This is a genomic window from Nonomuraea soli, assembly GCF_013761175.1.
GTDB lineage: Bacteria > Actinomycetota > Actinomycetes > Streptosporangiales > Streptosporangiaceae > Nonomuraea > Nonomuraea soli.
In genome coordinates this window covers 344321-440720 of the sequence record NZ_JACDUR010000002.1, presented here as the reverse complement: position 1 = coordinate 440720, position 96400 = coordinate 344321, and the positions used below count along the sequence as shown (strand labels likewise).

82 protein-coding genes and 1 pseudogene (1 of these 83 only partly in view) are annotated in these 96400 nt (G+C 70.9%); 49 read left to right on the top strand and 34 right to left on the bottom strand.

Features of this window, described 5'->3' with window-relative positions:
- Positions 1-375: 375 nt before the first annotated feature.
- Positions 376-2190: a DNA helicase RecQ gene (gene recQ, locus HNR30_RS09195; protein ID WP_181609329.1), complete on the bottom strand. Its 1815-nt coding sequence runs from the start codon at positions 2188-2190 to the stop codon at positions 376-378.
- Positions 2191-2391: 201 nt separating this feature from the next.
- Between recQ and HNR30_RS09190 the strand changes: the two genes are divergently transcribed.
- Positions 2392-3435, top strand: coding sequence for a hypothetical protein (locus HNR30_RS09190; RefSeq protein WP_181609328.1), 1044 nt, complete (start codon positions 2392-2394; stop codon positions 3433-3435).
- A gap of 80 nt (positions 3436-3515) precedes the next feature.
- On the opposite strand, the gene lon is transcribed toward HNR30_RS09190, so the two are convergent.
- Positions 3516-5867, bottom strand: coding sequence for an endopeptidase La (lon, locus tag HNR30_RS09185; protein WP_181609327.1), 2352 nt, complete (start codon positions 5865-5867; stop codon positions 3516-3518).
- Between the two features lie 152 nt (positions 5868-6019).
- Between lon and HNR30_RS50020 the strand changes: the two genes are divergently transcribed.
- Both HNR30_RS50020 and HNR30_RS09175 read left to right on the top strand, forming a co-directional pair.
- Positions 6020-7300 carry a sensor histidine kinase gene (locus tag HNR30_RS50020; RefSeq protein ID WP_181609326.1) on the top strand — a complete coding sequence of 427 codons (1281 nt, stop codon included), beginning with the start codon at positions 6020-6022 and terminating at the stop codon, positions 7298-7300.
- Positions 7297-7956, top strand: a complete 660-nt coding sequence (locus tag HNR30_RS09175) for a response regulator (RefSeq protein ID WP_181609325.1) — start codon at positions 7297-7299, stop codon at positions 7954-7956. The genes HNR30_RS50020 and HNR30_RS09175 overlap by 4 nt, the downstream gene beginning before the upstream one ends.
- On the opposite strand, the gene HNR30_RS09170 is transcribed toward HNR30_RS09175, so the two are convergent.
- Positions 7957-9507, bottom strand: a complete 1551-nt coding sequence (locus HNR30_RS09170; RefSeq protein WP_181609324.1) for a hypothetical protein — start codon at positions 9505-9507, stop codon at positions 7957-7959.
- A gap of 82 nt (positions 9508-9589) precedes the next feature.
- On the opposite strand from HNR30_RS09170, the gene HNR30_RS09165 reads away from it, so the two are divergent.
- The 5 genes from HNR30_RS09165 to HNR30_RS09145 all read left to right on the top strand — a co-directional run bounded on the left by HNR30_RS09165 (position 9590) and on the right by HNR30_RS09145 (position 14060).
- Positions 9590-10933, top strand: a complete 1344-nt coding sequence (locus HNR30_RS09165; RefSeq protein ID WP_181609323.1) for a phenylacetate--CoA ligase family protein — start codon at positions 9590-9592, stop codon at positions 10931-10933.
- 73 nt (positions 10934-11006) lie between these two features.
- Positions 11007-11729 (top strand): alpha/beta hydrolase, encoded by a 723-nt coding sequence (locus HNR30_RS09160; RefSeq protein WP_181609322.1) that lies wholly within the window; start codon positions 11007-11009, stop codon positions 11727-11729.
- Positions 11726-12778: an acyltransferase family protein gene (locus tag HNR30_RS09155; RefSeq protein ID WP_181609321.1), complete on the top strand. Its 1053-nt coding sequence runs from the start codon at positions 11726-11728 to the stop codon at positions 12776-12778. The genes HNR30_RS09160 and HNR30_RS09155 overlap by 4 nt, the downstream gene beginning before the upstream one ends.
- A 40-nt stretch (positions 12779-12818) precedes the next feature.
- Positions 12819-13457, top strand: coding sequence for a biliverdin-producing heme oxygenase (locus tag HNR30_RS09150; protein ID WP_181609320.1), 639 nt, complete (start codon positions 12819-12821; stop codon positions 13455-13457).
- Positions 13458-13466: 9 nt separating this feature from the next.
- A complete protein-coding gene (locus tag HNR30_RS09145) occupies positions 13467-14060 on the top strand; it encodes a TetR/AcrR family transcriptional regulator (RefSeq protein WP_181609319.1) in 594 nt (197 codons plus the stop codon).
- Position 14061: 1 nt separating this feature from the next.
- On the opposite strand, the gene HNR30_RS09140 is transcribed toward HNR30_RS09145, so the two are convergent.
- Positions 14062-14226 (bottom strand): hypothetical protein, encoded by a 165-nt coding sequence (locus tag HNR30_RS09140; protein ID WP_181609318.1) that lies wholly within the window; start codon positions 14224-14226, stop codon positions 14062-14064.
- 336 nt (positions 14227-14562) lie between these two features.
- Here HNR30_RS09140 and HNR30_RS09135 point away from each other — a divergent pair, with 336 nt between their 5' ends.
- From HNR30_RS09135 to HNR30_RS09115, 5 genes are all read left to right on the top strand, one after another.
- A complete protein-coding gene (locus HNR30_RS09135; RefSeq protein ID WP_181609317.1) occupies positions 14563-17469 on the top strand; it encodes a CHAT domain-containing protein in 2907 nt (968 codons plus the stop codon).
- Positions 17470-17477: 8 nt separating this feature from the next.
- A complete protein-coding gene (locus HNR30_RS09130; protein ID WP_220133386.1) occupies positions 17478-17870 on the top strand; it encodes a hypothetical protein in 393 nt (130 codons plus the stop codon).
- Entirely contained in the window at positions 17867-18931 is a 1065-nt protein-coding gene (locus HNR30_RS09125; protein ID WP_181609315.1) for a hypothetical protein, read from the top strand. Before HNR30_RS09130 ends, HNR30_RS09125 begins: the two co-directional genes overlap by 4 nt.
- Before the next feature lie 180 nt (positions 18932-19111).
- Positions 19112-20524 carry an MFS transporter gene (locus tag HNR30_RS09120; RefSeq protein WP_246377966.1) on the top strand — a complete coding sequence of 471 codons (1413 nt, stop codon included), beginning with the start codon at positions 19112-19114 and terminating at the stop codon, positions 20522-20524.
- Positions 20521-20961 (top strand): globin domain-containing protein, encoded by a 441-nt coding sequence (locus tag HNR30_RS09115; RefSeq protein WP_181609313.1) that lies wholly within the window; start codon positions 20521-20523, stop codon positions 20959-20961. Before HNR30_RS09120 ends, HNR30_RS09115 begins: the two co-directional genes overlap by 4 nt.
- Positions 20962-21061: 100 nt before the next feature.
- Here the strand turns inward: HNR30_RS09115 and HNR30_RS09110 are convergent, their stop codons facing one another.
- From HNR30_RS09110 to HNR30_RS09085, 6 genes are all read right to left on the bottom strand, one after another.
- A complete protein-coding gene (locus HNR30_RS09110) occupies positions 21062-22015 on the bottom strand; it encodes an ABC transporter ATP-binding protein (protein WP_181609312.1) in 954 nt (317 codons plus the stop codon).
- Positions 22012-22971 (bottom strand): ABC transporter ATP-binding protein, encoded by a 960-nt coding sequence (locus tag HNR30_RS09105; protein WP_181609311.1) that lies wholly within the window; start codon positions 22969-22971, stop codon positions 22012-22014. Before HNR30_RS09105 ends, HNR30_RS09110 begins: the two co-directional genes overlap by 4 nt.
- Positions 22968-23951 carry an ABC transporter permease gene (locus tag HNR30_RS09100; protein ID WP_181609310.1) on the bottom strand — a complete coding sequence of 328 codons (984 nt, stop codon included), beginning with the start codon at positions 23949-23951 and terminating at the stop codon, positions 22968-22970. The genes HNR30_RS09105 and HNR30_RS09100 overlap by 4 nt, the downstream gene beginning before the upstream one ends.
- On the bottom strand, positions 23948-24874 hold the full coding sequence (locus HNR30_RS09095) for an ABC transporter permease (RefSeq protein ID WP_312894302.1): 927 nt from the start codon (positions 24872-24874) through the stop codon (positions 23948-23950). Before HNR30_RS09095 ends, HNR30_RS09100 begins: the two co-directional genes overlap by 4 nt.
- Entirely contained in the window at positions 24871-26526 is a 1656-nt protein-coding gene (locus tag HNR30_RS09090; RefSeq protein ID WP_181609309.1) for an ABC transporter substrate-binding protein, read from the bottom strand. The genes HNR30_RS09095 and HNR30_RS09090 overlap by 4 nt, the downstream gene beginning before the upstream one ends.
- 93 nt (positions 26527-26619) lie before the next feature.
- Positions 26620-27840, bottom strand: coding sequence for a cytochrome P450 (locus HNR30_RS09085; RefSeq protein ID WP_312894301.1), 1221 nt, complete (start codon positions 27838-27840; stop codon positions 26620-26622).
- 67 nt (positions 27841-27907) lie between these two features.
- Between HNR30_RS09085 and HNR30_RS46715 the strand changes: the two genes are divergently transcribed.
- On the top strand, positions 27908-29122 hold the full coding sequence (locus HNR30_RS46715; RefSeq protein WP_220133385.1) for an FG-GAP repeat protein: 1215 nt from the start codon (positions 27908-27910) through the stop codon (positions 29120-29122).
- A gap of 12 nt (positions 29123-29134) precedes the next feature.
- Here HNR30_RS46715 and HNR30_RS47485 read toward each other — a convergent pair.
- Positions 29135-30259, bottom strand: a pseudogene (locus tag HNR30_RS47485) (MFS transporter); the annotation flags it as partial.
- A 48-nt stretch (positions 30260-30307) separates the two neighbouring features.
- On the opposite strand from HNR30_RS47485, the gene HNR30_RS09075 reads away from it, so the two are divergent.
- Together HNR30_RS09075 and HNR30_RS09070 are read left to right on the top strand one after the other, a co-directional pair.
- A complete protein-coding gene (locus tag HNR30_RS09075; protein ID WP_181609306.1) occupies positions 30308-30721 on the top strand; it encodes a helix-turn-helix domain-containing protein in 414 nt (137 codons plus the stop codon).
- Positions 30722-30731: 10 nt separating this feature from the next.
- Entirely contained in the window at positions 30732-31709 is a 978-nt protein-coding gene (locus tag HNR30_RS09070) for an aldo/keto reductase (protein ID WP_181609305.1), read from the top strand.
- Between the two features lies 1 nt (position 31710).
- Here HNR30_RS09070 and HNR30_RS09065 read toward each other — a convergent pair whose 3' ends face one another.
- The 6 genes from HNR30_RS09065 to HNR30_RS09040 form a co-directional block, all read right to left on the bottom strand.
- The gene (locus tag HNR30_RS09065) at positions 31711-32541 is read right to left on the bottom strand and encodes an alpha/beta fold hydrolase (protein WP_181609304.1); all 831 of its coding nucleotides are present in this window, start codon (positions 32539-32541) and stop codon (positions 31711-31713) included.
- 41 nt (positions 32542-32582) lie between these two features.
- Positions 32583-34085, bottom strand: a complete 1503-nt coding sequence (locus HNR30_RS09060) for an alkaline phosphatase D family protein (RefSeq protein ID WP_312894300.1) — start codon at positions 34083-34085, stop codon at positions 32583-32585.
- A gap of 65 nt (positions 34086-34150) precedes the next feature.
- On the bottom strand, positions 34151-36637 hold the full coding sequence (locus HNR30_RS09055) for a hypothetical protein (RefSeq protein ID WP_181609303.1): 2487 nt from the start codon (positions 36635-36637) through the stop codon (positions 34151-34153).
- A gap of 1 nt (position 36638) precedes the next feature.
- On the bottom strand, positions 36639-38402 hold the full coding sequence (locus HNR30_RS09050) for an HSP90 family protein (RefSeq protein ID WP_181609302.1): 1764 nt from the start codon (positions 38400-38402) through the stop codon (positions 36639-36641).
- A 3-nt stretch (positions 38403-38405) separates the two neighbouring features.
- The gene (locus HNR30_RS09045) at positions 38406-38975 is read right to left on the bottom strand and encodes an HAD family hydrolase (RefSeq protein ID WP_181609301.1); all 570 of its coding nucleotides are present in this window, start codon (positions 38973-38975) and stop codon (positions 38406-38408) included.
- Positions 38972-39784 carry a hypothetical protein gene (locus tag HNR30_RS09040; RefSeq protein ID WP_181609300.1) on the bottom strand — a complete coding sequence of 271 codons (813 nt, stop codon included), beginning with the start codon at positions 39782-39784 and terminating at the stop codon, positions 38972-38974. Before HNR30_RS09040 ends, HNR30_RS09045 begins: the two co-directional genes overlap by 4 nt.
- A gap of 141 nt (positions 39785-39925) precedes the next feature.
- Between HNR30_RS09040 and arfB the strand changes: the two genes are divergently transcribed.
- The 3 genes from arfB (at position 39926) to HNR30_RS09025 (ending at position 42783) form a co-directional block, all read left to right on the top strand.
- Positions 39926-40333 carry an alternative ribosome rescue aminoacyl-tRNA hydrolase ArfB gene (gene arfB, locus HNR30_RS09035; RefSeq protein ID WP_181609299.1) on the top strand — a complete coding sequence of 136 codons (408 nt, stop codon included), beginning with the start codon at positions 39926-39928 and terminating at the stop codon, positions 40331-40333.
- Between the two features lie 89 nt (positions 40334-40422).
- The gene (locus tag HNR30_RS09030; RefSeq protein ID WP_181609298.1) at positions 40423-40866 is read left to right on the top strand and encodes a DUF4383 domain-containing protein; all 444 of its coding nucleotides are present in this window, start codon (positions 40423-40425) and stop codon (positions 40864-40866) included.
- A 120-nt stretch (positions 40867-40986) separates the two neighbouring features.
- Complete coding sequence (locus HNR30_RS09025) at positions 40987-42783, top strand: M14 family metallopeptidase (RefSeq protein ID WP_312894299.1); 1797 nt, start codon at positions 40987-40989, stop codon at positions 42781-42783.
- Here HNR30_RS09025 and HNR30_RS09020 read toward each other — a convergent pair.
- Positions 42780-44744 carry an ABC1 kinase family protein gene (locus tag HNR30_RS09020; RefSeq protein WP_181609983.1) on the bottom strand — a complete coding sequence of 655 codons (1965 nt, stop codon included), beginning with the start codon at positions 44742-44744 and terminating at the stop codon, positions 42780-42782. The genes HNR30_RS09025 and HNR30_RS09020 overlap by 4 nt on opposite strands.
- A gap of 26 nt (positions 44745-44770) precedes the next feature.
- Between HNR30_RS09020 and HNR30_RS09015 the strand changes: the two genes are divergently transcribed.
- Entirely contained in the window at positions 44771-45244 is a 474-nt protein-coding gene (locus HNR30_RS09015) for an NUDIX domain-containing protein (protein WP_181609296.1), read from the top strand.
- On the opposite strand, the gene HNR30_RS09010 is transcribed toward HNR30_RS09015, so the two are convergent.
- Together HNR30_RS09010 and HNR30_RS09005 are read right to left on the bottom strand one after the other, a co-directional pair.
- Positions 45204-45818: a hypothetical protein gene (locus HNR30_RS09010; protein ID WP_181609295.1), complete on the bottom strand. Its 615-nt coding sequence runs from the start codon at positions 45816-45818 to the stop codon at positions 45204-45206. The genes HNR30_RS09015 and HNR30_RS09010 overlap by 41 nt on opposite strands.
- A 35-nt stretch (positions 45819-45853) precedes the next feature.
- Entirely contained in the window at positions 45854-46780 is a 927-nt protein-coding gene (locus HNR30_RS09005) for an aminoglycoside phosphotransferase family protein (RefSeq protein WP_181609294.1), read from the bottom strand.
- Between the two features lie 99 nt (positions 46781-46879).
- Here HNR30_RS09005 and HNR30_RS09000 point away from each other — a divergent pair, with 99 nt between their 5' ends.
- The 3 genes from HNR30_RS09000 (at position 46880) to HNR30_RS08990 (ending at position 51837) form a co-directional block, all read left to right on the top strand.
- Positions 46880-48112, top strand: a complete 1233-nt coding sequence (locus HNR30_RS09000; RefSeq protein ID WP_181609293.1) for a phytase — start codon at positions 46880-46882, stop codon at positions 48110-48112.
- Between the two features lie 72 nt (positions 48113-48184).
- Positions 48185-50014, top strand: a complete 1830-nt coding sequence (locus tag HNR30_RS08995; RefSeq protein WP_312894298.1) for an ABC transporter ATP-binding protein — start codon at positions 48185-48187, stop codon at positions 50012-50014.
- Positions 50014-51837 (top strand): ABC transporter ATP-binding protein, encoded by a 1824-nt coding sequence (locus HNR30_RS08990; protein WP_181609291.1) that lies wholly within the window; start codon positions 50014-50016, stop codon positions 51835-51837. The genes HNR30_RS08995 and HNR30_RS08990 overlap by 1 nt, the downstream gene beginning before the upstream one ends.
- 82 nt (positions 51838-51919) lie before the next feature.
- On the opposite strand, the gene HNR30_RS08985 is transcribed toward HNR30_RS08990, so the two are convergent.
- Both HNR30_RS08985 and HNR30_RS08980 read right to left on the bottom strand, forming a co-directional pair.
- Positions 51920-53107, bottom strand: a complete 1188-nt coding sequence (locus tag HNR30_RS08985) for a cytochrome P450 (RefSeq protein WP_181609290.1) — start codon at positions 53105-53107, stop codon at positions 51920-51922.
- Positions 53100-53771, bottom strand: coding sequence for a TetR/AcrR family transcriptional regulator (locus HNR30_RS08980; RefSeq protein ID WP_181609289.1), 672 nt, complete (start codon positions 53769-53771; stop codon positions 53100-53102). The genes HNR30_RS08985 and HNR30_RS08980 overlap by 8 nt, the downstream gene beginning before the upstream one ends.
- A gap of 181 nt (positions 53772-53952) precedes the next feature.
- Between HNR30_RS08980 and HNR30_RS08975 the strand changes: the two genes are divergently transcribed.
- The 10 genes from HNR30_RS08975 to HNR30_RS08930 all read left to right on the top strand — a co-directional run bounded on the left by HNR30_RS08975 (position 53953) and on the right by HNR30_RS08930 (position 62067).
- A complete protein-coding gene (locus tag HNR30_RS08975; RefSeq protein ID WP_181610049.1) occupies positions 53953-54168 on the top strand; it encodes a hypothetical protein in 216 nt (71 codons plus the stop codon).
- A gap of 82 nt (positions 54169-54250) precedes the next feature.
- The gene (locus tag HNR30_RS08970) at positions 54251-54532 is read left to right on the top strand and encodes a hypothetical protein (RefSeq protein WP_181609288.1); all 282 of its coding nucleotides are present in this window, start codon (positions 54251-54253) and stop codon (positions 54530-54532) included.
- A 200-nt stretch (positions 54533-54732) separates the two neighbouring features.
- Entirely contained in the window at positions 54733-56187 is a 1455-nt protein-coding gene (gene nhaC, locus HNR30_RS08965) for a Na+/H+ antiporter NhaC (RefSeq protein WP_181609287.1), read from the top strand.
- Complete coding sequence (locus HNR30_RS08960) at positions 56171-57571, top strand: basic amino acid/polyamine antiporter (RefSeq protein ID WP_181609286.1); 1401 nt, start codon at positions 56171-56173, stop codon at positions 57569-57571. The genes nhaC and HNR30_RS08960 overlap by 17 nt, the downstream gene beginning before the upstream one ends.
- Positions 57572-57588: 17 nt before the next feature.
- Positions 57589-58839 carry an arginine deiminase gene (locus tag HNR30_RS08955; RefSeq protein WP_181609285.1) on the top strand — a complete coding sequence of 417 codons (1251 nt, stop codon included), beginning with the start codon at positions 57589-57591 and terminating at the stop codon, positions 58837-58839.
- A 2-nt stretch (positions 58840-58841) separates the two neighbouring features.
- The gene (locus tag HNR30_RS08950; protein WP_181609284.1) at positions 58842-59327 is read left to right on the top strand and encodes a copper chaperone PCu(A)C domain-containing protein; all 486 of its coding nucleotides are present in this window, start codon (positions 58842-58844) and stop codon (positions 59325-59327) included.
- A gap of 19 nt (positions 59328-59346) precedes the next feature.
- A complete protein-coding gene (locus HNR30_RS08945) occupies positions 59347-59697 on the top strand; it encodes a DUF488 domain-containing protein (protein WP_181609283.1) in 351 nt (116 codons plus the stop codon).
- 20 nt (positions 59698-59717) lie between these two features.
- Positions 59718-60266, top strand: coding sequence for a TIGR03086 family metal-binding protein (locus HNR30_RS08940; protein ID WP_220133384.1), 549 nt, complete (start codon positions 59718-59720; stop codon positions 60264-60266).
- 75 nt (positions 60267-60341) lie between these two features.
- On the top strand, positions 60342-61430 hold the full coding sequence (locus tag HNR30_RS08935) for a serine hydrolase domain-containing protein (protein WP_181609281.1): 1089 nt from the start codon (positions 60342-60344) through the stop codon (positions 61428-61430).
- Between the two features lie 58 nt (positions 61431-61488).
- Entirely contained in the window at positions 61489-62067 is a 579-nt protein-coding gene (locus tag HNR30_RS08930) for a DinB family protein (RefSeq protein ID WP_181609280.1), read from the top strand.
- On the opposite strand, the gene HNR30_RS08925 is transcribed toward HNR30_RS08930, so the two are convergent.
- Entirely contained in the window at positions 62051-62791 is a 741-nt protein-coding gene (locus HNR30_RS08925) for an HAD-IIA family hydrolase (RefSeq protein WP_220133465.1), read from the bottom strand. The two genes, HNR30_RS08930 and HNR30_RS08925, sit on opposite strands and share 17 nt — an antisense overlap.
- A 100-nt stretch (positions 62792-62891) precedes the next feature.
- On the opposite strand from HNR30_RS08925, the gene HNR30_RS08920 reads away from it, so the two are divergent.
- The 8 genes from HNR30_RS08920 (at position 62892) to HNR30_RS08885 (ending at position 71544) form a co-directional block, all read left to right on the top strand.
- A complete protein-coding gene (locus HNR30_RS08920) occupies positions 62892-64094 on the top strand; it encodes a M20 metallopeptidase family protein (RefSeq protein WP_181609278.1) in 1203 nt (400 codons plus the stop codon).
- A gap of 9 nt (positions 64095-64103) precedes the next feature.
- A complete protein-coding gene (locus HNR30_RS08915) occupies positions 64104-64829 on the top strand; it encodes an aminotransferase class IV (RefSeq protein WP_181609277.1) in 726 nt (241 codons plus the stop codon).
- A gap of 164 nt (positions 64830-64993) precedes the next feature.
- Complete coding sequence (locus HNR30_RS08910) at positions 64994-66817, top strand: ABC transporter substrate-binding protein (RefSeq protein WP_181609276.1); 1824 nt, start codon at positions 64994-64996, stop codon at positions 66815-66817.
- A gap of 4 nt (positions 66818-66821) precedes the next feature.
- Entirely contained in the window at positions 66822-67817 is a 996-nt protein-coding gene (locus HNR30_RS08905; RefSeq protein WP_181609275.1) for an ABC transporter permease, read from the top strand.
- On the top strand, positions 67814-68710 hold the full coding sequence (locus HNR30_RS08900) for an ABC transporter permease (RefSeq protein ID WP_312894297.1): 897 nt from the start codon (positions 67814-67816) through the stop codon (positions 68708-68710). Before HNR30_RS08905 ends, HNR30_RS08900 begins: the two co-directional genes overlap by 4 nt.
- Positions 68710-69690 carry an ABC transporter ATP-binding protein gene (locus HNR30_RS08895; RefSeq protein ID WP_181609274.1) on the top strand — a complete coding sequence of 327 codons (981 nt, stop codon included), beginning with the start codon at positions 68710-68712 and terminating at the stop codon, positions 69688-69690. Before HNR30_RS08900 ends, HNR30_RS08895 begins: the two co-directional genes overlap by 1 nt.
- Before the next feature lie 64 nt (positions 69691-69754).
- On the top strand, positions 69755-70765 hold the full coding sequence (locus HNR30_RS08890) for an ABC transporter ATP-binding protein (RefSeq protein ID WP_181609273.1): 1011 nt from the start codon (positions 69755-69757) through the stop codon (positions 70763-70765).
- Complete coding sequence (locus HNR30_RS08885) at positions 70762-71544, top strand: GNAT family N-acetyltransferase (RefSeq protein WP_181609272.1); 783 nt, start codon at positions 70762-70764, stop codon at positions 71542-71544. Before HNR30_RS08890 ends, HNR30_RS08885 begins: the two co-directional genes overlap by 4 nt.
- On the opposite strand, the gene HNR30_RS08880 is transcribed toward HNR30_RS08885, so the two are convergent.
- Positions 71523-72608 carry an exo-beta-N-acetylmuramidase NamZ family protein gene (locus HNR30_RS08880; RefSeq protein WP_181609271.1) on the bottom strand — a complete coding sequence of 362 codons (1086 nt, stop codon included), beginning with the start codon at positions 72606-72608 and terminating at the stop codon, positions 71523-71525. The genes HNR30_RS08885 and HNR30_RS08880 overlap by 22 nt on opposite strands.
- Positions 72609-72666: 58 nt before the next feature.
- Here HNR30_RS08880 and murQ point away from each other — a divergent pair, with 58 nt between their 5' ends.
- A complete protein-coding gene (gene murQ, locus HNR30_RS08875; protein WP_181609270.1) occupies positions 72667-73596 on the top strand; it encodes an N-acetylmuramic acid 6-phosphate etherase in 930 nt (309 codons plus the stop codon).
- The gene (locus HNR30_RS08870) at positions 73589-74656 is read left to right on the top strand and encodes a serine hydrolase domain-containing protein (protein WP_312894296.1); all 1068 of its coding nucleotides are present in this window, start codon (positions 73589-73591) and stop codon (positions 74654-74656) included. Before murQ ends, HNR30_RS08870 begins: the two co-directional genes overlap by 8 nt.
- Here HNR30_RS08870 and HNR30_RS08865 read toward each other — a convergent pair.
- Positions 74627-75538 carry a TIGR03619 family F420-dependent LLM class oxidoreductase gene (locus HNR30_RS08865; RefSeq protein WP_181609269.1) on the bottom strand — a complete coding sequence of 304 codons (912 nt, stop codon included), beginning with the start codon at positions 75536-75538 and terminating at the stop codon, positions 74627-74629. The two genes, HNR30_RS08870 and HNR30_RS08865, sit on opposite strands and share 30 nt — an antisense overlap.
- 19 nt (positions 75539-75557) lie before the next feature.
- Between HNR30_RS08865 and HNR30_RS08860 the strand changes: the two genes are divergently transcribed.
- The 3 genes from HNR30_RS08860 (at position 75558) to HNR30_RS08850 (ending at position 77567) form a co-directional block, all read left to right on the top strand.
- Positions 75558-76418, top strand: a complete 861-nt coding sequence (locus HNR30_RS08860; RefSeq protein WP_312894295.1) for a phosphotransferase family protein — start codon at positions 75558-75560, stop codon at positions 76416-76418.
- Between the two features lie 44 nt (positions 76419-76462).
- On the top strand, positions 76463-76723 hold the full coding sequence (locus HNR30_RS08855) for a TFIIB-type zinc ribbon-containing protein (protein WP_181609267.1): 261 nt from the start codon (positions 76463-76465) through the stop codon (positions 76721-76723).
- Positions 76724-76826: 103 nt separating this feature from the next.
- Positions 76827-77567 carry an SGNH/GDSL hydrolase family protein gene (locus tag HNR30_RS08850; protein ID WP_181609266.1) on the top strand — a complete coding sequence of 247 codons (741 nt, stop codon included), beginning with the start codon at positions 76827-76829 and terminating at the stop codon, positions 77565-77567.
- A 266-nt stretch (positions 77568-77833) separates the two neighbouring features.
- On the opposite strand, the gene HNR30_RS08845 is transcribed toward HNR30_RS08850, so the two are convergent.
- Together HNR30_RS08845 and HNR30_RS08840 are read right to left on the bottom strand one after the other, a co-directional pair.
- The gene (locus HNR30_RS08845) at positions 77834-78817 is read right to left on the bottom strand and encodes a hypothetical protein (RefSeq protein ID WP_181609265.1); all 984 of its coding nucleotides are present in this window, start codon (positions 78815-78817) and stop codon (positions 77834-77836) included.
- A gap of 37 nt (positions 78818-78854) precedes the next feature.
- Complete coding sequence (locus HNR30_RS08840; RefSeq protein WP_181609264.1) at positions 78855-80462, bottom strand: ABC-F family ATP-binding cassette domain-containing protein; 1608 nt, start codon at positions 80460-80462, stop codon at positions 78855-78857.
- Positions 80463-80712: 250 nt separating this feature from the next.
- On the opposite strand from HNR30_RS08840, the gene HNR30_RS08835 reads away from it, so the two are divergent.
- Positions 80713-82476, top strand: a complete 1764-nt coding sequence (locus HNR30_RS08835) for an AMP-dependent synthetase/ligase (protein WP_181609263.1) — start codon at positions 80713-80715, stop codon at positions 82474-82476.
- On the opposite strand, the gene HNR30_RS08830 is transcribed toward HNR30_RS08835, so the two are convergent.
- The 7 genes from HNR30_RS08830 to HNR30_RS08800 are packed head-to-tail and all read right to left on the bottom strand — an operon-like array spanning position 82477 to position 89420.
- A complete protein-coding gene (locus HNR30_RS08830) occupies positions 82477-83943 on the bottom strand; it encodes a bifunctional phosphatase PAP2/diacylglycerol kinase family protein (protein ID WP_181609262.1) in 1467 nt (488 codons plus the stop codon).
- 18 nt (positions 83944-83961) lie between these two features.
- On the bottom strand, positions 83962-84804 hold the full coding sequence (locus tag HNR30_RS08825) for an acyltransferase domain-containing protein (RefSeq protein WP_181609261.1): 843 nt from the start codon (positions 84802-84804) through the stop codon (positions 83962-83964).
- A 4-nt stretch (positions 84805-84808) separates the two neighbouring features.
- On the bottom strand, positions 84809-85225 hold the full coding sequence (locus HNR30_RS08820; RefSeq protein ID WP_181609260.1) for an acyl-CoA thioesterase: 417 nt from the start codon (positions 85223-85225) through the stop codon (positions 84809-84811).
- On the bottom strand, positions 85222-85818 hold the full coding sequence (locus HNR30_RS08815) for a TetR/AcrR family transcriptional regulator (protein WP_181609259.1): 597 nt from the start codon (positions 85816-85818) through the stop codon (positions 85222-85224). The genes HNR30_RS08820 and HNR30_RS08815 overlap by 4 nt, the downstream gene beginning before the upstream one ends.
- A 29-nt stretch (positions 85819-85847) precedes the next feature.
- Entirely contained in the window at positions 85848-87782 is a 1935-nt protein-coding gene (locus HNR30_RS08810; RefSeq protein WP_181609258.1) for a CehA/McbA family metallohydrolase, read from the bottom strand.
- A gap of 31 nt (positions 87783-87813) precedes the next feature.
- Positions 87814-88770 (bottom strand): methylmalonyl Co-A mutase-associated GTPase MeaB, encoded by a 957-nt coding sequence (gene meaB, locus HNR30_RS08805; protein WP_181609257.1) that lies wholly within the window; start codon positions 88768-88770, stop codon positions 87814-87816.
- A 23-nt stretch (positions 88771-88793) separates the two neighbouring features.
- Positions 88794-89420: a Uma2 family endonuclease gene (locus tag HNR30_RS08800; protein ID WP_181609256.1), complete on the bottom strand. Its 627-nt coding sequence runs from the start codon at positions 89418-89420 to the stop codon at positions 88794-88796.
- A gap of 216 nt (positions 89421-89636) precedes the next feature.
- Between HNR30_RS08800 and HNR30_RS08795 the strand changes: the two genes are divergently transcribed.
- Both HNR30_RS08795 and HNR30_RS08790 read left to right on the top strand, forming a co-directional pair.
- Positions 89637-94784, top strand: a complete 5148-nt coding sequence (locus tag HNR30_RS08795) for a DEAD/DEAH box helicase (RefSeq protein WP_181609255.1) — start codon at positions 89637-89639, stop codon at positions 94782-94784.
- On the top strand, positions 94781-96400 hold the 5' portion of the coding sequence (locus HNR30_RS08790; protein ID WP_181609254.1) for a DUF8741 domain-containing protein. The gene runs 1221 nt beyond the window's last position; the window shows 1620 of its 2841 coding nt (coding positions 1-1620); it begins with the start codon at positions 94781-94783; the stop codon falls past the right edge of the window. Before HNR30_RS08795 ends, HNR30_RS08790 begins: the two co-directional genes overlap by 4 nt.

Below are 96400 nucleotides of genomic sequence, written 5' to 3'. Positions count from 1 at the left end.
CGAGGGCGGCGCGACAGTGTGGCGGCCCCGGCCGCAGGGGGCCCACACTGCACTGGCCGGCCCACGCGCACGCCGCCATCGCGGTGGGCATCGCTTCGTCGGCGTCGCGGGTCGCCGCCTTCGCCGCTGCCTCGGTCGCTGCCGCCGCCACCGCGGTCGCGGTCGAGGCACGTCGCGGTCGAGGCACGTCGCGGTCGAGCTCGGCAGTGGCAGTGGCGGCGACCGAGGCAGTGGTAGCGGCAGTGGGAGACCTACCCTCGGCGGCCCCGGCGGGCGAGGCGTGGGCGCGGTCAACCTCGGCAGTGGCAGTGGCGAGGGCAACGGCAGACCTACCCTCGGCGGCGGCGGGCGTTCGGGGGGCGCCGAGGGTGTGGGCTAGAGGTTGGTCTCGGTCAGTGCCTCCAGGATCTGCTCGCCGTACTTCGACAGCTTGTTGGCCCCCACGCCGCTGATCGTGGACAGCTCGGCCAGGGAGGTGGGGCGGCGGGTGGCGATCTCGCGCAGCGTGGCGTCGTGGAAGATGACGTACGCGGGCACGCCCTGTTCCTTGGCCGTGGCGGCGCGCCAGGAGCGGAGGAGTTCGAAGGCCGGGGCGGCGTCCTCCGGCATGGGGGCGGCGTCGGGCTTGGCTTTCTTGGGCACCTTGGACGTCTTGGTGGTGGGGTCGTGGCGGAGCATGACCTGGTGTTCGCCGCGGAGGACCGCGGTGCTCTCCGGGGTCAGGGCCACGACGCCGTAGTCGCCCGTCACGGCCAGGAGGTCTCGGGCGAGGAGCTGGCGGATCACCGCACGCCACTGGGCTTCCGACAGCTCGGTGCCGATGCCGAAGACCGTGAGCGAGGCGTGGTCGAACTGCTGGACCTTGTCGGTCTGGCGGCCGAGGAGGATGTCGATGAGGTGGCCGGCGCCGAAGCTCTGGCCGCGTTCGCGCTTGAGGCGCAGGACCGTCGACATCAGTTTCTGGGCGGCGATGGTGCCGTCCCAGGTGGCGGGCGGGGTTTGGCAGGTGTCGCAGTTGCCGCAGGGGGTGCTTTCCTGGCCGAAGTAGTCGAGCAGGCGCACTCTGCGGCATTCGACGCTCTCGCAGAGGGCGAACATCGCGTCGAGGTGGGCGCTGAGGCGGCGGCGGTGGGCGTCGTCGCCCTCGGAGGTGTCGATGAGGCGGCGTTGCTGGATCACGTCCTGCAGGCCGTACGCGAGCCAGGCGGTGGCGGGCAGGCCGTCGCGTCCGGCGCGCCCGGTCTCCTGGTAGTAGCCCTCGACGGACTTGGGCAGGTCGAGGTGGGCGACGAAGCGCACGTCGGGCTTGTCGATGCCCATGCCGAAGGCGATCGTGGCGACCATGACGAGGCCGTCTTCGCGCAGGAAGCGGGCCTGGTGGGCGGCGCGGGTGCGGGCGTCGAGGCCCGCGTGGTACGGCAGGGCGGTGATGCCGTGGTCCTGCAGGAACGCGGCGACCTTCTCGACCGAGGCGCGCGACAGGCAGTAGACGATGCCGGCGTCGCCCTCGTGTTCGCCGGTGAGCAGTCGCAGGAGCTGGCGTTTGGGGTCGTTCTTGGGCTCGAGGGCGTAGTGGATGTTGGGGCGGTCGAAGGAGGCGACGAAGTGGCGTGCGCCTTCGAGACCGAGGCGTTTGGTGATCTCGGTGTGGGTGGCGGGGGTAGCGGTGGCGGTCAGCGCGATGCGCGGGACCTCGGGCCAGCGTTCGTGCAGCGTCGAGAGCTGGAGGTAGTCGGGCCGGAAGTCGTGACCCCACTGGGCGACGCAGTGGGCCTCGTCGATGGCGAACAGCGCGATCCGGCCGCGGGCGAGCAGGCGCAGGGTCTGCTCCGAGCGGAGGCGTTCCGGGGCGAGGTAGAGCAGATCGAGGTCGCCGGACAGGTAGGACTTCTCGACGGCGTCGCGCTCGGCGTGCTCCTGGGTGGAGTTGAGGAAGCCCGCGCGCACGCCGAGGGCGGTGAGGGCGTCGACCTGGTCCTGCATGAGGGCGATCAGCGGGGAGATCACCACCCCGGTGCCTTGGCGCACCAGGGCGGGGATCTGGTAGCACAACGACTTGCCGCCGCCGGTGGGCATGAGGACCAGCGCGTCGCCGCCTGAGACGACGTGGTCGATGATCTCCTGCTGCTCGCCGCGGAAGGTGTCGTAGCCGAAGATGCGGCGCAGAACCTCGTTGGGGGTGGTGGTCACCGGGCCATCGTAGGGGGATCCGGGGGTGGGGTCGGGGGTTCAGGTGAGGCCGTGGATAAGTGGCGGCGAGTGCGGTGGGGCGGGAGGGGGCGTGGGCGAGGGGCCAATTGGAGGGCACGCTTGAGAGTAGCGACTCGTCACGCTTCGTGTCTCTTGCTGGTACGGGAGAGGCGGGAGGGACGAATCCTCCACAATGGGGATATGTCCCACCCACCCCCTCATCCACCACCACCGCCACCCGGCAGCGGGCAGGGTTCCGGCTTCGGGCCAGGATTCGGCCCTCAACAGCCTGGTCCTCAGCACCCCGGTCCGCAGCAGGGCCAGCAGAACCAGCCAGGCCCGCCGTACGGCCCGCCCCAAGGTCCGCCACACCAGCCGTACGGCCCGCCGCAGGGTCCGCCGCCCGGGGCGCCCGCCGGTTACGGTTCCGCCGGTCCGAACTACGGCCTGCCCCCGGTGCAGTACACCCCTCCCCCGCCCCAGCGCTCCAGCAACGGCCTCGTGGTCGGCCTGGTGATCGGGTTCGTCGCCCTCCTGCTGGTCGGCGGCGCGGTGACCGCGTTCGTCGTGGCTCTCAGGAGCAACGCCGACCCGATCACCGTGACGTTCCCGACGCCGGACCCGACCACGGCGCCCCAGGCAAGCCCGGAGGAGAGCCCGAGCCCCGAGGAGAGTCCGAGCCCCGAGGAGAGTCCGAGTCCCGAGGAGAGCCCGAGCCCCGAGGAGAGCCCGAGTCCGGAGGAGAGCGCCAGCCCCGAGGACACCGCCGACCAGCAGGGTTCCGGCAAGCGGCTGACCATCAAGGAGTTCGGCGGCGACTGGAAGTTCCGCCTCGGCTCCACCTCCTACCAGGCCAGCTCGGTCGGAGAGTGGGAGCACGACACCTGCGACGCGCTCGACGGCAAGGGCCTGCCCCTGTCCAAGCACGGCTGCGACCACGGCGTGGAGATGACCTACTCGGCCTACAGCGGCGGGATCAGGGCGGCGCTGGTCGTGCTGGCCTTCCCGACCGAGGCGCAGGCCAAGGCGGCGGAGAAGCTGATCGCCAAGGACGCCAGCGGCGCCGTGAAGTGGCGCATGGACAAGCTGCACCGCGACTGGGCCTACGGCAAGGTGCAGTGGGGATCGACGGGCCGCTTCGTCGTCGCCTCAGCGGTCACCGCCGACAAGGCGAACAAGGCGCGGGCGCCGAAGTTCCAGCAGCACCTGCAGGCCGACTTCAAGAACGTGTTCCTCTTCTGGTGAGGACCAGGGCTCAGGCCGGACATGGAACCGCCCCGCCGTACCCGGGAGACGGGGTACGGCGGGGCGGGAGCCCGCAGGGGTCAGGCGGCCACGCTGGAGGCGACCCTGGCCGGGCTGAGCGCGATGTCGAGCACCTCGCGCACGTCGCTGACGGCGTGCACGGTCAGCTCCTGCAGCACCTCCTTGGGCAGGTCGTCCAGGTCCGGCTCGTTGCGGGCCGGGATCAGGACGGTGGTGATGCCCGCCCGGTGGGCGGCCAGCAGCTTCTGCTTGACCCCTCCGATCGGCAGCACCCGCCCGGTGAGGGAGATCTCACCGGTCATCGCCACGTCGGCGCGGACCTGGCGGCCCGACAGCAGGGAGGCGAGCGCGGTGGTCAGCGTGACACCCGCCGAGGGGCCGTCCTTGGGCACGGCTCCGGCCGGGAAGTGCACGTGGACCGCGCGGTCCTTCAGCGAACTGACGGGCAGTTCGAGCTCGGCGCCGTGGGAGCGCAGATAGGACAGCGCGATGCGCGCCGACTCCTTCATGACGTCGCCCAGCTGGCCGGTCAGGGTCAGCCCGGTGTCGCCGGTCTCGGGGTCGGCCAGTGACGCCTCGACGTAGAGGACGTCGCCGCCCGCTCCGGTGACCGCCAGGCCGGTGGCCACGCCGGGCACGGCGGTGCGCTGCTTGGACTCCGGCAGGGACGACTCGGGCACGAAGCGCGGCCGTCCGAGGTAGTCGGTCAGCGACTCGGCGGTGACGGTGACGGGCACCGTGCCGGCGGCGGCGACCTTGCGGATCACCCGGCCGACGGCCCGCTCCAGGGAGCGCACGCCCGCCTCGCGGGTGTACTCGGCGGCCAGGCGGCGCAGTGCGTCGTCCTCGAACACGACCTCCGTGGCCTCGAACCCGGCCTGCGTGAGCTGCTTGGGCAGCAGGTGGTCGCGGGCGATGGAGACCTTCTCGTCCTCGGTGTAGCCGTCGAGCGTGACGATCTCCATCCGGTCGAGCAGCGGCCCGGGGATCGCCTCCAGCACGTTGGCGGTCGCCAGGAACAGCACGTCGGACAGGTCGAGCTCGACCTCGAGGTAGTGGTCGCGGAAGGTGTGGTTCTGCGCCGGGTCGAGCACCTCGAGCAGGGCGGCGGTGGGGTCGCCCCGGTAGTCGGCGCCGACCTTGTCGATCTCGTCGAGCAGCACGACCGGGTTCATGGAGCCCGCCTCGCGGATCGCCCGGACGATGCGTCCGGACTGCGCGCCGACGTAGGTGCGGCGGTGGCCGCGGATCTCGGCCTCGTCGCGCACGCCGCCGAGGGCGACGCGGACGAACTTGCGCCCCATGGCGCGGGCGACCGACTCGCCGAGCGAGGTCTTGCCGACTCCGGGAGGCCCGGCCAGCGCGAGCACGGCGCCGCTGCGGCGCCCGCCCACCACGCCCAGGCCCTTGTCCTGGCGGCGCTTGCGCACGGCCAGGTGCTCGATGATGCGGTCCTTGACGTCGTCGAGGCCGGTGTGGTCGGCGTCGAGGACGGCACGCGCCCCGTCGATGTCGTAGGTGTCCTCGGAGCGCTCGTTCCAGGGGATGTCGAGCACGGTGTCGAGCCAGGTGCGGATCCACCCGGTCTCGGGCGACTGGTCGGAGGTGCGTTCGAGCTTGTCGACCTCCTTCAGCGCGGCCTCGCGGACGGCGTCCGGCAGGTCGGCGGCCTCCACGCGGGCCCGGTAGTCCTCCTCCTCGGAGGAGGTGTCGCCGTTGAGCTCGGCCAGCTCCTTGCGGACCGCGGCCAGCTGCTGGCGCAGCAGGAACTCGCGCTGCTGCTTCTCCATGCCCTCCTGGACGTCCTTGCGGATCGTCTCGGCGACGTCGAGCTCGGCCAGGTGCTCGCGCGCCCACTCGACCAGCTTGACCAGCCGCTCGGCGGGCTCGGCGGTTTCGAGCAGCTCGACCTTGCGCTCGGTCGAGAGCCACGGGGCGTAGCCCGCGGTGTCGGCCAGCACGCTGGCGTCGTCGATCTGGTTGACCTGGTCGACGACCTGCCACGCCCCGCGCTTCTGCAGGATCGTGGTGGTCAGCGCCTTGTACTCCTTGACGACCTCGGGGTCGACCGGCTCGTGGTGCTCCAGCTCGATCGCCTCGACCCACAGGGCCGCGCCGGGGCCCGTGGTGCCCTGGCCGACGCGGGCGCGGTTGACGCCGCGCACGACCGCCGCGGGCTCGCCGCCGGGCAGGCGTCCGACCTGCTCCACGACCGCCTGCACGCCGACCGCTCCGTACTTTCCGTCGATCCGGGGAACGAGAAGGACTCGTGGCTTGTTGCCACCGGATGCCTGAGCGGCATCGATGGCCGCCCGCACCTCGGAGTCGGAAAGGTCCAGCGGAACCACCATGCCCGGCAGGACGACCTCGTCGTCGAGCGGCAGCACCGGCAGGATCAAGCTCTCACTCATCTGAACTCCAAAGGGTTGAGTTATATGGACTCAATTCATTGGAGCCCTTCAATGTTCCCAGGCTTGAGCGTGTTCGCTGTGGGCGATCGTAATGATGTAAGCAATACCTGAGAGGGACGCGGACCACGGGGTGTGTTTCGTAGGCTCTTCAGGTGCTTTCCGCCCTTGTGCGGCCGTTCCAGCTCGCCCTGTTCACCGGCGAGGCGGATCCCCCGCCGCCCCGCTCGCGCTTCCTGCGCTTCCCGCTGCGCCGCCCGCTCGGGCCCTTCCAGCACGTCGACCTCCGGCAGCTCGCGGAGTTCGTCCTGGGCTGGGTGTTGTACGGCACGACGCTGAACGACCTGCTCGCCTCCAACGGGCTCGGCGCGGCCATCGCCGGGCGGCCGCACGAGCAGCCGGAGGTCTTCCTGCACCTGGCCGCGATCTGCTGCGGGCTGCCGGTGGCCCTGCGCGACCGCTACCCGCTGGGCGCCTGGCGCGTCGCGATCGTGCTCATGCCGGTGACGCTCTACGTGATGCGCGAGCTCGCCAGCGGCGGGGCGGTGCCGTACTCAGGCCAGCTGATCGTCTCCTACCTGCTGGTGCTGTACTCGGCGGCGGCGCGCGGCGACGCGAGCGCCACCGCCGCCGCCTGGGTGATCTCCGTGTTGATGGCCTGGATCGCCCATCCCGACTCGTTGTACGCGGTGATCGGCGCGGTCTCGGTGGCGGCCCTGTTCGGCTACAACGTGCGCTCCCGGCGCCGGGCGGCGGACAGGCTCGTCCAGGAGGAGCTGCGCACCCAGGCCGCCCAGGGGGCGCAGTCCGTCCTGGCAGAACGGGCCCGTATCGCGCGCGAGCTGCACGACGTCGTCGCCCACCACATGTCGGTGATCGCCATCCAGGCGGAGGCGGTGCCGCTCAAGGCGCGAGGCGACGCCAGGCAGCTCGAGGAGGGCCTGGCGGGGATCCGGGCGCTGTCGCTGGAGGCGATCGCGGAGCTGCGGCAGATCCTCGGCGTGCTGCGCGACGAGGAGGGACGCCTGGAGACCACCCCGCAACCGGGCCTCGACCGGGTCGACGAGCTGGTCGCCAACGCCCGGGCCGCGGGGCTGGCCGTGGTGGTGAAACGATCGGGGTCGATGGAGGGGGTGCCCGTGGCGGTGGCGTTGTCGGCGTATCGCATCGTGCAGGAGTCGCTCAGCAACGTGATGCGGCACGCGCCGGGCGCGCCGGTGGCGCTCGAGCTGGCCAGGACCGCCGGCGAGCTGCGTGTCCACGTGGTCAACCGGCCCTCGCCCACGGGCGCGGCGCCCGCGCCGGGCGGGGGCGGCGGCCACGGGCTGGCGGGCATGCGCGAGCGCGTGGCCCTGCACGGCGGGACGGTCGAGGCGGGCCCGCTGGACGACGGCGGCTTCCGCGTGCTGGCGACGCTGCGCCTGGAGGCTGCGTGATCCGGGTGCTGATCGCCGACGACCAGGGCATGGTCCGCACCGGCTTCACGGTGTTCCTGTCGACCCAGCCGGACATCGAGGTCGTCGGCGAGGCCGCCGACGGGCGCGAGGCGGTACGGCGGGCGGCCGAGCTCCAGCCCGACGTGGTCCTCATGGACGTGCGCATGCCGGAGATGGACGGGCTCCAGGCGACCCGCCGCATCACCGAGGATCCCGCGATCTCGTCCAAGATCTTGATCCTGACGACCTTCGACCTCGACGACTACGTCTACGAGGCCCTGCGCGCCGGGGCCAGCGGCTTCCTGCTGAAGGACGCCTCCGCGCTCCAGCTCGCCGAGGCGGTGCGCGTGGTCGCCGCCGGAGAGGCGCTGCTGGCTCCGGCGGTGACCAAGCGGCTCATCCAGGAGTTCGCCCGCCTCGGCACGCCCCGCGCGCCCGCGATGCGCAGGCTGTCGGAGCTGACCGAGCGCGAGACCGAGGTGCTCGCGCTCATCGCCAGGGGCCTGTCGAACCAGGAGATCGCGGGCCGGCTCGTGGTGTCGGAGCAGACGGTCAAGACGCACGTCGGCCGCATCCTGGCCAAGCTCGGCCTGCGCGACCGCGCCCAGGCGATCGTCCACGCCTACGAGACGGGCCTGATCCGCCCCGGCGACTGACTAGCCGACGGGCCTGAGGTCGGGGCCGACGATGTGGCCCTGGTGCACCGACTGCTGGTCGTTCTGGTTGTGGAAGAAGTGCCCGCCGTACCAGACCACGACGTTGGTCGCGGCGATGTTCTCGCCGTTGACGAAACGGTTGAGCATGGCGCGGTTGCGCTCGTCGCCGCCCTCGTCGTAGATCTCGGAGGCCCTGTGCCGCAGGAACCACAGATCGGAGATGCCGAAGTCGTCGGCGGTGCCGTCGTGCCTGCCGGGCCGGATCTCGTAGCCCCTGCCGCTGGACTTGTCGGTCACCCGCCAGAACCGGCCGGGCACGCGCTTGCGCGTGGTCTCCCTGACGATCCGCACCGCCTCGGGGAACTGCTCCACGACGTCGTTGTCGGAGCCCTCGACGTCGAAGTCCAGCCGCCAGTAGGCGTGGTGGCGGTGCGGCTGGCACGTCATCGGGTCCTTGGTGGCGGCGAAGCCGAAGCGCGGCCTGATGGTGCCGTCCTCGGCGAGCCTCCAGTCGGAGGCGTAGCGGTACCAGCCCGCCGCCAGCTCGCTGACGATGCGCAGCTCGCCCTTGTCCTCGTCGTAATGGAAGGCCACGCCCTGGAAGCCGCCCGTGTCGGTGCTGGGCCGCTCCAGGATGGTCTGCGGCGGGCTGTCGCACAGCCGCCAGCCCGCGCCGACCGGGTCGCTGCCCGAGGCGGTGAAGCGGGTCTCCTCGTTGACCCAGTCGCGGAAGGTGGTGCGTTCGGCGGTCTGGTACTCCACGTTGAGGATGGGCACGTGCGCCCGCCGCAGCACCAGCCTGCCGCGGTGGCGCAGGTCCTGCAGCTCCACGCCGCTGCCCGCGTCGCCGGAGGAGTTGCGCGGCCTGACGACGATCAGGTTCCACAGCTCCATCCCGTTCTGCAGGACGGTCAGCCGCACCCGGCCGGGCCCGCCGCGGTCGGGCAGCGAGCCGACCGGGGCGGGCACGCTCTTCTCGCAGTCGTGGTGCATGCGCAGGTTGACCGGCTCAGGATCGCCCGCAGGGGCCCAGTCGACGGTGCGGGCGCGCAGGTCGACGGCGACGACGCGGTGCCGTACGCCGTCGGGGGCGGACGGCGTGTAGAGGGCGAGGGTCGGCCGCCGTGTGGTGGTGCCGTCGGGGTTCTCCCTGTCGGCCAGCGGCGGCATCGGCCGGTAGACCACGACGTCGTCCCCGGCCGGGAAGGCCGGGTCGGCCCGAAGGATCCCGGCGGCGGCCTCCAGCTCGGCCGCTCCCGGGACCGGGCGGTAGGCGCTCGGCCTGACCTCCGCCTCGGCCGGCCGGTCGAGCGTTCCCCGCAGCTCGACCGCCCGGTTGGAGACCGGGTCGAAGATCTTCGCGCGGAAGGGCGAGCCCTCGTGCGGTTCGTGCCCCAGCGCGGGTGTGTCGGCGACGATCAGCCGCGCGGTGTCGGTGGTCTCCAGGTACTCCATGACCTGGGGGTGTTCGGCGGCCAGCTCGCGTAACCGCCCGGCTGTCAGGCCGACTTCCCCGACCGCTTCGATGATCACTTCGATGGTCGAGCTCATGTGGTCTCCTCCCCGTGGATCAAGACGCGCGGTTCAGTCTCACACCCGCTGGGGACGGCGGAAAGGGCTGTAGAGTCGCGCCGTGGATCCGGTCGAGCTCTTCCGCGACGTCGCCGCCTCCGTCCCCGCCTACCGCGCCTTCCTCGCCGAGCACGGCGTCCGCGAGGACGAGGACGACTTCTCCCGGCTGCCGATGACGACCAAGGCGAACTACACCCGCCGCTACCCGCTGCCCGACCTGTGCCGCGGCGGCGTGATCGGCGACATGATCGCGGTCTCGTCCGGCTCCACCGGCGTGCCGTCGTTCTGGCCCCGCTCGACGCGCGACGAGCAGGTCATCGCCGCCCGCTTCTCGGAGGTGTTCGACGCCTTCCAGGCCCGCTCCCGCCGTACGCTCGCGGTCGTCTGCTTCGCGCTGGGCACGTGGGTGGGCGGGCTGTTCACCCTGGCGTGCCTGCGGCACCTGGCCGAGCGCGGCTACCCCGTCACCTGCGTGGCTCCCGGCAGCGACAAGCGCGAGATCCTGCGCGTCGTGCCCGAGCTCGGCCCGCACTTCGACCAGGTGGTGCTGCTCGGTTACCCGCCCTTCCTCAAGGACGTGATCGACAGCGGCTCCGGCTGGGAGCGGTGGGACGTGAAGCTGGTGACCGCGGGCGAGGTCTTCAGCGAGGAGTGGCGCACCCTGGTCGCCGGCCGCGCCGGCATCGCCGACCCGGTGTCGGGCATCGCCTCCCTGTACGGCACCGCCGACGCGGGCGTGCTCGGCAACGAGACGCCGCTGTCGGTCGAGATCCGCCGCTTCCTGGCCGCCCGCCCCGATCTGGCCCGCGAGCTGTTCGGCTCCTCGCGGCTGCCGACCCTCGTCCAGTACGACCCGGACGTGCGCTACTTCGAGGAGCACGACGGCACCCTGCTGTTCTCCGGCGACAACGGCATCCCGCTGGTGCGCTACCACATCGCCGACGAGGGCGGCCTGCTGACGCACGAGCGGCTGCTGTCGTTCGTGCGCGGGCACGGCTTCGAGCCCTCACGCGGCGGCACGACCATGCCCTTCGCCTACGTCTTCGGCCGCTCGCACTTCACCGTCTCCTTCTACGGCGCCAACGTCTACCCGGAGAACATCGCCATCGGCCTGGAGCAGCCCGAGGTCAGCGCGTCGGTCACGGGCAAGTTCGTGCTGGAGGCGACGGAGGACGCGGACCGCGACCGCCGCCTGACCGTCACGGTCGAGCTGCGGCCGGGCCTGGACCCCGAACCGGGGGTCCGCGAGGCCGTCGCGGCGTCGATCCTGCGGCAGCTGCTGCGGCTCAACAGCGAGTACGCCGCCTACGTGCCCGGGCACCGCCAGGCCCCCGGCGTCGTGCTGCGGCCCGCCGGGGATCCCGAGTACTTCCCGCCGGGGGCCAAGCACCGCTACACCCGGTAGCTCCGCGGAGGGACGCCGAAGATCGCTCCCTGGCGCGATGCCCGCTACCCGCGGCGGTTCGTAGCGTCGCCGCATGCTCCGACTGCTGTGCGTCACCGTCCTGCTCGCCCAGGCGCTCGCCGTCGATCCCAGCCGTCCGCCCGGCTCCGGCGACCGGCTGGTCAGGGTCTACGGCGACCTGGCCGTCGCCGACCGGATCGCGGTCATCGTGCCCGGCGCCGACACCACGGCGGCCACGTTCGAGGCCTCCTTCCGCCGTCCCGGCGGGGCGGCGCGGGCGCTGCTGGCCGAGGCGGACCGGGTCCAGCCGGGCCACCGGCTGGCGGTGGTGGCCTGGCTCGGCTACGACAGCCCCGCCACGGTGAGCGTGCGGGCGATCACCGACGCCGCCGCGCGCAAGGGGTACGCGGCGCTGCGCGCGACCGTCGAGCGGTTACCGCGGGTGCCGGTGACGCTGCTGTGCCACAGCTACGGCTCCGCGTTGTGCGCGGGAGCGCGCGTGCCCGGCGCCACGGTGGTCGCGTTCGGCAGTCCTGGCCTGGGCGACGTGCCGGTGCCCGACCTGTGGGCGGGCCGGGGCGAGGCCGACTGGATCCGGTTCGTGCCGCACGTCAAGCTCGGGGTCCTCGGCTTCGGGGCCGATCCGATGGCGCCGGGCAGCGGCGCCCGCCTGTTCGAGGCGGGGCCCGGCGGCCACAGCGACTATTTCAGGCCCGGCACGGTCTCCCTGCGCAACCTGGCGCTGCTCGCCCTCGGCCGGACCGGCGAGGTCGTGCTCGAAAGGGCGCGCTCGTGAGCGGCCTGGCCGAGACGATCGCGCTGCGCACCCCGCCGACGCGTGACCGGGCACTCGACGCGATGCGGGCGCTGGCGATCTTCGGCGTGGTCGCCGGGCACTGGATGGGCAGCGCCTGGGCGCCCAACCGCACGATCTCCAGCCCGCTCGTGTTCATGCCCGAACTGGTCCCGCTGACCTGGATCTTCCAGATGCTGGCCGTCTTCTTCCTGGTGGGCGGCTACGTCGCCGCCCGCGGCGCGCACGACGCGGCCTGGGTGGCCGCGCGGATGCGCAGGCTGCTGATGCCCGTGGTGCCGCTGCTGGCGGTGTGGGCGGCCGCGCTGGCCATCGCCGCGCCGTGGGTGCCCTACCGCACGTTGCGGGCCTTCGCGCTGCCCGCGCTGGGGCCGCTGTGGTTCCTGGCGGTCTTCGCGGCGCTGACCGCGCTGACTCCGTGGCTGGTCCGGCCGGCCCGGGTACGGCACGCGGTCTGGCTGGTCGTGGCGCTCGTCGCCGTGGCCGACGTCGGGCGCTTCACGATCGCGCCGTGGCTCGGGTGGGTGAACGTGGGGGCCGCCTGGCTGGTGCCGTACCTCCTGGGTCTGGTCTGGGCCCGCGACGGGCTGAGCGGGCGGGCGGCGGGATGGATCGCGGCGGGCGGCGCGCTGGCGACCGTGGCGCTGGTCGGCTGGTTCGGCTATCCGGCGAGCATGGTCGGCGTGACCGGGGCGCGCGTGTCGAACCTGTCTCCGCCGACCCTGGCCGCGGTCACGTTCGGGCTGGCGCAAGTGGGCCTGGCCGTGCTCGTGCGCCCCGCGCTCGGCCGGCTGATGCGGCGCCCCCGCCTGTGGGCGGTCGTGGCGCTGGCCAACCTGCACGCCATGCGGGTGTTCGTGTGGCACATGACGGTGCTGGTCGCGGTGGTGGTGCTGTTCGGCCTGTACGGCACGCCGTCGACGTGGTCGTGGATCGGATCCCGGCTGCTCCTGGTCGTGGCTCTGGCATCGGCGGCGGTTTTGATGACATGGTGTCGTCAACGGTTTGACTTCGGGCGGCGTTCTTTGTGACACTTCGTCATATAACTGTCTCGCACGTTGGAGTCACGCCATGCCGTTCGCCGAGGACCTCAAGAACGCCACCTGGAGCGATCACTCGTCGGCGGAGGGAGAGGGCTACCTCGACCTGCTGATGGGCGGCAAGCTCAGCGAGCGCGAATACGGCGAGATGGTCGCCCAGCACTACTTCTGCTACCTGGCGCTCGACGCCGCCTCCCGCCGCCTGGCCGACCACCCCGTCGCCGGCCGCTTCGTCTTCCCCGAGCTCTACCGGGAGGAGGCGCTGGTGCGCGACCTCGTCACCGTCTACGGGCCCGGCTGGGAGTCGCGGATCGCCCCCTCCAAGTCGACCCGCACCCTCATGGCCCGCATCGAGCAGGTCTCCGACTGGCCGGGCGGCTACATCGCCCACCACTACACGCGCTACATGGGCGACCTGTCCGGCGGCCAGTTCATCCGGATGGAGCTGCAGAAGATCTACGGCTACGGCAAGGGCGGCGGCGTCGACTTCTACTTCTTCGACGAGGTCGGCAGCCTGCCGCGCTTCAAGAACGAGTATCGCGCCAGGCTCGACGCCCTGAAGCCCGACGAGGCGGAGGCCATGCGCATCATCAAGGAGACCAAGCTGGCCTACCAGCTCAACTCCGAGGTGCTCGGGGAGCTGCTGCACGTGGTCAGGGCCGCGGCCTAGACTGGTCAGATGCCCCGGATCTCGGCCGCCACGATCGGCGAGCACCGCGCCCAGACGCGCGACCGCATTCTGCAGGCGGTCTCGCGGCTGTCGCGGGTCCAGGGCATCGACGCCATCTCCATGACGGACGTGGCCTCCGAGGCGGGCATCACCCGCACGGTGCTCTACAACTACTACCCCGACAAGGCCGCGCTGCTGCTGGCGTTCACCGAGCGGGTGACGCAGTACTTCCTCGAGAGCTTCACCCGCGAGCTGCCCGACGACGCCGCTCCCGGCGAGCGGCTCCAGGCCTTCATCCGGCTGCAGCTGGCCGGGCTGCTGGCCCACCCGCACCCCGGCGCCGCCGACCTGTCGGCCACCCTCGGGCCCGACGCCTACCAGCAGCTCGCCGACCACGTCGCGCCGATGCAGCGGGTCCTGGTCGAGATCCTCGACGCCGGCGTCGAGGCGGGCCAGTTCCACGCCCCCGACGTCGTGGCGACCGCGCGCATGATCCTCGCCGTCATCGGCGCCGAGCGGGTGCCGCTGATCAGCGGCACCATCTCCCTCGACGACGCCTCCGCGATGGTCTCCGGCTTCATCCTGCGGGCCCTGGCCCGCTGAATCACGCCCCGGCGTAGGCCCGCGCCTGCGCGGTGTACAGACGCGCGCAGGTCCCTCCCGAGGCCAGCAGGTCGGCGTGGGCTCCCTGCTCGGCGAGCCTGCCCTCCTCGATGACCACGTTGCGGCCGGCCATGGTCGCCGTCGAGAAGCGGTGGGAGACGATCACCCTGCCTGGCCTGCGCCGTGAAGGTCTCGAACAGCTCGTGCTCGGCCTGCGGGTCCAGCGCCGAGGTGGGCTCGTCGAGGCAGGTCGCCGGCGCCGGCGTTCTCCCTGACCAGCAGCTGCAGGCGGGCGAAGTCCTGCAAGACCTCGGCGCAGCGGTCGGCCCACCGGCCTGGCCTTCGTCCGCGGACGGGTCGCAGGCGGCTCGGGGCGGTAACCGCAGACGGTTGCGCAGGTGGCCATCGGGTGAGCTGCGGGAGATCACGGTCGCGCCGTAGCCTTGGGTCGAACCGCTTGGAGGCTCACGGGATGACACCGTCGTGGTCGACTGCGCTGATCATGGTGATTCTGGCCCTCGTCGCTTACGCCGACATCGAGGACGGTTACGAAGCGCTCGGCGCGGGCGTTCCAGGGATGTTCGCCCTGGCCCACGCCCTGCTGGTGCTCGCCGTCGCCGCCCGCGCCTCGTACGTCGTCCAGCGGTTCGCCGCGGATCCGCCTCCTCCCTGGCTGCTCGAGGAGGACCGCCGCCAGCTCGCACGGCGGCCGCGGGCCTGGCGGATCTGGCGGGTGCTGGCCTTCCTGTCGGTCGTGCCGATCATCGTGATCGGCTCCCCCGACTGGCCCGCGTGGACGGCCTTCGCGTGCTGGGCCCTGCTCTACTCGGCCATCGCCGCCGTGGTGATCGTCGCGGTCACGCTGACCTGGCGGGGCCGATGGTCGCTCCTCACGTACCTGGACCCCATCAAGTTCGGCATCGCGAAACTGCGGGTGGCCGAGCGCGAGAACCATGCCGAACTCGTCGACGACCTGCTCGAGACCGTCGGCAGGCGGATCGCACGCACCTCGCCCCGCCGTCCGCTCCACACGGGACTGACCGAGTTACGGCAGGCCGCGCTGCTGACCCGCTACCGCATGCGGGGCGAGCGCGCCCACCTCGACGAGGCCATAGCCCTCGGCCGTTCGCTGCTGACGAGCCGCCCCCATCGCAAGGATCCCGGTCGGATAACCCGGCGGATGCAGCTGTCGAGCGCCCTCCACCTGGCCTACCAGCGCACCGGCGACCTGCGCTGGCTCGACGAGGCGATCAGGATGCTCCGCGGGGTCGTCGCCGACGTGCCCGCGGACCTTCCCCTCGCGACGGCGGCGACCGCCAATCTGGCCATCGTCCTGCTGGAGCACGCGGTCGAGACGGGCGACACCGAGGAGATCCGCGAGTCGATCGCCCTCCAGCGCCGGGCGATCGACGAGACGCCGGTCGAGGACTACCGGACCGTGCTGGTGGGGTCGCTGCCCGCCCTGCTGTCACCCAGATCGGCCAGGTCGGCCCGCCACGCGGTGGGGAACGCGATGATCAACGCGCACTACCTGCCGCACCGGCTGGTCAACCTGGGGTCGGCGCTGCTTTTCCTCCACCATGCCGACGAGGAGCCTGCGACGCTGGCGGAGGCGGAGGAGGTCCTGCGTTGTGCCCTGGTGACGATGCCCCCCGAGCACATCCAGCGTTTCTGGGCGTTGCGGCAGCTCGCGGACGCCTTGCTGGTCAAGCACCGGCTCGGCGACGAGGCCGCGCTCGACGAGGCCGCGAAGCTGCTGCGTGAGGCGCTGGGGATCCTTCCCGCCGGCCATCCGGACGCCGGGCCCATGCACTATCTGCTCGGCGAGGCGGCCCAACGCCGGGGAAGCCGCCAGGACGCCATCGATCACTGGTGCGCGGCGGCCCGGCTCAGTACCGTCACCCCCGAGGTCCGCACAGCCGCCGCGCACCGGTGGGGAGCGGCGGCCGCCGACGCCGCCGACTGGGCACAGGCGCTCGACGGCTACGGCCTGGCGGTCGAGCTGCTCGGCCGCCTGGCCGCCAGATCCCTGACCCGCGCCGACCAGGAGCGCCTCCTGAGCGGACCCGCCGGGATCGTGCGCGACGCGGCCGCCTGCGCACTGGCCGCCGGAGAGGCGGAACGGGCCGTCGAGTTGCTGGAGCTGGGCCGCGGCGTCCTCCTCGGGCAGGCGCTCGACACCCGCAGCGACATCGGTCTGCTGCACGAGCGTCATCCCGAGCTGGCCCGGGAGTTCGTCAGGATCCGCGACTCCTTCGACCAGTCCCCCACGAGCCAGGGCGGCATCGACCCGATCGTCCAACGTCACGCGCTCGCCGAGGAATGGGAGAACGTCCTGGCGGCCATCCGGGACATCGACGAGTTCCGTGAATTCCTGCGACCCCGGGACGCCCTGACCCTCGCCCAGGTCGCCGGCCGCGACGCCATCGTCATGGTCAACATCAGCGGCTACCGCTGCGACGCCCTGGTCCTGAGCGACGGCGCGGTGCGGGCCGTACCCCTGCCGGAGGTGACGGAGGACGAGGTCGCCGGGCACGCGGCCGCGTACTTCGCCGCCGCCGCGGCCGCCACCGACCCCGAACGCACGCTGAGGGAGCGCGCCACGGCGGAAGCGGAGATCCGGGGGCAGCTCGCCTGGCTGGGCGAGGCGATCACCGGCCCGGCGCTGGCCCGGCTGCCGGGCGGCGTCTCCCGGGTGTGGTGGGTGCCGTCGGGCGCGGCCGCCTACCTGCCGCTGCACGCGGCGGACTCGGTCATGGACTCCACCGTCTCCTCCTACACGCCGACGATCCGGGTGCTGGAGCACGCTCGCGCGCAGGCCGCGGCCGGAATGCCGGAGGAGGCGCTCGTCGTCTCGGTGGCGGCGCCCGACGGGTACGACGCGCTACCCGGCACGGCGGCCGAGGTCGAGGCCGTCAAGCGCCGGCTCGGCCGCGTCCGCGAGCTGACCGGGGCCCAGGCCACCCGGTCGGCGGTCCTCGCCGCACTGGCCGACGCGCCGCTCGTGCACTTCGCCTGCCACGCGTACGGCGACGTCGCGGCCGTGTCGGCAGGCAGGCTCGTCCTGCACGACGAGCCGCTGAGCGTGCTCGACATCAACCGGCTGCGCATCCGCGACGGCCGGCTCGCCTTCCTGTCGGCCTGCACGACCGCGCAGCCGAGCCTCGCGTTGCTGGACGAGGCCATCCATCTGTCGTCCGCGTTCCAGCTCGCCGGATACGCGCACGTGATCGGCACCCTGTGGCCGGCGGCCGACGACACGGCCGTGGCGGTCGCGGAGGCGTTCTACGGCAACACGGCCCGCGGCCTGGCACCGCACAAGGCGCTGCACGAGGCCGTCGTCTCGCTGCTGGCCGAGAACCGGATGACACCGTCGCTGTGGGCGTCCTACATTCATGTCGGCCCCTGAATCCCGAGGTGAGCATGTCACAGCTGGCCCGGCGCATCGCCGCCGTCTGTCGCGAGATGGAGCGCGACGACCTGCGGGAGATCGTCGCGGAGCGCGACGCGGGCGCGTTGCTCGATCGCATCCTCGCCGCGCTCGCACCCGGTGGCGACACCACGACGCTCGAACGAGATCTCGACGACCTCGACGCCCACCTCGTCGCCTACGGAATCCCCGGAGGCCTGGTCCCGCCGAGGTGGCGCGCCTACCGGCCGTCGCCCGTCGCCGCGGACGGGCCACGACCCAAGATCACGGTGTGGGCCTGCCCGACGGCGTCGTGCGCACGCTGGCTGCCCGTGGCGGGAGCCGTACCCCGGTGCAGCGTGCGTGACGTACCGCTGGTCGAGAAGGAGATCAGCGCATGACGACCCTCCTGGGCGAGGTGGGCAAGAAGCTCATGGACCGCTGGGCCACGCTGGTGGTCCTGCCGGGGCTGCTCTTCGTGGCCAGCGCGGTCGTCGGGTTCCGGCTGGGGCACGCCGAGGCGCTCGACGTGCAAGCCCTCGCCACGTGGGTCGGCGTACGGCTGGCCGTCACGGGGGCGCCGGAGACGGGCGGAGTCCTGCTGGCCGTCGTCGCCTCGTCGCTCGCGGCGTCGGGTGCCGGGCTGTGCGCCGCGGCCCTGGGCCGCGTGACGGCGTATCTGTGGACCCTGTCCGGCGAGCGTGCTCCACTGCGCTGGCTGGTACGACGGCGCCAGGCCCGCTGGAGGCGGGCCAACGAGCGCGTCGCCGAGGCGATCGGCGCGGCCGTCGACGCCGCGGTCGGCGCCGCGGGCGATAGGGCAGTCGGCGCTGCAGGCGATAGGGCAGTCGGCGCTGCGGGCGATAGGGCGGGCAAGGGCGACAGGGCGGGCGGCGGGGCGGGCAGGGGCGCGGCTGCGGACGCGATCGGCGGTGCGGGAGCCGATGGCGTGCGTGCGGCCATGGCGGCCCGCGAGCGGGTGGGGATCGTCGAGCCGAGCCACCCCACCTGGATCGGCGACCGGCTGACGGCGCCCGCCGTCCGCGTCAATGCCCGCTACGGCCTCGACCTGGACTCCGCCTGGCCCCGGCTCTGGCTGATCGTGCCGGATGCCGTCCGCGCCGAGCTGACGTCGGCGAACGACGCGTTCATGGCGGCCGCCCGCCTCGTCGGCTGGATGGTGCTCTACGCGGCGCTCGGGCTCGTCTGGTGGCCGTCGGCGGCGATCGCCGTGGTGCTCGCCGCCGCCGCCTGGATGCAGGCGCGGGCCGCGGTCGCCACGCTCGCCGACCTCACCGAGGCGACCGTCGACCTCTACGGCGCCGACCTCGCCGAGCACCTGGGCATCGCCAACCAGGGCCGGCTCGACCGCGACACAGGATTCGCCGTCACGGCCGCGCTGCGCAAGGACGACGTCCCCGCGCCGCGCCCGCCCTCCCTGGCAGAGCTGCGCAGGAAGTAGGGGGTGCCTCGGGCTCCGAGGTAGGCGAGGACGGCCACGCTCGCGGCTCCTCCGGCGCGCCATCCTGATCTCCTGCCGCCACCTGGGAGGAGGGCCAGGCAGCGGTTCGAACGTTTCCGCAGCCAGGTGAAGCCGAGGTGGGCGCCGAGGTTGTCGGTGGCCGGTGACAAGATGAAGACCATGGCCTTCGCCCAAGTGCGTCTGAACACCCCGCAGGGCCGGTGGATCCTGCTCGCCACCGTGCTCGGCTCCGGCATGGCGATGCTCGACTCCACCGTGGTCAACGTCGCCCTGCCCTTCATCGGCGACGACCTGAACGCCGACATGGCCGGCCTCCAGTGGACCATCAACGCCTACACCCTCACGCTCGCCGGCCTGATCCTGCTGGGCGGCGGCCTCGGAGACCGGTACGGCAGGCGGAAGATCTTCCTGATCGGCACGGTCTGGTTCGCCCTGGCCTCGGCGTTGTGCGGGCTGGCGCCCACGATCGAGATCCTCAACCTCTCCCGCGCCCTGCAAGGCGTCGGCGGCGCGCTCCTGACCCCGGGCTCGCTGGCGATCATCCAGGCGTCCTTCTGCCGCGAGGACCGGCCGCGCGCGGTGGGCGCCTGGTCGGGGCTCGGCGGCGTGGCCAGCGCGATCGGCCCGCTGCTGGGCGGCTGGCTGGTGCAGGGGCCCGGCTGGCGCTGGGCGTTCCTGATCAACCTGCCATTCGCCGCGCTGGTGGTGTGGGTGACGTTGCGTCACGTGCCCGAGACCCGCGACGAGCAGGCGCACGGGCGCTTCGACGTGGCCGGGAGCGTCCTGGCCGCGCTCGCCCTGGCAGGCATCACCTACGGCCTGATCGAGAGCGGGGCGCCTATCCCGCTCGGCCTGGGCATCGCGCTGGCGATCGCGTTCGTGGTGCTGGAGATCCGCCGCTCCCCCGACGCGCTGGTGCCCGTGGGCCTGTTCTCCGACCGCGTGTTCTCCGCGATCAACGTCGTCACGCTGATCATGTACGGCGCGATGGGCATCGTCTTCTTCCTGCTCGGCGTCCAGTTGCAGGTGGTGTCGGGCTTCTCCCCCATCGCCGCGGGCTCAGCCCTGCTGCCGGTGACGATCCTCATGATGCTGCTGTCGGCCCGCGCGGGCGAGGTCGCCAAGCGGATCGGCCCCCGCTGGCCGATGACGATCGGCATCCTGGTCGCGGCGCTCGGCTTCGTCTGGCTGGCCTATGTGGGCGAGGGCTCCTCCTACTGGCTCCAGGTGATCCCGGCCGTGACCGTCTTCGGCCTGGGGCTGTCGGCCGCCGTCGCGCCGCTGACCGCGACCGTGCTGGCCTCCGCCGACGAGCGTTACGCGGGTACGGCCAGCGGCGTGAACAACGCTGTCGCCCGCACCGGCAGCCTGCTCATGGTCGCCGCGATCCCGCCCCTGGTGGGCCTGGTGGGCAACGCCTTCGAGGACCCGGCGTTGTTCGACGCTGGCTACAAGCAGGCGATGTGGATCAGCGCGGTGCTGATGGTGGTCTCCGCGCTCCTGACGTTCGTGACCATACGGACCAATGTCCTGGTCGACGATCGGGAGGCTGTGCCAGACTCCCGGTCATGACGCGGACGACCATGTACGAGTTCGCGGGAGGACTGCCCGCCTTCGAGGCGCTGGCCGCCGCCCACCACGAGCGTTGCCTGGCCGATCCGGTGCTGAACCACCCGTTCTCGCGTCGGCTGCATCCCGAGCACGTCACGCGTCTGGCCGCCTATCTCGCCGAGGTGTTCGGCGGGCCGGCCAGCGGGCTCGACCACTCCGGGATGCTCGACCTCCATGCGCGCAACGGCATGGAGGGCGACCTGGGCGCGCGGTTCGTCGCCTGCTTCGTGCGGGCGGCCGACGACGCGGGGCTTCCGGCGGATCCCGCGTTCCGCGACGGGCTGCGGGCGTACATGGAGTGGGCGGTGGGCGAGGTGCTCGCCTACAACAGCCCCGACGCCGTCGTACCGCCGGGGCAGCGCACACCCCACTGGGGCTGGGACGGCCTGGAGCGGTAAGCAGGGTGGCCCTGTGACGCCGTGGGCAGCGCGGCCCTGCGGCGCCGTGGGCAGCGCGGCCCTGCGGCGCCGCGGGCAGGGCGGCCCTGCGGCGCCGCGGCTAGGCGAGGTGGCAGGCGACCTGGCGGCCGTTCACCCCCCTCAGCTCGGGGCGGGACGTGCGGCAGATGTCCTGCGCCAGGTGGCAGCGCGGGTGGAAGGAGCATCCCGGGGGCGGCGCCTTGGGGCTGGGCGGGTCGCCGCGCAGCACGATGCGTTCCCTGGTGGCCTCGACGTCGGGATCGGGCACGGGCACGGCCGACAGCAGCGCCCGCGTGTAGGGGTGGGCGGGCGTGCCGTAGATCTGCTCGCGGGCGCCGATCTCGACGATCCTGCCGAGGTACATGACCGCGACCCTGGCGCACATGTGCCGCACCACCGACAGGTCGTGGGCGATGAACAGGTAGGCGAGGCCGAGGTCGGCCTGCAGGTCGGCGAGGAGGTTGACGATCTGCGCCTGGATGGAGACGTCCAGCGCGGAGACGGGCTCGTCGCAGACGACGAGGCGCGGTCCCGAGGCCAGGGCGCGGGCGATGCCGATGCGCTGGGCCTGGCCGCCGGAGAACTGGTGCGGGAAGCGCCCGGCGTGCTGGGCGGACAGGCCGACGCGTTCGAGGAGGTCGCCGACCTGCTCACGGGTGAGCAGGTCGCGCGGGCCGGAGACGATCTGGTGCACGGTCTGGCGGGGGTTGAGCGAGGAGAACGGGTCCTGGAAGATCATCGACAGGTCGCGGCGGATCGGCAGCAGGTCGCGCTGGCTGAGCCGGGTGAGGTCGCGTCCGCCGAAGAGGAGGCGGCCGCCGGTGGGCTCCAGGAGGCGCACGACCATGCGGCCGGTGGTGGACTTGCCGCAGCCGGACTCCCCGACCAGGCCCAGGGTCTCGCCCGGGGCCAGGTCGAAGTCGACGCCGTCGACGGCGCGTACACCGCCGCGGAAGGTCATCCGCAGGTCGCGCACGGACAAAAGCGGCTCGCGCGATGACGAGGGGTCGAGTTCGGTGAGCCGGGCGCTCATCGGGTGGCTCCTTCCAGGTGGCAGGCGACCCGTCGCTCCTCGCCGAGCAGCAAGGGCCGCTCCGACGTGCACACGTCCGTGGCGAGCGGGCATCGCGGGTGGAACCGGCAGCCGGGCGGGAACGCCGGTGGCGAGGGCGGCTGGCCGGGGATCGCCCGGAGCCTTCCGCCGTCGCCATCTCCCTCGGCGTCCCGCCCGGAACCGGGTATCGAGGCCAGCAGCCCCCGCGTGTACGGGTGCCGCGGCAGCTTGAAGAGCGGGCGCACCGGCGACTCCTCCACGCTGCGCCCGCCGTACATGACCAGGACGTCGTCGGCGACGCGAGCCACCACGCCCAGGTCGTGGGTGATCATGATGACCGCGAGCCCCCGCTCGGCCTGGATGCGCTTGATCAGCTCGAGGATCTGCGCCTGCACGGTGACGTCGAGCGCGGTGGTCGGCTCGTCGGCGATGAGCAGGTCGGGCTCGCACGCCAGCGCCATCGCGATCATCACGCGCTGGCGCATGCCGCCGGAGAAGCGGTGCGGGTGCTCGCCGGCCCGTTCGCGCGGCGAGGGGATGCCGACCTCGGCGAGCATCTCGACCGCGCGGGCGCGTGCCTCGCGCCGCGAGGTACGGCGGTGCAGGCGGTAGGCCTCGGCGATCTGCTCCCCCACGGTGTAGAAGGGGTGGAGGGACGACAGCGGGTCCTGGAAGATCATCGCCATCCGGTTGCCGCGCAGCCGCCGCAGCCGTTCGGCCGGGGCGCCGACGAGTTCCTCGCCGTCGAAGAGCACCGACCCGCTGACCGACGCCGTGCGGTGCAGCCCCATGACGGCCAGCGACGAGACGGACTTGCCCGACCCCGACTCGCCGACGATGCCCAGGGTGCGCCCGCGCTCGACGGAGAACGACAGCCCGTCGACGACCTGGACGCCGCCGAAGGAGACCGACAGGTCCGACACCTGGAGGATCACGTGTACCTCACCCGCGGGTCGATCACGCCGTAGAGCAGGTCCACGGCCAGGTTGGCGAAGGTGATGAAGAAGGCGGCCAGCAGCGTGACGCCGAGCACGACCGGCTGGTCGGACTTGCCGATGGCGTCGAAGGTGAGTTTGCCGAGGCCGGGCAGGCCGAACATGGTCTCGGTGATCATCGCTCCGGCCAGCAGCCCGCCCAGGTCGATGCCGAAGATGGTGAGGATCGGCGTCACGGTCGAGCGCAGCCCGTGCTTGACGACCACGGTGCGCTCGGGCAGGCCCTTGGCGCGGGCGGTGCGGATGTACGGCTCGGCCATCGTCTCGATCATGGAGGCGCGGGTGAGCCTGATGTACATGGCCGCGTAGAGGGCTGCCAGGGTGATCCACGGCAGCACCAGGGCTCCCGCCCAGGCGGCGGGGTCCTCCAGCAGCGGCTGGTAGTCGGGGTAGGGCAGCAGCTCGCTGCGCAGGATGACGAAGTAGATGAGCAGGGCGGCGATGAGGTAGACGGGCACGGAGGTCATCGTCAGCGCCGACAGCACGATGCCGCGGTCGAGCAGCGTGCCCTTGCGCACGGCGGCCACCACGCCCATCGCCACGCCGGCCACCAGCCACAGGGCGGCGGCGCCCGCGGCCAGCGAGGCGGAGGCGCCGAGGCGGTCCAGGAGCAGGTCCCAGACGGGGGTGGTGTACTGCCAGGAGTAGCCCAGGCAGGGCGCGGCGCACTCCAGCCCGGTCGTGCCGAGGGTGCGGCCGGTGAAGATGCCCGTCACGTAGGCGGCGAACTGGGCGACGACCGGCTGGTCGAGCCCCATGGCGTGCCTGACGTCGGCCAGGCGTTCCGGCGAGCAGGTCTTGCCGCAGGCGTCCAGGGCGGGATCGTCGGGCAGGAGGTAGAAGACCGAGAAGGTGATCGCGCAGATGGCCAGCAGGATCAGGGCCATGGCGCCGAGGCGGCGCAGCGTGTAGAGGATCATGAGGCCTCCTCCTTGGGGTCGAAGGCGTCGCGCAGGCCGTCGCCGAGCAGCGTGAAGGCGAGCACGGTGAGCCCCAGGAAGAAGCAGGGCACGGCCAGGTACATCGGGTCGGTCATGAACCAGCCGCGCGCGTTGTTGATCATCTGCCCCCAGGAGGGGGTGGGCGGCCGAACGCCGACGCCCAGGAAGCTGAGCGCCGCCTCCGCGCCGATGTAGGCGGGGATGGACTGGGTGGCGTAGACGAGGATCGGCGCGGTCAGTCCCGGCAGGACCTCCTTGCGCAGCACGTGCCCGGTCATGGCGCCGCCGACCCTGGCGGCCTCGACGTACTCCCGGTGCTTCAGGGTGAGCACCTGGCCGCGGGCGATGCGGGCGATCACGGTCCAGCCGAAGACGGCCATGACGGTCACCAGCAGCACGAGCCGGTTGACGTCGCGCACGACCGAGAGCACGGCGATCATGAAGATCAGGCTCGGGAAGGACATGAGCAGGTCGATCAGGCGGCTGATCACGGTGTCGACCCAGCCGCCCAGGTAACCGGCCAGCAGGCCGAGGGCGAGGCCGGTGACCATGGTGATCGCGGTGGCGGCCAGGGCGACCAGGAGCGAGACCTGCCCGCCGTACAGGACCCTGGCCAGCAGGTCGCGGCCGGTCACCGGCTCGACGCCGAGCAGGTGCTCGGCGCTGACGCCGCCCCACGCGCCGCGGGGCAGGCCGCCGAGGTCGGGGTCGATGGCGCTCTTGTCGAAGGTCTCGGGGGCCCAGCCGGTCCACCACGTGATCAGCGGCGCCAGCGCCGACAGCGCCACCAGGACGGCGACGATGACGAGGCCCGCCATGGCGGGCCGGTCGGCGCGCAGCCGGGCCAGCGCGAGGCGGCCCGGCGAGCGAGGGGGTGCGGCCTCGATCGGCGTGGTGGTCACGAGGACTTCTTCACGCCGATCGTCGCGTAGTCGGGCTGGGCGGCCCAGACCGGGTGGTTGGCCACGCCGGTGACGTTCTTGCCGAACAGGAAGCTGCGCTTGGCCCAGGCGATCGGGGCCATCGGGAGTTTCCGCATCACGGCCGAGTCGAGCTCCTGCCAGGCCTTGTTGGAGGCGGCGGGGTCCTCGATGGTGTAGATCTCGTCGATCTTCTTGTCGACCTCGCCGTCCTTGAAGAAGGCGGTGTTGCCGCTGTTGCCGGTCGGCATGACGTTGCGGCCGTCGAGGATGGGCGGCAGGAAGCTGGAGCCGTTGGGGTAGTCGGGGCACCAGCCGTGGACCGACATCTCGTCGGCCTTGGCCAGGTCGCCGGAGTGGTCGTTGAAGACGGCGCCGTCGACGGGGTTGAGCTCGACCTCGATGCCGACCTTCTTCAGGCTCTCCTGGATAGCCGTCTCGGTGGTGTTGCTGGTGGTGGTCGTGGTCATCTTGACCTTGAGCGGGAGGGCGACGCCCGCCTCGGCCAGCAGCGCCTTGGCCTTCTCCACGTCGCCGGCGGGCGGGATCGCGTAGACGTCCTGCTTGGCGCCGCCGGTCATGGTGGGCGGCAGGTAGGCGGTGGCGATCTCGGCCATGTTGGGCCCGCCGAAGGCGGTCTGGATCGCCTCCTTGTCCAGCGCGTGGTAGACGGCCTGGCGCACCTTCGGGTCGTCGAAGGGCTTCTTGGGGGTGTTGAAGCTGATCCAGTCGGTGCAGCCGGTCACCATCGTGACCAGGCGCTCCTTGGCCTGCGGGTTGGGCAGGATCTTCGACAGGCTCTGCTGGCCGACGTGCAGCCAGCCGATCGCGTTCGCGTCGTCGCCCGAGCCGGCGATGAGGCGGTCGGTGATGGTGTCGCCGTCCTGGCCCTGCTTGACGTGGATCTTGTCGGGGAGGGCCAGGCGCACCGGGTCGGAGGTGGCGTCCCAGTGCTCGTTGCGGGTCAGGACGAGTTCCTTGCCGCGCTCGTACTTCTCGATCTTGTACGGGCCGGAGGAGAAGGGCCGGTTGTCGTACTCGACCTTGGTGTCCTTGGCCTCGGGGACCGGGGAGAACGTCGGCAGCGTCACGGTGTAGGAGAACTCCCCGGCCGGGCGCTTGAGCTTGAAGACGATGGTCTTGTCGTCGGGGGTCTCGATCGAGTCCAGGTGCTCGCCGTCGTAGGGGCCCTTGTACTCCGTACCTCCGACCAGCAGGTTCTTGGCGTAGTCGGGGCCGCCGGTGATGTCGGGCGCCATCGAGCGCTCGACGTTGTGCTTGACGTCGGCGGCCTTGATCGGCGTGCCGTCCTCGTACTTCAGCCCGTCCTTGAGGGTGAACGTCCAGGTCTTGCCGCCGTCGGAGGAGGTGCCGAGGTCGGTGGCCAGGTCGGGCACGATCTCGGAGCTGCCCGCCTTGTAGGTCGTCAGCGTCCGGTACAGCAGGCGGGAGCCGAACATCATCTCCCGCATGGTCCAGTTGCGCGCCGGGTCCAGGTGGCTGAAGTCGCTGGTGGCCAGGACCGTGAGGGTGCCGCCCTTGCCGTTCTCACCGCCTGTCACGACCTCGGCCTTGGTCCCGCAGGCGGTGAGGGTCACTAAGGCGGCGGCCAGCAGGCCCGCAGATCTGCGCATGTGTCACTCCATAAGCGGTTGGGTGACACGTAACATAGTAATGTGAAATATTACTGACAAGAGTGCGTTATCAAGCCGTGTCCCTGGCCATGGCTAGAACGTGAACGCCTGGCGCCGCACGCTGTTGTCGAAGTTCGACACCAGCAGCTCGGGCTCCCCCACGGCCCTGATGTCAGGCAGGCGGGTGAGCAGCTCGCGGAACATCGTGCGCAGCTCCTGGCGGGCCAGGTTCGCGCCCAGGCAGAAGTGCGGCCCCGGACCGCCGAAGCCGACGTGCGGCTTGGTGTCGCGGGTGATGTCGAAGCTGTCGGGGTCGGGGAAGACCGCCTCGTCGCGGTTGGCCGAGCCGTAGAAGAGCACCACCTTGTCGCCCTTCTTCAGCTCCAGCCCGTTGAGCTCGTAGTCGTCGGTGACCGTACGGCGGAACTGCATGATCGGCGAGACGAAGCGCACCATCTCCTCGATGGTGTTGCCGATGTGCGCGTCGAAGTCGCTCGTCAGCAGCTCGCGCTGGGCGGGGTTGTCGGTGAGCAGCTTGATGCCGTGGGCCATGGTGTTGCGCGCCGTCTCGTTGCCCGCCACCAGCAGCAGCGAGAAGAACGAGCCGAGCTCGCGGTCGGTCAGCCTCTCGCCGTCGGGGTTGGCGGTGACGAGCGCGGTGACCAGGTCGGAGCCGGGGTTGCCGGTGCGCTCGTGGCCGAGCCTGATCACCAGCCGCTGCAGGGCCAGCAGCGCCAGCACGTTCTGCCCGGCCATGGTCAGGCTACGGAAGAAGCTGGGACGGATGCCGCTGTAGGCGGTGGAGACGTCGACGTGCTTGTGCACGCGTGCGCGCTCGGCGTCCGGGATGCCCATCATGTCGCAGATGACGTGGATCGGGAGCTTGGCCGCCACCTGGCCGACGAAGTCTCCGGGCGCCAGGTCGTCGACGATCCTCGCGCAGGCCGCCTCGATGTCGCCCTGCAGGTTGGCGAGCATGCGCGGGCTGAAGGCACGCGAGACGATCCTGCGCAGCCTGGCGTGGCGGGGGTCGTCCATGTTGACCATCGACTCGCCGAAGACGTACTTCACCCAGCCGGGCGGCTCGGGGTTGGTCACCGCGGGCTCGCTGGAGAAGACCTTGGCGTTGCGGCTGGCCTCCACGACGTCGGCGTGGCGGACCAGGGCGTAGAAGCCGCTGCCGGAACGCAGCAGGGGGACCTTCTTCTCGGGGAAGAACACGGGCTTGTCGAGCTGGCGCAGCCGCGCGAACGCCTCGTAGCGCTCCTTGAGCGGTTTGCGCCAGAAAGAGAGGTCCGCGAGGTCGATGTCCACCCGCCTATCCTGGCACGTTCCCTGATGGTTAACGCCTGGTTCGGGGTCGGCGGGAATCCTCCGGGACATGAGCGCATCAGTTGCCGCCCTGCTCGCCGCCGCCGTCCTGACCTCGCCTGTCACCGATGCCCGAGCCTGCTCGGGGCTGCCGCACGACTTCGACGGAGACGGGCGCGCCGACCTCGCGGTCGCCGCGCCGTACGAGGAGGTGTCCGGCCGCACGCGCGCCGGCGCCGTCACGGTCCTGTACGGCTCCGGCCGCACCGACAAGCTCACGCAGGACTCCCCCGGCGTCACCGGCGAGGCCGAGACGGGCGACTCGTTCGGCTCGGCCCTCGCGGTGGGTGACTTCGACGGCGACCGCGCCGACGAGCTGGCCATCGGCGCGCCCACGCACGGCCGCGGCGGCGCGGTCTTCCTGTACGGCACGCGCGGCGCGAAGAAGCTCACCCAGGACACCCGCTGGATCGGCCAGGCCGGACGGATCACCGACCAGTGGGGCGCAGCCCTGACCGGCGGCGACTTCGACGGAGACGGACGCGCCGAGCTCGTCGTGGGCGCCCCCGCCGACAGCGTGGTGCTCGACGGCCAGGGCTCGGTCACCGTGATCGACGTCCGCGCGCGCCGTGCCTCGCTCCTCACCCAGGACAGCCCGGGCCTCAAGGGCGAGGCGGAGAAGTGGGACTCCTTCGGAGCGGCGCTCACCAGCGGCGACTTCAACGCCGACGGCCGCGCCGACCTGGCCGTCGGCTCGCCCGGTGAGGGCCTGACCGCCAACCAGCGGGCCCTCGACTACGGCGACGGCATGGTCCACGTCCTGTACGGCACGCGGCGCGGCCTGTCGTCGCGACGCGCCGAGGCCTGGTCGCAGAACGCCCTCGACGGCAAGCCGCGCTACTTCGACCGGTTCGGCAGCTCCCTGGTCGCCGCGGACTTCAACGGCGACGGCGACGACGAGCTGGCCGTCGGCGTGCCGGGCGAGAGCGCCGTGCAGGTGCTGGCCGGGACCCGCTCGGGCGGGCTCACCCGGCGCGGCAATCTGCTCATCAAGGGGTCGGGACGCGATTTCGGCGCCTCGTTGTCTGCGCTGCGCGCGGGCTCGCGCCATCGGGCGCTGAGCGCGGCCTCACCCGTGTACGCGCTGGTCGTGGCCGCACCCGGACGTGGGGTCGTGACCATCGTGCCGGGGGCACGCAGGCCCGGCGCCTTCCCCGGCCTGCGCCCCGGTCAGGCCAGGAGGTTGTCCAGCGGGGCCGGGCTGTACGGGTTCGCGTTCTCGTGAACAGGTGATCAGGGCCGCCAGCATGGCGACCGCGCAGGCGGCGTTCAGGGCGACGGGCAGGCCCGCCGCCCCGGCCAGCGCCGGCCCGGCGATCGCGCCGAGCACCGCGGCTGCGGCGTCGGCGGTGAGGAACGCCGAGCTGACCCTGCCGAGCAGGCCGGCCGCGGTGGTGCGCTGCAGCCAGGTGTACAGCGCCACGGGCACGAGGGCTCCCGGCACGCCGACCAGGAAGGCGGCGGCGATCGCCGGGCCGTTGACCATGGCGAGGAAGGCCAGGGCGACCAGGGCCTGGGCGGTGGCGATCAGGGGGCGGGCGGGGAAGCGCTCGACGAGTCTCGCGCTGATCGGGGCGCCGACGAGGAAGCCCAGGCCGAGGGCCGACAGCAGGTAGCCGAGCTCGGTGGTGCCGCCCAGGCGGGCGAGGGCGAAGGGGACGAGCAGGGCGGTGAGTGCCGCGTTGGCGAACAGGTAGAGGGTGTGGGACGCCAGCAGCACCCGGGCGGGGCGGGGCAGGTGGAAACGAGACGGCCTGGGTGGCCGATCAAGGGGCCGGTCGAGGGGCCGGGCCGAAGGGGTGCGGGTGCGGGCGATGGCCGCGGCCGACAGCAGGCTCGCCGCGACCGAGACCGCCACGACCGCCTCCAGGTTCCCCCGGGCGGCGAGCAGGCCGCCGACGGGCGCGGAGACCAGCCCGACCACCCCCGCCGTGAAGGCGCTCAGCGCGTTCGCCCGCGGGAGCATCGCCCCCTCCCCCACCACCGAGGGCAGGTGCGCCTGGGCCGCGGGACGGAAGGCGGTGGCCGCCGCGCCCTGGACGAGCACGGCGGCGTATACGATCCACAGCCGCTGGGCGCCGGAGGCCAGCGGCAGCGAGGCGATGGCCGCCGCGTGGAGCAGGTCGGCTCCGATCATCAGCCGCCTGCGGTCCCACCGGTCGGCGAGCGACCCGGCGAGCGGCCCCAGCAGCAGGATCGGCAGGTTCTCCACCGCCAGGGTCAGGCCGGTGGCGGTGACGGAGCCGGTGAGGCTGTGCACGTGGGCGGGGACGGCGATGACCAGCAGCCCCGCGCCGAAGGCGGTCGCGGTGCGGGCCAGCCACAGCAGGCGGAAGTCCGGGATGCGGAGAACCTGGATCATATTCTCAGAAGATAGCCATCATCAGTATTATTCTGTCAAGATAGCTCCATGGATCAGGTCACGCTCGGTCGCGAGCTGCGCCGCCGTCGCGCCGCCCAGGGACGCACGGTCGCCTCGGTGGCGACGGACGCCGGGTTGTCGGTGCCGTATGTGGCGAATCTGGAGAACGGCCGGGGCAATCCGACGCTGTCGGCCCTGGCCAGGCTGGCCGAGTCGCTCGGGGCCCGGCTGAGCGTCACCTTCGGAGATGACGACGACGAGCCCAGGGAGCCCTCGCCGCGGTTCTTTCGCAGTGCCCGCTTCGAGCGGGAGGTGGCCAGGCTGGGTGAGCAGCGCCGCGCCGTCCTGGTGGAGGCCCTGGCGGGAGCGGCCCGCGCGATCCCGCGCGAGCTCGACGACGCCGACTGGCAGCGGCTGCTCGACGCGGTGGTGCTGATCCTCGCGCATCCGGCCGAGCGGTAGCCTCGGCGTCATGGAGCAGCGCGTATTGGGCAAGACCGGCCGCCGGGTCGGTGTCGTGGGACTGGGAGCCTGGCAGCTCGGAGCCGACTGGGGCGAGGTGAGCGAGGCCGAGGCCCGCGCCACGCTGGAGGCCGCCGTCGAGGCCGGGGTGAGTTTCATCGACACCGCCGACGTGTACGGCGACGGCAGGAGCGAGCAGATCGTCGGCCGGTTCCTGCGCGAACACCCGGATCTGACGGTGGCGACCAAGATGGGCCGCCGCGTCGCCCAGGTGCCCGCGAACTACGTCATGGACAACTTCCGCGCCTGGAACGACCGCTCGCGCGCCAACCTCGGCGTCGACACGCTCGACCTGGTGCAGCTGCACTGCCCGCCCACGCCGGTCTACTCCAGCGACGCGGTGTTCGACGCGCTCGACACCCTGGTTGCCGAGAAGCGGATCGCGGCCTACGGCGTGAGCGTGGAGACGGCCGACGAGGCGCTGACCGCGATCGCCCGCCCGGGTGTCGCCAGCGTGCAGATCATCCTCAACGCCTTCCGGCTCAAGCCCCTGGAGCGGGTGCTCCCGGCCGCCGAGGCGGCGGGGACGGGCATCATCGCCCGGGTCCCGCTGGCCAGCGGGCTGCTGTCGGGCCGCTACGACGAGTCGACGACGTTCGGCCCCGACGACCACCGCACCTACAACCGCCATGGCGAGTCGTTCGACGTCGGCGAGACCTTCTCCGGCGTCGACTTCGCGACCGGCCTGGAGGCGGTGCGCCGGCTGGCGCCGCTGGTGCCGCCGGGTGCGACGATGGCGCAGTTCGCGCTGCGCTGGATCCTCGACCAGCGTGGTGTGTCGGTCGTCATCCCGGGGGCCCGCAACCCCGGCCAGGCCAGGGCCAACGCGGCGGCGGCCGGGCTCGCCCCGCTGCCCGGGGAGGTCCTGCGCGCGGTGTCCGAGGTCTACGACGAGCTGATCAGGCCGCAGGTGCACGACCGCTGGTGAGTCACCTCAGGAAGGCCGAGACCGTCGCCACGAACGTCTCCGCGTCGTCGACCCACGGGTAGTGCCCGGCGCCGGGCTGGAGCGCCTGCCCGGCGGCGGGGAAGAGCGCGGCGAAGCGCGCGACCACGACGGGCGGCGAGTTCATGTCGTGCTCGGCCGCGAGCACGAACACCGGGGCGGTGAAGGCTCCGAGCGCGGCCCGCGTGGCCTCGGGGTCGTAGGCGCCCTCGCCGCCGAAGGTCGCGGCGGCCTCGTCGTTGCGCTGTCCTTGCTGGGCGGCGAGGTGGGCGCGGGCCCGGTCGTCCCAGCGGCCGTAGAAGAAGGGGTCGATGGCGGTGAAGTCGGCGCTCTCGCCCGCCACGATGGCCCGCAGCGCGGCGTAGGCTCCGGGGAACCAGGGTTCGTGGGCGCGCAGCCTGGCCAGCTCCAGCCGGTCGTCGCCGGTGGCGAACAGCCCGGCGGCCATGGTGCTGGGCGTGATGAAGGCGGCCCGCCGCACCCGCTCCGAATGCCTGCCCAGGTAGAGGGCCGCCAGGTTGGCCCCCGCGCAGTGCGCGAGCAGGTCGAACCGGTCGAGGCCCAGGTGCTCGCGCAGCGCCTCGACGTCGCCGACCATGCGGTCGCAGCGGTAGGTGGCCGGGTCGTCCGGCGTGCCCGACTCTCCCGTGCCGCGCGGGTCGAGCAGGATGAGGCGCCGGTGTTCGCGCAGCCCACCCAGGTCGCCGAGATAGGCCGAGCCCTGCATGCCGCCCGGCAGGCAGATCAGGGGTTCGCCCTCGCCGATGGCGCGGAAGGCGAGCACGGTGCCGTCGGGCGCGGTGAAGGCAGGCATGGCGCAGATGGTGGCATCCGCGCCCCGATCAGGGCAAACCGTTATCGGGCCGGGGCGGCCGGGATGGTGACGCTGTGCGCCGTGCGGGCGGGCGCACCCCGGCGCGAGATGTGGTCCAGCGTGCGGAAGCGCGCCGACAGCTCGGTGGGGCCGACCCGGCAGGTGAGGTAGCCGCGGCGCTGGTCGATGAAGGCGATGTGCGGGTTTTCCGCCAGCGACTCGGAGATCCAGGCCCGGTCGCGGTAGCCGTCGCCGTCGCTGGCGATCGAGGAGGCGACCAGCTCGCGGGCGACGGCGGGAGAATCGGGGTCGTCGAAGTCGAGCTTCAGCTCGGCGTCGTGGTGCATGTGGGCGTCGCCGGTGAGCACCACGGGGTTGGCGGTGCCGCGCAGCAGGCCGAGCAGGCGGGTGCGTTCTGCGGCGTAGCCGTCCCAGGAGTCGAGGTTGACCTCGCGTCCCGGGCCGCGCCGGTAGTCGCGCTGCATCATGAGGATCTGCTGGCCGAGCAGGTTCCACTGGGTGGTGGAGGAGGCCAGGCCCTGCGTCAGCCACGACCACTGGTCGTCGCCGAGCAGGGTGCGGGTGTCGGCCAGGCGCTCGTCGCATCCGGCGCGCACGCCGTCGAGGCACGCCTGGTCGTCGCGGAACTGCCGGGTGTCGAGCAGGTGGAAGCGGGCCAGCCCGCCCCAGGAGACGCGCCGGTTGACGCGCAGCACCGCGCCCTGCAGCGAGGCGCGCCGCAGCGGCATGTTCTCGTAGTAGGCGCGGAAGGCGTTGGCGCGGCGGCGGGCGAAGGCGGGCGCTCCGGTGCTGGAGACGGGCCCGGCCCAGTTGTTCTCCAGCTCGTGGTCGTCGAAGGAGACCAGCCATGGCGCGGTGGCGTGGGCGAGCTGCAGGTCGGGGTCGCTCTTGTACTGGGCGTGCCGCAGCCGGTAGTCGGCCAGGGTGGCGCACTTGCCGGGCGTGTGGGTGCGCACCCGCCCGGCCAGGGCGGTGTAGCCGGAAGGCCCGTATTCGTACATGTAGTCGCCCAGATGCAGGACGAGGTCGGGTTCCTCCTCGGCCAGGCGCCGGTAGGCGGTGTAGTAGCCGTGCTCGTAGTGCGCGCAGGCGGCGACGGCGAAGTGCAGGGGCGACAGGCCCGTGGGTGTGGTTCTCGTACGGCCGGCGGGCGACACGTGGCCTTGGGCGCGGAAGCGGTAGAAGTACTCCCGGCCCGGCTCCAGCCCGGTCAGCTCGACGTGCACGCTGTGCGCGTCGTGCCAGCGGGCCTGTGCCGTACCCGACCTGACCACGCGGGAGAACCGTTCGTCGGTGGCGACCTGCCAGGAGACGTCGAGGTCGCGTGAGGGCATGGCGCCGCGGCCGTTGACGCCGAGCGGGTCGAGCGCCAGGCGGGTCCACAGGACGAAGCCGTCGGCCGACGGGTCTCCTGAGGCGACGCCCAGGGTGAAGGGGTCGCGGGCCAGAGCGCGCGGGTTCGCGGTGGTGGGAGCGACGACGAAGGGCAGCGAGGCGGCGGCCAGGAAGGATCTGCGGTCCACGATCCAGGTATGTCCACCCGGGTTGACGCGGTCGTGACAGCCGCGTCAACCCGTCGTGAACAGGCTCAGTCCATCAGGCCGTCGATCAGATCCGTCACGGTTTCGACGGCTCCGTCCTCATCGAGCGCGGCGAACCGGTCGCGTGCCCGCTCTGCCGCCGCCAGGGCCTCCCCGGTCCGCGAGAGCCCGGCGAGGATCCTGGCCTGGTCGTAGAGGGCGACGGCCAGCTCGAAGGGCTCGTCGGTGCCCTCCAGGGCGGCCACGGCGCGCTCGGAGGTCTCCAGGGCGGGCGAGCCCGACCAGAACAGCGACAACGCGGCCCTGCGCAGGGCGATCGCCGAGGCCGCCGGGTCGTCGGGCAGGTACCGGTCGGAGGCCAGCGTGAAGGATCGCGCCGCCTCGTCGTCGCGGTCGAGCTCCTCCAGCAGGCGCCCGGCCATGTCGGCGGCCCTGGCCGACTGCCACGGGTTGTCGTACTCCTCGATCAGCGCCTGGAAGTCGACCAGCGCGCCCTGCCGGTCGCCGAGCATCCGCAGCGCGTGGGCGCGCACCCAGCGGGCCTGGCAGCGCGGTTCCGCGGCGTCCGGCTCCAGCATGGCCAGCGCCTCCTCCGCGGTGACGGCCGCCTCGCTCGGCCGCTCGGCGGCCAGGTAGGCCGCGGCCAGGTCGGCGCGCAGGTGCGTGGCGGCCTGCCGCTCGCCCAGGGCGGTGAAGGCGGCCACCGCCTCGACGAGGTCGTCGACGGCCTCGGCAGCCCTGCCCACCTCGACCAGCACCTCGCCGCGCCCGGCGTGGGCCATGGCGCGCAGCTCCGGCTCGATGCGCCGGCTCAGCGCCTCTGCATAGGCGCCGAGCAGGTCGTCGAGCTGGCCGCCGTGGTGGCGGATGAGCTGGGCGTGCAGGAGCGAGGCCCTGGCCAGCTGCCCGGTGTGGCCTTCGGCGCGCAGCGCCGCGCGGGCGGAGCCGAACAGCTCCAGGGCGCGCTCCGGTTCGACCATCCGGGCCAGCAGGGCCAGCGATTCTCCGTCGTCGTGGCCCTCGAGCAGCGCGACCGCCTCGTCGAGGCGTCCCGCGCGGGCGTAGGCCTGGGCCAGCCGCAGCCGGGAGGCCGCGCGCTGGCTCGGGGTGCCGTGCTCGGCGAGGTAGGCGTGCGACGACTCGACCAGCGGCAGCCCTTCTTCGCTCAGCAGCCCGAGACGGCCGAGCGAGGCCTGGGCGAGCGCGGGGTCGGCGTGCAGCTCGGCGGCCTTGCGCCAGTGCCGCTCCGCCGCCTCCGGGTCGCCCTGTACGGCTGCCGCCAGCCCGAGGCCGTCGAGGCGGCCGGCGTTGAGCTCGCCGCCCACCTGGTCGTAGCGCTCCCACGCGGCGAAGGCGGCGGGCAGGTCACCCGTCCGCCAGGCCTGCGTCGCCAGCTCCAGCAGCTCCTCGGGCGAGTGGCCCACCGGCGCGACCACGGGCGGGGGCGGCGTCACCCGGCGGGCGTGCGGCACCAGCGGCACGTAGTCGGCCAGCGGTTCGCGGGCCAGCCTCCCGCGCAGCGCGTCGCCGACCCCGGTGGTGCCGTTGCGCGCGTCGAAGCGGTCCGCCAGCTCGAAGGCCCGCCGTTCCAGCCGGGCGCGCAGCTCGCGCACGGTCGTGTCCCCGGCTGCCGCGAGCCCCTGGCCCAGCGACTCCAGGCGGCCGAGCAGCAGCGCCGCGCACGCCGAGAAGGACAGTTCGGCGTAGGGCGAGGGCGGGCGCTCCAGCAGCGGCAGTTCGCGCTGGAGGATCTCCAGCCCCCTGCTCTCGTTGCCGGACAGGGCGCAGAACTCCAGGTGCCGCCCGATCTCCAGCAGGTTGTGCACCTGGCCGGCGATGATCCGGTAGGCGCGCAGATGCGCCGCCGCCGCCTCGGCGTGGCGTCCGGTGCGCAGGTACGGCAGCAGCAGCTCGGTGAGGATGTCCTGCGGCTGCTCCGTGCAGGTCAGCTCGCCCGACAGCACCGGCTCCGCCAGCGCCACCGCCTCCTCGTCGCGCCCGGTCCAGGCCAGGTGGGCGACCTGGCCGGTCGGGTCGCACCCGGCGCAGTCGCTCATCTCGTCGCGCGGGGTGGTGACCCAGCGCCGGTAGCACTCCTCCGCCGCCTCCCGGTCGCCCAGGTGCCTGGCCAGGTAGGCGCGCTGGGCGTGTACGGCGTGCAGGCCGTGGCCGGCCTCGGTGTAGCGGCGCTCCATGTCGTCGAGCACGTCCAGCGAGCGCTTCAGCGGGATCTCGGGGAAGCTGCGGGTGTCGCTGGCGATCCACTTGAAGTGCCACAGCAGGGTGTCGTGGAGGCCGCCGGTGTAGAGGCCGGGGTCGGCGTCGCGGGCGGCCAGGTTGCGGGAGAAGACCGCGAACGACTTGCCCGGCTCGCCGCCGTGCTGGTAGGCGCCGGTCAGCTGGAGGCGGGCGAAGAAGAGCAGCTCGGGGTCGCCCTCCGCCTCGGCCTCCTTGACGGCGCGCTCCAGCAGGATCGCCTTGGCCTCGCCGTACGGCAGCTCGCGTGCCTGCTCGAGGAGATCGTGCGCGGACATGTCACTTCACCGCCCAGTCGAGGAGGCCGAGGAACGAACGGTTCAGCGCCGCGGTGTCGGCCGCGCGCAGGGGGTGGTGGCCGTGCAGCAGCGCCATGCCGTACAGGGCCTCGACCGCGGTGGTGGCCAGCGCCGGGTCGACGGCGCAGATGCGGCGCACCAGCGGGTTGCGGTGGTTGAGCACCAGGCGGGGCCGCTCGGCGGTGCGCTCCAGGGCGCCCAGCACGCCGGCCCACAGGTCGTCGGCCTCCTCGCGGGCCTCGCGCAGTTGCGCCTGGTGCTCGGCGGCGCGGCTGGTCAGGTAGAGCGCGGGCAGCGACGCCGGGTCGAACTCCCGCAGGACCGGCTCGCAGCCCAGCGCCTCCAGGGCCTTGGCCGCGGCCTGGAGGAAGGGGCGGGCGGCCAGTTCGGTGGCGGGATCGACGGGCCCCAGGTGGGTGGCCAGCTCGGCGGGGTCGAGCCTGGCGATGCGCGCGTCGAGGCGTTCGAGCCGCTCGATGATGTCGCTGTCGTAGACGTAGCCGCCGTTGACCAGGCCCACGCCCTGCGCCTGCGACACGGCCGCGAGCTGGCGGAACTCGTCGACGCTCGCGGTGAAGCGGCCTCGCGGGTGGCGGGTGCGGAACTGGGCGAGCGTCATCGGGCCGTCGCTGGTCTCGAACTCCAGCCACCGGTCGACCAGGCCGAGCAGGTCGTCGTCGTGGACGGCCAGCGCCTTGACGCTCAAGGCGTGCAGGCGCAGGAACGCGCGCAGCGCCTCGGGGTCGGTCTCGGCCAGCCGGACCAGCCAGGCGCGCAGCTGGCCGCCGAGCTCCTCGCGCACGTGCTCCAGCAGGTCGTCCTCGTAGAGCGCCTCGCGGCTGGCGGTCGGGCGCAGTTCGCCGGCGTCGACGACGCAGCGGGCGAAGAACGCCCATTCGGGCAGCAGGCCCTCGGCGCGCTCGGTGAGCAGCATGCGCTTGAGGTAGACGCGGTGCGCGGTGCGGGTGCCCGGCCCCGCGGTGCTGGGCAGGATGAACGCCACGCCGCTCAGCCCGGCTCCGGGGACGTTCAGGTCGAGCACGTCGAACGGGGTGAAGCCGAACGTGCGCCTGCCGTACTCCAGGAGCCGCTCGCGCCGTTCGACCGGGCTCTGGCCGTCGAAGGCCCAGGGCAGGTCTGGCTCGGTGGTGCGGCGGCCGTTGACGGTGACCTCGATCGGCAGGAGCCGGCCGTAGAGGGTGGCCAGCTCGGCGACGGTGCGCTCGGCGACCCACTCGGCGGCGTCGGGCCTGGTCCTGAGGGTGACCGTGGTGCCGGGTTCGGCCCTGTGACGCGCGGCGGGCGCCACGGTGTAGGTGCCGTCGTCGCGGCCGGTCCAGCTGACGGTCTGCTCGGAGTGGACCGAGCGGGTCTCCACGTGGATCTCGTCGGCGACGAGGAAGCCCGACAGCAGGCCGATGCCGAACTGCCCGAGGAACTCGTGGCGGGCGAAGCCCAGCTCGTCGCGCTTGGAGGAGCGGCCGATCGTGGCCAGCAGGTTGTGCACCTCTGCCTCGGTCAGGCCGATGCCGGTGTCGTGGACCCGGATGCCGTCGCCGTCGACCTCGATGCTCACCCGCGCCGGCGCGCTGGAATCGTGCGCGCGCCGGGCGGTGATCGCGTCGGCCCCATTCTGCAGGAGTTCGCGCAGGTAGACGCGAGGGCTGGAGTACAGGTGGCGGCTCAGGAGGTCGACCACTCCGCGCAGGTCGACTTGGAAGGCGTTCTCCACCCGCAGCACCATAGTTCACATAAGAGACAAATGCTCACGCAATTGATCAGCCCCCGTGAACAGCACGCCCGTGAGCCCGGCCCGGTTGGCACCCTCCACGTTGTCGGCGCGGTCGTCGATGAAGACGATGTCCTTGGTGCCCAGCTCGGCCGCCACGTGCTCGAAGATCTCCAGGTCGGGCTTGACCATGCCGAGGCGGCCGCTGTAGAAGCGGCGCTCGATCGCGGCGATCCACGGCAGCCGGTCCCAGCCGTCGGCGGTCGAAGCGGGCGCGTTCGACAGCAGGCCGACGCTGGTGCCGCGCTCCTGCAGCTCGCGCAGGATGGCCAGGGTGCCCTCGTTGGGGGTCGACCAGGCGGCGATGTCGAGCTCCACCAGGCGCTCCACCTCGTCGTCGTCGACGTCGCGGTCGAGGGTGTGACTCCAGTACTCCCACGAGTCGAGGTCGCCGCGGTCGTAGTCGAGGCGCCGCCGCCAGTAGGCCTCGTGGAACCGCTCGGGCTCGAGGCCGGTGTGCCCGATCAGGGGCCACAGGTCGGCGTCGGCGGAGATGACGTTGCCGTAGTCGAAGACGATCCAGGTCATGCCACGTATGGTCGCAGAAACTCGGCGAGGGCTCCGCAGCCCAGGTACTTCTCCACCGTGTGGAAGTCGAGCCAGTCGAGGTTGACCAGCTGCTCGGTGTCCACGCCGGTGAAGCAGCCGGCCAGCTGGGGCGGGATGGCGGCGATGTCGTGGCGGTCGGCGATGTTCACCCAGCGTTTGACGCCCTTGGGGCGGCAGCCCCTGCCGTTGACGGGAGCGGGGAGCAGGCGCTCGAAGACCACGTTGCGCATGCCGAGAGGGCTGCCCAGGGTGATGAGAAGATCGACTTCCAGGTCGGGGTTGGCCCACAGGGTCTCGTAGGCCACGACGCTGCCCAGGGAGTGGGCGATCACCACCTTGGGCCGGTTCTTGCGGATGACGTGGGCCACGGTTTCCTGGCACTTCGTGCGCTTGTCCGGGTTGGTGAGATAGGTCGCCACCTCCGGCACGAACCGCATCGCGAACGTCACGGCGCGGGGTTTGCGCAGCACCCACCCGGTGACCCCCGCCAGGATGGCGGTCAGGTGCTCGCCCCAGCCCGCCTGCTTGGCCCAGCCGACGAAGAACTGCCGGGTCCCGGCGTCCATCTTCTCCGGCGCCGGCTCGTCCTGGTCGTCGGGGCCCTCGTGCAGCAGGTGCGCGAAGTAGGCGACCTCGGAGACGTAGGTGCCGCGCGCGCTCTTGAGGCAGGGGTGCAGGTAGCGGTCCCACTTGAGCCGCATCGCGTCCGCCGCGCCCTCCGCGGAATGACCCGCGGCCCGGTAGTACTTGTACTTACCGATCCCATGCACACCGACGATGGCCCCCACAGCCACTCCCCTCACTGACGTGTGCCTGGATCCTGACACTTGCCGATTGCAGCCCGCTTAACACGAAATTTCGTTGCACAGCGGGTATGTCATCGAAGTACGGTGGCATCCGCTCTGAGAACCCCGGAGGGAGGAACCCCCATGCCAGGCCCGCTGATCGTCAACGACTCGGTCGCCATCCCCGACACCGAGCTCGTCTGGCGTTTCTCCCGCTCGTCAGGACCCGGCGGCCAGGGGGTCAACACCACCGACAGCCGGGTGGAGCTCTCCTTCGACGTCGCGGCCACCACGGCGCTGAGCGACGCGCTGAAGGAGCGCGCCCTGGCCCGGCTGGGCTCGCCCGTGATCACGATCGCCGCCTCGGAGTTCCGCTCGCAGCTGCGCAACCGGGCCGCCGCCCAGGAACGCCTGGCGCAGCGGCTGCGCGAGGCCATCGCCCCGCCGCCCAAGCGCCGCCGCCCCACCAAGCCCAGCAAGGGTTCGGTCGAGCGCCGTCTGACGGCCAAGAAGCACCGCTCGGAGCTCAAGCGGCTGCGCCGAGAAGACTGAAACCGTTCCTGATCGCCTCAGGTGGGTAGTCGGATACTCCTGTCCCCCGGGCCATACCGGCGGGCGCCCGACTCCAGGCTGGAGAGGCCATGACGTCACCTCGGGCACGGATCGAAAGAACGCCGCTGCAGATGGCCGCCCTCGTCGTGGGCGCGGTCTTCCTGCTCGTCGGCGTGCTGGGCTTCATTCCCGGCATCACCACGAACTACGACGACCTGCACGCCGCCGGGCACCAGTCCGACGCGTTGCTGCTCGGCATCTTCCAGGTGTCCATCCTGCACAACATCGTCCACCTGCTGTTCGGCGTCGCCGGGATCTTCCTGGCCCGCACCTGGTCGGGCGCGCGCGGCTTCCTGCTCGGCGGAGGGGTGATCTACCTCCTGCTGTTCCTGTACGGCATGCTCGTCGCACAGAACAGCGACGCCAACTTCGTCCCGGTCAACACCGCCGACGACTGGCTCCACCTGGTCCTGGGCGCCGGGATGATCGTCCTGGCACTGGCGCTGAGCAGGCGCAGGACCGCTTTGCGGTAGACGGAAAGCCCAAACCCCACCTTTTTGGGTCTTTTCCCTCTGACCAAAGCGTCGGACTCTCGGTTCAGGCACGCGGCAACGCCGTTGGCACCCCCTATGCCGCGTGCCGAGGAGGGTCACGTGAGACGCCGACTGATCGTCGTGCTGGCCGCGCTGCTGGGACTGACGTGCCTGAGCGGGATCCCGCCGTCGGGTGCGACAGCCGAACCGCCGGCCAACAAGCAGTACCGCGTGGAGGGCCCGGCCAACCCGCAGGCCCGCACCGCGGTGGCCCGTACCGGAGCCTCGATCGACGAGGTGGACGCCGCCTCGGTCGTGGTGACCGCGACGGCCGAGGAGTTAGCCGCCATCAAGCGCCTGGGCTACAAGGTGACCGAGCTGCCCCGATTAGCGCAGACGTTCGACTTCCCGCCCGCCGACTCGGCCTACCACAACTACGCGGAGATGACCGCGAACATCAACGCGCTGGTGGCGGCCAAGCCGTCCATCGTCAGCAAGACCTCGTACGGCACCAGCTACCAGGGCCGCGACCTGATCCTCATCAAGATCAGCGACAACGTCGGCACCGACGAGAACGAGCCCGAGGTGCTGTTCACCGCCCACCAGCACGCCCGTGAGCACCTGACCGTGGAGATGGCGCTCTACCTGATGCACCTGCTGGCCGACAACTACGGCACCGACAGCCGCATCACCAACCTGGTCAACAGCCGCGAGATCTGGATCATGCCGGACCTCAACCCCGACGGCGGCGAGTACGACATCGCCTCGGGCTCCTACCGGTCCTGGCGCAAGAACCGCCAGCCCAACGCGGGCTCCACCGCCATCGGCACCGACATGAACCGCAACTGGGCCTACAACTGGGGCTGCTGCGGAGGTTCCTCGAGCTCGACCTCCAGCGAGACCTACCGAGGCCCGTCGGCCGAGTCGGCGCCCGAGGTCGCGGCGGCCGCCAACTGGGTGCGCAGCCGCGTGATCGGCGGGACCCAGCAGCTCAAGTCGCACATCGACTGGCACACCTACGGCGAGCTGATCCTGTGGCCGTACGGGTTCACCTACAACGACACCGCGCCGGGGCTGACCCAGGACGACCGCGACGCCCACGCCACCCTGGGCCAGAACATGGCCTCGACCAACAACTACACCCCGCAGCAGGCCAGCGACCTGTACATCACCGACGGCACCATCGACGACTGGATGTGGGGCGCCTACAAGATCTTCTCCTACACCTTCGAGATGTACCCGACCGGCTCGGGCGGCGGCGGCTTCTACCCGCCTGACGAGGTGATCGGCCCGCAGACCACCCGCAACAGGGAGGCGGTGCTGCGCTTCCTGGAGTACTCCGACTGCGTCTACCGCATCATCGGCAAGGAGGCGCAGTACTGCGGCGGCACTCCGGGCACCACGGTCTACCAGGACACCTTCGAGACGGCCACCGGCTGGACCGTGCAGTCCGGCACCGCCACCACGGGCCTGTGGGAGCGCGGCGACCCCGCGCAGACCAGTTCCAGCGGCGTCAAGCAGCTGGGCACCACCGTGTCCGGCGTCAACGACCTGGTCACGGGCAGGCTGGCGGGAGCCGCGGCGGGTGACTACGACATCGACGGCGGCGTCACGGCCATCCAGTCACCGGGCATCACGCTGCCGGCGACCGGCACGCTGACGTTGTCGCTGTCGTGGTATCTGGCGCACGGCTCCAACTCCTCCAGTGCCGACTACTTCCGCGTCCTGGTCAACGGCACCACGGTCTTCCAGCAGCTCGGCGCGGCGACCAACCGCAACGGCGCGTGGAGCGTGGCGAGCGTGAACCTGTCGGCGTACGCGGGACAGACCGTCACCATCCGCTTCGAGGCCGCCGACGCTTCGACCGCCTCGCTCGTGGAGGCGGGCGTCGACGACGTGAAGATCGTCCAGAGCTAGCGTCTGAAGATCAGCACCAGCACCCGCAGGACCAGGATGGAGCTGATCACCAGGAGGAAGTAGCCGATCAGCTCGTACAACCGCATGGTCTGCTGGACGACGAACGGCCCGCCGTCGGTGCTCAGGAGGATCACCCCCATGAGCCCGGCGGTGGCGCCGAGCACGGTCAGCAGCACCTGGTGCAGCAGGTGGGTGACGAAGCGGCGGTCGCGCTCGTCGCCGAGCAGGCGCATGTTCATCGACAGCCGCCCGTGCTCGGCGGCGCTGGCGATGCGCTCCAGGCGGCGCGGCAGGCGCCTGATCATCGGCAGCAGCGCGGCCACCTCGCCGGTCAGCGTCTCCTTGATCGTCTGCGGTTCCATGGCGGCGGACAGGTAGCCGCCGGCGAAGGCGCGCGCCTCCTCGACCAGGTTGAAGCCGGGCGCCAGGTGCACCAGCGTGCCCTCCAGCGTCGCCAGGGCCCGGAAGACCGCGGCGACCTCGGGCGGGATCGACAGCCCGTAGGCCGTGACGATCCTGAACAGGTCGGTGAACATCGAGGCGGTGTTGAGCCCGGAGCCCAGATGCCTGGCCATGAACTGGCCCAGCGCCCGCTCCAGGGCCGCCTCGTCGATCTCCTCGGGCCTGGGCACGATCTCCAGCAGCGCGTCCGTCACCGCCAGCGGGTCCTGCTTGTTCATCGCCAGCAGGAAACGCTGCAGCGCGGCCCTGACCGAGGCGTCGAGCCTGCCCACCGAGCCGAAGTCCAGCAGGCCGAGCGTGCCGTCGTCGAGCAGCATGATGTTGCCGGGATGCGGGTCGGCGTGGAAGACGCCCTCCAGGAGGATCTGGCGCAGGAGGCAGTCGAGCAGGTCGCGTGCCAGGCCGGGCCGTACCGGCGCCTGGGCCAGCGGGGTGCCGCGCAGGCGCTGCATGACCAGCACCCGCTCGGTGCAGTAGCGGCCGAACGGCGAGGGGTAGGTGACGGGCCCGGACGGGGCGGCGGCGACCGCCGCCATGTTGGCGGCCTCGATGCGGAAGTCGAGCTCCTCACGGATGGCCACCGCGAACCCCTCGGCCAGGTCGCGCAGCCCCAGCGAGCGCCCCCACCTGGTGCGCGTCTCCAGGGTGGCGGCCAGCCGCCTGACGATGTCGAGATCCTTGGCCACGACGGCGCGGATGCCCGGCCGCTGCACCTTGACCACCACCTCCTCGCCCGTCGGCAGCGTGGCGGTGTAGACCTGGGCGATCGAGGCCGCGGCCAGCGGCACCTTGTCGAAGGTGGCGAACACCTCCTCGACGGGGGCGCCGAGCTCCGCCAGCAGCACCTTCTCGATCTGCTCCCAGGGCGCGGGGGTGACCTTGTCCTGCAGCTTGCCCAGTTCCTCGACGAACTCGGCGGGCAGCAGGTCGCGGCGGGTGGACAGGACCTGGCCGAGCTTGACGAAGGTGACCCCGGCGTCGTCGAGCGCCTGCCTGAGCGATCCCGCGAGCCGTACCCAGCCCGTCCTGTCGTCGACCCGGTCGCCGCGGCCCCGCAGGTAGGGGCCCAGGCCGTTCCTGACGGCGATCCTGGTGATCTGGGAGTAGCGCCTGCCGCGCGAGAGCCTGCCGCGCAGCGAGCGCACGAACTCCACCGGCCCCGGCACGGAACCGGGCGGCACCAGCACCTCGGCGACCACGAGCACGACCATCGGGATCAGTGCGAAGCACATGATGAGCAGCAGGAGTATCCAGGCCGCTCCGACGCCCGGGTCGGTGTACTCGCCGGTGGCCGGGTCGCGCACCGGCGTCGCGCCCAGGGAGCTCAGGATCGGCTCGATCGCCATGCCGGCCAGCGCGAAGGCGGCCAGCGTGGCGATGACGATCCTGGTGAGGCCGAACTTCACGCCGAGCAGCCGCTGCGTCGCCGTGGCGACCAGGGCGATCATCACGATCCAGGTCACCAGGAAGGCCAGGAAGCCGAGCGCAGAATCGATCATCACAGGCCTACCCTAGGCTGTGGTGCATGCGGCCCAGCGTCCGTGGTGTCCTCTTCGACTCCGATGACCGATTGATCATCTTCAAGCGCATCGTGCCCGAACGCGACGTCTACTACACCGTGCCCGGCGGCCATGTGGAGCCGTCCGACGCCTCCCTGGAGGCCACGCTCCACCGCGAGATGATGGAGGAGCTCGGCGCGGTCGTCGGCCAGGTCGTCCCGCTGGTCAGGCTCACCTATCCGTGGCGCGGGCGCACCAAGACCCAGCACATCTACGGCTGCCGCCTGGTGTCGATGGATCCCGCGCTCCGTCACGGTCCCGAGTTCGACGACCCCTCGCGCGGCGTCTACGAGGTGGTGCGGCTGGAGCCGAGGCCGGAGGAGATCACCTCACGCCACATCGTGCCCGAAGCGCTCGGCTCCTACCTGGCCGAGCACATCCGCTCGCTGCCCGCGCTCGTCACTCGCGGCGGTCCTCCATCTCCCACAGGTGATCGATGACGTGCCAGACGACGCGCCGTACGGCGTAGCGGGGCGCCCACTTGAACTCCCCCTCCTTCTCGTAGACGCGCGCCAGCTCCTCCCGCATCGCGTCGCGGTCGGCCTGCGACTTGTACGGCCGGTGCCTGACGCCCACGTTCCTGGCGTAGTTGCGCTCGGCCTCCGTCACGTGCGCGACCATCTTGGTGCGGTCACGGCCCCCGCCCCTGGGCCCCTTGCGCAGTTCCTCGGGGCTGGCGGCGACGGCCTCGTCGAACACCTCCCAGGCGGCCCGCATCAGCTTGACGTCGCGCTCGGCGAGCTCCTTGGGCACCGGTTCCAGATCGGCGGGCGGCTGCTTCTCCGGCGCGCCGAAGTCGGTGGTCGCGCCGCCGTCGACCGTCTCGACCACGGTGGGCTCTCCGGGGTCGAACACGACGCCGGCCCGGTCGGCGATGATCCGGTAGCGGTCGGTGTAGTCCACGAGACGGGCGATGGCCAGCTTGTCCGTCTTGTCGACCCTGCACCAGCCGGGCCAGTCGAGGGAGCAGGCGAACACCCGCTTCCTGCCCTGCTCCAGATAGATCCTGTGCATGGACCCAGCCTGACAGGCGAACCTGCCAGGTTCTGTCAGGTTTCGGCCAGCATCTCGGCGAACCTGTCGGCCAGCTCCATGAGTCCTCGCATCTCCGGGCCCTCGCGCAGTTCGTTGAAGCCGTGGCGGCGGCCGTGGAAGGCGGCCTGGACCGCGTGGAACTGCACCCACCGGCGCACCCTGGCCGGGTCGAGCCCGGCCGCGTCGGCGAAGACGCCCATCGCACGCCGCATCGCCTTCGCCGGGTCGCCGGCGGCCACGAAGGCCAGCGCCTGCCCCTTGAGCAGGGCTCCGGCGTCGTAGGCTGGGTCGCCCGCGTACCCCTTGGGATCGACGGCCAGCCACGGCTCGCGCTCGGCCCTGAGGATGTTGCCCGCGTGCAGGTCGCCGTGGATGAGCGTGCCGGGCTGGTCTCGGCCGAGCTCGCGCGCCGTCGCCCTGGCCGCGTCGACCACCCGGCGCGGCATGGTGTGCTCCAGCTCGGCGGCGTCCTTGCCGAGCCGCTCCTCCCACTCGTCCGCCCGCTCGGCCAGGCGGGGCAGCGCGGGCGGCGCCGCGACGGCCAGGCGGCGGCTGATCCGCCCGGCGACGGTCATCACCTCGTCGGTGTCGGGGTTCTCGCGCAACGTCGTGGACGACGCCCGCTCCAGCAGCATGGCGAACCGCGCGTCGTCGCGCTCGTGGAGCCGCACGGCGCCGCGGCCGTCCCACGCGGCGAACGCGTCGGGCTCGTGCACGTTGCCCGGGTGCGGGAACGACACCTTCAGCACCGCCCGCCGCGACGCCCTCGACACCGGGACGATCACGCCGACGCCTCCGTGCACGACCCTGCCGTCGCGCTCGCAGCCCCACCGCTCCAGCAGGTCCTCGACGATCGCGGGCAGCCCGGCGAGCCAGGCCGCCCCGGCCTCGCCCTCCCGCTCGACGGTGCCGCGGGCGAACCTCTCCGGAATCTCGATCACCCCAGCACCCTAGCCAGAGCGCGAGCTTCAGCCGTCCTTCGCGAGCCGTTCACCGTACCGACCCGCGCGTGAACGGTTGCCCGGCCATCCTGGCTGCCCATGCGCACCCTCCTCGCGGCGGCGCTCACCGTGACCGCGCTCACGGCCGTCCCCGCCGCCACCCACGCAGATCCGCTCCCCTCCGCGACCCCGGCTGTCGAGACGCCGGCGCTGTTCGACGACGAGAAAGGCGGCAACGCCAACGGCGACGACCCCGCCATCTGGGTCAACCCGGCCGACGACGCCAAGAGCCTCGTGATCGCCACCGCCAAGGAAGGCGGGCTGTACGTCTACGACCTCGACGGCAGGCAGCTCCAGCACATCCCGGCACCGCCCGCGCCCGGCGGCGACGACGAGCCCGGCCGCTTCAACAACGTCGACCTCGTGCACCGCTTCGGCGGGCGGGACCTGGCCGTCGTCTCCGACCGCGGGCGCGACCAGCTGCGCTTCTACGCCATCGACCCGGCCACCCGGGCGCTGACCGACGTGACCGACCCCGCCGTGCCGTACCTGTTCAACACGACGCAGGCGCAGGTGAACGAGGCGGAGACCGGGTACGGCGTGGCCGCCTGGCAGGACCGCACCGGCACCTACGCCCTGGTCAGCCGCCGCCACGACACCCGGCTCGGGCTGTTCAAGCTCATCGTGTCCGGCGGCAAGGTCTCCTACCGCAGGGTGCGCACCCTCGACCTGCCCGCGTCGTTCACGATGCCCGACGGCACCACCTGGACCCCGTGCGGCGAGCCGGGCGAGAAGGCACAGGTCGAGGGCATGGTCGTCGACCAGGGACGCGACGTGCTCTACGCCGCGCAGGAGGACGTCGGCATCTGGCGGCTCAAGGCCGACCTGACCGGCAAGCCGGAGCTGATCGACACCGTCCGTGAGTACGGCAGGCAGGACACCTTCGACGCCGGGACCGAGGAGTGCCTGCCGGGCCAGGACCGCGGCTTCGGCGGCACGCGCCTGTCGGCCGACGCCGAAGGGCTGACCATCTGGTACGGCAAGGGCGGCACCGGCTACCTGCTGGCCTCCAGCCAGGGCGACAACACCTTCGCCGTCTACACCCGCGAGGGTCGCAACCGCCACCTCGGCTCCTTCACCGTCGGCGCCGGTACCGGCGTCGACGCCGTGCAGCACAGCGACGGGGCGATGGTGGTCAACCAGCCCGTCGGCCGCTTCAAGCACGGGCTGCTCGTGGTGCACGACGGCGAGAACACCCCGGCCGACGGCGAGCGGGAGAACACCAACTTCAAGTTCGTCCCGTGGGAGCGGGTGCCGCTGCCCGCCCGATAACCCTTGGAAAACTGTCGGCGCCGCCTGGTAGAAACCAGGTTCGAATCAGCCGACATGTTCCGGGGGTGTCCTGTGGGTCGTTCCGAGTTCTCGGTCGCCGGTCCGCGCCACAACAGGCGCGGACCGGTCCGGTGGTTGTGGTCGCATCTGCGGCGCCAGCCCGTGCCGCTCCTGGCGTTCCTGGGCGGTTCGATCGTGATGACCCTGCTCAACGTCGCCGTGCCCGCGCTGACCGGCACGGCCTTCGACGCCGTCCTCGGCGGGGGCGGCGACGCGGCGGGCACGCTGGCCTGGATCTCCCTCCTCCTGCTCGGCGTCGTCCTGGCCAGGGGCGCGTTCGACATGGCCGGGCGGCTCGGCAGCGAGACCCTGGCCAAACGCCTCGAACGCGACACCCGCGAGGAGCTCTACGTCAGCCTGCTCGGCAAGAGCCAGACCTTCCACAACCGGCAGCGCGTCGGCGACCTGATGGCCAGGGCCGCCAACGACATCAGGCAGCTCAACATCATGATCAGCCCCGGCGTCGACCTCATCGTCGACTCCGGGCTGGCGGGCCTGGTGCCGATCGTGTGCATCGCCTTCCTCGACCCGCGCCTGCTGCTGGTGCCCGGCCTGTTCGCGCTGACCTTCGTGCTGGCCCTGTGGCACTACATGCGCAGGCTCAACCCGGTGGCGACCCGCATGCGCGAAGACTTCGGCGACCTCAACGCCGCGCTCAACGAGGCGGTCAGAGGCATCGAGGTCATCAAGGTCACCGCGCAGGAGGAGCAGGAGCGGCTGCGCTTCCGCCGCCTGGCGCGCGCCTACCGCGACTCCTTCGCCCGCAACGGCCTGGTCCAGGCGCGCTACCTGCCGACCCTGCTGTTCGCCTTCGCCATGGCCGGAGGGCTCTGGCACGGTCTGGCCCTGCACGCGGCGGGCGAGCTGAGCATCGGCGGCCTGGTCACCTTCATGAGCTGGATGGGCATGCTCGGCTTCCCCGCCCAGATGTCGACCTTCACCTTCTCGCTGGTCCAGATCGGCATCGTGTCGGCCCGCCGCATCCTGTCGATCATGACGTCGGAGGAGGAGCTCGCCCAGCGTCCCGAGCCGCACTCCGCCACCGTCCGCGGCGAGATCGTCTTCGAGAACGTCACCTTCGCCTACGGCGCCGACGCACCCGCGCTCAGCGGAGTCGACTTCACCATCAAGCCGGGCGAAACGGTCGCCATCGTCGGCGAGACCGGCTCGGGCAAGAGCACCCTGGCCAAGCTCATCCCCCGCATCTACGACGTCACCGCGGGCCGCATCCTCGTCGACGGCGTCGACGTGCGCGACTGGGACCTCGACTCCCTGCGCTCCCAGATCTCCACCATCGAGCAGGACATCGTGCTGTTCTCCCGGTCGGTCGCCGAGAACATCGCCTTCAGCCTCGGCCAGCGGGCCGAACGCGCCGAGATCGAGCGCGCCGCCCGCGACGCGCGGGCCGACGAGTTCATCGCCGAACTCGACGACGGCTACGACACCGTCATCGGCGAGCGGGGCGTCACCCTCTCCGGCGGCCAGCGCCAGCGCCTGGCCATCGCGCGTGCCCTGCTCACCGACCCGGCCATCCTCGTGCTCGACGACTCCACCAGCGCCGTCGACTCCGCCACCGAAGACCTCATCCAGCAGGCCATCACCCGCATCCTCGAAGGGCGCACGACGTTGCTGATCACCCACCGGCTGTCGCAGATCAGATGGGCCGACAAGGTGCTCCTCCTGCGGCGCGGCGAGCTGGCCGACTTCGGCACCCACGACGAGCTGCTCGGCCGCAATCGCCTCTACCAGCGCATCTTCGCCCACTACGACGAGGTCGTGACCCCCCTCGACGACCACGACACCCCGCGCCTGGCGGCGCCCGAGCAGACGGGAGCACGCTGATGGGTTTCATCATGGACGGCCTCGACGCCGACGACTACGACCGCACCTACGGCGACGGCGCGCTGCTGCGCCGCATCGGCCACTACTTCCGCCCCAAGGCGGGCGCCATGGCCGTGGTCGCCACCATGATCGTGCTCGTCTCGGTGGCCCAGGCCGCGCTGCCCGTGGTCTCCAGCATGGCCGTCGACGCGGTCGCCGACGGCACGATCGGCGAGGTCGCCGTCCCACTCACCCTCGCCCTGCTCGCCGCCGGCGCGCTGAGCTGGCTGTGCTCCTTCGTACGGCACTGGCAGACCGCCAAGGTCACCGGCGACGTCGTGCTCCAGCTGCGCCAGGACGCCTTCGACGCCGTGCTCGCCCGCGACATGTCGTTCTACGACGAGAACCCCTCCGGCAAGATCGTCAGCCGCGTCACCTCCGACACCGACGACTTCGCCACCGTCTCCTCGCTGACCATGGACCTGATCAGCCAGATCCTCATGGTCGTCTTCGTCACCGGCATGCTGTTCGTCCGCAGCGTCGAGCTGGCGCTCCTGACGCTGCTCATCGTCCCCGTCGTCGTCGCCCTGGCCCTGGGCTTCCGCCGCATCGCCCGCAAGGTCACCCGGCGCGCCCAGCGCTCGCTCAGCCGCGTCAACGCCAACCTGCAGGAGACCATGGGCGGCATCGCCGTCGCCAAGAACTTCCGCCAGGAACAGCAGGTCTACGACGAGTTCCGCCCCATCAACCTGCAGAGCTACCAGGTGACGCTCCGGCAGGGCTTCGTCTTCTCCTCCATCTTCCCCGTGCTGTTCATCGTCGCCGGCGTGGCCACCGTCGGCCTCGTCCAGCTCGGCGGCACCTCCGTGCTCGGCGGGGGCATCACCGCCGGAGACTGGTTCCTGTTCCTGCAGGGCGTCTCGCTGTTCTGGTTCCCGCTCACCTCCATCGCCGCGTTCTGGTCGCAGTTCCAGCAGGGCCTCGGCGCCGCCGAGCGGGTGTTCGCCCTCATCGACGCGCCGCCCAGAGTCGTCCAGCACTCCACCGAGAGCGTCGAGCGCCTGCGCGGACGCATCGAGTTCCGCGACCTCACCTTCGGCTACACGCCCGCCGCCCCGGTGCTGCGCGGCTTCTCCCTCGACATCGCCGCCGGTGAGAGCCTGGCGCTCGTCGGCCACACCGGGGCCGGCAAGTCCACGCTGGGCAAGCTCATCACCCGCTTCTACGAGTTCCAGGAGGGCGAGCTCCTCATCGACGGGCGCGACATCCGCTCCCTCGACCTCGAGGCCTACCGGCGCCAGGTCGGCGTCGTGCCGCAGTCGCCCTTCCTGTTCAGCGGCACCGTGGCCGACAACATCCGCTACCCGCGGCCCTCGGCCTCCGACGCCGACGTCCTTGCCGCCGCCACCGCCGTCGGCGGAGGCGACTGGCTCGACGCCCTCCCCCAGGGCCTGGCCACCGACGTCGGCGAACACGGCCGCGCCCTGTCCATGGGCCAGCGCCAGCTCGTCGCCCTCGCCCGGCTCCTCGTCCAGGACCCCGCCATCGTCGTCCTCGACGAGGCGACGGCCAGCGTCGACCCGCTCACGGAGGCACAGATCCAGGAAGGGCTCGACGTCGTGCTCGCGGGGCGCACCTCGATCGTGATCGCGCACCGGCTGTCGACGATCGAGCACGTGGACCGCATCCTGGTGCTCGACCACGGACGGATCGTGGAGGAGGGCGACCACTCGGGGTTGCTGGCGGCGGGTGGGAGGTATTGCGACGTGTACAACACCTACTTCCGTCACCAGTCGCCGCACTACCGGCCGGGCACCGGCTTCGTCAGCGTCACCACAGCCTGACGAAGACGGTGCGAGCGGCGCCTTGAAGCGAAGGCGGGAGGCGAGACCACGCGGGGCGAGGCCACGTGAAGCGTCGTCTGGCTCAGGCCAGGGCCAAGCGCCGCACTCCCGTCATCGTCGGCGTCGGGATCATCTCCACCCCCTCCGCCGCCCGCAACGGCCCGAAGTAGTCCAGCAAGATGTCCAGCGCCACCCTCCCCTCCAGGCGTGCCAGCGGCGCTCCCAGGCAGAAGTGCACCCCGCGCCCGAAGGCCACGTGCGGGTTGGGGTCACGTCCGAGGTCGAAGGTCTCCGGGTCGGCGAACTGCCGCGGGTCGCGGTTGGCGGCGGCCAGCCAGACGAGCATCATCTGGTCCGCCGGAATGGTCGCCTCCCCCACGGTGACCTCGCGCCGGGTCGCCCGGCTGACGGCGGCGAAGGGGGTGAACAGCCGCAGCGACTCCTCGATGGCATGGGGCACCAGGCTCCGGTCGGCCATGACGCGCGCCTGCTGGTCGGGGAAGGCGTCCAGGCAGAGCACGGTGTTGCCGAGCAGCATCGTGGTGGTGATGTGCCCGGCCAGCAGCAGCGTCATCGCGAAGTTGACGACCTGGTCGTCCGGCAGGCGTTCGCCGTCGACCTCGGCTTCGACGAGGCGGGTGATGAGGTCGGCGCGCGGGTGGGCACGGCGCTCGGCAGCGTGGGCGGCCAGATAGGCGGTCATCTCCTTCCACGGCTTGATCGCGGCGTCCATCTGCTGGGTCTCGGCGGGCTCCGACAGCGAGAACTTGGCGTCACGCTGGAAGAGCGCGTCGGCCCACTGCTTGAACAGGTCCCGGTCGCTGGTGGGCACGCCGAGCAGTTCGGCGATGACGATCACGGGCAGCGGGTAGGCCAGGTCGGTCACGAGCTCGAGGTGCCCGCGTTCCTTGGCGGCGTCGAGGAGTTCGCGGGTGAGTTCGGCGATGCGCGGTTCGAGGTCGGCGACGACCTTCCTGGTGAACGCGCTGCTGACGAGCTTGCGCAGCTTGCCGTGCAGGGGCGGGTCGATCTGGGTGATGAAGCCCTCCATCGAGAACTCCTCGCTGTCGGGCACCATGCCCTTGGGGAGCAGTCGCAGGGTGTTGGAGGAGAACGTCTCGGGGTCGCCGAGGATGTCGTGCGCCTCGGGGTAGCCGTAGACGCTCCACATGCCGGTCTGGGCGTCGAACTCGACGGCGGGCCCGGATCGCGGTCCGTGCAGCCAGAAGTGCTGGCCGGGGATGTTGTAGCGGGTGGCGAGGTCAGTCATCGCTCTTCCCTCTCTCGTAGATCCACTTGCGGTAGGGCGGGATCAGCTCCTGAAAGATCGCGACGAATTCGGCCGCCGCGGCCGTGAGAGCCTCGGGGGGCGGCTCGTCCGCCGGTTCGAACGCATGCCGTACGGTGAACGCCAGCGCGTCGGCCCTGGCCTCCTCCGACAGCGGTTCTTCCGCGCTCTCGCCGCCGTCGAACAGGTAGAACCCGATCTGGGAGGCGTTGAGCACGTACGGCAGATGCGGCACGTCGGTGCGCAGCAGGGCGAATCGCATGGCCGTATCGTGGATGCGACCGGCGGCCAGCAGGTCGTGGCTGCGCATCGGGTGGTGGGCGAGCTTGCCGAGCAGGTCGAAGTCGGTGGTGAGCAGCGCCTTGAGCAGGGGCCGCCGGCAGATGGCGAGGAACGACGCCCTGGCGAAACGATGCGGCCGCACCTCGGTGGGATCCGCTCGCAGCAGGTCGACGAGTTCGTCGACGAAGTCGATGGAGTCTCGCAGCATCAGGGCTTCGAAGAGTTCGACCTTGGTGCGCCAGTGCAGGTAGACGGTGCCTTTGCCGACGCGGGCGCGGGCGGCGATGTCCTCGACCGTGACACGCCGGTAGCCGTGGCGGACGAGGAGCTCGCCCGCCGCGTCGAGAATGATGTCGGCTCTCATGACCGGATTCGAAATCTAGTCATGCGTTCACGCTACGCCTCGGCCTGAGGGGGTTCAACCCCGCAGGTGTGTCATGGTGGCTGTGGAGGGTTGGTGGATCCAGGGGGCACGATGAGGAGCCACGGGCGAACGCAAGCACCGCCGCATCAGCGAGCGAGAGACCGACCCAGCGGTGGCGAGGGTGGCGGCGACGGTGGTCGCGGTGGGGGCGGTGGCAGCGACGACGACGGTGGCGGCGGTCGCGGCGGCGGCGGCGGTCGCGGCGGCGGCGGCGGTCGCGGCGGCGGCGGCGGTCGCGGCGGCGGCGGCGGTCGCGGTGGCGGTGGCGGTGGCGGTGGCGTGCGAGCATGTGCGCGACTCCGCGCGGATCACCTCGGCCTCCGTCGGGCTCGGCTGAGCGGCGGATGATGGCCGCGACTGGTTCTGGCGGGCCCTGTTCGGCCTGGGTCGATCACACGCACCTGTTTCCCGGTGCGGTCATGCGGGTGGACGGGCTGGACGAGCCCATGCCCGCCGCGCTGCACGTGAGGTTCGGCGACGGGGTCGAGGTGGGGGCGGAGCTGCTCGCCGGGCCGCACGGGGTGCTGGTCGAGGTGGGGGCGTACACGACGGGGGCGGGCACGAGGATGCCCGCGAAGGCCTGGCCGGTGCGCTCGTGGGAGCGACGCGACAACAGCGACAGCGACAGCGACAGCGACAGCGACAGCGACAGCGACGACAATCACACCGGTCTGCTGTTGCGGCTGGGCCGAGCCCTCTGAGGTCGCCTGACGCGGCAGCGGGTGACCGGCTCCGCGCGGATTGGCCGCGCGCGGACGCGGCCCGTGGGTAAACCTGCCCGACCAGCGCTTCTCCGCAAAACTTCCCATAACCATGCTTTGTGGTGATTCCCCGATCTTGCTGATAGGAAGGTGTCCATCACCCCCGAAGGCGTCGCGCGCGGCGCGGGGAGGGGGCGGGCATGGCGGGCATGGCAGGCGAGGGCGGGGGTCCCCGCCCTCCGTCGGTGGTGGACGCCCTCATCCCGATGATCACGCTGGTCGTGCTCATCGCCGGTTCGCTCGCCGTCTTCGGGCTCGACGCGCTCGACGGGCCCGTCCAGGTCGCCCTGATCCTGTGTGTCATGGTCGCGGCCCTGGTGGTGATGAAGAACGGCCACAGCTGGGCCGAGGTCGAGGAGAGCAGCAAACGCGCCGTCTCCTCCGTCACCAGCGCCATCTTCATCCTGCTGTCGGTCGGCGCGCTCATCGGCGCCTGGAACCTGTCGGGCACCATCCCGACCCTCGTCTACTACGGCATCCAGGTGCTGTCGGCGAGCTGGTACTACGCCGCCTGCGCGCTCATCTGCGGCATCATCGCCATGTCGATCGGCAGCTCGTGGACCACGGCCGGCACCATCGGGGTGGGGCTGGTCGGCATCGCGACCATGCTCGACGTCTCCACCGCGATCACCGCGGGAGCCGTGATCTCCGGCGCCTACCTCGGCGACAAGCTCTCGCCGCTGTCGGAGACGACCGTGCTGACGGCCCAGCTGGTCAAGGTCGACGTCTACGAACACATCAAACGGCAGGCGTGGACCTCCATCCCGGCCTTCGCCCTCGGCTTCGTGCTCTTCCTGGTGATCGGCCTGACCGGTCCGCCGGGGGCGACGGAGGCCGAGACGACCTCCGAGCTGACCGCGCTGAGCGACATCTACTGGATCACTCCGATCAACCTGCTGCCGCTGGTCCTGCTGGTCTACCTGTCGGTGCGCAAGGCCCCGGCGCCGCTGGCCCTGATGGCCGCGGCGCTGTTCGCCGGAGTGCTGGGCTGTTTCACCCAGCCCCAGGTCACGCAGGCCTTCTCCGACAACCCGATCAAGGCCGTCTGGCAGGCGATGGCGACGGGCTTCCAGATGTCGTCGGGCATCCAGGACATCGACCAGCTGCTGTCGCGAGGCGGCATGGTCAGCATGCTGCTGACCCTGTGGCTGATCATCGGCGCGGTCACCTTCGGCACGATCCTGGAGGAGTTCGGGCTGATCAACCGGCTCATCGATCCGCTGGTCAAGGCGGCCAAGGGCACGGGGCGGCTGTTCCTGACCGTCTTCGCCTCGGCGTTCGGGCTCAACGTCATCGCGGGTGACCAGTACATCGCCCTGGTGCTGCCCGCGCGGGTCTTCCGCGCCGAGTTCGCGCGCCGAGGCCTGGCTCCCACCAACCTGTCGCGGCTGACCGCCGACTCGGGGACCGTCACCTCTCCGCTGGTGCCGTGGAACTCGTGCGGCGCGTTCATGGGAGCGGTGCTGGGCGTGCCCACGCTCGCCTACCTGCCGTTCTGCTTCTTCAACATCTTCAGCCCGCTGCTGAGTGTGGTGTACGGCTTCACCGGCTTCAAGATCGAACGCGTGGAGGTCCCCGATGGCGACACCGACTGAGACCTCCACCTCCGGGAAACTCTCCCTGCCGACGCTGACCGCCATGGTCGTCGGCGGCATGGTGGGAGCGGGTGTGTTCTCGCTGCCGCGCAACTTCGCGCAGGCCACCGGGGTGTTCGGCGCGATGATCGCCTGGGCGATCGCCGGGTTCGGCATGCTGATGCTGGCTTTCGTCTTCCAGACGCTGGCCGTACGCAAGCCGGATCTGAACGCGGGCGTGTACGCCTACGCCAAGGCCGGGTTCGGCGAGTTCCCCGGCTTCTTCTCCGCCTTCGGCTACTGGGCCAGCGCCTGCGTCGGCAACGTGTCGTACTGGGTGCTGATCAAGTCGACGATCGGCGCGGTCGTCCCGAGCTTCGGCGAGGGCAACACGATCCTGGCGGTCGTCGTCTCGGCCGCCGGCGTGTGGGCCTTCCACTACATGATCACGCGTGGGGTCAAGGAGGCCGCGGCGATCAACCGGATCGTCACCGTGGCCAAGCTCGTGCCGATCCTGCTGTTCGTGGTGATCATCGCCATCGCCTTCAAGGGGGGCACGTTCGGCGCCAACTGGTGGGGCGGCAGCGAAGGCCTGGCCGACCAGGTCAGGGCGACCATGCTGGTCACCGTCTTCGTCTTCCTCGGCGTCGAGGGGGCGAGCGTCTACTCACGCTACGCGCGCCGTCGCGAGGACGTCGGCAAGGCCACCGTCCTGGGATTCGTGAGCGTGCTGGCCCTGTTCGCCTCCGTCTCGATCCTGTCGTACGGCGTGCTGCCCCAGGCGGAGCTCGCCGAGCTGCGCCAGCCGTCCATGGGCGGGGTGCTGGAGTCGGTGGTCGGCTCCTGGGGCGCGGCCTTCATCGGCATCGGGCTGATCGTCTCGGTCCTGGGCGCCTACCTGGCCTGGACGCTGATGGCCGCCGAGGTGCTGGTGGTCGCGGCCAAGGACGACGACATGCCGCGCTTCCTGCGGCGGGAGAACGCCCACGGGGCTCCGGTGGCCGCCCTGGTGCTGACCAGCGCGCTCATCACCGCTGTTCTGGCCACCACGCTCTTCTCCGACGACGCCTTCACCTTCACGCTCAAGCTGTGCAGCTCCCTGTCGCTGGTGCCGTACCTGCTGGCCGCCGGCTACGCCCTCAAGATCGCGGGCGGGCGCGGGCGCGAGCTCGTCGTCGCCGTGCTCGCCGTCATCTACACCGCGTTCCTGATCTTCGCCGCCGGGCTGGAGTTCCTGCTGCTGTCGTGCATCGTCTACGCGCCGGGGACGGTGCTGTTCGTCATGACCCGCCGCGAACGCGGCGGGCGGATCTTCTCACCCGCCGAGCTTGCCCTGTTCGTCCTGGTCGCGGCCGGTGCCGTGGCCGGGATCGCCGGTCTGGCCACCGGCCTCATCACCATCTGATCGGAAGGGATGCTGACATGTCTTTCGGAGTGCACTCCGAGGTCGGCACATTGCGCAAGGTCATCGTGCACCGGCCGGAGCTGAGCATGAAGCGGCTCACCCCGACCAACAACGACCGGCTGCTGTTCGACGACATCCTCTGGGTCGAGCAGGCCCAGCGCGAGCACGACGCCTTCGTGGCGATGATGCGCGAACGCGGCGTCGAGGTCTTCTACCACCAGCAGTTGCTGGCCGAGGCGCTCGACGCGAGCTTCGAGGCCAAGCAGGAGGCCATCGAGCGTGCCGTCACCCATCTGACGGTCGGGCCCGCGATGGTCGACACTGTGCGCGAGACCCTGGCGGGCTGGAGCGGCGCCAAGCTGGCCGAGCACCTGATCGGCGGGCTCACCAAGCAGGAGTACGGCACGGCGGACCTGGACACGCGCTCCCTGGTCGCCGCCGCCTCCGGCCAGGGCGAGTTCATCCTGCCGCCGCTGCCCAACTCGCTCTACCAGCGCGACCCCTCGGCCTGGCTGTACGGCGGCGTGTCGCTGAACCCGATGTTCTACCACGCCCGCCTGCTGGAGACGATGAACCAGTCGACGATCTACCACCACCACCCGATGTTCGCCCACGAGGAGTTCGCCTTCTGGTACCCCGACTCCGGCGAGGACGACCGTTTCCACGAGGAGGACTACGGCACCGCCGCGATGGAGGGCGGCGACATGATGCCGATCGGCAACAAGGCCGTCGCCATCGGGCTCAGCGAGCGCACCACCGCCCGCACGATCGAGCACATCGCGCTGTCGTTGTTCGCCGCCGGCGCCGCCGAGCGGGTTCTGGCGGTCAACGTCCCCAAGCGCCGCTCCTACATGCACCTCGACACGGTCTTCACCTTCCTCGACGCCGACAAGGCCACCGCCTACCCGCCGTTCCTGGAGACCGCGACGACCTACTCGCTACGGCCCGGCGACAAGCCGGGGACGCTGGAGGTGCACCAGGACGCGAGCTTCGTCGGCGCGCTGGAGGACGCGCTCGGGCTGAGCAGGCTGGAGGTCATCCCGACCGGCGGTGACGACTTCCAGCAGGCCCGCGAGCAGTGGGACTCGGGCAACAACTTCTTCGCCCTGGCTCCCGGGGTGGTCGTGGGCTATCACAAGAACCAGTTCACCAACCGCAAGCTGCGTGAGCACGGCGTCGAGGTCATCGAGATCGAGGGCTTCGAACTGGGCAAGGGACGCGGCGGGGCACACTGCATGACGTGCCCGTTCGAGCGGGACGGGGTGTGATCATGAAAGCGGCGCTCCTCGCCGCGGCCTGCGCGGTCGCGCTCGTCGGATGCGGTTCCACGCGCGGTCCCGACGACTGGCGCAGCAACCACGTCGACGCCAAGATCGGGTCGGTCAGGCTCGTGCACCTCACCATCGAGGCGCCGCCCATGGACCAGCAGCAGGTGGGCGGCAACCTGCCGCTGTACGTGACGATCTTCAACGACGGCGACGTGGAGCAGGTGCTCGACTCCGTCAGCACCACCGAGGTGCAGCAGGTCGTCTACCGGGACGCCTCGGGGGCCGTGGTGCAGCCGTTGCGCGTGGTCGTGCCCGCCAGGGGGCAGGTGTCCATGCAGAAGGGCGGCGGCCGGAGCTTCCTCGAGCTCCAGGGCGTCAACCGGCAGCTGGGCGCGACGCCGATCCCGGTGACCTTCCGGTTCCCCAGGGCCGGGTCGGTCACCGTCCGGGTCCCGGTGGTCCCGGTCAGCACCCCGTCGCCGTCGTGAGGTCTCCTGAGGAGGACGTATGACAGGCCCCGTCCACACCCAGCGCGTCTACGACCACCGGCCCGCCGAGGGCGCCGTCTACCTCGTCGACCGGCTGTGGCCGCGCGGGATGAGCAAGGAGGAGCTGCACGTCGACGGCTGGCTGAAGGACGTGGCGCCCTCGGCGGAGCTGCGCACGTGGTTCGCGCACGATCCGGCCCGCTTCGAGGAGTTCTCGCGCCGCTACCGCCAGGAACTCGACCGGCATCCGGACGCCGTGCGCCCGCTGCGCGAGGCGGCCGCCGCTGGTCCGGTGACGCTGCTGTACGCCGCCAGGGACACCGAGCACAACCAGGCGATCGTGCTGCGCGACTACCTGATGGGCCCGTAAAGTGGCGCTTCGTGGAGATCATGGAGCGTGCACTCGACCAGATCCAGCGCCTGTTCGACGGCATCACGCCGGAGCAGGAACACCTGCCGACGCCGTGCCGGGCGTGGGACGTCCGGCAACTGGCCAACCACATCGTGGGCGAGGTCCACTACTTCGCCGTCGTCACCGCCGGCGGCGAGCGCAAGGAGACCGGCGAGGACTTCCTGGGCGATGACTGGCCGGCGGCGTTCCGCGCCTCGGCCGGAGAGCTGCGCCAGGCCTGGCGGGACCCCGGCGTCGCCGACCGCATGATCAAGCTGCCGTACGCCGAGGTGACGGCGGAGTGGACCGCCGGGCAGCAGATCGCCGAGCTGGCCGTCCACGCCTGGGACCTGGCCACCGCCACCGGCCGTCCGACCGACCTCGACCCGGAGGTGGGTGCGGCCGCGCTGGCGTGGAGCCACGACAACATCCGGCCGGAGTTTCGCGGCAACGAGGCGGACGGCTACCACATCGGGCCCGAGGTGACCGTCCCCGACGACGCCCCGCTCTACGACAGGATCGCCGCCTTCGGCGGCAGGCAGCCCTGACGTGCTTATCCGGATCTAGCGCCCGTCCTCCGACCATGATCCTCACCGGCTCTCCCGCCGCAACGGAGGATCAACATGAGAAGACTCGCCACGGCCCTGTCCTCGACCGCCCTGCTCACCCTGCTCACTCTGTGCACCGTCGCTCCGCCCGCCCACGCCGGCGACGGTGACGTCCAGCGGGCCCTGGACACCCTCGCGCGCGACAGCGGCGTGGTCGGCGCCATCGGCGCCCTCTACGTCGACGGCAGGCGGGCAGGCCACGGCTCGGCCGGCTCCCGCCTGGCCGGCGGCAAGGGCGGCAGGATCCCCTCCGGCGCCCGCTACCGCGTCGGCTCGCAAACCAAGCTGATGACCGCCGCGATCGTCGGCCAGCTCGCCCAGGAGGGCCGCTTCGGCCTCGACGACAAGCTCGCCGACCTGCTCCCGGTCGGCGAGCTGGTGCCGGCCGCCGCGCAGATCACCGTACGGCAGCTGCTCAGGCACACCTCGGGCATCCCCGACTACTGGCAGTCGGGCAGGTTCGACGACTTCGACTTCACGACCTACTACAGCCCCCAGGAGCTGGTGGCGGCCACCCGCGACCTGCCCCGCACGGGCGCGCCCGGCGAGAGGTTCGCGTACTCGAACACCAACTACGTGCTGCTCGGCATGATCATCGAGAGGTTCGCCGGGACGAGCCTGGCCGACGCCTTCGCGCAGCGCGTCTTCCAGCCCCTCGGCATGACGCGGAGCTACCTGCCCACCCGGCCGCCCCAGGGCGTCAAGGGCCCGCACGGGCACGGCTACCTGCCCGACGCGCAGGGCGCCCTCGTCGACGTGGACCGGCAGAACGCCAGCTACGGAGGAGCCGCGGGAGGCGTGATCTCGACGAGTGACGACATGGCGCGCTTCCACCGGGCCCTGCACCAGGGCACACTGCCGGGCGGACCGGACGGACCGGGGGGCGGGGACGGGGGCGGCCCCGTCGGTGGCGGCTTGTGCGGCGACGCGCTGCCGGTGCGGGTGGCGGCGGGGAACGCGCCGGGGTTCATGGCGGTGACGTACTCGACGGCCGACGGGCGCCGGCAGTTCGCCGTGTCGGCCACGTTGCGGGTGAAGGACTACTTCGCACTCGGGGCCGCCGTCGACCGGGCGGCAAAGGCGGTGCTGTGTCCTGAGGGGTAGTCAGGCCGGCAGGTCCTGCGGAGGCGGTTTTCGCCCCGTTGTCTGTAGTGTGCCGAAAATGACGAGAAGCGAGCGACTCGCGGACCAGCTGGACCGGCACTGGGACCGGAACCTGCGGCCACGGCTGCACGGGCTCACCGACGAGGAGTACTTCTGGGAGCCCGTACGGGGCTGCTGGAGCATCCGCCCCCGTGGCACCTCGACAGCACCGCTGTCGGCGGGCTCCGGGGATTGGGCGATGGAGTACGCCTCCCCCGACCCGGTGCCGGCGCCGGTGACGACGATCGCCTGGCGGCTGGCGCACGTCATCGTCTCGTGCCTGGGCTACCGGGTCGGATGGCACTTCGGCGGCCAGGACATCGACTTCCAGGCCTACCCCTACGCTGGCAGTGCCGACGAGGCGTTGAAGCAGCTCGATGAGATGTACGGCAGGTGGAACGCGGGCGTCCGCCAACTGTCGGACGCCGACCTGGACCATCCGCCCGCGGCGGGTCCGGAGCGGTTCCCCATGGAGGGCATCGTCCTGCACGTCAACAGGGAGCTGATCCATCACGGCGCCGAGATCTCCCTGCTGCGCGACCTCTACCACCGGCAGGACGGCGCCGCCCCGGCGCGCGCCGTCAGACCAGGTCGATGAGGTCCGCCACCGAGTTCACCACCAGCGAGGGCCGGAACGGGTAACGCTCGATCTGCTCGCGCTGCATCACCCCGGTGAGCACCAGGATGGTGTACAGCCCGGCCTCCATGCCGCACACGATGTCGGTGTCCATCCGGTCACCGATCATCGCCGTCGTCCCGCTGTGCCCGCCGATCATGTTGACCGCGGTCCGCATCATCATCGGGTTCGGCTTGCCCACGAAGTAGGGTTCCACCCCGGTCGCCTTGGTGATGAGCGCGGCCACGGCGCCGGTGGCCGGGAGGGAGCCCTCGGACGACGGCCCGACGGGGTCGGGGTTGGTGGCGATGAAGCGGGCGCCGTTCTCGATGAGCCGGATGGCGCGGGTGATCTGCGTGAAGCTGTAGGTGCGCGTCTCGCCGAGGACGACGTAGTCGGGGTCGAGGTCGGTGATGACGTAGCCGATGTCGTGCAGGGCGGTGGTGAGCCCCGACTCGCCGACGACGTAGGCGGAGCCGCCGGGGCGCTGGTCGTCGAGGAACTGGGCGGTGGCCAGGGCGGAGGTCCAGATGGACTCCGGCGGCACTTCCAGCCCGGCGGCGCGAAGCCGTACGGCCAGGTCGCGCGGGGTGTAGGTGGAGTTGTTGGTGAGCACCCTGAAGTTCTTGCCCGAGTCTCGCAGGCGCTTGATGAACTCGTCCGCCCCGGGCACCGGGTGGCCCTCATGAACGAGGACGCCGTCCATGTCGGACAGCCAACTGTCGATACGCTCACGCTCCGTCACAGGGAAAGCCTACAGAGCATCGGATGTCGACTTCGCGAGCGGGATGTGAAGAATGTCTTCCATGTCCTTCACTGAAGCCTCCAAGGATCTCCACGAAGACCTCGTCCAGCTGCGGCACTCGTTGCACCAGACGCCAGAGACCGGCCTGCATCTGCCTGTGACCCAGGAGAAGGTGCTGAGCGCTCTCGACGGGCTGCCGCTTGAGATCACCACCGGAACCGCCCTCAGCTCGGTGACCGCGGTGCTGCGCGGCGGCCGCCCGGGTCCGGCGGTGCTGCTGCGGGGCGACATGGACGCGCTGCCGGTGACCGAGCGCAACGACCTGCCGTACATCTCCCAGCACGAGGGCAGGATGCACGCGTGCGGGCACGACCTGCACACCGCGATGCTGGCGGGGGCGGCACATCTGCTGGCGGCGCGGCGCGAGGAACTGGCCGGAGACGTGGTCTTCATGTTCCAGCCCGGCGAGGAGGGCGACCACGGCGCCCGCTACATGATCGAGGAGGGCGTGCTCGACGCCGCGGGCGAGCGGGTCGTGGCCGCGTACGGCATGCACGTGACCTCGGCGCTGTACCCGACCGGCCTGTTCAACACCAGGGGCGGCCCGCTGATGGCCGGGGCCGACACCTTCCACGTGAAGGTGATCGGAAGGGGCGGGCACGGCAGCGCCCCGCACGCGGCGCTCGACCCGATCCCCGCGGCGTGCGCGATGGTGTCGGCGATCCAGACGATGGTGACGCGTGAGTTCGACACGTTCGAGCCGGTCGTGGTGAGCGTGTGCAACTTCCACTCGGGCACCAAGGACAACATCATCCCTGACGACGTCTTCTTCGAAGGCACGATCAGGACCTTCAGCAAGAGCGTGCGCGAGAGGGTGAACCGCAGGCTGCTGGAGGTCTTCAAGGGTGTCGGCGAGGCGCACGGCGTGACCGTCGACGCGTGGGTCGACGGCGGCTACCCGGTGACGTCCAACGCCGAGAGCGAGTCGGGCTTCGCGGCGAACCTGGCGACCGAGATGTTCGGCGAGAGCCGCTTCTTCATCACCCCCAAGCCGATCATGGGCGCGGAGGACTTCTCGTACGTCCTGGACCAGGTGCCGGGCGCCTTCATCTTCCTGGGCGCCTGCCCGCCGGACCGCGATCCGGCGACCGCGGCCTACAACCACTCCCCCGAGGCCCAGTTCGACGACGGAGTGCTCGCCGACGGGGCGGCGCTGTACGCGAACCTGGCCGCGACCAGGCTGAAGGCGACGGCCGCCGTCTAGATTGGGGCGATGACCTCTGTCGTCGACGGCCGTCCGGCCGAGGGCGGTGACGTGGCCCTGGCGCTGGCCGCCAGGATGGGCCACTTCACCGCCCTGCAGGTCCGCGGCGGCCGCGCCAAGGGCCTCGACCTGCACCTGGCCCGCCTGGAGCGGGCCACTGCCCAGCTGTACGGCACGCGTCTCGACACCCGCCTGGTGCTCGACTCGCTCCGCCTGGCGGTGACCGGCGAGGACGCCTCGGTGCGCGTCCACGTGGTGGACGAGCACGTGATCGTCACCACGGGCGCCCCGGTAGATGCCGATAAATCACCCAGAGCCTTGAAAAGCGTGCAATTTCAGCGCTTCCTCCCCGACGTCAAGCACGGCGGCGGCTTCCCCCAAGCCCACCTGGCCAGGCGGGCCAGGCACGACGGCTTCGACGAGGTACTGCTGACCACCGCCGACGGCCACATCGTCGAGGGCGCGGTGACGAACCTGGGCTGCTTCGACGGCGAACGCCTGGTCTGGCCCGACGCCCCGATGCTGGAGGGCATCACCATGCGGCTCCTCAACCGCGAGACCCCCCACGTCCGGCGGCCGCTGAAGCCGCGCGACCTGCGCCACTTCCCCGAGGTGTTCGTCTGCAACTCCTGGGGCGTCTCCCCCGTCGGCCGCGTCGACGATCTGCCCATGCCATCGCGGGCGCAGGAGGCGATCAGGCTCTACGACGAGGTCCCGTGGGAGGACATCGCGTAGGAGCGCAGGTGCGCTGCTGGTTGAATGAATGGAGCCGAGCGCCACCACCGGGGGCCATGAAGGAAAGTTACATTAGCTTCACAGTCGCTGGAGATTATTGACGCACGCTCCGCTTGACCATACGGTCGGGGTCAAATCTCAAGGTCCCCCCCTCGGAGCGGAGCATGAAGCGACTAGCAGCCGTTGTGGCGCTGCTCGGTATGGCCGCCGTCTCGGCGTGTAGCAGCACGGACAACAAGCCCGCTGCCACCGGCGGAGCCGCCGCGGCGGCAGCCGTTTACACGACGGTCGACGGAAACAAGCCGGGCATCGACCCGGCGGGCCCGGCGAACCCGTTCGCCCCGAAGGGCAACAGCTTCAGCGGCTACAACGCCATGAAGCTTGCCTGGGTCAAGAACCACCTGACCGACCCCAACCAGTTCTACCCCGGCATCGCCGAGAGCTGGGAGATCGCGACGGACAACTCCTCGGTCACCATCAAGCTGCAGCCCAACAACAAGTGGTCTGACGGCAGCCCGGTGACCGCCGAGGACGTCAAGCTCTCCATCGCGATCGCCTACACCCAGGGCAACACCGCCTTCACCCAGGTGCCCGGCGCCGCCGGCTCCGCCTCCGAGGTGACGGTCGTGGACGACAAGACCATCAAGGTCACCCAGGACATGGCCAACCCCGTGACGACGTTCGCCCGTGGTGTGCTCGACACCCCGGTCGTCCCGGCCAAGCTCTGGTCGAGCGTCGTCGGCGCCGACATCTGGGACAAGATCAAGGCCGCCCGCACCGAGGGCGCCGACGCCGAGGCCGCCAGGACCTACCTGACCGAGCTCGGCAAGAAGATCATCGCGCACAACCCCGGACAGGACCTGTCCGCCGGGCCGTACGTGCTGGAGCGGGTCAACGCGAGCGCCGCGCTGCTCAAGAAGAACCCGCACTTCTACAACGCCGCCAACGTGGCGCCCGAGAAGGTGCAGCTGCTCAACTTCACCGGCAACGAGCAGGTCTGGAACTACCTGATCCAGGGCAAGCTCGACAGCTCGCCGTTCGTGGCCGTGCCCGCCGACACCATGACCAAGATCAAGGCCACCGCCGGCAACCAGGTCATCAAGGGCTACTCCCCCGTGGTCGTCGGCCTGGCGTTCAACCAGTCCAAGGCGCCCTACGACAACGTGCACGTGCGCCGCGGCCTGGCCTACCTGATCAACCGCGAGGAAGTCACCCAGATCGCCTCGCCCGAGGGCGGCACCGCCGCCGTCACCACCAGCGGCATCCACCAGAAGGCCGCCGCCGAGTGGCTGGGCGCCGAGCTCGGCAACCTGGAGCCCTTCGCCACCGACGTGGCCAAGGCCGAGGAGGAGTTCAAGGCCGCCGGTCTGAAGAAGAGCGGCGACAAGTGGACCCTGGCCGACGGCAAGCCGTGGAAGGTCTCCATGCACGCCCCGGCCGGATTCTCCGACTGGGTCGCCGCCCAGGAGAACATCAAGAACCAGCTCATCAAGGCCGGCGTGGACGCCGAGGTCGTGACGACCGCGGACTTCCCGCTGTACCAGACCGAGATGGCCGAGGGTAAGTACGACACCGGCTTCTGGCTGATCGGCCTGGGCCCGGCGCCGTACAACATCTTCCAGCGCATCTACGGCGCCGCCAACGGCTGGGCGAACATCGGTGGCAAGGTCACCCACAACGCGCCCGGCAAGAACGGCAACTGGATGGGCAGCAAAGAAGAGGTCGAGGTCGAGGGCCTGGGCAAGGTCAACCCCGGCGAGCTGACCGCCAAGCTCAACGCCGTCTCCCCCGAGGAGCAGAAGGCGCTGATGCTGCAGCTGGCCAAGACCGCCAACGCCGACCTGCCGGTGATCCAGCTCTGGGACTACGTCAACACCCAGTTCCAGAACACGACCCGCTTCACCGGTTTCCCCGCCGACGACAGCGACCTGCTGCGCCTGCCCCACGGCGTGTGGATCCAGCTCGGCCTGGTGAAGGCGAAGTCGTAGTTTCATGACGGTTGTTCTGAAAAAGCTCGCGGGCCACCTGGCCCGCGGGCTCGTCATGATCCTGGTCGTCGCCACCATCAGTTTCTTCATCGTCCGCAACATCCCGGGCGACCCGATGAAGGCGGCTCTCGAGATGAAGGTGGCCGCGGGCGCAGACCCGGTGGCCGCCGCCCAGGAAGTCAAGGTCATCTACGGCTTCCAGCCGACGGGCTCGATGTGGAGCCAGTACGTCGACTACCTGGCCGGCCTTGCCACCTTCGACCTGGGCACCTCGACCCTGCACGCCGGGCAACCGGTGACCGAGGTCCTGACCGAATCGGCCAAGTGGACCGTTCTACCCGTGCTGCTCGGCATCCTGATGAGCTTCCTGGTGGGCGTGATCCTGGGCGTCTACGCGGCGCTGCGGCGTTCGAGCAAGCTGGGCGACATCCTGGCCATCTCGGGCTCGCTGCTGCACGGCGTGCCCCAGTACGTGCTCGGCCTGCTGCTGGCGGCGATCTTCGCGACCTCGCTCGGCTGGTTCCCCTCCGAGGGCGGCGTGGCCGACATCCTGATCGAGCCCGGCTTCACGCCGGAGTACATCGGGACCCTGATCAGGCACGCCGCGCTGCCGGTGCTCACCTACGCGCTGGCCAGCTACGGCGGCTGGGTGCTGGCCATGAAGTCGAGCGTCGTCACCGTGCTCGGCGACGATTTCATCCTGGCCAGCGAGCTGCGCGGCATGAAGCGGTCGATCATCTTCCGCTACGTGGCGCGCAACGCGATCCTGCCGCTGTTCACGATCCTGGCCCTGTCGCTGGGCCTGCTGTTCGCCGGAGCGGTCTTCATCGAGCGGATCTTCAACTATCCGGGGCTGGGCCTGAAGCTGATCGACAGCGTCACCAACCGCGACTACGCGCTGATGAGCGGGGCCTTCCTGCTGATCACCGTCGCGATCGTGGTCGCGAACATCCTCGCCGACCTGCTCTACACCGTCATCGACCCGCGGGTGCGCCAGTGAGCGAACTGATTCTGGAGACCTCGACCGCATCGATGCGCCGCAACTTCTGGCGCGGGGTGTGGCGGGTCATGAAGCGCAAGCCCAGCCGGATGGCCGGAGTGGTCATCCTGCTCGGCTTCACGGTCATGGCGGTGATCGGGCCGCTGTTCTATCCCGAGAACCTGCCGTACGACCCCAACGCCAAGTACGCCCCCATCAGCTGGGAGCACTGGTTCGGCACCGACGGGCAGGGCAAGGACGTCTGGGCGCAGCTGGTCATCGGCTCGCGGTACGTCCTGCTGTCGGCCCTGGTCACCGGCGTGATCACGGTGGTGGTGGGAGCGGGCCTCGGCCTGTTCTCCGGTTTCAAGCGCGGCCGCTGGGACACCGTCCTCATGCGGCTGACCGACATGAAGCTGACCATCCCCGGGCTGCCGCTGCTGCTGGTGCTGTCGACCGTCTGGTCGTTCGGCAGCGCCATCGAGATGGGCCTGGTCCTGGGCCTGCTCGGCTGGGGCGGCGTGGCGCGGGCGGTGCGTTCGCAGACGTTGTCGCTGCGCGAGCGCGGCTTCATCGAGGCGGCGCGCGGCCTGGGCCTGTCCACGACGCACATCGTGGGCAAGGAGCTGCTGCCGACGATGGCGCCCTACATCGCGATGAACATGCTGGTCGCGGTGACCGGAGCGGTCTACGCGCAGGTCGGCCTGTTCTTCCTGGGCGTGCTGCCCTACGAGGCCGACAACTGGGGCGTCATGCTCAACCTCGCCGTCTTCGGCGGGGGCGCCATGACCACCACGGCGGCGTTGCCGTACCTGCTGGCCCCGCTGCTGGCGATCCTGCTGCTCACCCTGGGCATCGTCCTCGTCGTCGACGCCATGGACGAGATCTTCAACCCCCGGCTGCGCGAGGAGTAATGAGCGTGTCGAAGCAAGCGCCGGGAGTGCGCATCGACGGGCTGACCGTCACCTACAACAACCTGCCCGCCGTACGGAACGTCAGCCTGGAGCTGCCGCCGGGCACGATCACCGGCATCGTCGGCGAGTCCGGCTCCGGCAAGTCCACGCTGGCGCTGAGCCTGCTCAACGCGGTCCAGCCACCCGGCAGGATCGCGGCGGGCAGCGTCGAGATCGACGAGATCGGCAACGTCGTCGAGTTCGCCGCCGAGCAGATCAGGCGGGTGCGCGGCTCGCAGATCGGCTATGTCTTCCAGGCGGCGCAGAACTCTCTCAACCCGCTCAAGACGGTCGGCAAGCAGCTGCTCGACCTGGGCCGTTCGCACGGCGTCGAGGACCTGCGCGGCCTGGTGCGCGATGCGAAGGACCTGCTGGGCCGGATGGGCCTGGACGGCGCGCGGGTGCTCGACTCGCACCAGCACGAGCTGTCGGGCGGCATGCGCCAGCGGGTCGGCATCATGCTGGCCCTGGTGCTCAACGCCCATCTGGTCGTGCTCGACGAGCCCACGACCGCGCTGGACATGATCACCCAGTCGACCATCCTGAAGATCATCCGCGAGGTGCACGAGGAGCGCGGGCTCACCACGCTGGTCATCACCCACGACATCGGCGTCGTGGCCGAGGTGGCCGACCGGCTCGCGGTCATGTACGGCGGGCGCCTGGTCGAGCAGGGGCCCACGCGCGAGGTCCTGGCCTCGCCGCAGCACCCGTACACGCGCGGCCTGATCCGCGCCATCCCCCGCCTGACCGGCGACATCGACGAGGCGCAGGCCCTGCCGGGCCGCCCGCCCACGCTGGCCACCGTGCCCGCCGAGGGATGCGTCTTCCGCGAGCGCTGCCCGCTGCGCATGGACGTCTGCGACACCGTCGACCCGGCGGCCGAGGCGTACGGCACGCGGATCGTCGCCTGCCATGCAGTGAAGGTCAAGGAGCACGCGTGATCGAGCGAAGCGAGATCACCAATGGGCACAGCATCTTGATCGCGGTGCCGACGAAGGAGGCACTGTGATCACTGGCACAGGCATCGTCAAGACGTTCAAGCAGCGCGGCAACGTGCTCGACAAACGGGAGGTCAGAGCGCTGCGCGGGGTGGACTTCTCCATCCCCAAGGGCGGCGCCGCCTCCTTCATCGGCGAGTCCGGCTGCGGCAAGACCACCCTGGGCCGCATCATCGCGGGGCTGGAGACCCACGACGAGGGCGAGATCGTCATCGACGACGTCGCGATGTCGTCGCTCAAGCCCAAGGCGCGCCAGCCGTACTTCCGGCGCATCCAGATGATCCACCAGGACCCGTACTCCGCGCTGAACCCGACCCGGACGATCTTCCAGACGCTCCAGGCGCCGCTCAGGCTGCGGGCCAGGCAGACCGGGCGCGACGGCAAGTGGATCGACGAGCGCGCCTCCGAGGTGCTCTCCCTGGTCGGCCTGGACCCCGGCTCGGTGCTGGGGCGCTACCCGCACCAGCTGTCGGGCGGCATGCGCCAGCGTGTCGTCATCGCCCGCGCGCTGACGGTCGACCCGGAGATGCTGGTCGCCGACGAGGCGGTCTCGATGATCGACGTCTCGCTGCGGCTGGGCATCCTGGCGCTGCTGAAGGACCTGCGCGAGCGCCTCGGCGTCGCGGTGCTGTTCATCACCCACGACGTGGCCACCGCGCGCTACATCGGCGACGACGGCGACCTGTACGTCATCTACCGCGGCCAGGTCATCGAGCACGGCAAGGTCGACACGGTCATCTCCGACCCCGTTCACCCCTACACGCAGTCGCTGCTGTCGGCCATCCCGGTGCTGCACGGCCTGGAGCAGCCCGGCACGCAGCCCGTCGTGCCGCTGTCCGGCCTCGACGAGTCGCTGTCCGACGGCGGCTGCCTGTTCGCCCGCCGCTGCCCCTTCCACACCGAGCGCTGCACCTCCGAGCTGCCCGCGCTCGGCCGCTCCGAGGGCGTGCCGCAGGAGCACGCGTGCTTCTACCCCGAGCGACGCGATGTCGTGGCCCGGCCGATGAGCGGCGTATGACGGAGACGCTGGAGTTCGATCCGGGGCAGATCGAGGCGCTGGTCAAGCATCTGTCCAGCCCTCCGGCCGACCGCGTGTGGAAGCGCTTCGACATCGAGGGCGGGGTGGCCTTCGCCTCGCTGTCGCATCGGGACCCGGCCATCGGTCACCTCGACCTGCTGGCCGTACAGCCGCAGGCGCGCGGACGCGGGCTGGGCAAGCAGCTGGTACGGCAGGCGGAGGAGTGGCTGCGCGGGCAGGGCGCGCGCGAGGCACGCTTCGCCGGCAACCCGCCCTGCTACGCGTGGCCCGGCATCGACGTGCGCTACACGGCGGCCGCGTGCCTGGCCGAGCGGCTGGGCTACGAGCGCTACCACACCGCCTGGAACATGACGGCCGATCTGTCGCTGCCCTTCGCCGACGAGGAGGTGCCCGGCGTCACCCTGCACAGCGGGGCCGACGAGCGGGTCCTGGCGTTCGTCCACGACACGTGGAACCGCTTCTGGGCCTGGGAGGCCGAGCACGCCGCCGGGCTGCACTACGCGATGCGCGACGGCGAGGTCGTCGCCTTCGCGGCGTGGGGCGCGCGTCCCGAGTGGTTCGGTCCCATGGGGACCTCTCCGCGGGCCGAGGGTCTGGGGCTGGGCGGGGTGCTGCTGCGCCGCTGCCTGGCCGAGCAGCGCGCGGCCGGCCAGGCGCAGGCCCAGATCGGCTGGGTGGGACCGCTCCGGTTCTACTCCAGAGCGGTCGGCGCCCGTGCCGAACGTGTCTTCTGGCTCTACCGGCGCGAGCTGGGGTAGAGCAGGTGGCCATCGGGGAGGGCGGGTTCACCGCACCGTTCGCGGGCGTCGTCGTCCAGGAGCGTGTCGGAACCCCACAGGTGCTGGGCGAAGCGGTCGGGCCCCCACCAGTCGAGGTCTCGCGGGTAGAGATCGCGGACGGTGTGCAGGATCGACACGCCCGTCAGCACGGGACGGAACGCCAGGGCGTCGGTGACGTGCAGCTGCACGCCCCGGCAGGTCAGTCCCTCGTGCTTGTGGAAGGTCGGGGTGAACCACACCTCGCGGAAGCGCACGCCGGGCAGGCGCAGGGCCTGGAGCGCGGGCAGGAAGCGGTCGTCGACGTACGGCGCGCCGATCAGCTCGAACGGCCTGGTGGTGCCGCGTCCCTCCGAGAAGGTGGTGCCCTCCAGCAGGCCGGTGCCCGGGTAGACCAAGGCGGTGTCGGGCGTGGGCATGTTGACGCTCGGCATGATCCACGGCAGTCCGGTGTCGGCGTGGCGCATCCGCCTGCTCCAGCCTTCGAGCTCGATCACCTGGATGCCCGGGTCGAAGCGCAGGGCCAGCTCGCCGGCGGTGAGCCCGTGCCTGATCGGGATGGGCGCCTTGCCCACCGAGCTGGCGAAGGCCGGGTCGAGCAGCGGGCCCTCGGCGGTGTCGCCGCCCAGGGGGTTGGGCCGGTCCAGCACGACGAAGCCGATGCCGAGCTCGCGCGCGGCCTGGATGTAGTCGTACATGGTCCAGATGAAGGTGTAGAAGCGCGTGCCGATGTCGGCGATGTCGAAGACGAGCGTGTCGAGCCCGGCACGTTCCAGCACCTCACGGGGATCGGCTTGATACGTCTCCAGGATGGGCAGACCTGTTCTCGCATCCCTGGTGTCCTGCTCGGTGAACCCCGCCTGGGCCGTGCCTCTCAGGCCGTGCTCGGGGCCCAGCAGCGCCACGACGGGCAGGCCCGTGCGCAGGAGCGCCAGCGGAGTGGGGGTGAGGTCCGGCAGCACGCCGGTGGGGTTGGTGATCAGGCCGATGCGCTCGCCCTTGACCAGGGCGGGATTCGCGGCCAGCCGCTCAGCTCCGATTCGCATGGTTAATAATGACTGAAATTTATTGCCAAACCAAACCCGAAGGGTGAAAATCAGCGTCATGGTTGATCCGCTTGCCGAGATGTCCACGGAGCAGAGCGATCCGCGCTTCAGTCAGATCGATCGGCTGCCGACTGAGCAGATCGCCAGGATGATGAACGCGGCCGACGCCGCCGTGCCCGTCGCGGTCGCCGTGGCGATCCCGGCGATCTCCGCCGCCATAGACGCGATCTCCTCGCGCATGGCCGCCGGTGGCCGGTTGCTGTACGTCGGCGCCGGCACCTCAGGCCGCCTGGCCGTCCTGGACGCGTCCGAGTGCCCGCCCACCTTCGGCACCGACCCCTCGCTGGTGCAGGGCGTCATCGCCGGTGGTCCCGACGCCCTGACCCGGTCGGTCGAGGGCGCCGAGGACGACGCAGGCGCGGGGGCCGCCGAGATGGTGCGCCTGGAGGTGGGCCCGCTCGACTCCGTCGTGGGCATCTCCGCCAGCGGGCGTGCCCCTTTCGTCCTGGGCGCGCTCGGCGAGGCCGAGCGCAGGGGCGCGTGCACGGTCGCGTTGTCATGCAACAACGACTCGCCTCTGTCGGCGGCCAGCCAGCACGCCATCGAGGTGGTGGTCGGCCCTGAGGTGGTCACCGGCTCCACCCGGCTGAAGGCGGGCACGGCGCAGAAGCTGGTGCTCAACATGATCTCGACGATCTCGATGATCCGGCTGGGCCGTACCTACGGCAACCAGATGATCGAGGTGTCGGCGATGAACGCCAAGCTCGCCGACCGGGCCGCGCGCATGGTCGCCGACATCACCGGCGCCGACGCCGAGACCGCGCGGCAGGCGCTGGCCGAGGCGGGCGGGCAGGCCAAGGTGGCCGTCGTCATGATCGAGCACGGGCTCGACGCGACGGGCGCCAGGGCGCTGCTGGAGTCGCACGGTGAGCGCCTGGGCGACGTGCTGGGCGACGACGCGCCCCTGGAGAAGGTGAACGGTGGCTGACCCGGTGGACCCCGCGCTCTCCGCAGTGCTCGCCGAGGCCGTCGAGGCCGGGGTGTGCTCGGCCGCGGTGGCCGCGATCTGCGTGCGCGGCCGGGTGGTGGCCGAGGCCGCCGCCGGCGAATTGGTCCGCTACGCCGACGACTCGGGCACCCTGGCCGCGGAACGCCCGCCGGTCCACCAGGACTCGATCTTCGACCTGGCCTCCATCACCAAGCTGTTCACCACCTGCGTGGTGCTCGGCCTCGTCGAGGAGGGACGGCTCGAGCTCGACGCCCCGGTGGCCGACGTGCTGCCCGAGCACTACGCCGGCCGGGCCCACATCACCCTGCGCCACCTGCTCTCGCACACCGCGGGGCTGCAGCCGACCCGCCGCGCCTACCTGGAGATCCCGGGAGCGTCCGTCGAGGAGCAGCTCGACCTGATCATCTCCACGCCGATCACCCAGCCGGTCGGCGGGCCGTACCTCTACACCGACGTCGGCATGGTCACCGTGGGCCGCATCGCGGAGCTCGCCGGTGGGGCGCCGCTCGACGTGCTGGTCGCCGAGCGCGTGACCGGGCCGCTGGGCCTGGCCGACACCGGTTTCCGCCCCTCCACCGCCACGTGGGACCGCGTGGCGGCCACCGAGTGCCGTCCGTCGGGCTTCGTGCGCGGCACCGTGCACGACGAGACCGCCTCGGCGCTGGGCGGCGTCGCCGGGCACGCCGGGATCTTCTCGACCGCGGGCGAGGTGCTGCGCTTCGGGGAGATGCTCAGGCTCGGCGGCTCGCCGGTGCTGCGGGCCTCCTCCGTCAAGGAGATGCTGGCCGACCAGGGCGCCACCGGCGCGCCCTTCCGCCAGGGGCTGGGTGTACGGCTCGGCGACCCGGCGATCGTCGGGCCGCTCCACGACGGCTTCGGGCACTCGGGCTTCACCGGCACCGCCCTGGTCGTCTCCCCCTCGCGCGAACTCACCGTGGTGCTGCTGACCAACGCCGTGCACCCGCTGCGCGGCCGTCCTGGCATCAGGGAGCTGCGGCACGCCGTGGCGTCACTCGGCGCCGAACTCTCCGGGACGTGACGGGGCCAGGATCTCCAGCGCCTCCTCGGCCCTGGCCATGGCCTCGGTGGGCGACGCCGTGACGATCTCCGGGTCGAAGTTCAGGTCGTGGAAGACGTCGGTGACGCCCTTGGCGAACAGCTCGGCCACGTCCTCGGCGATCTGGGCGTAGGTGCCGGTCAGCGGGCCGCCCCGCTCCAGGCGCACCTTGGTGACGCCGCGCACGACGAACCTGAGCGTTGCGGGGTCGCGCCCGGCCTCCTCGGCGGCCGCCCTCACCACGGAGATCTTCTCGTCGATGGTGTCGAGGTTCTCCCTGCTGGCGCTCACCCAGCCGTCGGCCAGGCGCCCGGCCCGCCGCAGGGCCCGCTCCGCGGCGCCTCCGAGCAGGACAGGCGGCGCGGTCTCCGGCTTGGGGTCCAGATGGGAGGCGGGCACCTGGTAGAACTCGCCCTTGTACTCCACCGGGTCGGAGTTCCAGCAGGCGCGCAGCAGCTCGACGTACTCCTCGCCGCGCCGCCCCCGCGCCTCGAAGCCGACGCCGGTCGCCTGGAACTCCTCCTCCAGCCAGCCCAGGCCGACCCCGGCCAGCACACGCCCGCCCGACAGGGTCTGCAACGTGGCCAGTTCCTTGGCCAGCAGCACCGGCGGCACGTAGGCGTTGACCACGGCCACGCCCAGCTCGATCTCGCGGGTCAGGCCCGACACGTGCGCCAGCGTGATCAGCGGGTCGTGCACGCTGCGATAGATCGGGCCCATCTGGTGCCCGACGGGGTACAGCAGCCGCTGGAAGGTCCACAACGAGTCGTAGCCCAGCTCCTCCGCGCGCGTGGCGACCCGTCGCACGTTCTCCGGCCTGGCCCACGGCCCCGAGACCGGCAGGGCGAACCCGATTCTCTCCATGCCCCATACCCTTACATGGGTGAGCCTTGAGGATGAACTGACCTCGATCGCCGATGCGTTCGGCGGCACCGGAGAGCCTGTCCTGTTTCCCTCGCGTACGGACGTGATGGTACTTCGCCAAGGCGGGGTCGTGGTCAAGGCGCACTCCGACCGCGAGGATCCCGGCGGGCTGGAGCTACGCCTGCGGGCCGCGGCCTCCGCGCCGCTGCACGGGCTGCTGCTCGCGCCGCTCAGGGCCGAGGTCATGCGGGTCAGCGGGCGCAACGTCACCGTGTGGCCCGCCGGGCAGCCCGTCACCGATCCCGAGCACGCGCCGTGGGAGGAGGGCGCCAGGCTGCTGGCCCGGCTCCACGCGGTGCCGCTCAGCGCCCTGCCGCCGCTGCCGCCCGCGGGTGGACCGCTCCGGGCGGCGCGCGCCGTCAACCGGCTCACCGGCGACAGCCCGGCCGAGAAGCTCGTACGGCAGGCGTTCGAAGGCCTGCCGCCCTTCCCCGAGAGCCCCGGGCTGCTCACCCACGGAGACTGGCACCTGGGCCAGCTCGTGCACCGTTCCCACTGGCTGCTCATCGACGTCGACGACCTGGGTGTGGGCGACCCCGCCTGGGATCTGGCCCGCCCCGCGGCCTGGTATGCCGCCGGACTGCTGGAGGGGTCGGTGTGGGAACGATTCCTCGGCGCCTATCTGGCCGCCGGTGGGCCCGCCGTCGACGCCGCCGACCCGTGGTCGCGCCTCGACGCGCCCGCCCGCGCGCTCACCGCCCAGCTCGCCGCCGTCGCCCTCGGCAAAGCTCTGCGCGAGGGCCGGGAACCCGATGAGGTGGAGCAATCGTTGATCGAGGCGTGCGGCAGGATTGTCGGGCTTCAGAAAAGCCTGAGATAGTGGCCCACGCAGGACGTATTCCCCCTAGAGGGCAAGGAGAGCAGATGCAGTGCCCCAAGTGCCGCGGCAATATGCGGACATATGAGCGTAACGGGGTTCACATCGAGCAGTGCGACAACTGTCGCGGGATCTTCCTCGACTATGGCGAGCTCGAGACCCTCACCCGGATGGAGACGCAGTTCCACGCCGCTCCCCCGCCACCCCCTCCGGCCCACGGCGCCCCCGGCTGGGGCGCCCCTCACCACGGCGGCCACTACGGCCACCACAGGCAGCGCAGCTGGGTGAACATGCTGTTCTCGTCCTGATACGTTCCAACAAAAGAGGAAGGGCTCCACGCCCTTCCTCTTTTGTTGGCCCTTTACCATCACTTAAAGTAGTCATGACGACGCTCCATGTGATGGGAGACCTGTGACCGAGATCCGCGTCATGATCGTGGGAGACTCCATCAGCCACGGCAGCAGCGGCGACTGGACCTGGCGTTACCGGCTCTGGAAGCACCTGTGCGCCCACGACGTCGCCGTCGACCTGGTGGGATCGCGCGACCACCTCGACAACATCCGCACCGAGGAGTGCGGCGACGGCGACCGCACCTACGCCGACCCCGCCTTCGACACCGACCACGACGCCCAGTGGGGCAGGCCCTACCTCCTGGAGAAGGCGGCCATCGAGGCCAAGGTCGCCGCACACCGGCCCGAGTACATGCTGGTGCTGCTCGGCATCAACGACCTGTTCTGGTACGGCGTCGACCCGCAGGCGTTCGAGGCGAACCTGCGGGAGTTCGTGACCAACGCCAGGCGCGCGGCCCCCGCGCTCCGGTTCGTCGTCGGCGCCATGCTGCCCACGCAGCGGGCGCACGACGACCTCGCGTTCGCCACCCGCGTCGCGGTGTGCAACCTGCGCATCCGCGCCGTCGCGGGCGAACTGTCGACCCCCGAGTCGCCCATCGTGGTGGCCAACACCGACGCGGAGTTCGTGGCGGCCGAGCACACGTGGGACGGGACGCACCCCAACCCCCGCGGCGAGTTCCGCATCGCGGCCGCGTTCGCCGACGCGCTGGCGGCCTGGTACACCGTCGGCGCGCCGTACCCGCGGCCCTACCCGGACGCTGACGACATCGCGCCCGACGCCAAACGCCCGCTCATCGCCTGACCACTCCCGCCAGGGCGACCGGCATCGGCAGCGCCGCAGGACCATCGGCATCCGAAAAGGCGGGCCGCCCTCTCCCGCGCGCTCACGGGCCTGGGATGCGAACACCTCGCTCCCGGCCTCCCATACACCCCACGCCGTCAGGGCCGGACCGGCGGCGGCAGCTCCGAGAGGAGCAGGACATATGCGGGATCAACCATCGGGCGACGGCCTCCGGGTGAGGGCGGCGAACTCGAGATAGCGACGGCGACGTCCATCCGCCGCTCCCGCTATCCCGGGAAGTCGTCGGGGTCGACGGGCCCCGTCTTGGCCGTGCCGCCGGTGATCGCGTGGAGCGTGATGCGCCAGTCGTGCCACAGGATCTGCGTGGCCGTGTAGGTGGTCTTGAAGCTCACCCGCTCCTGGAAGCGCTCGAAGCTGCACTCCCGCGAGAAGGCGCGCTTCTTGGAGTCCCAGTCGACACCGTGGGTGAAGAAGATCCGGTAGGAGCCGTCGCGGATGCCGCGCACCTTGATCTTCGACTTCTTGCGCACGTAGACGCTGAACGCGCGGGAGCTGCCGCGCATGAGGGTGACGACGGCGTCGCGCGGGGCGCCGTTGTGGATCTGGAGCGAGCTGCGCCCGTTGAGGCTGCCGCGCCGTACGTAGGAGCCGTTGCCCAGGCGCCGGTTCAGCTTGCTCGCGGCCTTGACGGACACGACGTCGGCCGGGTAGTCGCCGGCCGACTGCAGCGCGGCCCCGGCGCGGTCGAGTTCCTTGAGGGAGGCGCCCAGGTCGGTGAAGACGGCCGGGGCCGTACAGAGGTCGCGGCTGCCGACCTTGCCGCGGGTCATGCCGAGGGCGGTGGCGAAGTCGCGCAGGCTGGCGACGTAGGCGTCGTGCTGGGTGCGGGCCGTTTCGGGCGGCGCGACCGCGGCGAGGTCGTCGGCGGCCTGGTTGAGGGCGGTTTCGGCACGTTCCACGCGCTGGTCGAGCGTCTTGAGTGTGCGCGCGGAGCCGATGCCCGTCAGGGCGGAGCGTACGGGCTTGCCGGCGTCCTGGATCGTGCCGCGGTAGGCCTCGGGTGTGAGGGCCGTGGAGGCGGGCGGGGCGCTGGACTGCGTGGAGGCGCTCGGTCCGGTGACCGAGCCGCCGCCCTGTCCGGCGACGCCGCTGATCTCCTGACTTCCGCTCACGCCGGTGGGTGCGGAGCACGCGCTGAGGGACAGCGCTGTCAGGACGAGCGCGGAGGGGATCAACCGGGGGCCAGCCATCTGCCACACTATCGCCCGATTGATCCCCGCCCGTCAATCACGTTACGGAAAGCCCTTTCTCTCGATCTTGCACCAGGGTGCGGGTGATGCCCAGGCTCTCCAGGAACGGCTCGTCGTGGCTCACCACGATGAGCGCGCCGCGGTAGCCCGCCAGAGCCTGGGACAGCTGGCGCACGCTGGCCATGTCCAGGTTGTTGGTGGGCTCGTCCAGGAGGAGGAGCTGGGGCGCCGGGTCGGCCGACAGCAGCGCGGCCAGGGACGCGCGGAACCTCTCTCCGCCGGACAGCGTGCCCGCCGGGCGCAGGGCCCGTTCGCCCCTGAACAGGAAGCGGGCGAGCCTGGCCCGCAGCTCGTTGATCGGGGCCGCGGGCGCCATGGCGCGCAGGTTGTCGAGCACGCTGAGCTCGGGGTCGAGCAGGTCCAGGCGCTGGGGCAGGTAGCTCATGGGGACCTGGGCGCCGTGCTCGACGATGCGCTTGAGCAGCGTCGTCTTGCCGGAGCCGTTGGGGCCGGTCAGCGCGATGCGTTCAGGGCCGCGGATGACGAGCTCGTCGAGGTGGAGCCTGGTGGTCTCCTCGGACTCCGCGTCGGCATCGGCGCCGTGGTCCAGGTCGCCCTCGGCCGCCACCCGCAGGGTCAGGACCGTGCGGCCGGCGGGTACCGCCGTCTCCGGCAGGTCGACGCGGATCTCCGCGTCCTCCCGCACCGCCTGCTCGGCCTCCTCCAGCCGTCCCCTGGCCTCCTCCAGCTTGTCCTGGTGCAGGCCGAGGGTCTTGCCCGCGGTCACCTGGGCGGAACGTTTGCGCGCTCCCGCGACGATCTTCGGCATCCCGGTGGCCTGCTTCTCGCCCGTACGGCTGCGCCGCGCGAGCTTGGTGCGGGCCTCGATCAGCTCGCGCTGCTGGCGCCGTACGTCGGCCCCGGCGGTGCGCACGAGCCGTTCGGCGGTCTCCTGCTCGGCCTCGAGCGCCTCGGTGTAGGCGCTCAGCGGCCCTCCGAACAGGCGGATCGACCCGCCGCGCAAATCGGCGATCTGGTCGACCAGTTCGAGCAGCACCCGGTCGTGGCTGACGACGACCATCACCCCGCGCCAGGCCTCCACGACGGCGTAGAGCCGCCGCCTGGCGTCGAGGTCGAGGTTGTTGGTCGGCTCGTCGAGCAGCAGCACGTCGGGGCGGCGCAGGATCTGCGCGCCCAGCGCCACCAGGACGGCCTCGCCGCCGGACAGGGTGGTGGCGGGACGGTCCAGGCCGAGGTGGCCGAGGCCGAGCATGGCGAGCTCGGCCTGCGCGCGTTCCTCGACGTCCCAGTCGTCGCCGACGGCCGCGTAGTCGGCCTCGTCGACCGACCCCTGCTCGATGGCGTGCAGCGCGCGCCTGATCGGGGTGATCCCGAGCAGGTCGGCGACGGTGCCGGCGACGGGGACGTGCTGCGGCAGGTATCCGACCTCGCCGGCGACCGAGACCGATCCGGAGACGGGACGCAGCTGTCCGGCGATGATCTTCAGAAGGGTGGACTTGCCCGCGCCGTTGAGGCCGATGAGGCCGGTGCGTCCGGCGGGGAAGGCAGCGTTCAGAGCCTGGAGAACGGGGGTGCCGTCGGCCCAGGCGAACGTGACGTCGTCCACGACGATGGAATAAGACAAGAGGGCGCTCCCAAATCACGTGAGAAAACGATCGTGTGACTTGGCGGGAACACCGCAGGCGCGCCTGAGGACATTCGAGGTACGACAAGGACGCGCCGTTGATGGCGCGGTGCCCGCGACCTCAGATCCTCAATGGAGCCCTCCAGGCTTGGCGATAAGACACCACCAGCCTACAACAGCCCGGTTACGACCATCGACGTGCCCCCTCGGCGCGGCCTATTGTCAGCACAACTCATAGGGAGGTCAGCGCATGTCCAGCATCCCCGCCCTGTTGCGTGACCGGGTCAGGTCGACCCCGGACGCCGAGGCGTATCGATACCCAGCCGAGTCAGGCTGGACGTCGCTGTCCTGGAGCGAGGTGGGCGAACGGGTGCGCCCGCTGGCGCTGGGCCTGAAGGACCTGGGCGCCGGCAAGGACAACAGGGTCGCGATCCTGTGCTCGACCCGCGTCGACTGGATCCTGGCGGACCTGGCGGTGCTGTCCACGGGCGCGGCGACCACCACGATCTACCCGTCGAACACGGCCGACGAGTGCGCCTACGTCATCAACGACTCCGGCAGCGTCCTGGTGATCGCCGAGAACGACGACCAGGTGGCCAAGCTGCGCAGCGTCCAGAAGGAGCTGGCCGACGTCAAGCACGTCCTGGTCATCGACGGCGCCGCCAGCGACGACGGCTGGGTGCTCAAGCTCTCCGACGTCTCCGGCGAGGGCGACTTCGACGCGATGGTCGACGCCATCACGCCCGAGGACCTGGCGACGCTGATCTACACCTCGGGCACCACCGGCCGCCCCAAGGGCGTGGAGCTGACGCACGACAACTGGCTGTTCACCGGCTCCAGCGTGCGCGAGCTCGACCTGCTGGGTCCCGACGACCTGCACTTCCTGTGGTTGCCGCTGTCGCACTCGTTCGGCAAGCTGCTCCAGGTCGTGATGATCGACTGCGGGGTGCCGACCGCCGTCGACGGCCGCCTCGACAAGATCGTCGAGAACCTGGGCGAGCTCAAGCCGACCTTCATGGCCGCCGCGCCGCGCATCTTCGAGAAGGTGCACAACACGGTCGCCGCCAACACCGCGCGCGAGGGCGGCGCGAAGGCCAAGATCTTCAACTGGGCCAAGCGGACCGGCATCCGCGTCGCCCGCGCCCGCCAGCGCGGCCAGTCGATCCCGGCCACCACGAAGATCGAGTACGGCCTGGCGAACAGGCTCGTCTTCAGCAAGCTCCAGGCTCGTTTCGGCGGCCGCATCCGCTTCTTCATCTCGGGGGCGGCGCCGCTGTCGACCGAGATGGCGGAGTTCTTCGACGGGGCGGGCCTGCCCATCCTCGAGGGGTACGGCCTGACCGAGTCGTCGGCGGGCAGCTTCCTCAACCGCCCGGCGATCAACGCCTTCGGCACCGTCGGCCCGCCCCTGCCGGGCGTGGAGGTGCGCATCGCCGAGGACGGCGAGGTGCTCATCGGCGGGCGCGGCATCATGCGCGGCTACCACAACCTGCCCGCCGAGACCGCCGACGCGCTGACGGACGACGGCTGGCTGCGCACCGGCGACATCGGCGAGCTCGACGAACAGGGCCGCCTCAAGATCACCGACCGCAAGAAGGAGCTCATCAAGACCTCCGGTGGCAAATACGTCGCGCCCACCCACATCGAGGGCAAGATCAAGGCCGCCTGCCCCTACCTGTCGCACGTGTTCGTCCACGGCGACAAGCGCAACTACTGCACCGCGCTGGTGACCCTCGACGCCGACGTGGTCAAGCCGTGGGCGCAGGCCGAGGGGCTGCCGGAGGACCCCGAGCAACTGCGCGAGCACGAGCGCATGCGCGCCGAGGTGCAGAAGGCGATCGACGAGGTCAACGCCGAGCTGCCGAGCTACTCCACGATCAAGAAGTTCGCGATCCTGCCGGCCGACTTCACCGTGGAGACCGGCGAGCTGACCGCGTCGCTGAAGGTGAAGCGGAAGGTCGTCGAGGACCACCACGGCCAGACGCTCGACTCCTTCTACGCCGAGTCCAGCTGATCATCTGAGCACGTGCAGGGCGCGTGGCCGTTTGCTGAGCACCAGCGGGCCACGCGTCCTGACCTGGTGGCCGTCGAACGCCGCGCTCCTGGCGCCCTCGATCGTCAGTGTGTCGGCGTGCCAGTGGCGGTAGTGCCGCGACAGGCCCAGGCGCCCGCCGATCAGGCTCGTGATCGCGCGCAGGCGCGGCAGGCGGGCGGCCGCGGTCAGCAGGCGGATGTCGAGCAGGCCGTCCTCCAGCCGCTGGCGCCGCACCGGCACGGGTCCGCGCCCGTCGTGGCGGCAGTTGCCGGCGAACACCATCCAGGTCCGGTACGGCACGCCGTCGACGACGAGGTCGGCCGGTTCGGCGCCGGAGCCGAGCAGCCCGGCCAGCGACCAGACCATGGCCGGCCACTTGCCGATGGCGTGCCGTCTGGCCTGGGTCCTGCGGGCGAGCTCGGGGTGCAGGCCGGCTCCGACGTGGTTGAGGAACACCCGCCGCTCGCCCTGCGTCCCGATGCTCGCCTGGCCGACGTCGACCGCGACCACGGTGCCGCTGCGGTAGGCGGTCACCGCGTCGTCGCCTTCCTCCAGGCCGAGCGCCTGGGAGAACTCCCCGGGCGCACCGGACGGGATCGGCAGCAACGGCACCCCCGCCTCCAGGGCGAGCGACGCCCCGGCCGCCATCGCCCGGTCTCCGCCGGCGACCCCGAGGACCTTCGCCTGCCGTACCGCCCCGGGCACGACATAGGGCCCGGCCTGGGGATCCGCGGCCTGCCGTACCGGCCGGGTCTCGTCGAGGGCGGCGGCCCGCGCGCCGGGCAGGTCGTGCAGCAGCGCGTCGAGCTGTCCCTCCGCGCCCGCCTCGGCGAGCACGACCAGCCCCTCGCCGTCCGGCGAGCAGGCGTCGGCGGGTGCGGTGGCGGCGGCGCGGGCGCGGCCCGCCTCCCCCGCCTCCGGCCAGATGCGGCGGGTCAGCAGCCCGGCCGCCATTCCCACGCCGACGCCCGCCAGCACGTCACCCGGGTAGTGAACTCCGGTGTAGACCCGCGAGAAGGCGACGGCGGCGGCCAGCAGCCCGACGGGCACGGCGATCCTGGCCGGCGCCTCCATGGCGACGGCGGTGGCGAACGCCGCGGCCGAGGCCGAGTGCCCCGAGGGGAAGGAGGCCGAGCGCGGCATGGTCAGGGCCCGGCCGATCGGCAGCCCGGCCGAGGCGGGCCTGCGCCGGTTGAAGATCTGTTTGCCGACGAGGTTCACCAGCGGGCTGGCCAGGCTGACGGCGAGCAGGCCGCGCGTGGCGGCGCGGCGCAGCCGGCGTCGGCCGCTCAGCGCGAGCGCGCCGGAGATGCCCGCCCAGAGCAGCGCGTTGTCGGCCGCCCGTGACACTCTCGGCAGCACCCGTTCGAGTCCTGGCAGGTTCGCCTCGGCCACCGCGGCGAAGAGTTTCTTGTCGAGTCTGTGCAGGTGGGATCGCAGCCGCATGCTCCCGATCCTGCCCGATCACAGCGGCGCGTATCCCGCCGTCAGGTGCCAGGAGCCGCCGCCGGCGAGGTGGTCGGCGACCACCTTCTCCAGCGCGGTGCGCCGGGGAAGCTCGTCGGGCGGCAGGTCGCGGCCGTAGACGAAGGGGATCAGCCCGTTGCCCGGCACGCTGTAGGCCTCGCGGAAACGTTCCTGGAAGGCGGCGATGTTGGAGCCGGGCAGGTAGGCGCCGAGCTGCCGGTCGAGCAGCCACGAGAAGCACACGGCCAGGCTGTGCTCCTCGTGCGGGAAGTGCTCGGCGAAGAAGGCCTTGGCGCGGGCGAAGCTGTCGTCGCACGCCTGCGGCGACATCGGTCCCAGGAAGTCGGGGATGTGCACGCTCAGCACCGGGTCGCCCGCCCGGTGCGGCAGGCCGGTGATGCCCGCCGCGATGGTCTCGCCCAGCTCGGCCCGCTCGAACTGCAGTCGCCCGAGCTGGTAGAGCATGCCGCGGAAGTGCAGTTGCGGCCACCACGGCGCGTTCAGCCCGGGCGCGTCGTGGCGCCTGCGATGGACGGCCATGTGACGCCCGAGATCCCGCAGCGTCGCCCAGGAGACCTCGTCAGGCACGCCGCGCTCGCGGTGGTAGGCGCGCGCGTGCGGCAGCGTCTCCAGGTAGACGTGCACGTAGAAGTACGGGCCGTACTCCTCGACCGCCTCCTCCGGGATGTCGAACCGCTGCCCGGGGCGGCCCATGGCGCCGGTGAAGGCGGTCACATGGCGCTCCAGCTCGCGCCGGGCGTCGCCGCGCGGGACGGAGGCCAGCACCCCGTTGATGTCGTCGTGGGGAACGGTCAGGCGTAGCAGAATCTCGGGGTCCATGGGTTCAGCTTGCCAGCAGCACGCTGGCGGCCTGCCGGATCTCCTGGCTGAACGCGGTCGGGCGGAAGGTGGCGGGGTCGAGGTTGACGTTCACGCGGTGCCCTTCGGCGTGAACCACGCCGCGGTCGGCCGACAGGACGCGGAAGCCGTAAACGCCGCTGGTGTTGCCCATGCGGTCCATCCAGAACTCGACGACCACCTCGCCCGCTCCGACGATCGGCGCATGGTAGACGATCTTGAATTCCCGCACCGCCATGAACACGTCCTTGAACTTCGACACCGCCGGGTCGAAGGCCCAGCCCTGCTCGGCCCAGAACGCCGCCACCGCCCGCTCCACCAGCAACGCGTAACGCGAGTTGTGCAGCACACCCATGGCGTCCAGATCGTCGAAATGCACCTGGACGGGTCGGAACTCGGTCATGACAATCTCTCCTGTACGGCACGGCGAGCGTGCTCATAGGTGGTGTCGGCATCCAGCAATCGTGAATAGGTGATGACGGCCCCGCCGATCGCGTTGATCTCGAAGGCGAGCCGGTCGCAGTCGGTGCCGGCGGGAAGCTGGCCCAGCTCCACCGCCTGCTGGGCGACGTCGCGCAGCAGGTCGTGCCATTCCCGTTTGGCCACGGCGACCGCGTCGCGCACCGGGCCCGACAGGTCGTCGAACTCCGCCTCGGCGACCATGAAGAAGCAGCCGCCCGGCAGCACCCCGTCGGCGTAGAAGCGCAGCCGCGCCTCGTGCAGCGCCAGCAGGCGGGGCACGCCGCGCGGCCGCGTCAGGGCGGGGCGCACGATGAGCTCCACCCACTGGCGTTTGGCCCAGGCCACGGCGTCGAGCTGAAGTTCGGACTTGTCACGCCAGTGGGCGAAAAATCCGGACTTGCTGACTCCGGCGGCCGCGGCGAGCTTCCCCAGCGACAACCCCACGAGGCCGTCGACCGAGGACAGCTCCACCGCTCGCTCCAGGATCTGCTCGCGGCTGCGCTGCCCGCGCAGCCGCCGCCCGTCCGTCGTCATGGAGCCAATATATACGACCGACCGGTCGTTTAGATACTTCGACCCCGGTAGACCTCCCTGGCCCGCTCGTACAGCGCCAGGTGCGCGTCCAGCTGCTCCTTGTGCTCGAACCTGCCCTCGGCGCGCACCAGCCCCTCCAGCCGGTCCAGCCAGGCCAGGCACCAGGCCAGGTCCTCGGCCCTGGCCACGTGCTCGCCCGCCACGTCCAGGTAGACCGGGCTGGAGTGGGCGTAGACCCCCGCCCAGTGCAGCGAGCGCGGGTGATGGCCGCCGACGGCCACCGCCACCACGTACGTCGGCTCCGTGATCGTCAGGGTGGCGCGCAGGAGCCCCGGCGGGCCGGTCACGACCTCGCTCGCCGTACGGATCTCCAGCTGGTCCACCTCGGGACCGATCGACCTGACCTCGACCCTCACCCGCTCCCCCGGACCGAGCCCGAGGGTCTCGCCGGGACCGCAGCCGTTGACGCTCAGCTCCAGCCAGGGCCCGGTGGTCGCGAAGGTGCGTCCCGAGGCGATCGCCTCGCCGTACGAACCCGCCGTGAGCGGGCCGTCGACGCGGGCGTAGACGCGCGCCCAGCCCGGCGGGCTGGAGGAGGTGCCGCGCCGCGACTGCGACAGCACCACGTCGGTGCCCGCGCTGACCGCCAGCCGGTTGCCCGCCCCGATCAGGTGGCGGTAGACCGCCGCCGTCGCCTCGTACGAGGAGTGGTTGAGCACGTCGAGGCAGTCGACCAGCCCCAGTGCGGCATCCGCGACGATCTCCCGTGATGCGCAGTTGCGCCCGTCGCCGAACTCGTCACCGGTCGTGTGGAAGGGATGGCCGTAACCGGTCACCGCGCCCGCCTCGCGCAGCTCCTCGAGCGCGACGGCGTTCGGCGGGTGGTCGGCGTCGACGAACCCGCTGTGCCAGCGCCCCGGCGGCCTGTCCGGGGCGAAGCCGAGGCAGTGGCCCAGGAGGTCGTTGCGGTACTCCACGCCCATGCGGGCCAGGTGCCTGCCGTCCGACCAGGGCAGGTCGCGGCCCGCCCAGTGCTCGAACGCCTCCAGGTCGTAGACGCGGCCGCTCGTGACGTTGCCCGCGACCAGGTTGAGCACGTGCAGGTCCTCCCCGTGCTGCGCGGCGGCGGCCAGCTCGGGCGAGGCGGGCGTGTCGCCCATCCAGTTGAGGTGCACGTGCAGGTCGCCGCCGTACCAGCCGTGCGCCGCGGCGTCGTAGAGCCGCTCCGGGGTCAGCTCCACCACGCGGTGCTCCCCCGGCTCCAGCGTGACCGTCACCTCGTCGACGGTGTACTCCATGCCCCTGCCCACGCTGACCGTCAGCGTCTCGGCGGGGACGTCGAGCGTGATGTCGTCGCCGTGGAAGTACGGCCTGCGGAGCGCGTCGAGCTTGGGCGGCGCCCCGTCCGGCCACCAGCCCTGCCCGCCCTCCGAGACGACGCCCCAGCGGCACGGCAGCCCCGCGCGCAGCGTGAGCGCGGCGTGTGCGGCGCGGCGGGTCAGGCCCGTGGTGTCGATGCCGGGCAGCAGCATGCCGGTGGTGGTCGCGACCAGCCGCGCGCCGCCCGGCTCCACCCGGTACGGCACGCCGTCGACCTCGACCGTCACCGGCTCGGCCACGCTGGAGTCGATCAGCAGCGTGGTCGCGACCGGATCGTCGCCGAGCACGGTGAGGGTTCCGGCCTCCAGCCTGGAGCCCTCGGGGGTCACCCGCAGCACCGGGAGGTTGTCGAGCACGGCGCCGCCGAGGGCGTCGCGGACCGTCCTGGCCAGGTCGCGGTCCTCGCGGGCGTGGCCCCAGTAGCCGAAGGGGCGCATCAGGTAGGCGCTGGTGGCGACCTCGCCCATGTACTCCTGCCAGGGCTCGCCCCAGCAGACGCCGTGCCGTTCGTACAGGGCCCGGTAGTCGGCCAGCGCGGCCGTCACGGACGGTGGTGGATGGTGGTCGGGTAAGTCTGGATTCATACCGCCATCGTGACGTCGGCGACGCCCTGCGTCACCCCCGCCGGTCGCTCAGGCCTTCGTCGAGCCCGGCCAGGAGCCGGTCGGCCGCCACCGCCGGGGTCAGCCGCCCTTCGAGCACCTCGCGCTCGATCTCCTCCACGCCGGGCGCCCGCCGCGCCCTGGCCAGCAGCCGGTTCTCCACCAGGGTCCAGACCCACTGCATCTGCTGCGCGCGCCGCTTGGCCGTCAGGTCGAGCCCCTCCTGGTGGGCGATCACGTGCCGCCACAACTCCACCAGGCCGGCGCCGGTCATCCCGCTGCAGGTCAGCACCTGCGTCTGGCTCCGCAGCAGCCGCAGCGCGCCCGACAGCTCGCGCGCCGCCTTCCTGGCCGCCAACTCGTACTCGCCGTCGGCCTTGTTGATCGCGATCAGGTCGGCCAGCTCCAGCACGCCCTTCTTGATGCCCTGCAGCTGGTCGCCGGTGCGGGCCAGGCTGAGCACGAGGAAGGTGTCGGCCATGTCGGCCACCGCCGTCTCCGACTGGCCGACGCCGACGGTCTCCACCAGCACCACGTCGAACCCGGCCGCCTCCACCACCACCATCGCCTCGCGGGTGGCCTTGGTGACGCCGCCCAGCGTGCCCTTGGTCGGCGAGGGCCTGATGAAGGCGTTGTCGTCGGCCGAGAGCCTGGCCATCCGGGTCTTGTCGCCCAGGATGCTGCCGCCGGTCCTGGTGGAGCTCGGGTCGACCGCCAGCACCGCGACACGGTGACCGTCGGCGGTGAGCATGCTGCCCAGGGCGTCGATGAAGGTCGACTTGCCCACGCCCGGCACGCCGCTGATGCCGACCCGGCGCGCGTTGCCCGCCATCGGGGTCAGCTCCGCCAGCATGCGCTGGGCCAGCTCCTGGTGGTCGTCACGGCTGGACTCGACCAGCGTGATGGCCCGCGCGATCCACGTGCGCGACCCCGCCTTCACTCCCTCGACGTAGTCCTGCAGCGATCGCATTGGCCCATCGTACGAGGGATGAGTCAGCGGACAAGCTCCGCCAGTCGTGCCCAGTCGACGCGCAGCCTAATCGGCACGTCGATCAGGCTGACTTCATCCTCCGGATAGAAGGTGCGGTGCAGGCGGTAGGCGTTGACGGTGTGATCGAGAACGTACACGTCTATCGAGGTGACCTGGTTCCCCGTCACCCACACGAGCCAGTACCACGGAATCCCGGCGAGCGCGTACTCGCCCATCTTCTCCACCTTGTCAGTGGTGGAACTTCCGGGTGAGACGACCTCGACGACCAGCGTCAGGAAAGAGGCGGGCAGCGGACGCAGGTCGGCGGGCGCGCATCGATGAAGGGCGACATCCGGCCTCCGGATTGTCGCCGACGGTACCTCCCAGAGCGTGACATCGAAGTCTGAGTTGACGTCGAGGCAGTTGTCATGGTGATGGTCCATGTGCCTCTCGGCCGCCGACTCGAGCAGGTTCGCGACGCGTCGTACGGCAGTCTGGTGCTGCCTGGTCGGGGAGTCGCATCTAACAGCCTGCCCGTTGACCACCTCGACCTGCCGGCAGAACTCCTCGGAGAGCTCACGCCAGATCTCCACCGTGATGGGCTCAGGCTGGAGGTTCTCTGGCCTGGCCCACTCGAAGATCGCGGACATGTTCACCTCCCTTGTGCCGTCACCAGCATAACCAGCTTGGTCATGAGCGTGGCGGATCGAATCGGCCCGGCGCGAGGCCTGCCCGCTCCAACTCCCGTTCGAAAGGGACCGGCCATGATCCGATGAGCAAGTGTCAGGGTGCGGTCCGCGTATCTCCGACGCGACAAGCCGGTAATCTGCTGGGTTGCACACTGACGAGAGCGGAGTCCCGGCGCCATGGATATCTTCGACGTTCACGAACGACTGATCGGCGACTATGAGGCCTACACCGCGTCGCTGGTTCAGGTGCGTGATAACGAGATCGCCGCCCATGTCCGTGAGCAACATCTGGGAAAGGCGCGCTGGCCCGAGCCGTGGATCTCCCTCAATCCCCGCTTCGCGTCCGGCGGCTCCGTCGACGATCTGGCCACGATGGGGTTGCTCCATCCCCGCACCCGCGACATCTTCCGCGACAAGGTCACCGGCAACTCGCTCGAGCTCTACAAGCACCAGCGTGACGCAGTGGAACTGGCGCGCGAAAGCCGGTCCTATGTCCTGACCACCGGCACGGGGTCAGGCAAAAGCATGTCCTACATCGTGCCTATCGTCGACTCGATCCTGCGGTTCCCCGAGCCCGGCCGGATCAAGGCGATCGTCGTCTATCCCATGAACGCCCTGGCCAACAGCCAGTGGGAGGAGCTCGACAAGTATCTCAACCAAGGATTTCCTGAAGACGCACGTCCCGTGAGCTTCGCGAGGTACACCAGCCAGGAAGGTCCGGAGCAGCGGGAGGAGATCCTGCGGGATCGTCCCGACCTCCTGTTGACCAACTATGTGATGCTCGAGTACATGCTGACCCGCCCGCGCGAGCGGCGGGTGCTTGAGGAGGCAGCGAGCGGGCTGCGATTCCTGGTCCTGGATGAGCTGCACACCTACCGGGGCCGTCAGGGCGCCGACGTGGCGCTGCTGGTCAGGCGGGTGAGGGACGCCTTGTCGGCGCCGGACATGCGTTGCGTCGGCACGTCGGCGACCATGGCCACCAGTGATGTATTCGCCGAGCAGCAGGAAGAGGTGGCACGAACCGCCACCAAGATCTTCGGTGTGAAGGTCGCCCCCGGCGGTGTCATCGGCGAAACTCTCATCAGGGCAACAGGGGACGCCGCCCCTTCTGACAAAGAGCTCAAGCACGCCATCCTGGACGACTCCTGGCGAGGGCTCGGCTATCACGAACTGGCCAGGCACCCGTTTGCCGGCTGGGTCGAATCCGCGTTCGGGCTCGGCAGGGAGCCGGGCACCGGACGTCTGGTTCGCGGAAAGCCGACCCGCATCAGCGACAAGGCCGCCGAGTTGGTCACCCGCACCGGCCTAGCGGAGGGGCAGTGCCGCGCGGCCATCGAGGAGATGCTGCGCGTCGGTGCCGCGACGAGAGAGCCCGGCACGGGACGCCCCCTGTTCGCCTTCCGGCTTCACCAGTTCCTGTCCAAGGGCGACACGATCTACGCCAGCCTGGAAGCTCCGGCGAATCGTTATCTCACCAGCCATTACCAAGTGAGCGTGCCGTACCGGCGGGAGGCAGGGCTCTTTCCGCTGGCCTTCTGCCGCGAGTGCGGCCAGGAGTACTACGCCGTCACTCTCGACGAGCGGCAGCGGCTCTTCCTGCCCGGGCATCTGAGTGAGCAGGACGATGAGGACCGCGGCGTCGGTTACCTTTACCTCAACCCCGACCGTCCTTGGCCACAGGACCCTCTGAGCGCCGACCGCATCCCGGACACCTGGCTGGATTACGTCGCGGACGAATCGCCTAAGATCAAGCCCAGCCGCGCCGACAAACTACCCCGCGGGGTACACGTCGCCCCCGACGGTTCGCTGGCCGGTGAGGGAGGCGTGGATGCCACCTTTATTCCGGGCAAGTTTCGGTTCTGCTTGCATCCCGACTGCCAGGTTTCCTACGAACAGCTGCGCGGCAAGGACTTCGGCCGTGTGGCGACATGGGCATACGAGGGACGTAGCTCCGCGGCGACCATCATTGGCACCAGCGTCTACCGCAATCTGCGCCGAGCGGCTCCGCCGGAGGCCCGCAAGTTGCTCACGTTCGTCGACAACCGGCAGGACGCCAGCCTCCAGTCCGGACATGTGAACGACTTCGTCCTTGTCACCCAGCTGCGCGGTGCCCTGTGCGGCGCCGTGCGCGAGCAGCCGGAAGGACTCACCCACGAGACCCTCCCGCAAGCCGTCGCAGGTGCGTTGTCCGCCGATCCCGGATCCTACTCCGCTGTCGCGAACCCATTGACCAGCATGCGTATGGCGATCGACAAGGCTTTCAGGCGGGCCCTGGAGTACCGCCTTTACCTGGATCTCGCCCGTGGCTGGCGGCTGAGCATGCCCAACCTCGAGCAGACCGGCCTGATCAGGTTCGACTACAGCGACCTGGCCGAGGTCGCCGCCCGGGCCGAGTTCTGGGAGGGCGCACACCCTGCCCTCCGCTCCGACACGGCCGAGCATCGGGAACGCGTCTGCCGGATCCTCCTCGACGAGATCCGCCGCGCGCTCGCTCTCGACGTGGAGGTCCTCACCAAGGAAGGCTTCGAGCGCCTCCAGCACGACTCTGACCAGCTATTGAGCGGGCCGTGGTCGCTTCCGAGGAACTCCCAGGAACCGGCCGTCGGCACAGCGTACGCCATGCCGGCTCCTCCGGGGCGGCGCGCGGCGGGTCTTTTCCTCACCGGCCGCTCGGCCTTCGGCCGGTTCCTGTGTCGGAGCGGGGAGTTCCCCCATTGGCCGCACCCCATCCGCGCCGCCGACGCCGACATGATGATCAGCTGGCTTCTCATCACACTGACCGATGTGGGCCTGCTCTCCGAGGCCCCACGGTATCGGCCAGGGGCGCCTAGGGGCTATCGCTTGAAGGCATCGGCTCTGATCTGGAGAGCGGGCGATGGTGGCAGCGCCGTGCTCGATCCGCTGCGCAAGACGGTCAGGACCGGCGCGAGAGTGAACGCCTACTTCCGTGATCTCTATCGCGATCATGCTCGCGATTACACCGGGATCTTCGCCGCCGAGCATACGGCGCAGGTCGCCACCGAGGACCGCGAGGAACGGGAACGTGCCTTCCGAGACGGACAGCTCCCTTTGCTGTATTGCTCTCCCACCATGGAACTGGGTGTGGACATCTCCACTCTCAACGCCGTCGGCATGCGCAATGTCCCGCCCACGCCGGCGAACTATGCCCAGCGGTCCGGTCGTGCTGGGCGGAGCGGTCAACCGGCCCTGGTGACGACTTACTGCTCGACCGGTATGTCTCACGACCAGTACTACTTCCGCCGTCCCGAACGGATGGTCTCGGGCCGGGTGATCACGCCGCGGCTGGACCTGGCCAACGAGGATCTGCTCCGTTCTCATCTCCACGCGATCTGGCTGGCCGAAACGGGCGCACGTCTGGGGAGCAGCATGGCCGAGGTCATCGATCTCGGCGATCTTGAACGGCTTTCGATGCACGATCAACTTGCCGGGCAGCTCTCCGACGAGTCGGCTGGGCAACGCGCTTTGGCACGCGCTCAGGCGATCCTCGCCCACATCCCCGAGGTCGAGGAGAGCGCCTGGTGGCATGACGATTGGCCGCAACAGGTCCTCCGGCGCGCCTCACGCTCCTTCGACGACGCCTGCGATCGCTGGCGCACGCTCTACCGCAACGCCAGAGCGGATCGCGAGGAACAGCATCGGCGCGTGCTGGACGCCTCCGTCCGCCGCGACGAGCAGCGTCGTGCCCAGGCCCGTCGCGCCCAGGCGGAAAACCAGCTTCGCCTGCTCCTTAATGAGGAAGGCGAGCAGATCTACAGCGACTTCTACACCTACCGCTACTTCGCCTCCGAGGGCTTCCTCCCCGGTTACTCCTTCCCGCGGTTGCCGCTGGCCGCGTTCATCCCGCCCGAGCGCAACCGGCGCGGAGAGTACATCCAGCGTCCTCGATTTGTCGCCGTGAGTGAGTTCGGTCCGCATGCGCTCATTTACCACGAGGGCCAGCGTTTCGAGGTCACCCGTGTCCAGGTGCCGGCCGATGAGTCCGGGGCGATCGCGACCGAGGAGGCCCGGCTCTGCTCCGCCTGTGGCTATTGGCACGAACGTGCCTCCCACCTCAGCCACTGCCAGAACTGCCGTACGGCTCTCGGCTCAACGCTGCCGCTCCTGATGCCCATGCAGACGGTGTTCACCCAGCCGCGTGCGCGTATCTCCGCCGACGAGGAGGACCGGCGCCGCGGCGGCTTCGAGCTGCTCACAACCTACCGCTTCAGCAGTCACGGCAAGAGGTCCGGCAAGCTGGCCGGTCAGATCATGGGAACCGACGGCTCGCCGTTGGGCGATCTGATCTACGGCGACACCGCCACGATCCGCATCATCAACCTCGGCCGCCGCAACCGGGGCAAGGACGCGCCCTTGGGGTTCTGGCTCGATGCCGCCACCGGCTCGTGGCTTAGCGACACCCGCGTGCGTCAGCGTGAGGTGGCGCTTCCCAATCAGTCCCTCACCGTCGCCGACGCGCGTCGCCCCGAACGGATCATCCCCTTCGTCGAAGATCGTCGAAACATCCTGATTGTGCGGCTGGCCGGGCCCGTTCGCCAGGAACAGGCGGTCACCCTGCGCTACGCGCTGGAGCGCGGCATGGAAGCGCTCTTCCAGTTGGAGGACTCCGAACTCACGAGTCAGGACCTGCCCGATCCGGAGAGCAGGGGCCGCATGTTGTTCGTGGAGAGCGCCGAGGGAGGTGCTGGAGCGCTACGCCGCCTACAAGCGGAACCAGGTCTACTCGCCGACGTCGCACGCCAGGCACTCGAGATCATCCATGTGGATCCCGACACCCGGGAGGATCTTGACAGAGCGCCGGGCGCCGTGGAGCGCTGCGAACGCGGTTGCTACGACTGTCTGCTCTCCTACACCAACCAGCCGTTCCATCTGCTTATCGACCGGCTGGCCATCATCGATCAGCTGGCGGCGCTGGCCGGCTCCCGCGTGAGAGCCGCCGGAGCGGACGTGCCGGATCCATCGGCTCACCTGCATATGTTGCGTGCCGCCTGTGAGAGTGGATTGGAACAGGAGTTCCTCACGTTCCTCGAGAAACACGACTACCGTTTGCCGGATGCCGCTCAGCACCTGATCCCCGGCGCGAAGGCTCGACCGGACTTCATCTACCGCTTGCCTGGGGGCCGGGTGGCCGTCTTCGTAGACGGTCCTGCCCACGACCACCGAGCGGTTGCGGAGAGAGATCGGGCTGCCGAGCACCGGCTGATGGACGAGGCGTGGCTGGTGGTGCGCTTCAGATACGACGAGGAGTGGAACGTGGTCGCCAGAAGGCATCCGGACGTGTTCGGTTCGGGAAGGGATGTCCGATGAGCCGGCAGTGGGCGCCAGGCTCGCTGGTCAAAGCCCGTGCGCGCGAATGGGTGGTACTTCCGGGGAGCGATCCGGATTTCGTGATAGCCCGCCCGCTGAACGGAGACCCCCAGTTCACCGTGGGGCTCTTCCCGGACGAGGTGCGGACCGCCGTCTTTCCCGATCCGGTGGCCGAGGACGATCTGGGAGACTACGAGAGTGCCGCGCTGCTGCGCACCGCGCTGCGCGTCGGGTTCCGCGGCAGCTCGGGTCCCTTCCGCAGTTTGGGCGCCATCGCCGTGGAGCCGCGCGCCTACCAGTTGGTTCCCCTGCTTCTCGCTCTGCGACAGGACCCTGTGCGCCTGTTGATCGCCGACGATGTGGGTGTGGGCAAGACGATCGAGTCGGCGTTGATCGCCAAGGAGCTGATCGAGCAGGGAAGCGCCAGGCGTCTGGCCGTGCTGTGTGCGCCTTCGCTCACGCAACAGTGGGCCGACGAACTTCAGGAGAAGTTCGCGATGCCGGCGGTGGCCGTGCTTCCCTCCACGGTGGCCAAGCTGGAGCGCGCCAAACCCGCAGGCGTCGATTTCTTTGACCACTACCCGGTCACCGTCGTGTCGATCGACTACATCAAATCCAGCAACCGGCGCGCCTACTTTCTGGAGAAGTGCCCGGAGATCGTCATCGTCGACGAAGCGCACGCTTGCGTGGGAGCGGGGAGGCAGCGCCAGCAACGCTACGACTTGCTCCAGCAGGTTGCGGCGGTCGCCGAACGCCACCTGCTGTTGGTGACCGCGACCCCTCACAGCGGCAAAGACGAGGCGTTCCGCCAGCTTCTCGGCCTGCTCAAGCCCGAACTCGCCGCCACCGACTTCAGCGTGGAGGCAGAGCGCGTCAAGCTGGCGAGACACTTCATCCAGCGTCGCCGTCATGACATCCGGGGTTTCCTGGACGAGCAGACCAGCTTTCCGCGCAAGCGGCTCACCCAAGAGGTGGCCTATCCCCTCCAGAGCGAGTATGCCAAGGTGGCCAAGCAGGTCCTTGACTACGCCAGGGAAACGGTGCGCACCTCAGGTGGGGAGGTCGTCACGCGCACGCGCTGGTGGACGGCTCTGGGTCTGCTGCGTGCCGTAGCCTCGTCTCCCGCCGCCGCAGCCCGCACCCTGCGCAATATCGGCGCCACCGGCGAGCTGGCACGGACGGTGCAGGAGGCCGATGCCCTTGGACGCCCCACCGTCTTCGACGCGGACGACACCGAAGACATCGGGAGTGACGACGCGATTCCTGCTGTCGTGGACGATGAGCAACTCACCGCGGACCAGCGTGCCCGCAGAGAGGAGTTCGCCGTCCGCTTCGACAAGCTTCATGGTCCCCGTCACGACAAGAAACTCGACGTCCTTGTCACGCACCTTCGCGGCTTGATGACGGCCGCCTACGACACCATCGTCTTCTGCCGCTACATCGCCACCGCCGAGTACCTTCACGACCAGCTCACGTCGCTGTTCAAGGACAAGGCGAGAGTCGACTTCGTCACTGGGGCGCTGCCCCTCGACGAACGCAAGGGCAGGGTCGACCGTCTTGGTGCCGCTTCCGGGCGCAGGGTTCTGGTGGCGACCGATTGCCTTTCCGAGGGCGTC

Bases quoted from the DNA above. Each gene is read 5' to 3' on its own strand.
- HNR30_RS09190 (WP_181609328.1), top strand. From the start codon at position 2,392: ATGTCCCACCCACCCCCTCATCCACCACCACCGCCACCCGGCAGCGGG.
- lon (WP_181609327.1), bottom strand. From the start codon at position 5,867: ATGAGTGAGAGCTTGATCCTGCCGGTGCTGCCGCTCGACGACGAGGTC.
- HNR30_RS09170 (WP_181609324.1), bottom strand. From the start codon at position 9,507: ATGAGCTCGACCATCGAAGTGATCATCGAAGCGGTCGGGGAAGTCGGC.
- HNR30_RS09160 (WP_181609322.1), top strand. From the start codon at position 11,007: ATGCTCCGACTGCTGTGCGTCACCGTCCTGCTCGCCCAGGCGCTCGCC.
- HNR30_RS09150 (WP_181609320.1), top strand. From the start codon at position 12,819: ATGCCGTTCGCCGAGGACCTCAAGAACGCCACCTGGAGCGATCACTCG.
- HNR30_RS09145 (WP_181609319.1), top strand. From the start codon at position 13,467: ATGCCCCGGATCTCGGCCGCCACGATCGGCGAGCACCGCGCCCAGACG.
- HNR30_RS09135 (WP_181609317.1), top strand. From the start codon at position 14,563: ATGGTGATTCTGGCCCTCGTCGCTTACGCCGACATCGAGGACGGTTAC.
- HNR30_RS09125 (WP_181609315.1), top strand. From the start codon at position 17,867: ATGACGACCCTCCTGGGCGAGGTGGGCAAGAAGCTCATGGACCGCTGG.
- HNR30_RS09120 (WP_246377966.1), top strand. From the start codon at position 19,112: ATGGCCTTCGCCCAAGTGCGTCTGAACACCCCGCAGGGCCGGTGGATC.
- HNR30_RS09115 (WP_181609313.1), top strand. From the start codon at position 20,521: ATGACGCGGACGACCATGTACGAGTTCGCGGGAGGACTGCCCGCCTTC.
- HNR30_RS09110 (WP_181609312.1), bottom strand. From the start codon at position 22,015: ATGAGCGCCCGGCTCACCGAACTCGACCCCTCGTCATCGCGCGAGCCG.
- HNR30_RS09100 (WP_181609310.1), bottom strand. From the start codon at position 23,951: ATGATCCTCTACACGCTGCGCCGCCTCGGCGCCATGGCCCTGATCCTG.
- HNR30_RS09090 (WP_181609309.1), bottom strand. From the start codon at position 26,526: ATGCGCAGATCTGCGGGCCTGCTGGCCGCCGCCTTAGTGACCCTCACC.
- HNR30_RS46715 (WP_220133385.1), top strand. From the start codon at position 27,908: ATGAGCGCATCAGTTGCCGCCCTGCTCGCCGCCGCCGTCCTGACCTCG.
- HNR30_RS09075 (WP_181609306.1), top strand. From the start codon at position 30,308: ATGGATCAGGTCACGCTCGGTCGCGAGCTGCGCCGCCGTCGCGCCGCC.
- HNR30_RS09070 (WP_181609305.1), top strand. From the start codon at position 30,732: ATGGAGCAGCGCGTATTGGGCAAGACCGGCCGCCGGGTCGGTGTCGTG.
- HNR30_RS09065 (WP_181609304.1), bottom strand. From the start codon at position 32,541: ATGCCTGCCTTCACCGCGCCCGACGGCACCGTGCTCGCCTTCCGCGCC.
- HNR30_RS09055 (WP_181609303.1), bottom strand. From the start codon at position 36,637: ATGTCCGCGCACGATCTCCTCGAGCAGGCACGCGAGCTGCCGTACGGC.
- HNR30_RS09050 (WP_181609302.1), bottom strand. From the start codon at position 38,402: ATGGTGCTGCGGGTGGAGAACGCCTTCCAAGTCGACCTGCGCGGAGTG.
- HNR30_RS09045 (WP_181609301.1), bottom strand. From the start codon at position 38,975: ATGACCTGGATCGTCTTCGACTACGGCAACGTCATCTCCGCCGACGCC.
- arfB (WP_181609299.1), top strand. From the start codon at position 39,926: ATGCCAGGCCCGCTGATCGTCAACGACTCGGTCGCCATCCCCGACACC.
- HNR30_RS09030 (WP_181609298.1), top strand. From the start codon at position 40,423: ATGACGTCACCTCGGGCACGGATCGAAAGAACGCCGCTGCAGATGGCC.
- HNR30_RS09020 (WP_181609983.1), bottom strand. From the start codon at position 44,744: ATGATCGATTCTGCGCTCGGCTTCCTGGCCTTCCTGGTGACCTGGATC.
- HNR30_RS09015 (WP_181609296.1), top strand. From the start codon at position 44,771: ATGCGGCCCAGCGTCCGTGGTGTCCTCTTCGACTCCGATGACCGATTG.
- HNR30_RS09010 (WP_181609295.1), bottom strand. From the start codon at position 45,818: ATGCACAGGATCTATCTGGAGCAGGGCAGGAAGCGGGTGTTCGCCTGC.
- HNR30_RS09000 (WP_181609293.1), top strand. From the start codon at position 46,880: ATGCGCACCCTCCTCGCGGCGGCGCTCACCGTGACCGCGCTCACGGCC.
- HNR30_RS08990 (WP_181609291.1), top strand. From the start codon at position 50,014: ATGGGTTTCATCATGGACGGCCTCGACGCCGACGACTACGACCGCACC.
- HNR30_RS08985 (WP_181609290.1), bottom strand. From the start codon at position 53,107: ATGACTGACCTCGCCACCCGCTACAACATCCCCGGCCAGCACTTCTGG.
- HNR30_RS08980 (WP_181609289.1), bottom strand. From the start codon at position 53,771: ATGAGAGCCGACATCATTCTCGACGCGGCGGGCGAGCTCCTCGTCCGC.
- HNR30_RS08970 (WP_181609288.1), top strand. From the start codon at position 54,251: ATGCGGGTGGACGGGCTGGACGAGCCCATGCCCGCCGCGCTGCACGTG.
- nhaC (WP_181609287.1), top strand. From the start codon at position 54,733: ATGGCGGGCATGGCAGGCGAGGGCGGGGGTCCCCGCCCTCCGTCGGTG.
- HNR30_RS08960 (WP_181609286.1), top strand. From the start codon at position 56,171: ATGGCGACACCGACTGAGACCTCCACCTCCGGGAAACTCTCCCTGCCG.
- HNR30_RS08955 (WP_181609285.1), top strand. From the start codon at position 57,589: ATGTCTTTCGGAGTGCACTCCGAGGTCGGCACATTGCGCAAGGTCATC.
- HNR30_RS08950 (WP_181609284.1), top strand. From the start codon at position 58,842: ATGAAAGCGGCGCTCCTCGCCGCGGCCTGCGCGGTCGCGCTCGTCGGA.
- HNR30_RS08945 (WP_181609283.1), top strand. From the start codon at position 59,347: ATGACAGGCCCCGTCCACACCCAGCGCGTCTACGACCACCGGCCCGCC.
- HNR30_RS08940 (WP_220133384.1), top strand. From the start codon at position 59,718: ATGGAGCGTGCACTCGACCAGATCCAGCGCCTGTTCGACGGCATCACG.
- HNR30_RS08935 (WP_181609281.1), top strand. From the start codon at position 60,342: ATGAGAAGACTCGCCACGGCCCTGTCCTCGACCGCCCTGCTCACCCTG.
- HNR30_RS08930 (WP_181609280.1), top strand. From the start codon at position 61,489: ATGACGAGAAGCGAGCGACTCGCGGACCAGCTGGACCGGCACTGGGAC.
- HNR30_RS08925 (WP_220133465.1), bottom strand. From the start codon at position 62,791: ATGGACGGCGTCCTCGTTCATGAGGGCCACCCGGTGCCCGGGGCGGAC.
- HNR30_RS08920 (WP_181609278.1), top strand. From the start codon at position 62,892: ATGTCCTTCACTGAAGCCTCCAAGGATCTCCACGAAGACCTCGTCCAG.
- HNR30_RS08915 (WP_181609277.1), top strand. From the start codon at position 64,104: ATGACCTCTGTCGTCGACGGCCGTCCGGCCGAGGGCGGTGACGTGGCC.
- HNR30_RS08910 (WP_181609276.1), top strand. From the start codon at position 64,994: ATGAAGCGACTAGCAGCCGTTGTGGCGCTGCTCGGTATGGCCGCCGTC.
- HNR30_RS08905 (WP_181609275.1), top strand. From the start codon at position 66,822: ATGACGGTTGTTCTGAAAAAGCTCGCGGGCCACCTGGCCCGCGGGCTC.
- HNR30_RS08895 (WP_181609274.1), top strand. From the start codon at position 68,710: ATGAGCGTGTCGAAGCAAGCGCCGGGAGTGCGCATCGACGGGCTGACC.
- HNR30_RS08885 (WP_181609272.1), top strand. From the start codon at position 70,762: ATGACGGAGACGCTGGAGTTCGATCCGGGGCAGATCGAGGCGCTGGTC.
- HNR30_RS08880 (WP_181609271.1), bottom strand. From the start codon at position 72,608: ATGCGAATCGGAGCTGAGCGGCTGGCCGCGAATCCCGCCCTGGTCAAG.
- murQ (WP_181609270.1), top strand. From the start codon at position 72,667: ATGGTTGATCCGCTTGCCGAGATGTCCACGGAGCAGAGCGATCCGCGC.
- HNR30_RS08865 (WP_181609269.1), bottom strand. From the start codon at position 75,538: ATGGAGAGAATCGGGTTCGCCCTGCCGGTCTCGGGGCCGTGGGCCAGG.
- HNR30_RS08855 (WP_181609267.1), top strand. From the start codon at position 76,463: ATGCAGTGCCCCAAGTGCCGCGGCAATATGCGGACATATGAGCGTAAC.
- HNR30_RS08845 (WP_181609265.1), bottom strand. From the start codon at position 78,817: ATGGCTGGCCCCCGGTTGATCCCCTCCGCGCTCGTCCTGACAGCGCTG.
- HNR30_RS08835 (WP_181609263.1), top strand. From the start codon at position 80,713: ATGTCCAGCATCCCCGCCCTGTTGCGTGACCGGGTCAGGTCGACCCCG.
- HNR30_RS08830 (WP_181609262.1), bottom strand. From the start codon at position 83,943: ATGCGGCTGCGATCCCACCTGCACAGACTCGACAAGAAACTCTTCGCC.
- HNR30_RS08825 (WP_181609261.1), bottom strand. From the start codon at position 84,804: ATGGACCCCGAGATTCTGCTACGCCTGACCGTTCCCCACGACGACATC.
- HNR30_RS08820 (WP_181609260.1), bottom strand. From the start codon at position 85,225: ATGACCGAGTTCCGACCCGTCCAGGTGCATTTCGACGATCTGGACGCC.
- HNR30_RS08815 (WP_181609259.1), bottom strand. From the start codon at position 85,818: ATGACGACGGACGGGCGGCGGCTGCGCGGGCAGCGCAGCCGCGAGCAG.
- HNR30_RS08810 (WP_181609258.1), bottom strand. From the start codon at position 87,782: ATGAATCCAGACTTACCCGACCACCATCCACCACCGTCCGTGACGGCC.
- meaB (WP_181609257.1), bottom strand. From the start codon at position 88,770: ATGCGATCGCTGCAGGACTACGTCGAGGGAGTGAAGGCGGGGTCGCGC.
- HNR30_RS08800 (WP_181609256.1), bottom strand. From the start codon at position 89,420: ATGTCCGCGATCTTCGAGTGGGCCAGGCCAGAGAACCTCCAGCCTGAG.
- HNR30_RS08795 (WP_181609255.1), top strand. From the start codon at position 89,637: ATGGATATCTTCGACGTTCACGAACGACTGATCGGCGACTATGAGGCC.